Raw genomic sequence first — 115343 nt, 5'->3', positions numbered from 1 at the left:
TATGCGATGCGCTACATCAATGGCATTATCAGCAATTTGCTTTAACTGTTCAGAAGTTGGTGTGATATTCATTGCAGCATCCGTTAATAATAACTGCCTGTTATTTCCCGGTAAATCAACAAGCGCCACATGAGACAACACGGATTGACCGCGAAGATTATATTCTTTTTGAAGTACTTCTTTTAATAGCGTACGCGTTTGAACCATCCCCTTCATAAGCACTTGGGCATCTCCAGTTGCCGCCATTTCTACAGCACGTTTAACAGAATCTCCCTCTGTTTCACATTGCTCATACACCCATACATCATTTGAATCAATATTCTCTTCTGTATCAAATACGAAAAAAGATACAACATCTTTATATAATTGTTTCGCTTTTGTTATCACTTCTAATATCTCTGGCCTTGAACCACCAGGAATAGCTACCTTAATCATCTATATTCCTTCTTTCTGATTATAACCTAGTACTAAGACTAGATAATATTTTTGTTCGATAGTATTTTCTCACATTCGAAAATAGATGTAAAGGAAACATACAATGGTAGTTCTATGTAAAATACAACTTAATTTATTTTAATGTTCATGGATCTTCTTTTATAATGTTTAATTTACATAATAAAAAATATGAATGAAGACGATTATTTAAATATTTAACAAAAATTTATACACAAAATTTTCATATTTCTGACCTATTATTTTCACAATCTTGTGATTTTATTATATGTACTTTATGCTAATATTTATTTTAACTTGTGAAAATATGGAGGAAAGTTTGTGAAAAAGTATTTTAATAATGTGTTTTGGAGATGGCATTTCTATGCAGCGATTTTCATTACACCGCTACTCATTACATTAAGTATTTCAGGCATCATGTATTTATTCTATCCAGAAGTAGAAAACAAATTAAATCACGATCTGTTGTTTGAACAAACGAATAAACCAGAACAATCGCTTAATGATGGTATCAGTGACATACTAAGTAGTCATCCTGGGTATCATGTTATGAAGATTAGTTTCCTAAAAGGCGATTACAACACACGTGTATCCATAATGGGACCTGATGATGCTTCTAAAGTTGTCTATCTAGATCATCATAATCAAGTAAAAGGTGAAATAGAACCTTCTAAATTATTTTCAAATTTCTCACGTGAAATGCACTCAAATCTATTAACTGGTAATACCTTTATTAATTATTTAGTGGAGCTTGCGAGTTGCTGGGCAATATTCCTGATCATTACAGGATTGTTCATGACTTTCTTCCGTAAATATATTACAAACAGTGCTTCAAAAATCAAACGTAAAAATCAAGCGAAATTCCACGCAATGCTCGGTACAGTTTTAAGTATTCCGTTATTACTGATTGTGTTAACTGGATTACCCTGGTCAGGATTTATGGGTGCAAAAATTTATGACTTTGCAGTAAATCATTCACTTGTCGGTTACCCTGAATCCGTAAAGTCACCACCTGTATCTAATAACGAGATTGCATGGGCAACCCGTGGTGAACATACAAATTCAAAATCTCATGATGGCCACAGACTACCGATTACACGTATTAATATGATTGCGCAAGAGGAAGGATTTAAGAAGCCTTATAGTATCACTGTACCGATGGATGATAAGGGAACCTATGTATTATCTAAGGCTGCAGGAACAGGTGTGACTGGTCTAGATGCAAATCCACTAGAAGAACGCACTATTCATCTTGATCAATATTCTGGAATGAAACTTGCGATTTACGACTTTAATGACTATGGCATACTTGCGAAGTTTATAGCAGTCGGTATCCCACTTCATGAAGGGAATTTATTTGGGCTAGCTAATAAAGTAATCAACTTATTATTTATTGTTGGTTTACTCACATTAACTTTCTTTGGTATTAAGATTTATTTTATGCGCAAACAAAAAGGTAAACTATCAACACCGAAGGCACAGCCTTATATGAAATATACTTGGTTTTTCGCAATATTACTTATTCTAATGGGAATATTAATGCCTCTATTTGGCGTCTCACTCCTAATCATTACATTTATCGAACTCATTTTATTGATGCGCAAGAAGAAATATGCGATATAAAATAAAACTCATCAAGTAGCTGGATAATTCCAGCTACTTTTTTAATTTTCAAACAATTGTGATTGTGTGACATCATTTATTCATGTAAGATAAGTCATAATATATTGTACGGAGCTGATTGTATGGATCAAAACAGACATAAACTCGCATTAAAGGTTGCATTTCCACCTACTATCCCAATCTTAACTGGATTTACCTTTCTCGGAATGACTTTCGGTATATATATGCATTCTTTAGGACATCCAATATGGATGGCTGTTCTTATGAGTGCTTGTATTTTCGCTGGTTCTATGGAATTTGTAGCAGCAACGATGCTGATTGGTATCTTTAATCCGTTTAGTGCTTTTATACTTGCACTTATGATCAACGCACGACATCTATTTTACGGGATTGCAATGCTTGAACGATTTAAAGGTACCGGGAGAAAGAAATGGTATTTAATATTTGGTATGTGTGATGAAACATTCGTAATCAATCAAACAATATCCATTCCTAAAAATGCTGATAAAGGATTAGTTATGACGTATGTTACGTTATTCAATCATTTATACTGGGTAACTGGTTCCTTTCTAGGAAGTATTATTGGGGGCTTTATTACAGTTGATTTGGAAGGTTTAGAATTTGTAATGGCAGCACTCTTTTTAATTATTTTTCTTGAACAATGGTACAAAGGTGGAAGACGCTTTTCAACACTAGGCATAATCATTTCAATTGTCTGTCTATTAATATTTGGTACGTCTTACTTTGTACTACCTACAATGCTAATTATGCTAATCATTTTCATTGTCTTTAAACGTCCTTTGACGAGAGTTGGTGAGCGCATATGACAATAGCAGAACAGCTGATTATTATCTTTTCTGTTACAATCGCTACAATGTTAACCCGCTTCTTACCTTTCATCATATTTAAAGACGATAAACCATTACCTGAGCTTATTGAATATTTAGGTCGTGTATTACCTCCCGCTGTATTTGGATTACTTGTAGTATATGCATTAAAGGATATTAAATGGAGTTTACCTTCTGCCAATATTCCCGCAATACTTTCGATAACTTTGATTATCGTATTACATTCATGGAAACGTAATATGCTTTTATCTATCGCTGTAGGAACGTTATACTATATGTTACTTATTCGATTAATCTAAACAGAAAAAGCTACAATTCTTATCGAATTGTAGCTTTTTCTATATTATGATTAAGCATCTTGTTTGATGATTTCTTTAGTCATAGCATCGATTTCAAATTCTTTTGATTTTCCATCTTTAACTAGTTCTACGTCATATTTCACTACGCCGTCATCTTCATCTAAACTCCACTCTTTCACATCTCCGTTGTATTCTTTCTTAGCAACTTCAATGATATCTTCAACTGGTGTTACATCTTTATAATTGATTGTTGTTTCTTTGTCATTTTCTTTTTCTGATTCATTTTTAAGTACTTTGTTACTTACAGCATCAACTGTCACTTCATGAGATTCATTTTTATCTCTTAAATTAACATCATATGCCCATTTTTTCTCTTTATCATCATAGTCAAAAGAGATACTTTTAAGTTCACCTTTAACTTCTTTTTGTGCAGTTTCAATTGCCTGAGTCGCATTTATCTTCACTTCACTATAATCAACTGATTTATCATCTTTATTGCCACAAGCACCTAATAATAATGATGCACCTAGAACGAGTGCTGAAGATTGTTTTATATATTTATTCATCATATTCACATCCTTTTTGAGTTATTAAATTTATACCCAAAATTTGATATATACAAACAAATATTATCAATACGGATTACATTCACCATATATAGCGAACTAAAAACAAGAGTATTTTTTATAAAATTTTTATCAATTTTATCAAAGCAAATTGCAATGGTAATCTCCCATATAAAGCGCTCTTCGGTAGTCGTTTATCACCTAACGGAATTCCTTTTCTTGCCATATAAATATTCGCCGGAAATACCCCTAATAAAAATGTATTGATTAACTTCTTAGCACTTTCACTTGGTTTTTTGATAATCAAGTAAACGCCCATTATCATCTCAATTACCCCGGAAATATAGACAATTTCCTTTTTAAAGGGTATATAACCTGGAACAATCTTCGTAAAATTCGGCTCTCTTAGGAAATGAAGTACTCCTGCCGTAAAAAATCCTAATCCTAGTATCGTTTTCAGTAATAATTTTATTAATTTCATTTTATTGCTCCTCTATTGTTGTTAGTGCGTATTTCTCAATTACATCTTCCAAATGCGGATACACTTGCTTTAATTCATCTTTCGTAAATAATTCAAATCCCTCAAATGTAAATCCAGGTGATACCATACATCCAACGAAACTCCATTCATTGTCATCTTCGACACTTGAAGCGAAAATTGTATTCTTCGGTACTAAAAATTGTGGTACTTCTCCATTCATTACATCTAATCCTAACTTAACTGCTTCATACTTACCATCGGGATGAATCATATGAACGGTAAGAGAATCCCCTCCCTGGTAATACCATAATTCATCTGAATCTATCCGATGAAAATGTGAGATATTTCCTGTTTCTAAAAGAAAATAGATGCTTGTATATAGCACTCTACCATCACCATTTACTTCATTTGAACGATATGTTTCATAATAATAGCCACCTTCAGGATGTGGTTGCATACGTAATTTTTTAATCAATTGATCTTTATTCATATTCTTTCTCCATAATTTTATTAATTTTAAAACTACACCTTGGTGCTATTTTATCATTTAACCACTTTTCATATAGTAAATTCTGATAAGCTATATAAGCATTCTCTCCATAAATCTTATCTGGACCATATACATATAATGGTGGTAGAGCTGCTGGATTAGATAAATGCTTATGTTCGGAAATAATAGTAGCCAGAATGTCGATGTCTTTCTTAAATGTTTCTGAACGTTTACCCCCTCTTCGTGTATGTTCATCATCCATCACTTTTAGCATAGCAAAGCAATCTAAAATATATGGATGACCTTCATTATACACATGTTTAACAATGGGATGGTGTAAGTATCTAATGTTCCCATCAATAATATTTAATGCCGATAAACACACACGAATAATCTGATAAAGTTCTAACACTTGTTTAGACAATCTTCTATTATCTAAATAACGTGCAGATATTTCATGGTTCTCTCTAACTCTAAAAATTTGCATGGTGATTTTCTTCCTTCATAAATTGATATATGATATATAAATAGATAACATGACCTACCATCCAAACTAAAAACATCGGTAAAGAAGATGAATATTGTTGATATACTGCAATATTTATTAATAAAAAATACAGCAAAATAAAAACAAGTATAGTTATTAGTAGCGCTATTTTGAATAATGTTCCTTTTCGATATAATTGTTCTAGCGTACTGAAGAGGATGATGCTAACGATAAAGTGTGGTAATAACTCTTTCCATAAAACCATTTCTTTTTGATGTGTCAAAAAATCAATATTTAATAATAGTCGGACAGTGTTTGTACCAAAACAATAATCGCCTATTAACAACAATATATATAATGAAAGTCCGGATAACATTCCCAGTATAATTTTTCTAACCACGTGTCATCTTCTCCTCGATGCTTATTATTTAGTAAAAGAAGCAATCAACATCTTAAGTGATTGTCTCTTTCATTATTATATTGTATCAAAAGAATCTTCTCATAATTGTTTTTAATGGTGGCATCTTTTCAAATTTATTTTCTTCTAGAATTGATCGTAACTCAAATTTAGCATATCCTAACGCTTCATCCCATACAATTTGCCCAGGAAGTGGTGCCGCATTCGGGTCAACATAAGCATTGATAATCACTGGTTTATTCACTTCTTTTGCATGTCTGAAGGCACCCGCGAGCTCTTCTGGTTTCGTTACAGTAATACCCACACCACCACAACTTTCCGCAAATTTAGCAAAATCGATATCACCAAAATCAATGGCATACTCTAATTCACCCGCTGCTTGTTGTTCATATTTAATGAATGATAACTGTTTATTATTTAATACAACAATAATCATCGGTAAGTTATGGTATACAGCTGTAGCAAAGTCCTGCATTACCATTGCCATAGCTCCGTCACCTGTAATTGCAATTGCCTGACGATCTGGATACGCTATCTTACTTGCGATTGCTCCAGGTAAAGCACATCCCATCGTACCTAACCATGGTGAAGTTAAGAAGCGATGATTATGATCAAGTCTTAAATATCTTGTTCCCCATACGGTTGATGTTCCTACATCAATCGAGAATACTGCATCTTCATCAGCTATTTTATCGACTTCAGCCATAATACGCTCTGGACGTAAAGGAAAACTGTTATTTGTTCTATCTTCATCAAGCCATTGATTCCATTCCGCCATATTTTCTTTACATGCTTCTAAGAATGGTCTTTCTTTTATTGCTGGTAATTTTTCAATTAATAATTGCAATATCTCTTTTGAATCACCCACCAATGGTACTGTCACTTTATGGCGAGTGCCAATATTTTCCGGGTTATTATCAATCTGAATACATGGTACATCTTCATCCGGTAGATAATCTACATATGGAAAGTTTGTACCAATCATAATCAATAAGTCCGCTTCTTTAGTTGCTTCAAATGCAGGTTTCGTACCAATTTTCCCTAAGTTCCCTAACATATTTGGATGGGTATCAGGAATTAATCCTTTTGCAGGTAAAGTCACAATAGAAGGTAATTGTGCATGTTCAATAAACTGCACAAGTAATTCTTTAGCATGCTTCGTTCCTGTTCCGGCAAGCACTACTGGATGCTTACTTTGTTCAATCAGTTTTATTGCTTCTGAAATGTTTGCCTGATCAATCTCAGACGTTTGTACTGGCATTTTAATTGGTGCTTCTGCTGTATGATCTTCTATTTTTGTGCTTAATAGATTACCGGGAATCGAAAGCACTGCGACACCTTTTTTATCGTAAGCTGTTTGTATCGCTTCATTTACAACCTCAAATACATTTTCCGCCTGATCGAGTTGTTTATTATACACAGCAACATCAGCAAACATTGCTGTTAAATCTAACTCCTGGAAGTACTTTGTACCTAATAAATCTGTGTTAGCTTGACCAACGAGGACAAGCTGTGGAATATTATCCATCTTAGCGTCGTACATACCATTTAACAAATGAATTGCGCCAGGTCCACCAATTGCAACAGAGACTGCGATTTTACCAGTTAATTTCGTATAACTTGCTGCTGCAAGAGAAGCCACTTCTTCATGGCGTACATTATAAAATTTAATCTCATCTTCAGCGCCTTTTAATGCATCTATTACAGTATCTATCGTATCACCTGGAATACCATATACATGATCAATCTCCCAATGTTTAAGTGCTTTGACAAGTGCATGATTTGATTTTAATTTTGACAAGTCGTTCACATTCCTTTCTTCACTCATATTCATACATATTATTTGCATTACCCGTTGCGGACAATATTAATCAAAATATACATCTTATAGGTATACATTCCTATTTTCATTATGTGCAAATGACATATCATTTTTGTTAAGATATAAATATACGCATCATATAAAATGAGGAGGTAACACAATGAAAGTTTTAGTAGCCGGCGAAATACCAGAAAAGGGTCTAAAGTTCTTAAAAGAAAACTTCGATGATGTTGATGTATTCGAAGGAGATAAATTAATCGCTAAGGATGAATTAATCACACGTATTGCGGATAGAGATGCATTGATTAGTTTACTATCTACTAATGTAGATAAAGATGTCATTGATGTTGCACCAAATTTAAAGATCATCGCAAACTATGGCGCTGGATTTAACAATATTGATAGGGAATATGCACGCTCAAAAGACATCGATGTTACCAATACGCCGAAAGCTTCAACAAATGCAACAGCAGATTTGACATTTGCGATACTACTAGCTGCAGCAAGACGTGTTGTCGAAGGAGATAAAGTATGTCGTACGACCGGATTTAACGGTTGGGCACCATTATTTTTCCGTGGCCGTGAAGTTTCAGGTAAGACAATTGGTATTATCGGTTTAGGAGAAATCGGACAAGCTGTGGCACGCCGTGCAAAAGGATTCGATATGGATATTCTATATACAGGACCAAACCGTCATGAAGACCGCGAAAAAGATACTGGCGCAAAATATGTTTCACTTGAAGAATTGCTACAGCAATCGGACTTTATTACAATTAATTCTGCTTATAATCCATCAATGAAACATATGATAGATAAAGCACAAATCGAAATGATGAAATCAACTGCATATTTAATCAACGCATCACGTGGGCCTGTCGTTCATGAAGCAGCACTTGCTGATGCATTGGAAGCGAAAGTTATTGAAGGTGCCGCTTTAGATGTATTTGAATTCGAACCTGAAATCAATGAAAAGCTAAAAAAATTAGACAATGTAGTCATCACACCACATATCGGAAACGCAACATTTGAAGCGCGTGATATGATGGCCGATATCGTTACACAAAATGTATACAAGAAACTGAATAACGAACAACCAGATTATATCGTTAATTAATAAATAGAAAGCCAGATAAATAAGCATTTTAAAGTGAAATAAATTGAAAAGAGGAAATCAACTTCCGTTGACTTCCTCTTTTCTTTTTCTTAGGTAATACGCTATAATGTCGCCGATGTTGCAACTGTAGTGTTACCTGACTGCATATCCGTGTGAATCGCCATAACGATTGCAATAACGTGTGTTACATTTACACTTTCATCAAGAATATCAATCCCAAATGTATCTCTCCATTGAAAGAATTCTTTACTAATTTCAGCTACAATACGTCCAGAACCATCTTCAATCGTGTATTCATAATTCAAGAAGTTACCACGTACAATCCAGTCTTCTCCTTCAATAAGGTAAGTCGGTCTAAACGATAACATCTTCTTGCGAATCGTTAGTGTTTCATAACCATTCACTGATACATCCATCGTTGTAGAAAAAGCTGCTGCACGTTGTTTAATAAACGCTAACTCATTACCATATGTATCAAGAATTCTTAACTTTCTACGTGCTAATAAATCATGCTGACCTTTCGCCGTATAAACGACTTCATCCCGTTCATTCATAATCGAAAAATCTTGTGTCCACGAAAGTAAGTTTTTCTTTGCATAAAGTCTCATCTTCAACAGCTCCAATTCTAAATTATTTATTTATATTATAACCTTTTAATTATCTACGATAAAATTACACACAGTAAATTCTTTCCGGCACTTTAATATTTTTATATTCCATCATCTAATGCACCTCAAAATCAAATCTTTCGCGTTCTTTTTGTGCACTTTCATCATTACCAAACCACACTTGTTTCACGTAAAACTTTCCTTCCCAATCCTTATCAAACGAGACATTGACGTTGCCATAGCGATAACTTTTATTGCCTAAAGCTATCCCTTTTTGCTCAGGTTTACCCCATACTTTCATGAATGCTTTCATACTAATATTCTCATGCATTTCATAATAATAATTAATATCAGTAAATACATAATCCTGTTCATCCATCCCTTTTGCTCCTTTAAAGAACGGAGAGATGATTGTATTATTATATCGACTGCGATAATACAATGCAGTTACGTATTTTTCTCCCATATTGATCAATGCTTCTGTCGGTTCACCAAAGATTGCTTCAAATTCTTTTCTCGTAATACCGAATTTAGTATCTTTAAAGCCATAAGTTTTGCCTTTCATAGCTTTCATCACTTTCTTATCCAGTATATCCGGCAATTCAATTTCATATACATTATCAGGAATTTGAAGTTTGTAATTGGGTTCGATGGCTTTTATCTTCTCAGCTACAAATCTAAAAAGTGCATTTGGAATAATATCATAATCTGGGTGTTCTGCATTACCAATAAATGCTTTCATCGATGCAACATCCTTAAATTCTTGTAATTCTAAAATTCTGAAACCATGAAAGGCTGCTAAATAATAAGATTGATCTAGCCAATTGACAGCGATATCAAATAAAGATTCTCCCATGATATGTGCCTCAACTGTATCCATATGCGTAGCAATATTTGAAACTAAATAGGCTAATTCTGTGTCCGCTTCTTCTTCCATAAAATAACCCATCACTTCATTAGCATCACAATCTGCAACATATTGTCGTAAATCCTTGGGTAATTTATTAATTACTATATCAATAGATTTCATAATGAACACCTCTCGTTAAATTTATATAGCTTTTATTATAAAATAAAAATACAAATATTGTATATGTAGATGTATATAAGAACTTCTCATAAAAAATTGCCGAAGCAAATGATTACTTCGGCATTTTCTATTGCACCTGATACGCTACTTCTACCTGATCTTCAACAAACGAGTGTCGAATACTGTCTTCAAAAGGATTACTTACCGGATGACCTACATACATTTGAACTGTATCTTTACCTACTTTCATCGTATCTTTTTTCGGTTGCATGCCGTCATACGTCTTAATATTAACGTCACCCAGTACCAATCGATATTGATTTCCTTCTGGCACTGCAAATGCAAACCCGGAATATGTTGATTTATTTTTGTGATAAGATACTTGAATCACATAGAACTGTGTCTTCCATGCTTTATTTGGTGTGTAAATAGCAGAAACTACATCATCTGTCTTTATAATATTTTTCACCATTGCCTTCTGCGCATCTTCTGCCGAATCATATAACCCTTTCTCTACTGCAGTAATATGTTCTGTCTTCACTTCTTGTTTACCTTGTTCATCATGCGGCATCTTCAGCCAAACGATACCCATAAATAAAAGTATTGCTAACACAGATACCGGAAGTAACAACTTTTGTTCGTTACGCACACTTACACCTCACTCTACACTTTTATCTTATCTACATTGTATAATACATTAATATTTTTGTAAGCGTTATCAATTATAAATTATTTATTTTCTAAATTATCTATATGCTTAAGTTGTTTTTTAAGTTCTTCCATATTAATTGTTTCATCAATTGTCGTTTTTGAGTCTACCAAGTGTTTATCGTGCAGCGTTAATGTACGCGTCTTAATCATGTCACTGAAATATGCATCATGACTGACAAAGAGTACTGTTCCTTTATATTGTTTAAGCAGATTACCAATAATGTCCTGCATTTCAATATCGAAGTAATTTGTCGGTTCGTCGAGAATAAGTAGATGTGCTTTTGAGAAATAAAGTTTTACAAATGATAGCCTGCACTTCTCTCCCATAGACAAATTTTGAACAAGATCATCCATACGTGATGCATCAAATCTGAATGCTGCAAGTATTGTGCGTGCCTGAGTTACGTCAATATCAAGTATTGTTATTTCTTCCAGAACGGTATGACTTGGTATTAAATTCTCAAGTTTTTGAGAAAAATACCCTATTTCAAGTGTGGGTGGCATTCTTATCTCACCATGTTGTATCGGTATTTCTTCTATGATAAGTTTGAGTAACGTAGATTTTCCTGAGCCATTCTTACCTTTAATTTGAACAACTTCCCCGCGTTCTAATGAAAAAGTAACATGGTTAAATAATGGTTCATCAAATGCATGACTTACATCTATGCATTGCAATAAGTATTTATTATTGATTTCACTCGCTTCAATATCATATTCCGTACGCACTGCTTTTTCTACTTTACCTTCAAAGTTTGACATTTCATGATTCAATCTCGATTCTCGTGCCTTCATCCTTTTTGCCATTTTGGCAAGCTTTTTCTGCTCCCCGAAATCTCGTACACTCGCCTTATGATTCATTTCATGATGCCATTCACGCATCTCCTGAATCATTTGTTTCATCCGTTTCTTTTCTTTTTGTTCTTTTTCAACGAGTGCTGCATTCGTCTTCTCTTCTAGATCAATCTGTGATTTATATTGATCATATGTCATATGAAACTTCCTTAATCCATCACGTGTTAACTCCAATATATAATCTGCTGTTTGATTAATAAACGCTCTGTCATGACTGGCATATAGCATCGTGAAATCATTGTGCTGCATCCAATTAACAAGCCATTGTTTCGTTTCATCATCAATATGATTCGTCGGCTCATCGAAGATAAACTTTGTCTTACCCGATAGTATCAATCTAATTAAAGAAATCTTTGTTTGTTCTCCACCTGACAAAGTGATGACTTTTCTTTCAGCATCACGTTCAGATAAATTAAATTTATGAAGCATAGTAATAATTTCAGATTCAAATGTATAACCATCTTGTTCTAAGTAAGCGCTCATTGCATTCAAATTTGTTTCTAGTTTCAATTTCAAATGATATAGTTCTGGACGTTCCTGCATTATATACTCTAGTACTGTCAAATCTAAAACTTTAGAGTTTTTGAGCTGTTGCTCCAGCAGTCCGATTTCTTTATCTTGTGCAATCAATGTATTCAGTATTGTCGTCTTGCCGATGCCATTGTTTCCAAGCAAAGCAACATGCTTACCTACTTCTATTTCAAAGTGTAAATCTTTGAACAATAATTTTTCCCCTGCATAAATGTCTGTTTTATTTAATCTCATAAACTCACCCCATAAAAAAAGTATCCCACACAACGTTTGGGATACACAAAATAAGCCTATTTACGATAGGCATACAATAAGTAGACAGACTCATCCCGATAAATCAAACGTTGTGCAATTCAGTTTGCGCGTTTTCATTATCGAATGATCATCTCTAAATATTGATGCCTCCTTTTATATTTGTTTATATTTTATCAGTTCTATACACTTTATACAAAAGAAATCCAATTATACTTTCACTGTAAAAATACGGAAGATAAGTAATAGCATTACTCCATCCAGCAAATGTTGAGAATCAATTAAGATTATTTCTTAATTGATTTTATAGCTCCTTCTAACCGTTGTTTAACATCTTTATCAAGGGTTTCATTATTGATAGTTATCGGCTGCTTATGCTGAGTGATGATTGCTCCTTCAATACTGACAGTATTTAATTCAGCTCCTTCATCGATTACAACCGCTTGAACTTCTTCCCCATGTGTTGTGATATCGTTAAGTACAGTTAACGATTCAATTGCTCCACCCTCTTTAATAGATAAAGCGATTGCAGATAAAGTTTGAATTTCACCTTTTACTAATGATTCACCTGAACCTCCATATGTTTCAATAGATTTGTTAACTTTTATGCTTCCTACCGGCTTACTAAACTGCATACCGATTGAACCATCGCCATAAGTAGTAATTGCCTCAAATTCAGCATAATCGATTGTGCCGTCATACTGATTAAATCCTCTTGCTCCAGATCCATAAGTTTCAATAGGGTATTTAGCCACAAAATGCTTGACCTCCCCAAAGTTTACAAAACCTATACCAGATGTCCCATAAGAACGGATATAATCATTTACCACCCACTCATCAACAATTCCCCATACGTCTAATACCATATCATTTACACCATATGTTGTTACTGGCCCATCAGTAATGATTGATTTTGCATGTGCGCCTGATAAGATGAATATTCCAGCTGTAATTAAGGTAGGTTGTCCAAATGGAATCATCCCGTTTGAGTATATTGCATTTGTATGTAATTTATTTAGTTGTACCTGGCCGCCATTTTCATTGAACCCTGCAATAAACACCCCTGTCCCGATAACAGGTGCTAATGGATTACCTATAGAAACGTTTTCTATTGAAGCATTAATCAATGCTTCCTTATCAGAGTTATAGTTATAAACTGTTAATGCGCCTTGATAAACTGTAACACCATATTTTAAAGGCTTTTCTGTATATCGGCGTGTATCTGCAGAGACAATATTTAATCCATCAACTTTTAAATTTAATGATTTTTGAGGTGCACGTGTTAATATTTGAACCTGTCCTGTTACTGTTAACTTATTTAATTCAATAGTTCCTAAATCTTCCTCAAGAGAATTAATATAAATCGCTCTGTGATCTGGTGCTGTTTGAAGTGCAATATTACTAATTGTATTATTACCTTCCAAAGCTAATCCGTCAGCATTTTCAAATGATAACAAAACTGGTCGTTCTTCTGTTCCATTTAATGCAGTTCCTTTAGGTATTTGTAAACTTGATGGCACTACAATTGAATTTGTAATCTCTATTAATGATTCATTTTGTTTTAGTGCTTGTTGCAATTCATTTAAATTATTTACCTTTATTTTCATTATAAATTCCTCCATTTATATTTAAGGGTTGTATCTTTAAATTCCTTTATTTATTACTAATTAGTAAATTAATGATTGTTTATATTATATGAACCATGTATAATACTCTAAGTAAACGGACAAGTCTCCACTTACATTTGATTTTTTAAAAGAAAGGAATTTATATTTGAGACAGGATGCCAAAGATAATTACCACAAAATTAAACAGCACGCTCTATCCCTCTTTAATCAATATGGTGTTGAAAACGTTAGTATGCATCAGATTGCCAAAAGTTTAAATATAGGATCGGGTACGCTTTATCGTCATTTTAAAGACAAGGGTGTACTTTGTTTTGATTTATTAGAAGATGATTTTAATTCATTATTTGAACATTTTAATGATGTTCTCTCAACGGAAGATGATGATTACAACAAATTAGATGCTATGTTGCTCGCTATATTATTATTCAAACATAGAAATGAAGATTTACTGCTATGCATTGAACAGCACGAAATGAAATATCTCTTCAAAGAAACTCCTCATTACAAACAATTATTTACTGCTTTTGAAACAATCTTTAAGGATCAATTCAAAACAGACATGCTGCTTAACGCTTTAACAACACGTAGCTTTCAGCATCAAGTACATTATCGTGAGCTTTCTCTGGAAGATTTTAAACAACAATTACTCAAGTTATTTGCAACACAATTATAAAAAAATGAAAGGTTGAATTAATTGAACACATTAAAATATAAAACGATACGTGCCTGGGAAATTTTCTTATTATCAGTCATCACTGTATTTGGAATCGGCTCTCAATATTTCACAAATATTTCTTACAGTTTAAATCAAGGTTTAATACAATCGTCTTTTGATTTAGAATCAAAGTATTTAATCGTACCAGCAGTGCTCGCTAACTTTGCATTTGCCTTTGGTGTACCATTTGGACATCTTTTCACACATCGCTTGAGCTTTAAGAAAAACTATATATTATTTATAGCAATATTTTTAGTTGCTTCAATCCTTTGTGCATCTACAAATAATATTTACTTACTAACTATCGGTAAATGTATTCAAGGTTTAAGTACCGGTGTATTATTCTTTACGACATTACCACAAGCCTGGCATATCTTTCCTAAAAGATATAAGAATGTCTTCTTGTTCATGATCATTGTTGGGTTGTTCGGAGCAAATGCTTTAGGTGGCGTTTCAGGAAGTTTTTCTATTGAAACTGAAGAATGGCGATGGCTGTATTACGTAAATATTGCTTCTGCAATCATCTGTATTCTTATCGCTTTATTTGCATTAAAAGATGATCACCACGTAGAAACAAAGCCTTATCCGTATGATTTACCGGAAGTGATTGTACTTGCAATATTTGCTACTACTTTAGCTGCCACAAGTGCTATGTTACCTGTATTAGGTGCTAGTTCACCATGGTTTATCAGCTTTGCAGTCATTTCATTCATTTTACTTATCTTCTTTATTATTTTGAATATTAAAGCGGAACACCCTATTGTACATTTCCATACTTTATATGAAGCAAAGCCTATGGTCGGTGCTGTAATGGCAATTTCATCTCATTTAACACTTGTCATTGCACTCGCTGGTATAAATATTTTCTTACTTAGAATATTAAATATGCCACCACATGATGTGTTATATTTTTATTTATTCTTCTTATTTGGGGTAATTTTATCAGGTAGTATCAAAATGTTAACCTATAGCGCTCTAGGAGCAGGGGTTCTTGGAGTACTTGGTTCTATCGCTATGTTATATGTAAGTATTCACTGGAGAATCATCGGTATTGATGTTAGTAAAGACGCACTATATATTCATGCTTTCTTACTTGGCTTTGGTATATCAATCACTTTAGTAAGTGGTGCCATGGCAACATTACTTGATGGACCGTTAGAAAAAGCATCACATCGATCAAACACAATGCATACAATAAGAAATTATATGGGCGCAATACTCATTGCGTGTCTTGCATGGTTTATTAGCCGTGATCTACAGACCCATTTACCAAAGACTTTTAATTCTAAAGCTGAAGCAATGAAACTTATCCATGAAACATCATTAAACACTGTTCATCATGTCTTTAACATTATGATTGTCTTTAATATCATTATGCTCCTCGCTTCTATCGTTCAAATGTTTTTAGGTAAGGGACGCAGAATCGTTGCAAAAAAGAAAAAAGCCTAATATCTTATTATAAAAAAACTACCGATATAAAATGATTATCCAATCGTTTTGTATCGGTAGTTTTATTTATGAATACATATGGTCACGCCTCTTTATGCGCCACAACATAATGCACGTCACTATTATTTCTAATACTATAGTAATAATGAATAATTGGGATACATAAGGCACCTCTATACCCTGGACAAGAAATATATAGTCCCAGGCACTATGAAATAATATCGGGATATAAATATTTGATGTATATGCATAAACTGTACCTAAAAACATCCCCATTGCTACTGTAGATATTAATTGACTGCCTACTTCATCAATTGATAATCCTCCTAGTATGTTTAACAGATGAAGCGCCCCAAATAAAAAAGAGGATAGAAGAATGGCTTTAACCGGTTTAATGTAATGTAATAAGGCACCTAAAATAATATATCTGAACATCCCTTCTTCTGCTATTCCTATTAAAGCAGCGTCAATAAAAGGTATGATAGATGCAATTTGCCAGCTAAAGTAATGAAAAGCCGCAAGGATAGCAGCACTTACTATCGTTATTAAAGGTAATATACTAAAAATATAAGTATTTTTATTACGTCTTTCCAAGCTTAATAATGATTGAAAACGCACACTATAAATCACAACCATTACTGCAAGTAACGCCATAAATGGTAAGAATCTTCTACTAAAGTGAACTCCGTCATACGGCGTATTTAAAAAATTTTTACATACGAACAGTCCCAACCCCATAACAATCATATATGCAGCTAGAAAAATATAATGTTTTTTCATATATGTCTCCTTATTATATCTCTTTTAAATATGTGATCTTTCTCCAAAGCCATTCTAACGGTCCCATTTTAAAATATTTTAAGTAAATATTTGCACAAATAATTTGTATTACTGCAATGATTAAGACAACGATATATACATTACCAATCGATAACGTATTATACATTTTGAAAACATAAAACAGTAAAAATAGTATGACGTTTTGTGTTATATAAACTGTAAAACCTAATTTACCAACTGCCTGCATCGGATAAATAAACTTTAATGTTTGTTGTTTATTACATAGTAATGTCACAAATAGAAAGTAACTAATCGCTACAAGACTTCCACCAACGAATAGAGCTTGTGGTGCTAATGCTGAACCGATTACTTCAAAGGACTGCGTCTTGATATATATTCCTATGATAAAGCAACAAATTGCGGTTGCTATGACCCTTTTTGAATGCGAACGCATCTTAGCAAACCATTCATAACGATGTGCACTGATTCCGAATAGGATAAATGGTAATACTGTAAGAATCGCTGCTAAAAAATTACCTGGAGATAACAATGTGTTAACATTATTAAATTCTTCAAGGTTCCATTGAATAATCGAAAATATATTTCCACTCGATAATATATCATCTGTTGCTGGATTTCTATGAAAAGGAATGACTTTTTTAGCTATCTCATTGAAAGACGTGAAATACATTAATAGATTTAACATCCATAAACAAGTAGCAAAGATAAAAGCGCTACGTCTTTTAAACCATAGAAATGGAATAGCAATACATCCCATTACCGCATAAGTATGTAAAATATCACCATTATAGATTAAGTAGCCATGTAGCAGTCCAAAAACAAGCATTGCTAACATTCTTCTAAATAATATAACAGTTGAAGACATACCTCGACTTATTATGTTTGTATGCATAATCGATAAGCCCACACCAAATAAAAATGCGAATATAGGATAAAATGAATTTTGAATAAATAATAAATTCATTTTATATAAGAACTGACTACACGCGTCATGATAATATTCAAAAGGCGTATCAAATACCGTAAAATAATGCACACCTAAAGCATTCATAAAGAGTATCCCTATTAAACTTATGCCACGCATAACATCTAAACTTATAATTCTTTCTTTCATAAACTTACTCCTTAATCTGAAATCATAAATAGTATTGATTACGAATTATAACATGTAATATTGTTCCATACAAATTAAAATTTATATAATTATTCATATTTTGGAACAAAAAAATATCCCAAACGATGTTTGGGATATAGAAAATAAAATTATGATCAATACTTTTTATATGAGATTACAATTTAGCAGTTTGACGCATTTTATAAAGGACGAAACCTATTATAAAACCTAGCAATGCAGGCAATACCCACCCCATACCGATTTCAGAGAAAGGTAAGTAGCTTGAGCCAAAGTTAGCAATACTCTGACCAAAGTCTGATTTTGAAAGAAAAGCAGGACTCGCCTTGATTCCGTCAATCAATGCTGCAATCATTGTTACAAAAGTTGTCCATTGATAGACAATTTTTGAATCATTGAAATAACCACTGATTAAAGTTAATAGAATTAATGTAATCGCAAGTGGATATAAAAACATTAAGACAGGTATTGAATATTCAATAATTTTAGTTAAGCCAACATTAGCTAAAACAAACGAAACAATACTGACAACTGTAGCAAACATAATATAACTGCGTTTCGGAAATAGTTCTGTAAATGTTTCCGAGAAAGCTGTAATTAAGCCGATAGCTGTCTTTAAACATGCGACGATGATAATTAAAGAAAGAAGAATGATGCCATAATTACCCAGGTAATACTGTGCAATCTGAGCTAATGCAATCCCTCCATTTTCACTTACTTTAAACTGACCTAAACTCATTGTTCCAAGTAATGCGAGTAAAGTATAGATTATCCCCATCAGCAGAATACTGATGAAACCAGACTTGACTGTTTCTTTTGCAATATCAGATGGATTAGTGATGCCTAACTTCTTGATGGTCGTCACGATAATAATACCAAATGCAAGTGAAGCTAATGCATCTAATGTATTATATCCATCAATAAATCCTTTAAGTAAGGCGTCTTCTCTATACTCCGGCTGAACTGGAGCATCTATTCCACCCATAGGCTTTACAAAAGCAAGAGTAAACAATACTCCTAATAACAATAGAAATAGTGGATTTAAGAATTTACCGATATAATCTAATATTTTAGAAGGTTTACGTGAAAAGAACCATGCAATGATAAAGAATATCAAACTAAAGATGAATAAATAAAGACGAACATCTTCCTTTGCAATAAATGGTGTAAAAGCCACTTCAAATGGCACTGTTGCAAGTCGAGGTAAAGCAAATAATGGCCCGATTACTAAATAAAGCGCAATCGTAAATAGATACGCATAGGTTTTATTTACACGTGAAGCAATATCAAATAAACCATTCGTTTTTGAAACACCGATTGCAATAATTCCTAAGAAAGGTAAGCCAATCGCTGTAATTAAGAATCCAAGATTTGTTATAAAGACATTCGCTCCACTTGTCTGGCCAAAATGAATCGGAAAGATTAAGTTACCTGCTCCGAAAAATAGCCCGAAAAGCATAGATCCGATAAAGATATTTTCTTTAAATGATAATTTCGTTTTTATATTGATAGTGCCCCCTCCAAAGCATTGTAAATAAATTTTTATACTTTTTATATCATATTAAATAATATAATTTTTTTATTATAGCATTATCATACTGTGAAATGAATTGAATTTTTATATTTAAACAACACGAAGTTAAAACTTCGTGTTGTTAGTAAGTTCTATACGTGTGCTTTCCACTGACATGGACCGACTTGTATATCAGTAAATTCTGCAACAAATGATGATGCTTCAGGTGAACAAGCATAAATACCAAACTGAATTTCTCCTTGCCCCTCATTTAAATGACAAATTCTCATCTGTTTAAAATCTTTACCATCTTCTGAATACTCGATACAATAATCACTCTCGCGACGACTTAATCGATACCACATTGATTTTATAGTGCTATCAATATCAAATGATGCCCAGTCCGAATAACCGTTATTAGTAACAACACTACCTAATCGCTGAAATGTTTGATTCTCATATTCTATAGATGCTTTTAGCCAGTTGTCACTATCTAAATATATCACCACACCACATTGATCAAAACGACGTTTCGTATCAAAAGATGTTTTCACAGTAAATGAAAAGTAATTTTCTGTTGTCGTCATTTGTAGTACCGGTGCATTATCATTTTGAAATCCATAATACGTTCTTTGTCATAAATCTGTATTCGGTTCTGTCGTGATTAATATACGGTCATCTGTAATATCATAATTCTTCGGTTCTCTAGTCCATTGGAATGCTGTAATTGATGTCAACTTCTCATCTCCTCTATACATTACTTTATAATCGTTATTTGAAGTCCCTGGGTTACTAAAATTTTTTTAAATCAGCTCACAATCTGTTCTTTCACATAATCTCGATATAAAGCGTGTGTTGCAATTAACTCCTGATGTGTACCCGATCCTGTAATCATACCTTTTTCAACAAAATAAATATTATCTGCATCGACAATAGTAGATAAGCGGTGCGCAATAACGAGTGTAGTACGTCCTTCCATCAATTGATTTAATGCGCGCTGAACTTGTTCTTCTGATTGTGAATCGAGTGATGCTGTTGCTTCATCGAGCATTAAGATTTGTGGGTCACGCAAGAATGCACGTGCAATCGCAATTCTTTGCTTCTGTCCGCCAGATAATTTGACACCACGTTCACCAATTTCAGTATCTAATTGTTCCGGGAAATCTTTAACAAATGATGCTGCATACGCTAAAGATAATCCATTCCATAACGCATCATCAGATAACGTGCGATCCAAACCGTACTGTAAATTTTCTCGAATGGTACCTGCAAACACTGCACTATCTTGTGACACAAATCCTATTTGACTGCGCCATGAATGGAGTTGTACATCATTAATATTTGTGTTACCAATCTTAATCTCACCTTTACTCGGATTATAGAAACGTTCTAGTAATGAAAAGATAGTCGATTTCCCACCACCACTTGGTCCGACAAACGCTACGACGGTATTTTCTTTTGCCTCAAATGAAACATTATTAAGAATTGGACGATCTGCTTCATATTGAAATGAAACATTATTAAAGCTGATTGTTTCACCTGAAACATCCTTCACTATTCCTTTCTCAATCGCTTCTGAAGGCATATTCATTAATTGGACCACGCGTTCTGTAACCCCCATTGCTTTTTGTAATTGAGAGAAGAACGTCGCAAAACTGCCAACGGGCATCATTATATTAAATAAATAAAGCAAGAACGCTACAAACTGGCCACTTGTTAAACTACCATCTTGTACACGTACTGCACCGTATCCTAATACTACTACGAATAATCCAATCATTGCTGTCATCATAATCGGTTGTAAGACCGCTTCAATCTTCGCATCTTTAATCCCTAACTTAAATACGTTCATAATGAGATTTCTTCCAGATTGTTTCTCATATTCTTCACCATTGCTCGATTTAATTAAACGAATTTCTGATAATTTCTCGCTGGCATCCGCATTAAATGCAGCAGTCGCTGTTTGCAACTGGCGACCAATCTTAGACATCATACGCCCAATAGGTACCATGATAAACCCGATGACTGGTACTGCTAAGAACATTAAACCTGCCATCTTCCAGTCCATGATGAATAATATAATCATTGAGCCGACTAACTGAATACCTCCTGAAATAAAATTAGGGAAATGTGAAGTCATCAATTCTTTAATTACTGTTGTGTCATTTACTAATCTAGAACTCGTTTCGCCAGATTTATGATCATCATAGTACTTTACCGGTAATGTAAGTAAATGATCCCACAGTTTTTCTCTCAAGTTTTTTACTGTGTGCTCTCCACTGAAACGTAATAAATAACTTCCAAGTGCACCAAATGCAAGTTGAGCAACAAAGGCTAAAATCAAAGTAAAAAGTAATGACATATTCATCTGCGTTAATCTACTACCGTCAATCAAATCTTTTGTAAGTTGAGGTACGATCAGTGTTGCCCCACTTGTTAATAGTGTAAAAAACATACCTATCATAAATACTCTCTTTTTAGGATTCATCTTTGTTACAAATTTTACGAAGTCCTTTGTCTTAAATTTTTTAATTGAGGAGCTTTGTTTTTTATTTACTCTATCCATTTTGTCCACCTTATAATGTTTACAATGACATTCCGATTATATAATTAAAAAATTGCTTTATATACATTTTCAATATAGACAATATATGAACGACCTCTTACGTCGCAGTGCCTAATTCTCGTTTTAAATTATTTAATACATTATGCGTAAACTGATTACCATAGATTTCTACTTGACGATCAATGACAGAAGCTTTCATTTCATGTAAATCTGTCAGCTCGTTCGTTCCAGCAATACCGTAAAGACTTGATATAAATTCCAGCATATACGCAACAACTTCAGTATCTGTTGATTGCAATAAATAATTAATCGCTTCATCGATTAATTCATATGCTTCTTCTCCAGATAATTGTTTAATCATACTATAGAATTGTGCACCGACTTTATCTTCATCAAAATAACCATCTTCTTCTTTTATGAATACTCCATCCAACTGTTCTTGTAACATAATCAGACCTCCTCATAATATTTATATTCATTTAAGATATTTACTTAAGATTACTGTTTTGAATTGCCTCTATCAATCGATTATTTTCTGCTATTAATTCACTTGCTCTCTCTTCAGTCAAACCTTCAATCGTTGAGAAACATGTAAATAGGTGGTTTTCAACTTTCTTTTGTAACATACGCCCTTCTTCAGTTAACTGCACGATCAATTGGCGTTTATCTTTCTCAGGGCGTAATCTCATCACATACCCTTTATCTTCTAAACGTTTAAGCAGTGGCGTTAATGTATTGCTTGCAAGATCCAGCTCTTTTCCTAATTCATTTAAAGTTTGACTCGGTTTCTCCCATAAACTGACTAATGCTAAGTATTGTGTATAAGTCAGATTAAATGATTTTAATGACGATTTATAAAACTGATTAAACAATCTATTCACATTATAGTATGAAAAGCATAATTGTTTTGACAAATTATTTCCTTGCGTATTCATCTTTTCCTCCAATCGTTCACGATTTTTTATTTTAATAAGTATATCATTTGACTTCAAAGATTATAAAGTTTAATATTATATTTATCAATCGCGCACGATTAATAAATCGAAAAGGAGTCTTTAGAATGGATAAAGTATTATATGAAACAACAGTGATTAGTAAAGGTGGTCGTAACGGTAAGGTGTTTAGTGAAGATAACACTTTCTATTTAGACATCGAATCACCAAAAGAATTAGGCGGTAAAGGTACAACTGAATCAAATCCTGAACAATTATTTGCAGCAGGTTATGCAGCATGCTTTAACAGTGCTTTAACATTACTATTAAAAAAAGCCGGTCATACCGATATCGACCCTGAAGTAAGAGGTACTGCAAAGTTAATTTCAGATGAATCTGATGGTGGCTTTAAGTTAGCTGCTGCATTAGAAGTACGCATTGAAGGTTTAGATCAAGCGACTGCTGAATCATTCGTTGAAAAAGCACACAATTTCTGTCCTTACTCAAAAGCTTTAAAAGACAGCATTAATATTGAATTATCAGTAACTACTGACTAATAGATGAAAGACGCCTACAATTGAAGTGCACCCCTAAAGTTGAACCTTAAAATTCAACTTTAGGGGTGTTTATTTTGAATAAAAAGCATGATCTTGATTTTAAATTAAAACTAATCAAAGAATATAAAGAAGGAAATATGGGTTATGATTCATTAAGTAACAAATATGATATCGTTCCTTCACAACTAAAAACATGGACTTACCAATTTGATACCTTCGGTATTGACGGTCTTATATCCAGTATGACCAGAAAGAAATATTCAACAGATGAAAAATTAAGAATCATTCAGTATAGAATTACTAATCAACTTTCATATAAAGAAACTGCTAGAATCTTTGATATTACTAATCCTACTTTAATAGCTCAGTGGCAGATGAAATACAATCAATATGGTATCCTAGGTTTAGAATCAAAACCGAAGGGTCGTGCGTCTAAAACTATGAAAAATAAAAAGGTTGATAACACTAGTTTAAACGAAAGTGAACGACAAGAATTAATACGCTTACGTGAGGAAAACAGGAGATTAGAAATCGCAATTGCTCTCGAAAAAAAGTTACAATCCTTAGCTCGAAAAAATCAAACAAAGAAATAGTAGCTGCTATTATTGAGTTAAGGAATGAATCTAACTATAAGTTAAAAGAAATATTATCAGTAGCTATGATAGCGAAAAGTGTATACCATTATTGGAAATTACGACTTAGTGTCACTAAACATAAAGACAATTATTTAATTACTTTGATTAAAGAAATCATTAACAAACATAAAAATAGGATAGGTTATCGTACAGTAACCGACGAACTAAGAGAGTTAGGTTTTGTAGTTAACCATAAAAAAGTTCTTAGAATAATGAGAGAAAATAATTTACTTTGTACAAAGTTTAAGCATAGAAATAGAACATATAAGTCGTACAAAGGGAAAGTTGGCAAAACAGCTAAGAATAAATTGAATCGTAGATTCGTAACTAATCGCCCATATCAAAAATTACTTACTGATGTAACACAATTCAACATTAAAAATGGAACTAAGCTATATCTGTCAACAATTTTTGATGTATGTTCGAAAGAGATTATTTCTTATTCAATTAGTAAGCGTCCAACATTGGAATTCGTTATGGAATCATTGTTAAAAGCAATTAATGTAATTCCAGACCTTCCCTATAGAACTACAATCCATTCCGATCAAGGGTGGCAATATCAGCATAAATCTTGGGTACAAACTTTGAAAAAGAATAGAATTATTCAAAGCATGTCTAGAAAAGGTAATTGTCTTGATAATTCTCCGATGGAGAATTTCTTTGGTATTTTAAAACAAGAAATGTTTTATGGAGAAACATTTGATTCTTATGATGAACTAGAAGAGGAGATTATTGACTATATGGAGTATTATAATTTAGTCAGAAAGAAGAGAAAATTAAAAAGCAAGACTCCTGTAGAATACAGAAATCTTGCTTTAATGAAAGTAGCTTAATAAAAAGTTCAACTTTTTGGGTTCACTACAAATTTCGTAGGCGTCTTTTTTGTTACTTTACTAAATCTAAAAACGCTTCAGTTATCATCGTTTGACCCATTACAGGAAATACATTATCAATCGGAAATTGATGTAAATCTGATCTAGGCGCGCTCATCATATCTGTAATAAAGTATTGATTATATCCATACTAATATTCCTTTTTGTAAATCGATTAATACAAGTGCTGTTTTTTAAAGTCTATCATCTTTTTCATCCATTATTATTATTAGATTCGTATTTAAATTATTCCATTAATCTTTCAATAAATATGTAGTGAATTCTATCTGCAAATATTTTAGGTTGAACGTGTTTTTCAATACAATGGTGTTCAAATACGTCTTTCGAAAATGAATTTAGCATAATATCTGTATGGAAATCTGCATCTTTTACAATATTCAACGCTTCAACTAAATTTAATAAAGCAGCTTTAAGTTGCGGATAGAAATGTAAGTCCATCATAACTTTACGCTTACTGCCTTCAGTTTTCATTTCCTCTAACTTCTCTCGATTATCACTTATTAATGTAACAAATGAATGAAGGATTTCCTTCACCTTTTCAGAATCTGATAACTGCGTTTGTTGAATCTGTTTAATCTCTACAAACATCTCCTCTATCGCTTCATCCATTAAAGCTTGGCAAATCTCTGCTTTACTACTGAAATGGCGGTATAAAGTTCCCTGTCCAATACCACAATCCGTAGCAATTTGCTTCATCGCCACTTCACTGACGCTATTTGCATTAAATAAACGATTTGCTGTTTCTAGTATACGTTTTTTATTATGCATGGCATCACTTCGTTGCTTCATACGTCACCTCCAAAAATCATTTTATTGACAAATATTACTGATGTGATTATTATAAATGAGAATAGTGTCCGTTTACAAGTGAAAGGTTGACGACAATATTTATGCTCATTAATGGTATTATGATTCCAATTTCAGCTTACTTAACGTCTAAATATTCTACAAGACGATTATTCAATACAGCATTAATCTTATTTATAATTGGATCATGGCATTGACTTTACCGAATTCACGAACGAAATAGTAAATACAACAATAAAAACCATAATGAAAAGACATGCCGGCGGCATGTCTTTTCATATCTATATACAAATAAGTCATTAATTTTAATAAATTTATTAATTAATTGGAGAACCACCAGTTACACCATATATTTGTCCTGTAATAAAGCTTGCGTTATCACTAGCAAGTAATACATATACATCAGCAAGTTCTACAGGTTGACCAGCGCGCTGTAACGGCTCTTTCTTACCGAATTCAGGAATTTTCTCTTGAGGCTGTCCCCCACAAATTTGAAGCGGCGTCCAAACCGGACCAGGTGCTACACCATTGACACGAATACCTTTAGGTCCAAGTTGTGCTGCTAATGCTTTCGTTAATGAAATATTACAGCTTTTCGTCATTGCATAATCTAATAAATGCGGACTTGGTTTTACACCCTGAATAGAACTTGTCAAAATAATACTTGCACCAGATTCTAAATATTTCATTGCAGCTTGAATAGAGAAGACTCCAGAGAACACGTTCACTTCAAATGTATCACGTAATTGCTTTTCGTCTAAGTTTTCAATATCATATTCATATTGCTGTATACCAGCATTCAGTACTAATATATCTAAACCACCAAGTGCTTCGTGTGCTTTATCTACCATTTCTTTAGCAAATTGTTTATCACGAAGATCACCAGGAATTAACACACACTTCTGACCTGCTGCTTCAATAACTTGCTTTACCTCTTCAGCATCAGACTGTTCATCTGGATGATAGTTGATCGCAACATCTGCCCCTTCTTTCGCATAACTGATAGCAGCTGCACGACCAATACCAGAATCTCCACCTGTAACAAGCGCCTTCTTACCAACTAATTTCTCAGCACCTTTATAGCTCTCTTCACCACAATCAGGCACAGGTGTCATCTTACTTTGAATACCTGGATAATCCTGAGGTTGTTCTTCATATTTTTCGTTGAAATGCTTATTTAATGGATTGTTACTCATTTGTAATTCCTCCTAAGAAAATTTATATTGTATATATACCCCAAATTTTAAGTATTAAAAGTTGAACTGTACATATACATATCAAATTTTTATCGAGAAAGCGTTTCACGGGAACTATTCTGATTTTTTATCGTTATATACTTTTACAATTTCCATATTATACTTCGGAAATTTAAATTTCTCACCTTTAATTTCATTTAGTGATTCATCGTGTTTAATATAATATTTAAATGTTCCAAATTGATTTTGCATTCCGAATGTTTTACCAACAAATGATTTTGATACTTTATCTTGATAACTATCCTCAATACTTTCATTAAGAAATAATTCGTACTTACCATTCTTTTCAACTACAAAGATTGGAACAATATACGGTAAAGTTTCTGTCTTTTTATCTGAATATACATACTGTTCCGGATAAACAACAAGTGTAGGATAAACTTTCTGATTGCCTACTATAACAGGTTTCCCTTTTGCGATATCTACATTTTTATAATCCTTAATATTAATATAAAAATCTATTAACAAATCGTATGAATTAAATCGCTTTCCTTTCATATTCACTTCATTTGCTTCATAGCTATCTACGACCAACACCTGTGAAATACGATTCACTTTTGTTGCTTCATAATAAATAATAGAACCGACAATTATTATTACCATTCCGATTAAAGATAATATTTTTTGCTTATTGTTCATCCAATCACCTCTTTTATGTATTTTTACAATTTAATACATTATATTATTTTGCGATTTTATTGTCATTAATTAACACGCTGAATTCTAAAAATAATTCCACTTAATAAAATAAGCACTCTACAATGTGTAGAATGCTTGTTTCTTAACAATTAGATTATCGCTTCAACTTAAAAATCTCTGATAACGGATTATACTTTCCTGCTATCATATCGAGCAGGAGTTTGCTGCCAAATGATGAATAAACTGTTCCATTGCCACCATATCCATATAAGCCATATACTTCAGCATCATCTTCAATCTTTCCGATAAATGGCTTCCCATCCTTTGTTTCACCAAATCTTGCACCATAGGCATACTCTACTTGTACTTCAATGTCTGGATATAGTTTATTGAACGCTTTAATTAATCGTTTCCCTTGTTTTTGAATATGTCTTTCATTAGGTATCTTATCTGTCTTCTCATCCAATCCACCTATTAATACTCTATTTCCCGGGACATGTCTTATGTATAAATATGGTCTTGCAGATTCCCAAATCATCGCTTTATCTTTCCAGAATAGATTTTCATCAATCGATTGTGTGACAACCGCATAACTTGCTACAAATTCTTCACGATGAATATAACGTTTCGTTATTTTATTTTTCGCATAACCTGTTGTCATAATTAATTTATCTGCTGTAATGATTTTATCTTTTAACTGACAATGAATTTGTTCTCCATTCTTTTTATAGTTCACTAACTCAGTATTTTCAAGTACATCTAAATGGAAATTGTTATGCGCGTATTTTACGACTTCATTTACGAAGACATAGGGATTAATTTCAGCATCTTCATGTGTAATAAGTGCATTATATTTTTTGATGCCATATGTTTCTTCCAGTTGCCCTGGATCAACGTAATCTACAGGGAAATCAAAGTGTTTCAATGCTTCATATTCATCTTTTATTAATTTTTTATCACGCTTAGTAGAAGCGAGAAATAAGCTATCGCGTTTTATAAAATTCACACGTGAGTCTAGCAGTTTAGAAATCGTTTCAATATCTTCTAAACCTTCCTTACTTGCTTTATAAAAGTGGTACGCTTCAAGTGCGCCAAAGTCCTTCACACATTCATGAAGTAATTTATCACTCATATATTGCATTAACCCAGTATTTGCTGCACTACTTGCACTCCCTATTTCACCTTTATCAATAAGTAAGGTATTGTGCCCTGCCTCTGCTACTCTATATGCTGTTAAGGCACCGCTCATCCCACCACCAATCACTACTACATCATAATGCGATTCAGTTTCATCCAGATAGTTTTTCTTTACATATGTTTCAGGCCAATATAATTTTCCGTTATGCATAACAAACCTCCCGTTTTAAATTACTTATATTATTTTCATCATACCCATTTCACTTTAGTATAATCTAAAGATTTGACGTTATTTATGTGTTTATTTTCATTTAAAAATAAAAGAAATATTTTATTACAAAAAACTTGTGTTGCAATTTTACGTATACTATACTAGTAAAATGTATTTAATGATTTCAATCCATTAAATTACGATTAAACAACATTATTATTTTACTAATATAATTAAAAGGAGAAAATATAGATGTTTAAAGATTTTCACGCTTTGAAGAAACATCCCGTCTTATTGCTATCGCTTATCGTTATTTTATTCTTGCCGATTATCTATAGTGCTGTATTTATCTACTCTATGTGGGATCCGTACGGTCAGACTCAAGATCTTCCCATTGCTATCGTTAACAATGATGAAGGTGCAAAGATTCAAGGTAAGGAAGAGAATCTAGGAGAGCGAGTAATTGAAAAGCTTAAAGACAATAAAGATTTCAAGTGGGAATTTATTGATTCTGACAAAGCTAAAAATGGAATTGAAAAAGGAGATTACTTCGCTGTCATCGAATTCCCAAAAAACTTCTCAGATGCTGCTTCTACGATGCTTAATCCAAATCCGGAACATATGAAGATGCACGTCCGCACAAACCCGGGTTATAGTTATTCAGGACAAAGTATAGGTGATAAAAGTATTCAAGCCGTTAAAGATAATATTTCATTATCGTTACGCGAACTTTATCTAAAGAAAATATTTGGATCAATCAAAGATTTGCGCGGTCAATCAAAAGAACTTTATACAGGTTTAAAAAAGATGGAAAAAGCTGAACTTAATTTAGCAAATGGTTCTAATCGAATTGATAACGGCCTTGCTAAAACGCAGGCCGCAATGCCACCATTACAAAATGAAACATTTAATCAGTTGATCACAGGTTCTAACCAAATTACCGGCGGATTAAATGAACTCGCTAATAATACTAAGAAAATTACCGAAAATATTGATAAGTCATTAAAACAAACAGATAATCTATCATTTAATAAAGAAAATGCAGTAACAATTAGCGACCCAGTCACTACTGTAGAACATAATGTCACGAAAGTAGAAAACTACGGACAAAGTTTCGCCCCTTATGTATTAAGTCTAAGTCTATATGTCGGTGCTATAGCATTTGTTACGATCTATCCGGTAGATAAACGCGTAGGAGAATCAAAAAGTGCTGCGAACTGGTGGTTAAACAAACTCGGATTAATGCTAACACATGGTATATTACAGGGCTTATTCTTAGCACTATTTACGCAGTATGTGATAGATATTGAAATTGCAAATCGTGGTTACTTCACACTTACTTTAATTGTATGGTCAATTGCAGCGGTATTGATTGTATCATTTTTAGTAGCTGCTTTTGGCAATATCGGAAAGTTTCTGGCGATTATATTATTGATCTTACAGCTTGGTTCAAGTGAAGGTACGTTCCCGATACAGTTAACTAATAAATTCTTTCAGACATTACACACATACTCACCCATGACTTATGTCATTAAAGCGCTAAGAGAGTCAATATTCGACTTTGAAGGAAACATCCCAGTGAATACAGCAATCACAATTATCGCTATCCTTGGAATTGTTGCCGGTTGCTTGTTATACTTCGCTTACTTAGGCCGATTAAACCTTAAAAATATTCGCCTGAATACGAGAGATTTAGATTAATAAAGAAACAATGCCTCGGTTGCACACGCAATCGAGGCATTGTTTACTGTTCTTCTATACGTTTAATTTCTATATTTAATCCAAAATTGTCTTCTAATAGTTTGCGATAATTGTCTTTATTCACCGGAAATGTTGTTTTTTCTCCGTAATCTGTAATCGTCAGTTGACGATGGGTCATTGTTTTACGCCCGTCAGGATACGGCATTGTAATTAATAGCTGTTTGACAAAGATAGATTCTGGATTGTATTGATTAAATGCTATATTCTCTTTAAACTCCTGTAATTCCTGAGCATAAATGCTTGCTTCATATTTTGTTTTATATTCCCCGTCAACTAGCTTTTGTACGAATATCTGACCGTTTATCTGGATAGCCCGAAATGTTCCATTAACATCTGTAACAGTCTCAAAATTTTCTTTATTACAGATTGGAATAGCTTTCATCGGCAAATCTCCAAAGCCAACATCAGCGATATAACTTTTATTATCAATCTCTACGATAGTTGTCATATGAGAACCTTCCCGACTTCTCCCTTTCGGTGTAATAATTGTTGCCGATGTGTTAAAAGCAATAAATCCTTTTTTCAGCAAGTAATGCTTAAAGAATGTATTCATTTCATAACAATAACCACCACGGTGATTTGAGATGATTTTATCGTATAGCCCATCTAATGTTAAATTGACTTCTTCTTTATTTTGAACGCTAATATTCTCAAAGGGTATTTTAAGCATATATTGCGATATTAATTCATCCAGATACGCTACTGTTGTATTTTTATAATCATTCATTTCAATTTTTATATAGCGATCAATCATTTCTTCCTGTTCACTTGACATTAGTTCGTTATCCGTCGGCAATATGGCCATTTTAGCACCTCTTATCTAAGAATTTTTTTATTTGACAATAATTTGATATGAATATATTATAAATGAGAGTCGTGTCCGTTTCAAACTTTAAAGCTTTTCAATACATCTTTCTTGCTGGTATTATTCTTTTTGAAATGTGATAAGACTTATTAATATATTCGGAGGGAATTTTATGCAAAAATATATTATTAATGGTTACGTCGCAAAGGATATTATTAAAAGTAGTCTGCCTAAAGTTAAGAACGATGATCATATGGCCGAAGAATTCGATAAAGGATTTGGATTAAGTCGTGGTATGATGCAGATCGCTGGTTACTTTGAATTAATTGGCTCAATCTTTTTATTGTTATCCGTATTCAACAAGAAGTTTGCGCGCATCGGTGCGATCATGATAAACATTATAATGGGCGCTGCAATGTATCATCACTTGAAAGCCGGCCACGGCGTTAAATCACTTAAAGGTGCTGGTAAGTATTTCTTATTAAATTTAGTTACTTTATTCGATTCATATCGTAAATAAGACCCTTTATAATTACTGAGGTTTCTTATAAACTATTTCAGTTATATTATAACGGGATTAATCAATATCGTTGAACAAATGGTTTAAAAAAATATATCAAGCGTTATAACTTTCAATATAAATATGAATAATCTCTCACTAAGAAGGGTATTATAAAAATATCAAAGCTTATGGAGGGATTAAGTATGAGCAGTAGACAGTCTTATGATAAATTATTTGAATTAATTGAAAAGAACGATATTGCAATGTTAACAACAATCCACCAGGATAAATTAGTTTCTAGACCGATGAGTTATCAGGATGTAGATGATCAAGGTAACATTTGGTTCTTAACAACACTTACAGAAAAAACGGAAGAAATTAAAAAAGATAACCGTGTGAATTTAGCGTTTACGAAAAAAGGTTATGTTTCAATTGCAGGACACGCTGAAATTATCAATGATGATGCTAAGAAAAAAGAATACTGGAGTAAAGGAATCGAATTATTCTTAAGTACTTCATATGATGATCCTAACGTGGTACTTATCAAAGTTGTACCAGAATCAGCTGAATACTGGGCTACAAACGATAAAGTTAAAACAGTTGTAGAAGGTATTAAATCATTAGTATCTAAAGATAATGGTAGTGATACTACAATCAATGATACTGTCGAGTTATAAATTCCAAAAAAGTTGGGATACCATCATGCAAACGAATTCCAATTTATGAGCAATATAAAAAGCACTCTTGTTGAATTCATTTTAATATGAATTCAACAAGAGTGCTTTTTTATTTTGTCTCACTAAATGGGGTCAGTTCCAAAATACTAAAGCTGATCTTTTAATCATTACCGGTTCAGATGATTTAATGTGGAATTGTTCCGACATGGCAAAACTTATATCAATGGTTCTACTATTAACACTGGAGGTAGTGAAGAAGCAAATAAATCAGCGTATCAAGATAGTCAGAAATTGATGTTTAAAACACTTGAAGCTTGGCACAAGAAAAAATAACAGCCAGACGGCTGTTATTTTTCTATGTACGTACTCTTATTCAACCATAAATAATGTTTCAATTACTAAAGCACAGGCGCCTCTTGCAGCACCATCTTTATTATTTATAGTATCTATTTTTAATTGAGACATATTTAACATGATGCTCTTAGACATTACTTCTTCCATATTATTCTTAAAAAAATGATATGCATTTGAAACACCACCAGTTAATATTACACGTTCAGGATTTATTATATGAAATATATTAACAATAGCTTGTCCTATATAAAATCCAATTTGTTGAAGTATAGCGACAGCAGTTTCGTTGTCTTCCAATGCAAGTTTGTACACATCAAGGGCAGTATGTTCATTATTTATGATACCATGATTAATGCCCGAACTCTTTATTGCCTCTCCCGAGATCAATGATTCTAAACATCCTGAATTACCACATCGACACAACTGACCATGAGGTTCTAATATCATATGGCCAACTTCACCAGCGAACCCATTGATACCTTGTAATATCTTACCATCATGCATGATAGCTCCACCTACACCATGTCCTAAGTTAATGAGTACGATGTTTTTATCTTCCATTTTATTAAACCAAACTTCGTTTAATAACATACATCTCACATCATTATCTACTATCACTCCAACATCAAAGTGCTGCTCAAGAAATGACTTTATCGGAATATCTGTTAAATTTAAATTTGGTGCGTAAACGGCATTCCCTTTTGTTCTATCGACCACTCCATGCATTGCCACACCGATACCATACACCGTTTTTTCACTTTTTTGCATCAAATGTTTAGTAACATGTAACAACTTCTCTAAGAACTGGTCATTATTTTCTACTGTATATTTCACTTCATAATAATGAAGTACATCACCATTCATATTACTCAATATCCCTTTAATCGCTTTAAATGATACATCAATTCCAACAACATTATATCGTTCCCAATTGATACTCAATATTTTAGGTTTTCTTCCGCCTGATGAATCACCCAATTCATCCTCTTCATACACTAGACCTTCTTCTATTAAATTTTTAACAATCGTACTGACTGTCGGAGGTGTTAGTTTTGTTTGTTTAGCAATACTTGCCCGAGAATGATTATTTTTATTGCGTATACTATTTAATACGAGTATCCGATTTTTTTCTTTCATACTTTTAAATCCGGTTTTTTCCAATTCATTCCCTCCTTTTAATGGTATAACGAGACTTGCTATAAAATGGCTCATCTTTCTTTAATACAATATTACTCAATTGATTATTAATCGCATCCGGAATTTGCTGAAATTCTATTGCAACTGCACAATGTGGTTGATAATGAAAAGTTTCAGTTTGATAATCCAATCCATTTGCAGTGTAGATAATCACACAATCCCTATCTGTATCGGCTTCGATTGCTAGATTTTGTGACGGAACGCTTAACTCTAGTTTTTTCCCACCATCCAATAGAAAGGGATGGTCATAGCCACCTACTATTTTACTACCATTACCTTCACACATAAATCCTTTTGTTAAATCCTTCTTTTTATTAAAATTGAAATTTTCTTTTTTTAAGATATTGCCCGTTGGCAATCCATTGCTATCAATTTCACAATACTCTGAACCAGAAATTTTCAGTTCATGATTATAAATCTTCTGTTCAAAATTTTGATTTAAATTAAAATACACGTGATTTGTTGGATTAAATATCGTATCTTCTGATGACTTGGCAAAATATTCGATGGTCCAGGTATTGTTGATATCTACAGTATGGCGAATAGTTACATCAATATTACCCGGATAATAATCATCTTCTTCATGCAATGTCGCAGTGAAATTAAGTGCAACACTATTTTCATTATTTATAATGTCTGTTTTGTATATCATTTTATCCATCCCTTTTTCTCCTCCATGTAAATGGTGAGGTGGATTATTAATATCCAGATGATATTGTTTGTCGTTCAAATTAAATGTTCCATTCTTGATTCTTCCTGCAACTCGTCCTGTAGTGGCACCGGCATACGTTGCACTTTCTAAATAGCTCTGAATTGAATTAAAGGACAACACAATATTTGATTGAGGAGATAACTTCTGATAGATTTTATGAATTCGTGCTCCAAAATCGAGAAATTCGAACACGAGATCATTTGTCGTTATGATATATCGATGTACTTCTTTATCTTGGTAAGCATCAAAATATACTTTATTACAATTCATATGAATCCTCCTGCTATGCAAATAATATAAAAAATGATATACTTAATTAAATTAATTAACTAAGTTTTATACTTTAAATATACATGATTTTTAAATGTATTGAAAGGATGGATTTTATATGACTACATTAGAGAAACGCTTTGAAGACATTTTTCATCAACCTAGTGAAGCTACCTATTTTTCTCCAGGAAGAATTAATCTCATCGGAGAACACCTTGATTATAATGGCGGCTATGTGCTACCAGCTGCAATCTCACTTGGCACTTATGGATTAGTCCGTAAAAACAATACGGCAAACTTCAATCTATATTCTTTAAATTTTGAAAGCGAAGGTGTCTACACCTTTAATGATTCAACATTAGTCTATAACAAAAACAATGGATGGTCGAACTATGTAAAGGGCGTAATGCATATTATAAAAGAAGCTTATCATATTCCACTCTCACAAGGATTGGATATATTAGTTTCTGGTAATATCCCGAATGGAGCAGGTTTATCTTCATCGGCTTCACTGGAGCTTCTCATCGGAAAAATATTAAATGATTATTATAATCTAAATTTAAACATGCTGGATTTAATAAAAATTGGACAGCAAGTTGAGAATCAATTTATAGGTTTAAATAGCGGTATTATGGATCAATTTGCAATTGGTATGGGGAAATCAAATCACGCAATATTATTAAACACAGATGATTTAAAATATCATCATACCCCATTAGACTTAAAAAAATATCAACTTGTTATTATCAATAGTAATAAACGTAGAGAACTTTCAGATTCAAAATATAATGAACGTCGCAAAGAATGCGAAACTGCTCTAAAACAGCTACAGGAACATATCGATATCGAACAATTAACAGATTTGTCGCCAGAAACTTTCGATAAGATTGCACACCATATTACTGATACAACACTCTTACGACGTGCAAGACATGTTGTTTATGAAAATAGTCGTACAAAGTCAGCTTATGATGCGCTAATACACGACGATATTGAAACCTTCGGAAAGTTAATGAATGATTCTCATCTATCTTTAAGAGATGACTATGAGGTAACTGGTCAAGAGTTAGATACAATATACAATGAGGCTAATAAACTCCCATATGTAGGCGGGGTAAGAATGACTGGTGCTGGATTCGGAGGTTGTGCAATTGCTCTAGTAGATAAACAAGAAGTCGAAACATTTAAGTCTGTACTTGCCACACATTATAAAAATATCATCGGCTATGAGCCATCATTCTATCCTGTCGAGATTGGTGACGGCCCAAAACAATTAATAGGAGGAGAGTTGCAATGAGAATTTTAGTATTAGGTGGTGCTGGGTATATTGGTTCACATGCTGTACATCAATTAATCACGCAAGGATATGATGTGACAGTTGTCGATAATTTAGTGACCGGACATAAACAGGCAATTCATGCTCAAGCACATTTTTATGAGGGAGATATAAGAGATAAAGCATTTTTATCACACGTCTTCGAAAAGGAACACATTGATGCCGTTATGCATTTTGCAGCATTTTCACTTGTAGGTGAATCTGTAACAGACCCCATGAAATATTTTAATAACAATGTATATGGTGCGCAAACCTTATTAGAAACGATGAATCAATTTCAAGTAAACTATCTTATCTTTAGTTCAACTGCTGCTACTTATGGTGAACCTAAACGCATCCCTATCTCTGAAGACGATGATACTTTACCAACAAATCCATATGGTGAATCTAAGTTAATCATGGAAAAGATGATTCGCTGGAACGCAAATGCAACGGATTTAAAATATGTCGCATTAAGATATTTTAATGTTGCTGGTGCTCATAGAGAAGGTCTCATCGGAGAAGATCATTCACCTGAAACACATCTTATTCCAATTGTATTACAAACAGCTTTAGGACAACGTGATTACATCACTATTTTTGGTGATGATTATCCTACTAAAGATGGCACATGTATTAGAGATTATGTTCACGTTGAAGATTTAGTAGATGCTCATATTAAAGCACTCCAATATTTATTAGATGGTGGAGACAACGATGTATTTAATCTTGGCAGTAACAATGGATTTTCAGTTAATGAAATTATTGATACCGCAGAAAAAGTAACACAAAGATCGATTAAACGAGTTATAGGACCACGAAGAGAAGGAGATCCTAGTACATTGATTGCCGCTTCAGAGAAAGCAAAAGAAGTCTTAGGTTGGCTACCACAACGTACAAATATCGAAACTATCATACAAGATGCATGGAAATGGCATTCTAATAATCCGAAAGGATGGGAAGAATAATGTCACTTGAAATAAAGATTAATACTTTAATTCATGAAGTTATGACAAAGTTATCATTAAATGAAAGAGATTTTATTTACTATAAAAATAAAGTCTCATATCTATGTGGATTAGAACCCGCTGATAACAATACAACTGAGTTATCTAAAAGTATACCTGAACTATTGGATGATATTATTACTTTACTCGTTGCAGAACAAAAAATTGAAGATATTTTTGATTTTAAAGAAATATTATCTGCACAAATTATGGATACATTTATTCCTGTTCCTTCTGTCATCGAGACGCAATTCTATCAACAATATGACCGAAGTCCTATAGCCGCAACAGATTACTTCTTTAATTTAAGTACAGTCAGTAACTATATACAAAGTGAACGTATTAAAAATAATATTCACTATAAGACACCTACAGCATATGGTGACTTAGATATTACCATTAACTTATCAAAACCCGAAAAAGATCCAGAAGAAATCAAAAAGTTAAAAAAACTAGAGGCTGCACAACAATCAAAACATTACCCAAAATGTATGTTATGCGTTGAAAACGAAGGATATGCCGGACGTATCAACTATCCGGCAAGAAGTAATCATCGCATTGTTGAACTAAATCTTAATCAAGAACCATGGTATTTTCAATATTCACCGTACGCATATTATAACGAACATGCCATCATTTTAAATAAAGAACACTCGCCAATGATTATAAATAAGAACACTTTTATACGATTAATTGAATTTGTTGAACAATTCCCTCATTATTTTATAGGATCAAATGCCGATTTACCAATTGTTGGTGGATCCATGCTGACACATGACCATTATCAGGCAGGACGCTATAAATTTGCGATGGATGATGCACCATCTATTTATGACTTCCATCTACCACAATTTGCAAATGTATCATTTAATATTCTTAAATGGCCGCTATCTGTCATCAGATTAACGAGTAATAATAAAGAGGAAATCATTGCAGCTGCAACGCATATCCTTACACAGTGGCAACAGTATACAGATGAGAGTATTGGGCTGATTGCCGAAACTGATCAACCTCATAATACAATTACACCTATTGCCAGATTTAAGGATGGAAATTATGAACTCGATCTTGTATTAAGAAACAATCGTACAACAGAACAATATCCATTAGGTATCTTCCATCCACATCAGCAACATCACCATATTAAAAAAGAAAATATCGGGCTGATAGAAGTAATGGGTTTAGCAGTATTACCTGCACGTTTAAAACAAGATATTCAGGATATTAAAGCACACTTGAAGAACAATGCATTACCTTATAATCCTATTCATCAAGAGTGGGTATCAACTTTCGATATAAAAGATGAAGACATCAATCAATATGTTGACAGAGCATTAGGCCATAAATTTGCTGAGATACTTCAGGATGCAGGTGTCTTTAAACATTTAGATGAATTTAAAAGATTCCTGTTAAAACTTTAATACACAAAAAAGTGATGGCAAAGCCATCACTTTTTTTATGCTAAATTACTAATAAAGTTTGATAAAACAATCGGCTTGCCACCTCTTTTTCTAGAAGCTTCTGCAGCAAATGCCATCATGTGACTTTTCATCGATTTTTCAGCAGAGGACTTCGACTCTGTATTGGAATCAATTGTATGTAAAAAGTCACGAATAATGCCACTATCTCCTCCGCCATGTCCATATGCCTCGGGCAATAAAATAACTTCTTCCTGTTCATTCAAATACGTATAAGTACTTATTTTATTCTCATCCATATTACCTCTAATTTCACCTTTTGTACCCATAATTTGAACGATTCTAGTTTGTTCTCTCGTAAATCCACACATACTGAATGTCACAGTCGCTCCATTCTCACATTGCATATTAACGACTTGATGATCAACGACATTATTATCACTTTGGAAAACACATTTACCATAATCGGTAGTATTCAGCTTTTCAATTATCGCTTCATCAGTATCTACGTCAGTAAACTTTCTCGCCCAGCCACGCCCTTTTCCTAAATAATAATTCCCGGCATGGAATATACAGGTTTGTTCATATGGACAGCCTTCTAAACATCTTATTGGAGCACCTTCAGGTTTATAATTTTCATTAAAGTACATAAGATTACCGAAAGAAGAAATACGTTCTACTTCTGACTGCAGGATATAATTAATGATATCCATATCATGACAAGATTTAGCTAATATCATAGGACTGGAAGTTTTGTCATTATTCCAGTTTCCTCTCACAAAGCTATGTGACATATGCATAATTTCAACATTTTCATTCAGTTGAATCGAGATGATATCACCAATTTTATCCTGATCAATTAGTTGTTTAATATTTGTCCAGAAAGGGGTATATCTGAGTACATGACAAACTGACAAGACTTTATTGTTTTTTTTTGCTTGTTCTACCATTTCAAGGCATTCTGCAGCATTGGGACTCATCGGTTTTTCAAGCAGTACATGATAGCGTTGTAATGCTTGAATTACAGGCTGAAAATGTTCTTTATCTTGTGTACAAATGAGTGCGATATCTGCATCAACATTATCTAGCAGTAATGTCACCCAATTTTCATAGTGAAGCACATCTGGACATAGTACTTTAATTTTATCTGCTCTCAATTCATTCGGCTCTGCAACTGCAACAAGCTTTACTTTATGAGGATGCTTTAACAACTCTTTCGCATAAATATAACCTCTGTCACCCGCACCAATCAATATTGCCTTTAACATTAATTATCACCTATTTCTTAATATATGCTTCTTTATATTCTGTAGTTCCTACGAAGTGGATGATTCTATTTTTTAATTGAGGATTTGTAAGTCTAGCTGTCCCTCTTTGATAAAGTGGTAGAATTACAGCGTCTCTTAAGAAGAGATTTTCGGCTTTTTGCATCGTTGTCCACCTCACATCCGGTTGTGTAACTAAATCCGTTTTACTTTGCAAAATATATTCATCAAACTGTGGATTATTATAGCCTGTTTCTTTAGCAGTTGTATCCGAAACAAATAAATCTAGAAATGTCATCGGATCTGGATAATCTGGACCCCATCCGGTATATGCGATGTCGTATTCTCCTTTTTTAGTTAACGCTATTTTCTGCTTAGATGGCTGTTGTTTAATTTTAATTGTTACTCCTGGTAAATTCTTTTCAATTTGTTCTTTAAAATATTCTGCATCTGTTTTTGCATTTTCCTGATCATAAGTTAACAAAGTCAATTGAATATTATCAGTATTAAGCTCTTTCTTCGCTTTACTTAAAGATGATTGTGCTGCTTTTAAATTAAATGAATATGGTGCCTCTACTCCATCATTGAAATCTTTATTATTGCTATCCGTAAACACTTTATTCGGTGTAAGTTTATCAGCAGGAACAGAGCCATTATTTAATAAAGTTTTAACGTACTTCTCTTTATCCATAGCTTGGGACAATGCTATTCTTAAGTTTTGATTGCTTAGGTATCTATTTTTTAAATTAAACTGCATGTAGAATAATGCTGAGTCTAATCTTGTACTGAAAGCCTTATCTGTTTTATACTTATCAACTTTTTCTGAACTAATCGTTACTGCATCTAATTTATTTGTTTCAAATAAATTTAATGCTGTCTGTTCATCTTTAATGACTTTATAATTAATCTCTTTTAATTTAACTTTTTTGTGATCCCAATAATTTTTATTCTTAACTAATTTTAATTTGTTTTCAATTTTCCATTCTTTCAATATAAATGGTCCGCTAAATAATGCATTTTTTACTGTCGTTCCATATTTTTCACCCTGTTTTTCTACAAATCCTTTAGACACAGGTAGAAATGTTCCAAATGTCAATAATTCTTTAAAATAAGGTACTGCCTGTTCTAATTCTATTTTTAACGTATAATCGTCCACTGCTTGAATGCCCAAACTGTCCGGTTTCATCTTACCTTCATTTATCGCTTTTGCATTCTTCACATCGTACATAATATATGCATATTCTGAAGCTGTTTCAGGATTAACTACGCGTTGCCATGCATATACAAAGTCATTTGCTGTCACAGGTTTTCCATTACTCCATTTATTATTTTTTCTTAATTTAATTGTATAGACTTTACCATCTTTTGAAACTTTAGGATCTTCTAGTGCCATTGCAGGCTCTGCCTTTTCATTCTTGTTTAATCTATATAATCCTTCTTGTGTTGCATTCAATATTTCAAAAGCAAATGCGTCAACAGCAAGTCCTGAATCTAGCGTTGCCAAATCACTTCCTGATTGTAACCTTAAGGCATCACTATCCACCTCTTTTGAGTTACTACATCCCATCAATATCATACTAAGTAATAAAAAATATAATAACTTTTTCATATTGCACCTCTAAAGTTAGAATTTTCAGATAATTATTCGTTTAAAAATTGTAGGCTGGATAACCAACCTACATTAAAATTCATATCGTTTACCTGATTTTATCGTAGATATCACATCAAAATCATTATTTAAAATAGCAATGTCTGCATCTTTTCCAATCTTAATGGAACCTTTTTTGTCATCTACTTTCAAAGCGATTGCCTGATTCAAACTCGTTACTCGCCAAAGCGCTTCTAAATCCTTACCACTAAAGTGAATCAAATTTTTTAAACCTTGGTTCATTTTCAACACGCTACCAGCTAAAGATCCAGTATCGATTCTTGCAACACCGTCTTTTACAGTAACTTGCTGTCCACCTAAATCATAAACACCATCAGGCTTTCCTTTAGCTCTCATTGCATCTGTAATTAAATAAAATTTATCATTACCTTTTGCTGTTATCGCAAGCTTGGCACTTGATGGATGTGCATGTAATCCATCAACAATCATTTCTGTATGGATTTGTTCATTGGTTAACGCCATACCCACAACACCTGGTTCACGGTGCATAAACCCTGAGCTGCCATTATATAGATGTGTGATATGCTTTGCACCTATCTTTACTGCATGTTCTGCTTGTTCATATGTTGCTGCTGAATGACCGATTGAAAATATAATTTCAGGAAAGCTTTCTACCAGTGATTCTGCTCCTTCTTTTTCAGGTGCAAAGGTCACAATTTTTATAAGGTTATTTGCGTGCGTCTGAAATGTTTTAAGTTGCGAACTATCAGGTTTTTGAACATATTCTGGATTTTGTGCACCTATTTTTTCTTCAGAAATAAACGGTCCTTCTAAGTGTATACCTAAAATTTCTGCTCCTTCATAATCTTCTTCATAAACACGACTGATATTCGCGAGCGCTTGAATAATATTTTCATTTGACTGTGTCATCGTTGTAGGAAGGAACGACGTTGTTCCTTCACTAAGCAACGATTTCGATAAGTGCAATAATCCTTTATATGATGCATCCATCGCGTCTTCACCGTAACCACCATGAATATGGATATCAATAAATCCAGGTAATACAAATGCATTCATATAATCGTGCAATAATAGCTCACCAGTATAGTCTCCATGTTGAATGTCTTCAATTTTATCATTATTAATTACAACATATCCATTTATTATTCCGTCTTCAGTAAAGATATTTTTACTTCTAATGACATAACGCATGAAATCATCTCTTTCTTATTCATCTTCATCAAAAGAAGCAAGCATTTCATTTACATGAACGACATATTCTTTTGATTTATCGATAATATTTGCTTTTTCTCCTATCATTCTACCATTAATATAAGTAATCACCATAGGAAGACTCATTCCTGCGTATAATTCAATATCCTCACCTTGCATAATAAGTTTAGAGACTGCATTACAAGGTGTGCCACCTATAAGATCCGCAAAGACAACAACTGAATCTGCTTCTTTACGCGCTTCATTAAATTTACTGATAAATTCTTCTTCACCATCTTCTGGATTTAATGATACTGCATAAAGATAATCCTGAGGTCCGAGTATCATTTCAGTGCTTTCTTTTAATCCTTTTGAAAAACCACCATGACTTACTAAAATTAATTTTTCCATTCTGTTCACTTCCTTACATTTTACCTAATACACCTAAAGCTGATAATATAACTGAAACAATTAATACTATAAAGATAGCACGCGTTGAGTTCATATTTTTACGGCCTAATAACCAGTACACACCTAATACAATAAGTAATGGTACTAAACGTGGTAAGATCATATCAATATTATTTTGAACGTTGATTGTTAAATCACCTATTTTAGGAGCCCATACGAACTTCACTCTTACCATCGTTGCGACAAGTGCCCCTACCATAAATACTCCGAGCATCGTTGCTGCATTGGTTAATGCTTCTAATCTATGTTGCATTGTAGTTACTAATGAAATACCTTCTTTATATGCATATTCCAACTGTTTCCAACGGAAGACCATGATTAAAATTTGAGCAAATAGCCAAATGAATGCACCAATCGGATTTCCGTTTACTGCCATATTTGCTGCTAACGCCCCAAAGATTGTTGGAACTAAAGAACCGAAGATTGAGTCACCGACAGCAGCAAATGGTCCCATTAATCCAGTTTTTAAACCTGCAACTGATTCTTTAGATTGATACCCTTCTTTACTTTCAATAGCTAGATCGATACCAGTAATTGTTGTATTGAAGAAGTTACTCGTATTAAAGAACTGTGCATGTGTTTTCATCATTTCTTTCAATTCAGGTGTATCATCACCATACATCTTTCTTAGTTGAGGAAGAATTGTATAAAGATAACCTGAACCTTGCATTCTTTCATAGTTCCATCCTAATTGAAATGTTAATAACGAACGACGGTTAATTTGATTAAAGTCTTTTTTAGTTAATTCATAAGGTTTATGCACTACTGGCGTTACTTTTTCATTAGAGTTCGTCATCTTCAATCTCTCCTTCCTCAGTTACATTCGCAGAAGTTGTTGTTCCTGCAAGTTTCGGTTTAACTTCAATTGATTTTTTATATTCCATGATTGCAAATGCAAGACCTATTAATGCAATAGCAAGCATTGGTAAGTTTGTTGAGGCATTAACAAAGTTTTTGTCTAATCCGCTTACGGCACCACTAAGTCCACTAATACCATCAAAGATTGTTACAAAGATTGCTGCAAGCACAAATCCGATAATAAAATGTGGTAAGTGCTTTCTCACAGGTAAATAACGTAATAGGATCGCAAATCCGACTGCTGGTAATACAGCACCCGCCACTGTTAAACCATCTCCAAGCCATTTTAAATCTGTATTCAAATAATTAACAACAGCTTTTACTAGATTACCACCAAATGCAAGTGCTAAGAAAACAGGAATCATACGAGATAAAGACCAAGGTACCATACCAAGTAAGAAGTTACGTTCGATACCTTTATAATCCATTTGTTCAATTTTAGCATCTACTCGGTGTGCAAAGAACGTGTTGGCAAAACGTGCTAAAATATCTGTTTGAATCATTAAACTTGCTACTGGAACTGCTAATGTTGCAAGTGCTTGTTGGGGACTCATCCCTAATGCTGATGAGAAGGCTACTGCAAGAATTGTACCTGAGTTTGCATCGATACGGCTTGCTCCACCAAATGTTCCTACCCCTAAAATTGTAAGTTGCATACTACCACCAATAATTAAACCTGTCTTGATATCTCCCATAATTAATCCTGAAATTAATCCTGCAAAAACAGGTTGGCTTAATGATGAATAAATTTGTAACTCATCTAGAATTTGATAACCAGCATATAAAGATAGTAATGCTATTTGCCACCATAAAATCTCCATAATATTTCACCTCTGTTTATATTTACTTATTCCTTAATCAGTTTTTTAATAATGCCATAAAATCATTGACGCTATCATTAGGAACCATTTGATTCACTATTTTTACACCTTTTTCATTTAACTGTTTAAATACTTCAACATCTTCATCCGTAACGTTAATTGACTTTGTAATTGATTTCGTATCTGATGTTTGCGACATATTACCAACATTCAGTATGTCAATCGGTACACCATATTCAATCAATCTTAAGAAACGATCAGGTTTTTTAGCGATAATCATTAATCGTTGTGAATCGTATTTTCCAGCTAAAATATTATTTGCAGCTTTTTCTACAGGAAGTACTGATAATTTAATACCTGCAGGGGTTGCTAACTTTAAGCCGCTTTTATCGATATCACTTTGTGCCACTTCATCATCAATTACCATGAAACGTGTAATATTTAACTTAGTACTCCATAAGTTTGCTACTTGTCCATGTATAAGTCGTCCATCAATACGATTAGCAATAATTGTCATTTAAATCATTCCTTTTCTAATAATATATTTTTATGTGCTGTTCTTGTGTTTAATATTTCTGCATATTTTCCTTCTGTATCGAACACAACAATTTCATTTTTACCATGTTTTAATAACGACTTAGAAATATATAAAGATACAATCGGTCCTTTTTCCCAGTAACGTCCTAGATTAAAACCGTTGATAAATGCAATACCTTTTCCGAAATCACTCATATCCAGATACGTATCAGCAATTTCATCTAAATTAAATTCATAGCGATAAAATGCTGGTGTGTTATCAACAAAACCACGAGTATAGTCAATCTCTTGTATACGATCAAAATCAATCGCATATTGTTTCCAATGGTTGACAAAGTGTAAATCCATCATCAATCCCTGGCCTAAACCTTTATACTGTGTACTTGCAAATAATTTATAGCCATAATTGACACGGCCCATATTTTCTACTAATACATCAATTTGATTATGTTCCTCTAACGGTAACGTGAATTCTTCACCAATTTCTTGTTGATAAGCTGTATATTTCAGTTGATGATTTAAAAATAACTGGACCCTATCACGTGCATCAATTATTTTAAATTTCTCCTCATCTATCGAGCGTTTTACTTCTGTTCGATATAATACATATCCATATGGATGATCTAATGCTTCAAATGATTGTGGATATAAACTTTCAGTAATCGTTGAAATATCATCCAGTACATGATGCAGACTTACTTTATCCTTAAGTTGAATATCAGTAACTGCAATAGATGAATGTGTAATCGGTTCTTGTTGTTCTATAGTCGGCAAAGTTTCTTTCAGCATTTTCTGAAGTTCAAAATATTTTGCTGTAGGATTACCTGCTTCATCTAACGGCGCATCATAGTCATATGAAGTAATTTGAGGTAGATCTACCGTACCACGTGCTGAACAGCCATTAAAGAATCCGAAGTTTGTACCACCATGGAACATATATAAATTGACATGACCACGTTCAACCGCAATCTTAACTTGTTCAGCTAAGTCAGTTTTATCACGTTTAATAATTTCATCTCCCCAACGATTGAACCATCCATCCCAGAATTCCATGCATACAATCGGCCATTGTTTATTATGCTTTTTCATAAATGCTTCTAAATTATCAAAGTGCTGATCGGTTCTCGAACCGAAATTACCAGTAGGTAGTACACCTTCTTCAACTAAATGCCCAGCATCTAAACACTGCTCCCATGCCCCGTCCGAAGTAAATAAAGGTACGGTTACACCATTGGCAATCATCATATCTTTCAATGCTTTTAAATATTTTTTATCTTCATAAAAAGAACCATATTCATTTTCAATTTGAAACATAAGTATTGGTCCACCATTATCCACTTGTAATGGCGTTAAAATTTTAAATAAAGCCTTATAATAATTGTTCACTTTTTCCAGATAAACAGGATCTGAAGTACGTATTTTCATATTTTTATCTTTCAAAAGCCAGGCAGGCAATCCGCCAAATTCCCATTCTGCACAAATGAATGGAGAAGGGCGTACAATCACATATAGACCGATCGACTGCGCGAGTTCAATAAAATGTTTTAAATCTTTATTGCCCGAGAAATCAAATTGTCCTTCACTTAATTCATGCCAATTCCATGGGACATATGTTTCAACTGTATTAAAGCCAAGCGCCTTTAAATTATATAGTTTATGTTCCCAATCTTCTCTGACACTTCTAAAGTAATGAATTGCTCCTGACAATAGATGAAATGACTGCCCATCAAGCTTGAATGTTTCTTCAACTTTAAACCTACTCATGATTTCACATCCTTTTATACTAATGGTGTGGCATTTTTAAGATTAACTTCATTTAAATTATTTAAATTCTCTAATCCTTTGCTTAACAGCCAAGATTTTGCTGCATGTTGTCCTTCATTTAAAAATACCTCTGTACCAGCTTTCCATGTTGCTCTTCCACAAAGAATACCGTTAAATTTAGAACCACTTTCATTTGCAAAGATAAGCGTTTCATTGAATAACTCTGGTGAAACACCTCCACTTAAATACACAAATGGAAGATGTGTTGCGGCTGTTTGTTCCTTAAAGAATGCTGCTGCTTCTTCTTTTGTATAAACAAAATCATCACCATAACCTTCAACATAATTCATGTTTACAGGAACTTCTACTTTTAATACATCTACATTAAATCTGCTATCACTATATTTCTTCATTGCTTCAATCACTTTGCGTGGACGTACTTTCGCAAAATCTTTTCCTTTTTCATCGCCGATTTGATCATCATAGACTAAAATCTCAAGCAATAAAGGAACATTCTCTGCAACACACTCACTACCTACACGTTCAACAAATGCTTCCTTTACTTTATTGATATCATCTGATTCGTCTACATCTACGTATATCAATAATTTAATAGCGTCTGCGCCACGTTCAACAAGATTTTTTACTGAGCAATCCTGTACAAGTCTCGGAAATCTTCCTGGTCCAAGCTTTTCATAACCTGTTTGTTCGTAGGCCATGATTAGACCAGCCTGGCTTGATTTCTTACCTGCTGCTGTAAAGCCATATTCAGGATCAAGTAAGATTGCTGAACCATGCGGTGATAATGTTTCAGATACCAATTCTTTATAGATTGCTAAATTCTCATCTGTACCTTTTTCTCCTAATAATTTTCTTAATGCGCCACGTTGATCCACTGCAACTGCTGCAAAGATGCCTTTATCATCTAATAATTTACTTAAATCTTTTGTCATTATATTTTCTCCACCTTTATCTTATCTATTAATTCATTGATTTGAGATAAACTGATATAACCTGTCTGCTCATTCATTGCGTTGGAAATACCACATGCCATAGCAAATTTAATCATCATTTCGTCATCAAATAAATTTTCTATCCCATATGCTATACCTGCTACTGTACTATCTCCTGAACCTACAGGATTAACTATTTGCATATTAGGTATATGCGCGCGATATAAATGATTATTTCTTTTAATCAATGCACCGTTTCCACCGAGCGTTAAAAATACATCCTTGTTTTGAAATAAAGGATTATGCTTTAACACGTCAATTCTTTGTTCCAAATGTTCGCATGTAAAGCCAATTAACTCATCAAACTCTGTTTCATTAGGCTTTATACAGTGCACTTCATCGTATTGCAACAACCGTTGTAATTCTGATGCTCTCACATCAACAATATTGTAATTTGACTCAATGCTATTAAGAATTGTATGCGTATGCTCTAAAGGTGTAGCATCTTCTAGTATCGGAGTACTACCACTTATAACTTGTACATTGCAATGTTGCTTTTGTTTTAGTTTGTGTATATATTCTTTCTGGTAAACTTTTTTTATTAACGGTCCAGATTCTAAAATCTCTGTCTGATGTACACCATCATTTATCGCAATACAAATTCTTGATTCTCCGTCAGTTTCAATAAATTCATTAGATAATGTAATATCTTCTAATTTAGTTTTAATTGTCTTACCATTATTACCAGCGATATAACCCATAAGTAATACATTTTCTTTAAGCTGATTAAGTACTTTTGCAACGTTAATTCCTTTACCACCAGCATTTTTAATAACTGTATTCGGTCTATGCACTTGTCCTATATTTAAGTGGTTAATTTGATACGTAATGTCTATAGAACTATTAAATGAATGTACAAGAATCATTATTTACCTTGCTCATATGGATAAATTTCTACACCTTTAACCACTCTGTTAATAAAACCATCCGGTGAAGGATTATCTGGATTCAAACCATTTTTCACTGATGTATAAGTTGCAAATAGTTGACCGAAAGTTAAATAGATTAAAGCGCGTTCTATGCCTTTGAATTGACTGATTACTTGACCGATATCATTATGATTTTCATCTAATACCAATACTTCATAATTCTTTTCACTGTTACTCACTTCTTTTACTAAATCCACTTCGTATTGCTTAATATAAGGTTCATCATGAGCAAGCAGAATAAACAAAGAACCATCCTTTAATCCAGCTTTTGGACCATGTCTGAAACCTAGCGTCGTTTCACGCGCAATCTCAATTTTTCCTGCTGAAAGTTCATTTAATTTTAAACTTGTTTCTCTCGTGATTGCTCCATTTTCTTTACTACCAACATAAAATACCTTTTTAAATTCTTTTTCACTAACATGTTTTGCAAATGCTTCAATGTCAGCAAACTTCTCTTCTGCATTCGATGTAAAAGTAGATGAAACTTTACCGATAAAGAGTAGATACGCAGCAAGCAACATTGTTGAGAAACTAGAAGTCATTGCTAATGATTTATCATTCGTTTCTTCTGGAAGAATTACTTTAAATGCCTTCTCACCTGTATACTTCGCTAAATAACCATCCTTGTTATTCGTAATAAATACGTGATAAACATTGTCAGATAATTGATCAGCAAGCTCTACCGTACCTTTCGTTTCCGGACTATTACCAGAACGTGCAAATGAGACTACTATAATTGATTTATCAGGATTTAAATAATTCTCAGGATTGGTAACAAAATCAGTTGTTGCTACAGATTCAACTTCAAAATCATGAAATCTATCTGAAAGATACAACGTTCTCAATGTATCTCCTACATAAGCAGATGATCCTGCACCCGTAAATAAAATCTTAACCGCTTTACCCTGTGCTTTAATACCTTCAATGAAGTCATTAAAGCTATCCTTTTTCTCATCTACCAATTCGACTGTTTTTTGCCACATCAAAGGTTGTTGCTTAATTTCTTTGTACGTATGTGTGTCATGTAAATTCATTGCTTTCTCCTCCATAGGTAATAATGTTATAACCACTTGGTTTTAAAAATATAGAGCTTATAAGAGCTCTACAGTATATTTATACTCATCACCTACAACTAAACTACGTGTATATTCGACAATTTGTCCTTTTGAATATGCGTAACGCTGTATGTACATTGCTATATGCTTTGGTTTCTTATTGAGTAATTCCGCTTCTTCTTTCGTTAAAATTGTTGCTTCTAACGTTTCATGCGCATTATCAATTTGTATTTGATATTCGTTGGATAATGTTTTGTACAAAGATACCTTATTAAAATTAAACTTATCCAGATCTGGCGCTAAAGATTGTGGAATATAGCTATATTCAAGTACTAAAGGCTTATCATTTGCAAGCCTTAAACGTGTTAGTTTGAAGACATGAGCATTGAGCATTAACCCAGTTCTTTTATGAATATAGTCGTTTACCCTTTCTAACTGTATATCCAGCATTTTTGTAGAAGGCTTGTCGCCTTTTTTTATAATTTCGTCACTGAAACTATATAAATTGTTTAAAATTTGATTATATTGAGAGGGTAACACATAAGTACCAATACCTTGTTTACGTTGAATAATTCGTTCATCTTCAAGTAAATCAAGAGCTTGTCTAATTGTAATTCGACTCACATCATATAATTCACAAAGCTTTCTTTCTGATGGAAGTTTATCACCTACCTGTAATTCACCATTATCAATATTATTTCTTATTTTCTCTGCAATCTGTAAATATAATTGTACTTGTGACTTCATAGCAAACTCCCCTACTGGTTATAACCAATTAAATTATAATTCTATTTTTTTAATTTGTAAAGGTTTTCATGTTTTATTTTTAAATTTTAATTTTTTCTATATTTTTATACTATACATTAAACACTTTATATCACTAGTTATTATAGCAACGTTTTTTAAGAAAAAATATTTCGGAAAAAATATTTATAATAAACTTTAATAATAAAAAAAGAGCAACATTCATAATGTTCCTCTCAATGGTAAAATAAATCATTAGAAATTTTATTCAATTATTTTAATTCTTTTCTTTAGTATGGTTTCTTCACAATTCTCGTTTTACTAACAATCGTTTTGAAATCTTTAGAAGATTGATATTTCAAATAATTTTTCATACTATATTTTTTTCCGCCTTTAACTAGTGTTTTATAATCAATAAGTGATTGTGTACCACCTATAACAATTGTACTATCACTGACACCAATAATTGTTGCAAAGTTTCCTTTTGAAATCTTTGTGCTATAAAAACGCATATTCTTTGGTGCGCCTTCTATCTTTCCACTATTAAATACATCGAAATTTTTGCTGTAATGTTTAGAAATCCCAGTTGGACCATATGTAACGAATTTTCCTGTAACAACTTCTTTTCTTGTAAATGAATATGTCCCAATATCTTTTGTAAAATAAGCCAGTGCAATTTTTGATTTCTCATCAAGTTTCTTCGTTGTTGCAGCTTCTGCTTTTTCCAAACTCAATGGTGTACTTAATAATATTGCACCTGTTAAGGTAACTACTAAAGTTTTTTTCATTTTTTGATCCTCCAGTAAATTTATGTAATTTTCTTTTTCATTATATAAATTACAATCTTGCAAATCAATCTAATATTTTAAATATATTGTCATTCTAACAAGCAAACTTGCTCTATCTTATCTACCTTAATGTTAAGATGAAACTACAGTATCCTTTCAAGGAGGTTCATATGTTTAATCTTCGTTTTGACAATTCATATTTGAAACTATCTGCTGACCTTTATGAAATCAGTCAGCCTGACAAGCCTACTCAGCCTGAAGTCGTTATCTTTAATACAAAATTAGCTAAGCAACTTAATATAGATTTATCCCTTCAGGATCATCCTGAATATTTAACAGGAAAAGAGATACTTCCCGGAAGTATTCCTGCTGCACACGCATATGCTGGACATCAATTTGGTCATTTCACAATGCTTGGTGATGGGCGTGCACATGTGCTTGGTGAACATTTGACAGAAGACAATATGCGTTACGATATACAGCTAAAAGGTTCTGGTCGTACAATATTCTCTCGTTCAGGTGATGGGCGTGCTGCCATTGGTCCGATGCTTAGGGAATATATCATTAGCGAAGCGATGTATTATTTAAATATTCCTACTACAAGAAGTCTTGCAGTGTCACTTACCGGTGACAATGTTTACCGTGAAACATCTTTACCAGGTGCTGTACTTGTCCGTATTGCTCAAAGTAATTTACGGGTAGGGACATTCGAATATGCAGTTCGTACTGAAAATAAAGATAACATCAAACAATTAGCGGATTATGCGATAGCACGTCATTATCCCCAAATAAAGCAAGATTATAATCGATATCTTTCTTTACTTAATAAAGTGATTGAAAGACAAGCTTCTCTTATCGCGAAATGGCAATCAATCGGATTTATTCACGGTGTAATGAATACTGATAATATGACGATTAGCGGAGAAACAATCGATTACGGTCCTTGCGCATTTATGGATACATACCATCCATCGACTGTATTCAGTTCAATTGATCAATATGGCAGGTATGCTTACGATAATCAGCCGAGTATTGCACTATGGAACTTAACACGCTTTGCTGAAACGCTCATCCCATTAATCGATGATGATGAAGCATTAGCAATACAATATGCAGAAACTGCACTTGGTACGTTTCAGGATTTATATGTAACTCATTATATGAAATACTTCGGTAAAAAGATTGGGATTGAGAACATTCAACAACAAGACTTCCAGCTCGTGATTGATTTACTCGCATTATTTGAGAAATATGAACTCGACTTTACGAAGACTTTCAGAAGTTTAGCGACTAACACATTTAAAGAAGGATCATTCTTTAAACACGCCGATGTACAGGACTGGTATAAAGAATGGGAGAAGATCATCGAACAATATACAACAACCGATGTATTTAGTTTAATGCAATCCGTCAATCCTGCAGTAATTCCAAGAAATCACCTCGTAGAAGAAGCACTGAGTGATGCTACACTTGCTCAAGATTATACGAAGCTACACCAATTACTTGAAGCATCGAGTCAGCCCTTTGATGATGATCATAATGCACAATATTTAAATCCTGCGCCTCCAACTGACAGAGTTTATCAGACGTATTGTGGAACATAAAAAGCATAGTATAGTATAATATAACGATAATATATTATAAGGAGACTTTATATGAAGGTATTTGCTAAATTGAGCTTGGCTGGTTTAATTGTCGCTACATCATTCCCATTACATGAGACACATGCAGCTAACAATAAAAGTTGTACTATTCATGTCAGCAACAAGACAATATCTAAAATCAATGGTATCCCTATAGCGAATAAACAATACTATATGTCACGAAATTATAATCCAGGTGCCGATAAAACGATGATTAAATGGTACAATAGGATGAAAGCAGATGCTAGAAAACAAGGTATCAACCTTGAAATCGTAGGTCAAACCGGAGCGTACGGCTATAGATCGTATGCAACACAGCAATATCTTTACAATAGTTATATCGCATCTTACGGGCAAGCTTATGCGAATCGTATTTCAGCAAGACCTGGTACGAGTGAACATCAATTGGGGCTTGCCATGGACATTAAAGATGGCACAAATTACGGTACATTATCGACATCATTTGAGTATACCGCAGCGTCAAAATATCTTCAGAAAAATGCGCATAAATACGGTTTTATCATCCGATATCTAAAAGGTAAAGAACAAATCACAGGATTTATGTATGAACCTTGGCATATTAGATATGTAGGACGTACACATGCAGCGCGCATTAATTATAATCACGTAACATTAGAAGAGTATTTTGGTATTCAGGGAAAGAAACGTCTGTCTTCTGGAAAACATACAGTTCGTGGTGTCATTTGCAAGTACTAATGTTTTTCTTACTTAACTATATAACCTCCAGTCCTCTCAATAAAAAAGCGAAATACGACATTTAATCGTATTTCACTTTTTACATTAAATAACACATCAAATTTCATATAACCTGATGCTTAATCCAGCTGATCCAAAGGTATAACATTATCATAATCAATACCTTCTGCAATCCTTCTTTGATGTGAAATTGTATACATTTCTGATCTTAATTGAATAATCTCATCATCACCTAACGGAGCTAAATTAGAACCCGTTTGATATAAATCAAACACTTCTATATTTTCTTTATTGGCTTCTTTAAGTTGAATCGTTCCTATATCGACTAGTTGATAATTATTTGGTAATTCAGAGATAGGATGGGGTTGTTGATGAATCTCAGCTTGTAAAATAATCATTTCACCTTTTAACGTTGTTCTAAATCTAACAAATTTACCATCATTCGTTTTAAAGTAATGTAGATTGTAATACGTTTTCTCTTTAAACCTGGGCAGTATTGGCTGATTGAAGATAAATTTCTTCAAATCTTTATTGAATCCTTCAATCTTCATTATATGTCTGAATAAATTAAGCTTAACACCTACGTTATCTTCATCATGAATTGCATTGCTATATTGCGCAATTTTATATATTGAATCGGCTTTAGTCCACGGAAAATAAGGAAATGTCACTAATACTAAATCGATGGGATTAGACCCTTCGAAACGAATCGCCATACCTTTTAGTGGAACTAACTTTGTAATATGATTTTTATTTGTTAAAGCATCCGATAATCTAACATGCGCTTTTTGAAACTCACCTAAAAGCTTTAGTCCTTCAACATTCAGTTTAACTTCTCCAGAATAATTAAACCCTTTCGTATGCGCACGCTTACCACCTTTTGAAGTTTTCGCTAACCTTTCGATAGTCTTAATGATATAAAGTGCTTTATCTTTCATAAAATCCTCTCCTTTAGTTATTAATTACCCTAAACAAGAGATTGATGTAATATTTATTAATCTCATAATGTGAAAAAAATAAAAAATATTTATATTGGTTTAGAAAAGATATTTATCACTATTTTTCATTCGAATAACTCGTATTTTTTAAATGCTACCCTCAACATATCTCAATAAATGTTTACCTGTTAGTGAATTTTCTTCATAAATAATTTCTTTCGGCACGCCACTATAGAGTATTTTACCTCCGTCTAGTCCTGCACGTGGTCCAATGTCAATCATCCAATCTGCATAAGTCATCATTGTTAAATTGTGCTCTATTACAATCACCGTATTATTTTCATCAATTAAATAATCAAAGATGCTTTTTAAGTTATCAATATCCGCTTCATGTAAACCTGTTGTAGGTTCATCAAAGATAAATATCTTATCTTCCACACCCTCATTAATATATCGACTAAGTTTCACACGTTGACTTTCCCCACCTGACAGAGTATCTAATGACTGTCCTAAAGTCATATAGTCAAGTCCTGTACGCTTAACACTCTTCAACACTTGATTAACGCTTTCTATCGGAAAGAAATCGATTGCCTCTTCTACAGAAAGCTCTAGCATGTCTGCGATAGAATATCCTTTAACTTTTGCCTCAAGTACTTCTGGACGATAGCGTTTACCGTGACACACTTCACACTGTTGAACAAAGTCTGACATGAATGCAAGCTCTGTCTTTATAACACCTTTACCATTACAGTTTGGACATGCACCTTCTGAGTTATAACTGAACATTCCTTTTTTGAGTCCTGTCTCTTTGCCATAGTATGCTCTAATATCATCAAAGACATTCAGGTAGGTAAGTAAATTGGAGCGATTTGTCGCATGTACTGGTTTCTGATCGATATAAATGACATCTTCTCTTGCGCGAAGTCCTGTTTGTATTAACGTACTTTTACCTGAACCTGCAACACCTGTGACCGCAGTTAACACATGCTTAGGAATATTGACTGATACATCTTTCAAGTTGTTCTTCGTAATATGTCTTAATTCTATGATCTCGTTTGATACCCTTACCTTCTCTTTAAAGGTATGTGGTTGGGATAGCGCCTTACCTGTTGCACTATTAACTTTAAGCAATTCATTATATTTCCCTGTAAATATAATTTCTCCGCCATGCTTACCACTTCCTGGTCCGATATCAACGCAATAATCTGCAATCTTAATGACATCAGGGTCATGTTCAACAACAAGTACTGTATTGCCTTTGTCCCGTATTGAAAGCATGATTTGATTAATATTTTCAATATCTTCAGGATGTAGTCCGACACTTGGTTCATCAATGATATACACCAAATCTGTAAGCGGACTATTTAAATGACGAATCAACTTAATTCTTTGAGATTCTCCCCCTGATAAAGTAGTCGTTTCTCTGCTTAATGTTAAATAACCTAAACCAATACGGTGCAATGCTTCTAATTGTTTGACTAAAGGTTCAATAATATACTGTGCTTTTTCATCATCTATGTTATTCAAAAACTTAATCTCATCGTCTACAGTCAGGTCACAAAACTCAGTAATATTTAATCCATTTATTTTACAACTCAGTATTTTGTCATTCAGACGCTTACCATGGCAATCCGGACATATTTGTTCTGTCACAATACGGTTCACATCTTTAATAAATTTCTTCTTTTCATACGTATCGTTGATTAGAAATGATCTTCTGAATCGATAAATTAGACCTTCAAATTTAGCAGTCTTCGGCCAGTTTGATGGTGGATTTTTTAATTTGATCGGCTCCTGATAAAGAAACGTATCCATTTCTTCTTTAGAATAATCTTTCAATTTCTTATCGTTATCAAATAAACCAGAGTATAAATACCTTTTACCTCGCCATGAATCGGGAGAAAATGATGGAAAGTTGATAGCATCTTCATTTAGAGAACGATCGAAATGTAATAACTCATTTAAATCAATATCTTCTACATAACCTAACCCATCACATGTTTTGCACATACCGTTCGTATTATTAAAAGAAAAGTCCGTAGAATATCCTACAAACGGTTTCCCAATGCGTGACCATAACAACCTTACCCCAGAATATATATCTGAAATTGTACCTACAGTTGACCTTGAATTCCCACCAATTCTATCCTGCCCAATGACCATTGAGACTGGTAGATTTTCAATACGATCAACAAGTGGTTTATCATAATGATTGAGTTGATTCTGTATATAAGTACTATATGTTTCATTTAATAGACGTTCGCTCTCAGCAGCAATCGTGTTAAATACTAGAGACGACTTACCAGAACCCGAACGCCCAGTAAATACCGTCAGTTGATGTTTTGGAATCTCTAGCGTTATATCTTTTAGATTATTCTGCTTTGCCCCAATAATCTTTATTGGCTTCATCGAATCACTCCAATTTAATCTTTACACCATTATAACACGAATAGAACGTACGTTCCGTGCAGTATGCTTCAATGTATCGGTAGAGAGTGCAGTTAATTCATAGCAAAAAAAGACACGCCAAAATTGACATGTCTATCGCCTCTATCCACAATTATTATTTTACATGCAGAAAATCTTTCAAAATATATGATCTTAGCTTTGTTCTTTAAACTTCTTTAATCAAAGCAATTAAATAATCATCATGATTGTAGTATCTGTTTTATTGTTTATATTGAATTATTCATTGGTCGGATGATTTAATTCTGCAGGTGTAGGTTCTAAATAACTTTCAACGCTCATTTCTTCAACAACCCAAGAACCCCACATTTTTTTATAAGAAATGACAAGTCTATCACTGTAAATTTTCAAAATACTACCGTTTATTTTATGGGAACTTCTAGCTTTACCTATATATTTTTCGATTTCAGTTACTGAAACTCTTTTGTTAAAAGATAATAAAATATTTTCAATTTTTGCTTTTTTATAGTTATCAATCGTATGTTTCGATCCACTTTTTAACACGACGTTATATTTATTTGGGCCAGAAATTTCATTTTTATTATAAGCATATTCAACTTGAATAAAATCTTTATTTTCAAGAATCTTTCTTTGCTCTGGTCTACCTACTTTATTCTCGATATCTTGATATGTCGAATTGAAACCAATCTTTTTGCCATTTGAAGTCGTTAAAGTAAGTTTCCCAGCTTTCATCGCTTTCACTGTAGACTTACTTTTTAAATTAGGTAACTGTATAACATTTGCCTTTTCATTAGTAGATTTAGCCTTATTTGTATTGGCATGCGCAACCATTGATCCTGTACTCGTCACTACTAACGATGAAACAACTAAAGCGCTCAGTATTTTTTTCATGTCCGTACCATCCTTTTCCAACTTATTGAGATACCATCAAATTAATTATATGTTAATATTTTCTAAATTACAATGCACACATAAATAGTATTGCACATATTAAAAAGGATGTTTATTGGTTGCTCTTATATTGTTAAAAAAGATTCAATAAATTATATTAGATAGACAAGCTAATTTATTATAATATTTATTTATTAAATTTATAATGGCTCTATAAAACAAATGTGAGGTATTTATGGAATATCAAGATAGAAGTTATCTCAATTCTAACGATCGTCGTGTGAAAAAAACAAATAGGGCATTAAAGGCTAGTTTAGACGAATTACTTAAAACAAAAGACTTTCATAAAATAACGGTACAAAATATCATTGATCTAGCTGATATCACAAAATCTACTTTTTATCGTCACTATGCCGATAAATATGAGCTTGTTGAACACATTATAGAAAATGAACTTAAAAACTTTTATATCGAGGAAAACAGTATTAAACAAGCGCTAACAGAAAACACTTTGATTAATATTAAATCATTCATTCTACGTCTTAAGCCATATCGCTCAATTCAAAATAATAATTTTAGTGTCGATTCACTTATAAAATCTTGGTTAGCAAATTATTTTGAGACAATTTTAAGAAATAATGACTTCAATTCTATCTCAAATAAAAAGGTGAATGCCAGATTATTAGCTGCTTGTATTCTAGAATTAATAGAATTGTATCAAGAAGATATCTTTACTATTTCAACGCATAATATACAAGCCATATTAAGAGATTTAAATACTATTACATATCAACTTGGTCAAAGAGATATGTGACTATTTCTTTGATTCGTCCCTTTTGGTACGAATCAAATTTTCTGTCATACCTACTAACTTCTATTTCCACATATAATGAATCTATCAAATAACAAATAAAAGGTAGGTAATTAAAATGACAAAATATCCACAAATCAAAATTAATATGAACAATGAAACCATCTCTTATGAAGAAATTAATCGTTGGGCTGTAAAGAGAGCAGTACATGTGTTACAAGAAATTTCTGAATTAGGTGGCGAATTATACTTAAATGATACGCTATTAAACCCTCTTAAATTACATGAATTATCAAATGAAGAGTTACTAAATGCATGTGCTGAAACTAAAGTTAAGTTAGGCTTTGAAAAAATTCAATCTTTATATTCAGATTTATTAGCTCAAGGTGCACAAATGTTTAAAGATATTCAGCAAAATAAAAATTCTAATAATTTAAAAGAAACTCATGTTCAGGTTGAAGTTGATGGTGTTGATCCTTCAATGATCGCAAAAATGATTACAACAGATAGTCATGATGACTTAAATATTAACGTGGCATATGGTTTACACCCTGAGCACTTTATATTTAAATTACATGGTACTACACAAGAAGTAATGGAGAATATTGGAACTTATAAATTCCCATTACACTTCAAATTAGAACTTAAAGATCACAATGTTGAAGCCCCTGGAGAATTAAGAAGCGATGCGATAGCAACAACTTTAGCTAAAGTCTATTTAATTGATGATGGCTTTGATACTGGTGTTTATGCCATGCACCAATTCATCAAAAAAGATAATGGCATGATTGTTGATTTAGGTTTATACGTACCAGAGAATACGCCGGATGAATTCTTAATTGGGCATAGAGAGCATTTTGCAATTGAATTTGGTAACTTATTCAAAAATATTATAAATATGATGAATCTCCAAAAATAAAAATTATAAACTCCCATCCTAAGTATATTTAAACCTTAGAATGGGAGTTTATAAATATATCTTTTAATTATCTTTCATTCGCCATCATTTTTATAAATTTATCATTTATGATACGACTCAGCGTATCGGTTAAGAGTGCGGTATTTTATATATTTTGAGACTTTCTATTGTTTATATCAAAGATATGCATTACTTATACAATCTTTTTACTTTCATCAATACTTATAGCAAATAATTTATTCCCAATTACTTTACTATAATAATATCTAAACGGCATAGAACAATCTAACTTAACTATACCTTGTCCATTCACATTCATAACACCAAGTTACCTTCTTACAATCTTTCCTGATTTATTAAAAACATGTCCAAAAACATAAATGATAGTATCTTTTTCCGGATTAATATCAACAGCTTTATCTTTATTATTTTGAAAATAAATAATGGAAGAGGAATTAATAAACTTATAAGTAATGATATATATATTCTAATATTAGGCATCGACTTTCTAGAACTAACTACATAAATTTCATTATATTGGACTAAATCATGTGAAGTAACATGAGTTCCACCATCAGTGTCTAAATTATAACTACGATGTGCCCAAACTTTATATACTAATAAAGAACAATACCATTTTGATGATTGATTTTTAAGTGCGATAATAGAATAAGGTTCTAAGTTTTACATTTCAGCTTAAACTCTAGTTTAAATATAATCCTATCCATCAGCTCTTTTAATCTGTAATTGATTATAAGTTCTATAATCCGGCCTCTATTTATTAGGACTTAATTTAACTTTATCCCCCATAGCTTCGTCAATACAATTGTTATTAAATCTAACAATTGCTGCGTGACCGTGTTGAGTACTTGATGTCTTATTATCATAAGTAACTAAAATATCTCCTACTGTACCAAGTTTACTAGAACTAGTTACTCATTTATTAACTTAAGTAATCTTCGAGATAGATATTAATGTCACTTGAATCCAATAGTTTGATTCAAATTATTTACTTCATTTTCATGTTATAATAGATTTAATATTAATTAAGGATGTGGGACATTGAATACTTTAATAAATAATAATAGTACACGCTATCTCGAGGTTAATTGGTATATTAGTTAAAGTAAACAAATAATTCTCGATATAGTTGCCATGGAATAAAAAATACTGGAGGCTTCTTAAAGTGAATTATTTAGTAAATTATGCAGAAATATTGGTAGATACGGCTCTGGAAATAAAAGAAAATCAATTGTTATTTATTCGTGCAGATGTTGAATCAGCACCTTTAGTGAGATTGGTCGTGGAATTAGCATATAAACGTGGAGCAAAGAATGTTAAAGTAGCTTACAGTGATAGTGAAATCCAAAGATTAGACTATACTTATAAGGATTATCAGACATTTAAATCTATTCCTCAATACATTATTGATGAAAGAATGGAATATGCGAATTTAAGATCGGCACAATTAGTAATAGAATCTGAAAGCCCTGATATCTATAATGGTTTAGACTATAAAAAGATTACAACACATATGAGTTCCAACAAATCTGCTTTCAGTAAATACTTTAAAATGATAAGATCTGATGAATTAGTATGGACAGTAGCAGTATTTCCATCTAAAAAATGGGCTAAGTACGTTTTTCCTGATGATAATGATGAAGTAGCTTATGAAAAACTTATGCATGAGATAATTAATGCAGTAAGAGCGAACAATCTAGATTCTTCAGGAAACTGGAGAAAGCATATAGAACAATTGACAGCAAAAGCTTATTATTTAAACTCTAAGCAATTTAAAACTTTAAGATTCACTTCTGAAAATACTAATTTAGAAGTAGGACTAGTTAATAACCACATATGGAAAACTTCATTTAACAAAACTAATACTGGAGCATCCTTTATAACAAATATCCCTACTGAAGAGATATTTACTACACCAAATAAGTATGAAGTAAATGGAACTGTAATGACTACTAAGCCTATAAGCTATGGTGGTCAAGTTATAGAAGATATCGAATTAGTGTTTGAAAAAGGGGAAATAATTAGTTTTGATGCTAAAAAGGGAAGAGAATTACTGAAAGAATTTATTTTCAGTAACGAAAATGCTCAATATTTTGGTGAAATAGCATTAGTTTCTGAGGATACTCCTATTGCAAACTCAAATATTTTATTTTCTAATACTTTGCTAGATGAAAATGCATCTTGCCATTTTGCTTTAGGAAATGCATACCTTAACACCATTAAAAATGGATCTCATTTGACTGAAGATGAAAAAAATCAACAAGGTATTAATCACTCCATGGTTCATGAAGATTTTATGTTTGGCAGTAAAGACTTGAGTATAATAGGTATATCAAGAAATGGAGAAGAAGAAGAAGAAATAATGAGAGAAGGCATTTGGACATTTTAAAGAAACATAATTTTGAATAATGAATAACAAGACTCTAAATAACTGAAGTGCACCCCTAAAGTTGAAGCTAAAAATTCGACTTTAGAGGTGTTAATAATGTACCTGAATCTACAATTCAGTTATTAAAAGGCGCTATGACAAATGAATAATCTGGTAATACAAAGAACCTTTCATTCCATCTATTTTAAAAAATTTTTAAAGTAGTCAACTGGTACTTTTGTTGCATCTAATTTATATATTTTTCTGAGTAATTATATGCACTTAAAATATTTAATTCATATCTAACTAGGAAACAAATTGAACTCATTTTGAATTGCTCTTTCTAAGAGGAAAGCTTCCAAAGGACTATCACAACTTATTGCATATCTCCTACTGAAATCAAAGTCAAAATCATTATCTTTTAAAAATTTTCGCCCGGATATTTCAAAGTTTTTTCTCCCTATGTTTATATCGACATTTAAATCGATATCTATACTACCCATCTTACCTGTTTTAGTAACTCCTACTATAATTGGTCTTGATTCTTCTCTATTATTTTTGTAGCATTTTATATAAACTATATTTGCTAATTCTGACCATTCATTTGCAAGTCTATTTTTCCAACGGTTATAAGGAATTTCTGCTCCAACAATACTAAATTAAACTAGTTCTTTCTTATAAGTATTATTCAAATATTTTTTGATTTCTTCTATTTTAGTATCTCTTTTTATAAATTCAGAAACATATATATCCCAAGATTGATCCAAACCTTTCAAAGTATCACTCCTTACAAGATATTAATACGGAAGCTTTGTAATACTAACCTTTGTACCTTCAAATGAATGATTTTTCAATAGTGATTCAATTTTAGTTTTTTTATCAGCATTATCTCGATTTATGATTACTTCCTTAAGCATCTCTGATGTCATTTTACAAACAGCAAATGGTTTATCGTTCATTTGAGTTTCAGGATTTAAAGAACTATCACTATTTATATTTTGTATAATATATCGAATTTCTTCCTCTTGTCTTAAATATGGATTTTTAAAAAATAGAGAGAAGAAATATAATGCTTGTACTATACCTGAAATCACTTCCGACATGTCTGGTGAATCATACTTAATATTGTTATGTGCAACAATCCATGCTCTAGCTAATTCTTTAATATAATCGAGTTGTATTTGAAGATTATATTCTACTTTTAAAGGAAATACATAAGCATTTCCAATAGTATATTCATCAAGTGTCGATCGTCCTCTCGAATAATATTCACCAAGATTTCGCATTATTTCTGAGTTTTCAAAACCTAAGGCAAGTTCACCATAGTTTGACAATGCCTGTGAATAATTATTTTCACTAAAACTCCAAACGTAAGTATCATAAGGTAACTCAGTGTTTAACCTTTTCATCATGGAAACAACATCTTCCGGGGCATTCAAGTTTTTTAATTCACTTTCCATTAACTCATAAACATATTTCACTTCTTTGGTATCATTCATATAGTGTATAGATCCAATTAAGAATTGCTTAGATGCTATAATTTTTTCAAATGCTTCAACATTAGTATAATGGTATAAGTTTTTTACCACTTTTGGATCAGCATAAAATTGACGAGCAATTATTTCTGGTTGTACACTTCTATAAAATTTAGAATTTACATCATAACAGTCATTTAATAATTGTAAACCATCTGTATTCATAGATAGCACCATTTCTTTTGTATTTCTAGGTACACCTTTACTTTTTAACAGTTCATTTAATTTATCCATAAATTCTCACCCCACTATTAGAACTATTATGCCTATAAATTCATCGTATGATTCAAAAATAATTTATTATGACATTAATTACAAACCCTTTCTATTCTCTGCTGGCTCTTTGAACAATATGATGCACACCATTCTTTTCAAATACTTTATGTTGCTTCATTCCTATTTTTGTAGCTACCTTTTGAGAAGGTAGATTATCTATAGTTGAATATGAATATATTTGTTCAAATCCCAAAACATCAAAAGCATATTCCATACATGCTTTCGCTGCTTCTGAGGCATAACCTTTGTTACAGTATTCTTTGATAATATGAAATCCTATCTCGGGTAGAACCTCTCCATCAATATTTTGCATCGTTATACCACAGTCACCTAAAAAAGTCCCATCCTCCTTCAGAATAACCGCCCATAGACCACAATTATATATAGCATAATTTTCGATATTCCACTTAATCCATTCTTCAACCTCATGCTCATTAAACGGATGATCGTAAAATTGCATAGATATAGGATTAGAGAGGACTTTAGCTAGATTTGCTTTGTCATCTTCTCTTAACTCACGTAGGATTAAACGTTCCGTTTCTAAAATAACCAAATAAATCACACTCCCTAAAAAGTCTGTATTGTATTGCTAGTTTGCATCTCTATATTCTATTATCTTTTTTTGACTATTAAATTAGTTGCTAAATATTGTTTTACGAATTTACCTTATTCATTAGTTTATTATGTCATCAGTTTTAATAATAAAGTTATACATGTAATCATACTTTCAATGAAAAACTCCCTACTGACAGTTAAATAACTTAATTGAAAATAGGGAGTTTATTCTAAGTAATTATTTATTTCTATGTTTATGACTTAATATAATTTAATATCCCAATGCTCTCCATCCTCATTCAGCTCATAAAAAAATTCTGATAGCTCTGGATTGATAAATATTTCGTACATTTCCATAAAGTCATTACTTAATTTATAATGTTTTAATTCCTCCTTTTTTATCCAGAATACCTCTCCTTCTGATGACGATTGCAACTCACCTGTAAAGTCAGTTGTTTTATAGAGTAGAACGATATACCTCTCATCTGATTCAGTTATAAATTGTTTAATCCCACATAGTTTAGGATTTCGAACAGTTAATCCTGTTTCCTCCAGAACTTCACGAACGACCGAATCATGAAAGGATTCACCCACTTCAACATGCCCTCCAGGAAATGTTACACCTGGCCACGCTTTACCTTGTCGATCCTGAACTAATATATAATCATCAGATCGTTCTACCATACACATATTCGTAATAATTGTCATCTTTGCTCTACTCATCATATCTCCTCATCTCATTCATATTTAATTCGGTTATAGTATTTATTATAATAACCAAAAATAGGATCAGCAGTATCAACTATATACAACATAAATTTTCTATTTTTTTAAAAGTCATTTTTTATAATAAATATTAGCATATCTCTCAAGACTGCGGTATTTCCTAGGAAAAAACCTCATTACTTATGATAACTTTCACCGTATCGGTTAAGAGTGCGGTTTATTATAAATAAAGTCGATATCATCCTTTTGATATCGACTTTGCTTTTATATATTATACAACTGCTCAAGTTCGTTTTTTATCTTATTTCTAATTTCATCATGTTTATCAGCATTATAAGCCGTTTCTTCATTAGACCAATTTGATGCATCATATGCCCACACTGGCATATACTTAACAGACTCGTCTTCCCATTCATATCTTGGAAATAAATTTGCATGAAGAAAGTGATCTTTATTGCCTAATATTTCGTAATTCACTCTTGTAGGATTCAAAGCTTTCATCATAGCATCGCCAACTAAACTCATGTCTAATAAGTAATCTTGTCGTTCTTCTATAGTAAGATCATTTAATAATTTCACTTCTCGTTTCGGAAGTAATACACAATAACCCGGAAGAAACTGAACATCTCCAAAAACCACGTAGCTTCCTTTTCATTCTTTTATTACCATTGGATTCGTACCATTCTTTGCTGATAAGATTCTATTTTCTTTCCAGTGCATAACTTATCTCCTCTACTGTTTCATAAAATTTCTCCCAATACTACTAGGATTTGAGCACATATTTTAAAATCAAATAGGTATACAAATTCTATTAATTGTCTTTATACTTTTTCGGTGACCAAGTTTCATCTAAATGATTAGCATAAAATTTTAATGGCTTGTTAAAAAATTTAATTTTTTCGTCGTCACTAGTATCCACTAAGTTGTTTAATGTAATCTCTAATGCTTCCTTATAATTACCCACATTATAATATGCGATACTTAGAAATGTCTGTAGCGCCTTATTGGTCGGATAAAGTTTAACGCCTGTTTTAAGTACTTTAACTGCCTTTTCATATTCACCAATCAAACGATAAGAACTGCCAAGACCTAAATAACATCTTTCTAAATCGATTGTATTCAAACCTAATTCAATCGATTTTTCATAGTAGGGAATTGCATCTAATGTAAAACCTGCATTATCAAAAGAAACTCCTACGTGGTAATTGACATCAGGATTATTTTTATTAAGTTCTAATAACTCGAATAACATTGTTCTTGATTGTGTAATAAGTTTTTGATTGTCTTCAGCTCTTCCTTTTTCTCTAAGTACTATTGCTTCATTTAACTTTTCAAAATTCTCCATGTTATCTCCTCTTTTTATTAATATAAGTTAGAGAATTTTAAGCTATAATTTCGACACCATGAAATTGATAATCATATTATTCCTCCTTAAGCGAACTGATTTTCCGTATACATAGGTGGTAAACGACCTTTCTATCACTTAAACTGAAGTTCATTGCTACTTATCTTACAAATCCACCCTCACTATTTATAATTTGGCCGGTTATCCATGAACCTTTATCAGATAATAAGAACGTAATCAAATTAGCTGTATCTTGAGGGTCACTTAACCTTCCAAATGGAAAGCTAGTTTCAATCCATTCACTTAAGTCATAACCATCTAAATATCCGGTATTAGTTACACCTGGATTAATCGCATTCACAGTAATATTTTTATTCGCTAAATCATGTGCTAAAGATTTAACTATTTCTTTTAAAGCTCCTTTGGATAATGCATAGCTTATTTCATTGGGCATAGGACCTAGGGTTTGACCAGAAGTCATGAAAATAATTTTACCTCTATTTTTTTGATCGTGCTGTTTAACAAATAACTTGGACAGTAAGATACTAGATTTCGTATTAATTTGCCAATGCTTATCTAAATTCTCAGATGTAGTTTCTAATAAATAACCGTCATAACCTGAAAGGGCATGATTACAAATAATATAATCCATTGTCCCATTTTGTCGCATAAATAATTCAATTTCATCCACAAACGAATCATTTTCAAAATTGACATGAATATAATTGAATTTTGCTCCTTCAATAAGTTTTTGCTTAATCCCAGTACAAACGTTCTGAAAATCCTCTGAAGTTTCACTACTCTTAAAATATTGAATAAAAATTGATGCTCCTTGTTTCGCACACTCTAAAGCAACAGCATATCCAATACCACGTGTTGTACTTACACCTGTTATAAATATACTTTTATTCTTCAACGGTAACTGGTTCACGTTCATAGTGCTTCCTCCTTATAGATGTGATGATTTTTAGTTATAAATCCATAAGTCCCTTCCTTAATGCTGTAATTGATTCTGCTACTGCTCTTTTACTTATTTCTGAGTCAGGAACCATTGCTTCAAATTCATGATATCCACCAGGATATAAATGAAATTCAACTGGAATACCAGCTTCGGTTAATGCTTTTACATAGTTCATCGTCTCATCTCTAAACGGATCAAGTGAACTGACTGTCGTATACGTAGGTGGTAAATCACTAAAGTCTGTTTCACGCATTGGTGCAGCATACTTCGGTGTATCTCCTTCAACACCTTTAAGATACATAGACCATGCAAATTGGTTCAATTCCTTACTCCATACTCTCTTATCATTAAATTCATTACTTGAGTATGTTGTGCATCTATCATCAATCATTGGAAATAACGGCAACTGAAACCTAATTTTTGGCCCTTTACGATCTCTTGCTAGTAATGATAGTGCTGCTGTAAGACCACCGCCAGTACTTCCTCCGACTACTGCAAGTCTATCAACATCAATATTAAGTTGATTTTTATTTTCAACAATCCACTGAAGTGCAAGATAACAATCTTCAATAGCTGCAGGATATGGATTCTCTGGTGCTAATCGATAATCAACAGATACTACAACACAATTTATGTCTTTTACATAACGTGCACACTTAGCATCATTACCCTCTACCGAACCAAACATATAACCGCCACCATGAATGAATAACACGACCGGTAATGTATCAACCTGGTTCACAGGAGCATAGATTTTTAGTCTAACTTGTATATCCTCCTCATCATACTCAGCAAAGTATTCGTTCTGCGTAATCGCTTCATCAATATAAGGCTGAATTAACAGTTTATTAGCTGTTCGGATTGAGGGAAGCTTTTCTTCCGACAAATCCATGGGTGTCAGTTTCTTAAATGTTTCTAGTAATTCTTTATGTACTCTACTTTCCACTTACACGACCTCCACTTATGTAATTCACCATACTCAGTAATACTTTCTGATTTTCAGCAGGGATATCATATGTCATAATATCTTCCTCTGTATTGTTTAAAACGTTACCAGTTATATATTCACGATCCGCTTCCACCAAATCACTTAACGTCTCTTTTGTCGTTTCCATATGGAATTGTAATCCAATCACATTTTCATTATAGATAAAGGCTTGATTCTCACAATGCGTTGAACTGTATAGTCTCTTTGCTTTATCAGGTAATGTGAAGGTATCTCCATGCCAGTGCAATACATCTAACTGTTGTGGCAGGAATGAGTAATCATTAGTTTGTTTTTTAATAACACCAAATCCTACTTCTTTTCCTTTAGAGTTTGGATATACTTCTCCACCAAGAACTTCTGCGATTAACTGAGCACCGAGACATATTCCAAGTAAAGGCTTATTATTGTGTATCAAACCTTTAATTAATGTCTTCTCATGATTAAGCCACGGGATATCATCGTGTACACTCATCAGACCACCTAGCACAATAAGCAGGTCGATATCCTTTTCATAAGGTAAAATATGATTTTTTTTCATATAAATTAATAACTTTTGCATTCAATGCTTCGAGAATACCTGGATTCTCAAAAGGTACGTGTTGCAATATGTATATATTCATTCAATTGTTCCTCTCTATTTACAATTAGATTTTATAAATCCTCTTTATATTCGATATCATTATATGCATTTGTCCAGTGAAACGGTTGTAACTCTCTTAATGACTTATATTCTAAATTGCTACTATCATTAGTGACAGCCACCTTAACATTGTTACCCCAATAAAGTAATCTTTCTTGACATGTACCACATGGTGTTAACACTTTAAATTCACTATTCTCATCATCTCTTACTACACAGATACTATGTGTAATAATATCATCAAATTTATGAGCTTCTAAAATTGCACCTGTTTCAATACATAGTTCTGTTGAAGCATTGATAACCTCGGGAGCTACTGAAATATAAATTTCACCTTTCTTGGAATACATCGCTGCAGCTCCTCCCCATCCTTTAGGGAAACGTTTAACAATAAAAGATTTGGCTTCATCAAATAATTTTTGTTCGATACTCATTTTAATGCTCTCCTTTTCTTTGGATGCTGTTTGAACGATATGTTGCAAACCATTCTTATCAAATATTTTAAGTTTTTTCAATCCTATCTTTGCTGCTACTTTTTGAGAGGGCAAGTTATCAATCGTTGAATATGAATATATTTGTTCAAATCCTAAAACATCAAAAGCGTATTCCATACATGCTTTCGCCGCTTCAGTTGCATAACCTTTATTACAGTATTCTTTAATAATATGAAATCCAATCTCAGGCAGTACTTCTCCATCAATATTTTGCATCGTTATACCACAATCACCTAAAAAAGTCCCATCTTCTTTCAGAATAACCGCCCATAGACCGCAATTATAAGTAGCATAATTTTCGATATTCCACTTAATCCATCTTTCAACCTCATACTCATTAAACGGATGATCGTAAAATTGCATAGATTCAGAATCAGATAATACTTTAGTGAGACACTCCTTATCTTGAGGATACAACTTTCGTAATATCAATCGTTCGGTTTCTAATATTGTCATATAATTCTCTCTTTCTATTTAAGTTGAATATGGAGTACTCATAAAAATAAACTGTGAATGAAAATAATTGATTAATAATTTATACAGCAGGAATCCAGTAATTACTCCAAGTTTCTTTATAGAGATACTCTTGTCCTTGTTCTGCCGGAATAAACTGAATCAATAATCTTATAATCAAAAAATGTGCCGCTAATATAGTAACCGCATTCCTCAAATTTCCTTTTTCAACATTATGGATTCTGTCATGTTTTATTGCTTGATAATCTTCCCACCAACTTAAATTTCCGTATTTTTGACTAGCATTTAATTTTTCAAATGGTGTAACTCTGACATGGTTATAGTCGTATACATGAATACTTGTTGATACCGTTTCAACACCTTTAGTTGTTAGTTCTTTTAAAACACTTGCATAATCACTCATTTGATAATATTTCTTCTTTGAAGGTATCTTCATATTCCTTAGTAATTCTTTTAAGATAGAGTCAATCTCAGAACATGATAGCAGAATTATAGAAATAAACTCGTCCGAATAGCATAACTCATTGTCTTTAGTATGGGTAACATACTGATTGGTAGCTATTAGTTTGTTTTCAATAGATTTGTAATAAGTCCAATGCATCGAAAATTTATTCGTTTCCATTTCTCACCTCATTAAATTTATTTATTTCAAGCCCATTAAAATATGATTCACGATAATACTCTGCATTATGTATTAGATGTTACATTTGCTTTCTTATCATTCCCAATCTTTATCACATAATTCTTTAGCAATTTGTTCAGTCGTTAAGTTATGATTATTCAAAATTTCATTTACATTAAAATACTTAACACCCATCGATCCACCTTTAGATGTTTTCTTGTAGTCAGTCTCTATAAAGTCTTCAGTTAAGTAATAATAATGTGGTTCATCTAATAAATTAGTCCACTTTTCTTTTCCAAGCACCATTATTTTATTTTTAACTATTTCATACTCATCAGCCAATAACTCAGTACCTACAGGATAAACCGTCTTCAAGGATAATGATCCTTCCTTTATTTCCGTCACTATTACTTTATCTACTTTTCCAATAGCTTTTATTGCTTTGTCTTTATATAGCCCGATGTATTCTATCGGCTTGAAACTGTAACCTCTCTTTTCAGCAGGGTGAAAGTAAATATTATATTTAAGGTTATCACCAAATGAACTACCTGAAAGACACATTCTCATCCTTCCCTCAATATCATCTAATAAGTTTTCAGATTGAAGGTATTCAGAATATGCTTCAATTAAGTCTATCAATTCAAATTCTCTTGTTTCATCTATTACTTCATAAATCTTATCGATGATATCCTTAAATCTTAAATGGACATGTTTAATTTTATTCATTTTTTGTGCATCTAATGTGTTATTCTTGTGCTCGATAGCTTCATCTATCATCAGCTTATCTGACACACTAAGATTATATTTATCTAGAGTCAAAAAAATCATTAAATCTTCATTATCAAAATAATTTAAATGACCCTTTATCTGTTCATCTCTAAATATTGCACCGTTACCTTTAGTCTCTACAATTATTTTGTTAGAAGATTGGTGAATCATACCATCAGGAACACTATTATAACCACTTAACTTGATTTGATTTTTAAATAACGGAATCACAAAATTATTATCTTCCGGTATGCTCTCTCCTTGTATGTTCCATATAAAATTCATATATGCCCTTTCAGAAATCCTTCTGATATTACTTATAAAAAATATGAAGTTAGCTGTAATAACGTTCTCTTTGCTATGGTATTGTTGAAATATATAGTTACTCATGATAAATTTCCTCCCAAAAAGTATTTATTTTAATAATTTTTATCTATTAACATACCTTCTTCTGTATAAATACCTGAACTTTTAAACCCAAATGCATTTGCAAGACTAGCCATTAATGGATATAACGCATCATCAATGTCTTCAGTTATATACGCTGGCAAAGAGTTTATTATTGATCTTGGGAATGGTTTGACGGGATTTAGCTCAAAATCACCAATACTTCTTTTATTTTTTATATTTATTAATGTCACAAATATTTGAAATGGTTTTGAAACATCTAGGGCCTCAATAGTTTGAATATACTCAATAAGCTTATCAAAAAGTAATTTCTCAAATTTCTTCCAATCATAAATCCCACTTTCATTCGCAGACTGGGGTTTGTAGTTCATCATCCTTGATTCTACAACTTCTATACTTCCATTATGAAAAAGCTGAGTGTAACCATTTAACTTTTCTTCATATGAATGATATGCAGTCATCAAACCATCCATATTATAAGTATATTGTCCTTCCATGTCTGGTGGACTAAATAGTTTAATTTTTTTATTATTCGCTACGTCACGAATATTTACATAATTATTTCCTCTCATACTCAATTCAGGTATTATGTGAATAACCATGGCCGACTGTCCCTCTAAGTCACCTATGATTTCTCCACCTAATAACATGCTAATTCTTTCATTTTTAAAATCATTAATCTTGTTTTCAATATAAGATTTATTTTCAAATGCATTTTTCATGTCCTGATAAGACATTGGAATGGTTAGATTTCCATATCGGATGAATAGTTCATCTTTACTACCATTATTAATTGCATGAGGTTTATTGAGACTCATGGGTATATCAATTTTAATCACGTTTTTATCTTCAATAGTATCATGAGTACATTTAACACCATGTACTACCGGTTTAATTTTACTAGATAGTAACTGTCTAAAAGACTGTTCCCACATTTCAAATCCGTCTTTTGAAATTCCAACATCATTCAGTTTGTTTGGGTTATGATTCTCATCTTCACCAACACCTAATACTATTGTCCCACCTTCTGTATTGGCAAAAGAACTAATAATTTTCATCAATTTGGTTTTATGGTTGTCACTTAAATCTTGAAATTTGCCATTATTAAAACTGTATTCTTTGTATTCTAACTGCTGTCCTTCAGATAATTTATTATCCCATATTTCCTGTGCATTCATCTTTTTTCCCCTTTGCATTATCAATATATTGCTCTAAGTTTTTGTACCTTTAATCACCACCGTCTATACTTAGATGGATCATAGAAATCAACATCGTTTTCTTTCATTTCATTTAATAAATACTTTACTATTTGTTCATGGTTTCTATCACCTAATGATTTATCAACCTTATCAGCATCTTTCAACCAAGCTAGCGTCTCTTTATACCACATCATCTCTTCCATTGTTGCATTCTTTAACTTGTATTGCTTGATATATTCGGTTAATGCTTTTATTTCTTTGTGTAACTTGTACTCACTGATTAGTGATTTGATATTATTAAATTCAGCTTCCCTACTTTTTCTTAATTGTTCAGCTTCTTTACGTTTACGATCTTCCTCGTTCTGCTTTTCAATATATTCAATCTCTGCATCATGCAATAATTGAGGTAATTCAAAAATTCTCTCAAAAATCTTCTTAAGTAAGGTGTCATGGTCATCTGTACCAGGATACTCTCTATTTATTCCATAAACATTATTACTCCACGGATATACTCCAATGAGTTCCGCTTTGAAATAACCCGTATTGATATAATCATATCTAGAATATCGATCATCATCTCTTTTGACTCTTTTCGTCTTTTCTTTAAATTTTAATTTTATTTGGAACATATTCATTTTTTCGAACATTATATCGTTTTTCTTTACTTGTTTGTCTTTGCGATGTATTTGAAAATTTATGTATTTTTCATCAACACTAACCTTAAATTTTAAGCTCTCGACCGCTCTAAATAAAGTATCACAAAGTTTATAAAAATCAGATAATGCTTCTTTTGAAATATGGGAGGCATTCAAAACTTTCATTGATTCTGAACGGTAATAACTATGACCCCAAGGATTCATTTCCGCTTCCCTTTTTCTTCTTCTTTCAGATGTCAGGTAGTCTTTATGTTTAGTAATGATTTTATGATGACGCTTAACCTTGTCTGGTATTTTCAAGTCCATGTATACATTATAAATCTCTTCTATTTTATCATCATCAAAGTATGACCACTTATTTGTTATTTTAGTTTTTTCGCTAAGTTTCTCATCTATCTTAATTATATAATCTTCACCTTCTATAGGTGTAAGTGTACCAATAACACCTCTTCTGTAATCATATAAATACTTAGAATCAGGTAATGGAATATTATGTACCTCTATGACTTTCTTCAGATTAGTAAACTCGATATTATGTTCCTCAGCAAACGCAGTTCGTGATTTTGTCCATAGCTCCTTATAAATATCAAAACGATTCATCTCCATATTAGACACCCCTAACACATTGTATTATTACAATAAATGTAGCATGTGAATATATAAAAAGTCGAACTGCAACTAAATGCAGTTCGACTTGATAATTTTTGAAGGATTATATATCGTCAAAAAACATGTACTTCGGTTTCTTGATTGATATTATTAAAAGTTAATACATCAACTTTTTTAAAATCATCACTTAGGTAAGAAGTTTGTTTAATTAAGGGAATAATCGTTTTATATTCACATTCAATCATTTCAGCTAGCATATCATTATAAATATATTCCTCATATCTCAACGGTCCTGCTATATTCAGTACATGACGAGGAGGTTCTAATATTAAGTAGTAATCTTGCAAATATATAATCATTGATTGCACTAATATTGAACTTAGCTCTATTTGCGTTTCTTTTATTAAACCTAATATCGCATTATTCACTTTGTTAATTTCAGTTAATACTTTTTCTATAAAATCATTAATAGTTTCATGATTATAATTATCGAAATATTCGTTCATCCGTCTAATTAACTGGATTCTAGCTATAGGAATGGGAACATCCATTAATTGAATTTTTAATTTCTTGAATAGTGTTTCCCTCTCGCTCTTACTAGTTCTTTTCCTATGTGGAAGATTCGAATTAAAATCAATATTCTTCCTTATAAATTTACAAAACTCAGTAAAAAATATAAATCCATTGTCTTCTTGAATTTGTAGAACACTTTCAACTTTATCAACAATGTTTGGATACATCATTGCTTCTTCATAATAATAATTATATATATCATGTGATTCTTTATAGTTAATCGCGATTTTTTCGTTAATTATTCGCTTTTTATTAGAAGCAGTTATTATATTACTCTTTTTCAAAGCATTTATCTTGTATGTTAATTTTTTTTGATACTGGTTTAGTTCTTTGATTCTCTTATCAGAACTAATAGTATAACTTAAATCTGCTCTAGACAATTTTAAAGCCATTAATGATTTAAGTTGGTACTCATTCATTATAGGATCATTCCGAAACTTTTGTTCGCTATTATATAGTGCTCTTAACTTATTAAACAGATTCAAATTATTGATATGGGTATTAAATTTCTTAATGTTTGCTTCCCTTGTATGATCTACTAATTCTTCAATATCAACTTCTTCGAAAATATCGTATTTATCCATGAATTGTTTCCTACTAATCGTTCTCCACTGGTGCCTTAATCTGTTCAAGAACATAATAAGCTCAATCTCACTTAAAACTTTTTCAAAATCGCGCTCAAAGTAGTAATCAGCAAACTCCATATACATCTCTCCAAAATGATATTAATATGTACAAAAAATCCAGCTATTTTACTCCATAGAGTAGGTAAGCCTATTCTTGATAAATTAGTAATAGAGAAACACAACAACATGTGTTTTCTTAAGCTATTTATAATAGCTTATTACCATAGGTTAGACATGTCAAATGTTATTTGGAGGTGGAGCAATTGTCAATCGTGAGAAGTTTAGTGTTGACGTATCTTTACAAATTGATGAAGACAATATTAATTCATTGTCTGTTGTCTAAAACTTAACTGCTTTAGATGTTGTTGTATTACAACAACAAATGATTTTCCCATGAATTCTATTGGCGAAGTCATTAATCTAGTGCACTTTGACAACTAAATATATGAGGTTAAACATCGTTCAGATGTCTGGTGAAATCAGAATCTAAATTCAATGAATTAGTTCTTGAGGTCTGAACAGCAGAAAATATGCATACATCATGATTGATTATGTTACCAGCAACACGTTTATAATATCGAAATCAGTCAACTTTGCTTAGACGTAGTATCTCAACAACCTCAAGTTCAGATGAATAGACCTAATACAATACATTCGCGATTAAATGAGGTATTAAATTTTAGATTAGCCAAAAATTTAAACGCATCCAATGATTTAAATGTATAAATCAGGGCAATTTCAGGGTGTTACAGTTTCAATTGTTACTCAAAAAGTAGTAGCATTCAAACAATTTTCAGAAAAGGATGATTAAATTTGAGAAATTTTTTGTGGAAAAAAGATAAATTCAGCGTTGTAACGGGACTTAGTAAGGTTGAGTTCGATGAAAATACGGATATGGTTGAAATTAATTTTACTGCAAAAAGAGAAATGTCAGTAAAAGCTTACGATCTATTGAAAGACATGATTGATTATGTCGATAAATTACCTCGTGACACCTTTTTTTACGTAGATGATGTGCTATCTGCAACATGTATTGATGAGTATGCTGAGGCTTATGATGAGTATGTATCTGAGATACTAGATGCTTTTTATTTATATATGATGGCCTATTTAAATTGTGAGTTTGTTAGTAATCCAGGTGAATTAATTGAGGCGGATCTCTTATACAAATATTAATTTTCATTACAAAAAGGAGTATCTCTTATGATTCAAAATATTTTATTGGTACCTACTAGCATTCGGGATGATGATTTAAAAGGTCATCTCCCGGCATTATTAAAGGCGAATAAAGCATTTCAATTACTGTACGCATTAGAACAGTCGTTTTGTAGCGAAGTGTTATCAACACTTACTGAAAGATGTGTTTATATCGATTTCAAATGGATGATAGACCAGCATCATGAATATTACCAATTCTTAAACACATTACAAGTTCAAATTCCATCGTTAACACACTGCGATGACGTGTATTTAAAAATACAAATTTTGAAGTTGTTAGAAGAAGATGGTTTAGAGGTAACTACTGATTTACATTTATTAAAACAGTACAGTACTCAGCATCATCTTTATATGCAGCTTTATCAACTTATTAAGAAGCAAAAATTCTATAAGCAGTGGGTTATGAAGCTACAACCGTATAAGACTGAGGATTCAAAAAGACTTAGATTACACGGTACTTGGCGTTCAAGCACCTCTTATACAGGTAGAATCACAGCTTCCAAAGTAAACTTAACGGCATTACCTAATGCGATGAAGCCTTATATTGTACCTTCATCTCAAGAATCGACAATATGGTCAATCGACTTTGTTAACGCTGAATTAAGGTTTTTGGCGCTATATTCGGGTGATAAGCAACTGCAGAAGGATATCGCAGAAAAAGTGGATATCCACGAAAAAATAGGCAGCATTATTCATCAACAATTTAGTACCCATTCAGTGAAACCGCAGAGTGTTCGTAGTATTGCGAAAACGTTTATATTCGCTATGTTATATGGAGCCGGTAGTAAGACTTTAGGTAGCATTTTAAAAAGTGGTGGATATCCTATTGACAATAAAACAGTGAAAGTAGTTCAAAGTGCTATTTTTAGTTATTACGAATCACTTGAACAATACTTCAGACTAGTTGAAAATGACGTCTACATTAGAACTTTCTTTGGATACGTAAGTCCATTGGTAGCATTATCGAAAACTCAGAAGCGTAACTTCGCGTTACAATCTTCGATCGCAACTGCTATTAAATTACTTTCATTAATTGTCAGTGATTTAGGATTAGAGATCATTAACATAATACACGATGAAATATGGATCGAGGTATCTAATGAATTACAATCCGACTGGTTCTCTGACTTGGAACAGAAATTCAAAGATACCATCAACAAATTTCACCCTGATTTTTGTTGTGAATCATTCTTAAAAATAAAACAAATCGGAGGAAGTACAAATGACAAAATACAATAGAAATTTTATAAAGGATTTAGTTCCACACGGCACTGTAAGATTTAAGATTAACCAGGCTAGTTCAAGCTCACTGAATACTGTCAACGGTGTTTCAGAGATTATTATGTTAAATATCACGTTAACCAACATTCAAACTGGTGATCAAAAGGTGTTGACGTCGTATAAACTATTCGTCAGCGAAAAGCCCTTTTCTAATTTCGCACAGTTCTTAAATGAATATTTAGATAAAATTGACGACAACGGTTTTTCCTCTCCTACTCAATTGGTTGGTAAAACAGGTAAAGTCGAATACTTCAGAAACAAAAAAAGTTACGATGATTTGAGATCGTGGAATTTCGATATTCCATCACCAATTGCACAGCAACAATTGGCTCAACATATACAAAACAATACATTTAACCAATCGAATGGTTTTGATCGCACTGACATCAGTAGCAATTCAACTCCATTTCATAATGGTCTATATAATCATTTTGAATCACACGGAACATCAGTGAATACTGATGCTCCAGTGATTGAAAGTGCACATTTTAATTCTTTCAAGGAGGAACATCAGAATGATAACTACTAACAAAGTACAACAAACGTTGTCGAAAAAAGCTGTTAATAATACAAGTTTGATACAGGCAGTAAATGAAATGACAATACACTTAAATGCAGAATATATAGTGTGGAAGCTTGATCCAAGTAAACCATTTTACAAGTTCAGTATGCGTGACATTAAACAAAATGTTCGGGCTGTAGCTACTTTAACAAATGGTGAAAGACGTTGTCTTGGCAAAATTCTAGTTGAGATGGTGTCAACTATTCCAAATAACATCAAATCACTTGGACCAAACAGTGCCAATCATCAACAGTACGTTTTTGTTTAGTTCGAATTTGGAACAAGGTTCAACACTGCAATCATAACGCAGTGTTGGATTCTAATATTAATTAAAGGTGGAAGCAAAAAATGACAAATAATATAACGATTTATCCATATACTTGGACTGGAACTGGTTTATATAAAACCGTTAAAAAGAAAGATGATGAAGCCTTAGAGAAATTGTGTCCTAATATCATAATTAGCAAGCGATTTTTAGATCCCCTCAGTGGCGATGAATCATTAGAGATAACAAATGGAGAAGTGGTAGTTAAAGAACATGCCAGCATACTAAATGTAAAGAATATACAGAAGTTGGTTGAAAAAGGGTTTACTCTCAATCCTATGAAAACGTCTGAAATATCATATGCTTTGCAGTTGATGCGTGATACTTTGCCTAAAGTAATCGAATACCCTTCTGTAGGTTGTATTGTAACAAAGACCGGTGAACAATTTACACTTTTAGAAGAGACGTTTGCTGCTGATAATTTTCAGGGTTTAAGACCCATTACATCTTCAAAAATTAATATCAACGCTAAAGGAACATTAGATGAATGGATTAAAATGTTTCAAAATGAAGTACTCGGGACACCGCTCCTTGAACTCGCCACAGCAGTGGGTATAAGTGGCTTGATTAACTCTTACTTATTTAATAATGGTATAACACATATTAATTCATTATTCTTTCATTTTGTTGGAGACTCAAGCTCGGGAAAGACAACCAGCGCTATGTTGGCACTCTCTACGTCTGGAAGTCCTGAGAAAGGCAAAGATAGCTTACTAAAAAGTTGGTTAGCAACACAAAATGGAATAGTTCAATCCCTAACCGACAATTTCGGTGTTCCTTTTGCATTCGATGAACTTTCAATGTCTGATATTACTAAAATGACTTCTTTGATTTACTCTATTACTGAAGGTGTAGAAAAGTCGCGTTCGAATCAAGATGGTACCTTAAAATCCGTGAGAAGGTGGAACACAGTAATTATTTCTACAGGTGAGTTTTCTTTGCTTAACAATCCAAACACCGATAAAAATAACGGATTAAACGTTAGGGTTATTGAGCTTAATGGCACTTGGACAAAGAGTGCTGCAAATTCCGATGAGATTAAGAGAGTTGTAAAAAGTAATTACGGTCATATACTGGCTAACGTTGCTAATAAATTAATTAACAATGACATCGAAGTACTATCAGAGTCCTTTAATAGTCATAAAAACTGGTTCAAGGAAGCTCTGAAAGAAGATAAATCCAATACTGGTACTCGAATGTTAGATACTTATGCAGTCATCATGTTATCAGTCAAATTTTTAGAATCCATCCTACAAGAAGAAAATTTAGGGATGAAGCTTAAAACAGATGATATCAGACAAATATTAGTTGATTACCATTGGAACACAGTTACTAATCGTGCGATGCATGAAAAAGCGCTAGATGCCATCGTACAGTTTGTTGCTAAAAACCGTAGTAAGTTTTCTACAGGTAACAAATTAACAAGTTATACAGATAATTATGGATTGATTAATTTAGTATCATCTACCGTGGAAAATTCACAGCGCTATATTCAGATAGATATCTTAAAAGATTCTTTCGGGAGGCTAGTCCAAGAATATAATTTTCAAGATGTAAACGTGGTTATTAACGCATTAAGGGAAGAAGGATATTTAATTCAAAAAGAGAAAGACCGTTTAACCAATCGAACTAGAACTAGAGATAGTGAGGGTAATGTAAATATCCTCCCATTTTATAGCATCAAAATGGATTCATCATATGCCCAGTTACTTAGTTTAGAAGAAACAACTTATTCCAATGATCAAAACATAACCTCCCCTTCTTCAAAAAGCATGAAAGCTCCTCAAGAAAATGTACATAAAAGGCCTACTGAAACCTCAACACACAATAAAGCTAAAGAAACCATAGAAGGTTTTCTTGCAAAACAAGATGGTCACAATATATTCGAAGGTTTGTAAAGGAGAGGAAAAACAAGCATGGATGAACTGATTGAGTTACTCACGACACTTGTTCTCGAAGAACTGGAACGTGACTAAATACTTTAGCCTAACGAGAATTCGTTAGGCTTTATATTTCAATCATCTAAATCCATTTTAAGATTATATTATCACTTCGGAGGTGATTAAAATGAAAGTACTCGCATATACACGTGTCAGTACTAAAAAGCAGCAATCATTAGAAGCACAGAAGGATGCAATTATTCAATTGGCAGTACGTGAAGGTATATCTATAGATGATATAAACTTCTATTCGGAGACAGGTTCAGGTAGCAATGATAAGCGTAAGCAATATCAAGCAATGCTAGAACAACTACAGGATGATTCTGAAGTAACGACTCTACTGGTTTATCGACTAAACCGTATCGGAAGAAACTTAAAACATACGCTAGAATTCCTAGATATATGTCAAAACAAGCGTATTAAAGTCATAAGCGTTTCGGACGGTATCTTTGATTTGTCGAAAGCATTCGATCGGTTCAAGTTACAGGTTATCTCAGCACTTGCTGAAATGGAATTAGACAACATATCAACATTTGTGAAGAATGGCAATTTACAAAAAATCCGTGAAGGACAAATGATCAGTACAAATGCCCCCTTCGGCTATATTTACCAAGATGGCACATACATCATCCAGGAAGATGAAGCTAAGATAGTTAGATTCATTTACGACCGTTACATTCAAGGTAAAGGATACAAAGCGATCAGTAAAGAATTGCAACAAAGCGGTACCTTAGTACCAGAATATCAAGTACGTAATATATTACTTAACCCGTCCTACACAGGTGTGATGAAGACACCTTACGGAATTGAATTAAACGGGCTATACAGACCAATTATCAGCCAAACCACATTTAAAGAAGCGGCTAGCATAAGAAATCGTAAAAGAATAGCAACTCAGCAAACTAAAAGTCAGTTAAAAAAGTTCTTAAAGTGTCCATGCTGTGGAAGTACATTGACTACTCATCAGGTTAAACGAAATGATAAGACTCATTACTACTACGTATGCAGAAATCATAAGAAAACTTCAATGGATTATTGTCCATTCGTATCTATTAACGGTAGGGATATCGAGGATAATGTACTTCAAACCATTCAAAGTTTCCTAGTGGGTGAAAAAACTTATAAGCCCATTAAGCAGGCAATTGAGCGCATACGTAAAGACCAAATTAAAATGCAGTCAAATAGCGAAAAATTAAGAGCAAAACTTGTTGAGCAGTTGGCAGAAGGAAAAATCAGTGCAGATGAATTTGCTCAACAGGTTAATCATAAATCCGAAACAATTAAATCAATACCGAAGATTAATAGTTCCAAGTTAACGCATATTCTTAAAAATATTAGTAATCGGTTAACACTTGAAGAAATTAAGCCTTATTTAGATCACATTGCAATAAATGAATGCAAAGAATTAAAAGCTGTTTATTTAAAGAACTACCCCGTGAATTTAGTATCATTCACACAAAATCAATCACACTAATAATAATGGAGGATTATATTATGAATAAAAAAACAGCAATCTATGCAAGGGTATCAACAGCCCCTCAAGCTGAAGAAGGATTTAGTATTGATGGACAAATCGCATTATTAAAAAATATATGTGCTAATAAAAATTATGACGTTTATGATGTTTATGTTGATAGAGGTATAAGTGGGAAGAACATGAATCGCCCTGAACTCCTACGCATGAATGAAGATGCGAAAAATGGAATGTTTGATATTATAATAGTGTATAATTCGAGCCGCTTAGCGCGTAACACATCAGATTTATTAAGAATGGTTGATGAATACCAAAAGCATAACATTGAATACATTAGTCATAAAGAAAATTTTGATACTACAACTGCTGCCGGTAAGTTAATGCTACAAATAATGGCAAGTATGGCAGAATATGAACGTAACCAAATCGTAGAGAACGTAATCTTAGGCCAATCAAAGAGAGCAAGAAATGGTTATTATAATGGGAATAATCTGCTAGGCTATGACAAGATACCTAACGATAAGAAGCACTTATCAGTCAATGAATCAGAAGCTGAAATTGTTAGACGTATATTCAATGAATATGCCAATGGTAAAGGTTATCGTGCAATTGCGAATGGTCTGAACAAAGATGGCTTTAGAACAAAGAAAGGTAATCCGTTCGATATTGCCGGTGTGAAGTATATCTTGAATAATGTATTTTATATTGGGCAAATCAAGTTCCAACAGTACATCGGTTGGAATGAAAAAAGACGTAAAGGATATAACCCTAATCCTATTATCGCAGAAGGTAAGCACGAACCAATCATTGGAAAAGATCTGTGGGATAAAGTTCATCGCCGTATGTCTGAAATGAGCAAGAAGCCTCAAGTTCATGGCAAAGGGACAAATGTATTAACTGGCTTGATCCGATGCCCCGTCTGCGGCCATGCACATGCTGCAGCCAATACCGTCAACACGGTAAAGGGTGAGAAGAAAAAGATTCGTTATTACTCATGTAGTCAATTTAAAAATAAAGGTGCAGCTGTATGTTCAGCAAATTCGGTACGAGCTGACCTTATCGAACCTTATGTCATGAATAGAGTCATCGAAGTAATTAATAATGAAAAAATTTTAGAAAAAGTAGTTGAAAAAGCAAATGAACGAATTCAGGAACAACCCGTACAGATAGATCGTAACATTAACATCAAAAAAGCTGAACTGGTTGAATTACAAACAAAGCTAAATAACTTAACTGTAGCTTTAGCATCTTCGCCTGACTTAGCTCCCGTACTTAAAGACAGTATCAATGAATATCAAGATAACATCACCAAAATCGAAAACGAAATACTACTACTCACTGAAAAGCTTAAAAGTGAGCATATCCCCACTATATCAGTTGATGAAGTTAAGGCAGCACTGAAAGCTATTTTCAAAGACGTAGAACGTTTGGAAAAGCATCAACTTAAAGCTCTATATTTATCAGTTATTGAAGAAATTCACTTCCGTAAGCACAAAGAACCTGGAAAGAAATATGAATTCTTTATAACACTCAAGATCACACCAGAAGTATTAAAAGAAGTATTCAATGATAAACAACCAGAGGAAGCGCCACTCAGCGCTTCCTCTTTATTTTTGTCTAATAACATACTATATCTAGAGATATGATCTGTTCCCGTCATCCCGTTAATATTTTTATATACATTACTGATTACAGCAATATTGTAATACAATTAATTAATAATTCGTTTTATATCTGAAATACTACGGGAATACGGAAAAGTTTACTTACTCAATGATTTTGTAATGTAATACTCAGTCACCAAAGCATCCTTGCACTCCATAAGCTTTGGTAGTGCTTCATAGAAATCCTTAGACTCCTTAAGTGCCTTATAACACAGAAACATATTGATCTTAATTTGCTTTTCACTTAAAACATTAGAGTTGAAGATTTCTTCCATTAATGATTCTTGTTGCATTTCCACACTCTCCTCTTAATGTAATATGAATGAATACAATTCGATTATACAATTTCAATTTAACTCATAGTGTAAAATTTCTATTAATTATTTATTAAAATATTAAATGATGTATTTCCCGTAACCCCGTAAATATTTTTGAATATATTATTAATAGTCCCGATTTCATTATAAAAATTTAAATGATACTTAACTTTATACTCGAAAAAATACGGGAAAACGGGAACTGGATTATGTAGAAAAAATAGTAGGAAAAATGATACGCACTTGCGTATCACAACGTCCAACTATTAAAAAACCGTATCGTTTTTGAGACGATAAATTCAACTCTATATTCATCAAAATTATCCTCTTTTATTTATGTACTCCCCCACTTCATTCCAATATCACTTTACAGCAATCGTAATTAATTCTCTTTTGAATATATATTATATATCCGATGTACCATACACATCGAATATAGACAGGGAGGAATTATTCATGAGTTTATCAGAACAGCTATGTAAGTTTGTAGAAAGACGTTTTAAATATCTAAATGATATCTGGTACTTCGAACATGTAGAAACAACTTTAGGTGAAATATTTGATAGTAAGGATTTATCTGGAGATCTAAGTGCAGATAAGGAAGTTGATACCTTTACCTATTTTTCTATGACATTAGATGATGAACATGTTTATCCATTTATCGTACAGGATGACGATCAGATTATCGCAATGGGTTATGTCGAAGAAGAAGAAGTGAAATTAATCTATCTAACAGATGGTAAAAGTATTTTTATCGATGAGTTACATCTTCTCGATACTAACAAGGAGAGTGTTCAAAATGAAACAGTGGGTTAAGTTTGCACAAGTCACTATCGTTGTAATCAATGAAATTATCAGCAAGTTTGGAGATGGTCGCAATGAGTAAATACCAGACATATATAACACGTGGCATTGATGAAAACATACCTGATAATATTATCAATATCATTTGGTCACTAGTATTAAACAGAGAAAAAGAAGCCATACAACAAAACGAGGAACCAGATTATCTTAGTGTTTTCCATATCAGAAAAACCGATAAAGATAATATTATTTGCATCAAACATCTCCAGGAGCAACCACCCTACTCCAATACCTATAAATTCATATCAAATGAAGTTTTCACAAGACAAAAGGTCTACGTTATCAGAGAAGATACCGTAGACCTTAAATATTTTGTAATGTTACTACCGGATGAATACTAATCATAAAGGAGCTTAACTATGTTTACTAAAATAACAAATACACTTACAACGAATGCTGTATTCAGCGAAGATGGAAACCATAGATATCTACTCACAAAGTCCTGGGATACCAACCAGAAAACATGCACTATTGTCACTAAGTTCCCTGCAAATGAGGGAACCCTTTATCTGGATCTCACTACATTTCTAACGCTTAATCAGCTTTCAAAGCTTGGATACGGGACGATTCATATGGTCAATCTATACTCGAATATCAAATCTCCACATAACAAGAAACACTTAGAAGATGGTTTCAACCAACATACAGACATACACATCATGGATGCTGCAAAGGAATCAGATACAATCATTATCGCTTATGGCTCCTATGGTAAGAATCCTAAAGTAATCCCTCGTGCAGAAGAAGTGATGAAGATGTTGAAACCACATCAAAAGAAAATCAAACATCTTATCAACCCTACTAATTCAGAAGATATTCACCCACTTAATCCCATCGCAAGACATGAATGGGTTCTAAAATAATATATAAAGGAATGAAATATAATGACAAAAAAGAAAATTAATATTGTGTCTCTTCAAATGATAAAAGAAAAGGTAATGTGGTACTCCGAAAGAAAGATCAAATCACCAGAAGATGCTTATCATATTCTAAAGAAATTTGCTGGCGATTCAGATCGTGAACAGATGATAATGATTGCTCTCAATACTAAAAATGAGCCTACCCACATTCAAACCGTATCAATAGGCTCATTAAATGCATCTGTTGTACATCCCAGAGAAGTATTTAAAACAGCTATTCTAAGCAATTCGGCAAATATTATACTTGGACATAATCATCCTTCAGGTAATACAGAACCTAGCTATGAAGATATAAATATAACAAGACAACTTACACAAGCAGGTGATTTATTAGGTATTACTGTCCTGGATCATATTATTTTCACAGATAGTGAATTTATTTCACTTAAAGAAAGTGGACATATTTAAGACGGTTAGACATATATTGTCTATCCGTTTTATTTTTTTGCTTTATTATATACGAAATAGCATTAGATCAAGCAATTATCATCTGTAAAATATTTATATTTTTTATAAAGGTTTGACGTATCATGTCTATGTCATTTTCTATAATTAAACCATTGGATGGAGGGTGGTGATTAAGACGTTGAATCGAGCACAAAGACTGTTAATTCTATATAACCGATTGATAAAGAATAGATATATAAACAAAGAAGAAATAGCATATGAATTTGGTGTAAATCCTAGAACGGTACAAAGAGATATAGATGAAATCAGGACATATCTAAGTGACTCAAATGAACATTTATACAGGCAGGAAATCATCTATAACCATTCATTGAATGCATATAGTATTTCTAACCATCTATCTCACAGAGACAGTTATCCGTTACGAATGATTTTGACCCAACTATATTCCCTATCGCCAGTTATGCACGAAAAGATTTACGATACGCTTAAGACTATTATCACCGAAAATTATAACCACGATATGAATGAACTTGTACGTTTATTAAAACAATTTACAGTCATTGATTCAGAATCAGACTATAAAATCATTAGTCAAATTCAAAATGCTATATTACAGAAGAACACAATCAACATCGTAACTACCCAAGATGTTATAACAAACACTACACCTTTAGAAATTTATTATAAACACTCTGACTTTTTTCTAGTTTACATAAAGGAAAGAGAAGAAACATCTATTAGAATATCTAGCATACAATCTATTCAACTTGAAAAGAGACAGGATAAACATGAGGACAATATATCAACATTTGAAATAGCAAAAGAGGTTTGGCATACATTGAAAGATATTTATGAAGTTAGACTCATAGAGTCCATAACAGATGCGACGATTATTGTTTCATTCAATATGACTCGAAAAAATGTTTTCGAAGTACTTTTAGTTCACAGTCCATACATACGTTTGATTAACAGTCCCTACTCAAAAGATTTTTATGATTATCTTCTACGTCTTAATCAAGTCTACTTCACTCAACAAATAGATAAAGATGACTTGGAGTGATATTAATGAAAATAACTAATCAAAAAGATCTAGATAAGGCAAAAAAAGCAGCGATGCGTATTGTTAAACAGCGTGCTACAACTAGTGGTGCAATTGCTGCCGTTCCTGTTCCAGGAGTTGATGTAGCGGCTGACATCGGCTTAATAATGGAAGTTGTTGATAAGATTAATAAAAAATTTGGACTGTCCAATGATCAAATTGATGATTTAGATGCTGCGGAAAAACAAAAGATACTTGTAATCGTTACATCAGTTGGAAATCAGTTCATTGGAAAGAATCTTACAAAAGAATTAGTAATCAAAGTACTTAAAACGATGGGTTTCAAAAAACTTCGTGATAAGCAAATAGCTAAATTTGTGCCGGTTATCGGAGCTGTTGTTTCTGGTGGTATTAGTTACAGTGCTATGTATGCTTTAGGGAAAAGACATGTCGATGAATGCTATATGGTATGTCAGGAGATGATTGAATCTGAAAAAGCAGATACTTAATATCAAAAATATGTTCTTAAAGAAGAAAGAGTTTGGGTTATCATCTGATGTAGTTAATATCGACCGAAAGTTAAAACAGTCTACAGACAAAAAGTTAATTCAACTGTATAACAAATATTCTGGTTCAGAAAATCATTATACAAAGATGATTACAGTAAGACACCTTTTAGAAGAAAGAAACTATCGTTTAAATGAATACGACAATCAATGGATAAAGGAGGAATACGTAATGAAATTTACATTTTACGAATATATAAATGTCCATAACTTAGAACAAAATCTTAAAAAATTAGCATTAGAAAAAGACTATAAGTTAACAACTTATACAGAAAAACTTAATAGCGATGAAGTAATTAATACAGGTTCAAACTCAGCTAAACGTACTTTTATAAAAGTGTTTTTAGATGATGCAGAAATATCGAGTTTCTATCTCAAACATCGCAAACACAATTACGTTATTACAATAGGTCAATCGAAAGATAAAAAAATTAATGGTATTAATGTAACTTTTGATAACAAACCATTTAAACAATTAGGGAAGCTTGGAGTAGGTGGGTTAGCTTTAGCCACCTTCTCAACGGGTGGATTAGTGTTACCTTTAATAGGATTATCTGCCTCAACTGCAGCACTTATCTCTACAACTAAAAGAATGTTAACAATTAAAGGTCCATTAAAAAACGATATATCTGAAATTATTGATAAATGTGCTAAAAATCCTACTGATTTTAATGTTCAAAAGTAAGTCAAAAAAGTAAAGGAGATATTGTAATGAATAATAGATTTTCAAAACTAACTGAAGTTGTAGGTAACAATGGTAAAAAAGCTGCTACTGTTACCGGTAGAACTGCACTTAAAGCTACAAAATTTGCAGGTAATAAAGCTTTGTCGACTGCAAAAACAACTGGAAAATATGCAGGGATGACAGCAGTTGCATTAGTAGAAGCAATCTGGGAAACAACAGGTAGTAATGGTACTATGAGAACTTTAATGGAAGATCTTTCAGACAAAGAACTCATGGAATGGCATAAGCATAATGAAGAATCTGGTGATTATGATACGAATATCGGTACTGCTACTAAATCTCTATTAGAAAGTAGAGGATACAAATATGACTATAATAATAAGGTTTGGAATAAGTAGTAATAATATAAATATTATAAAAGTAAGATATATTCAGCAATTAAATTTAGATTACTCTTTATTGCAGAATGATTTTTTGTTACTAGCCATTTATTTATAAAAATCGCCTACTCATTTTGAGTAGGCGATTTCAATTTTTTTTGTAATAAATATCCTGAATAATTCATACTTTGACTTCAAACCGTCTGAAACTGCCTAACGGCAGTCTTCATTTACTTTTTCATTTTCACCTGTTAAGTGATGCAAAAAGAACCCCATTCTGATATGGTAAAGGTGTCGAAACCAACCAAAAGAAAGGAGTTCTTCTCATGACTAGCTTACACAAAAACCAGGTAAAATTCAATTCAAATTTGACTATTTCACATACAGGTGGGCGCTTATCGAGTGATTCGGGTTTGGTCTTAGTTAAAGAGGTGATGAATACCTTCGACTTTTCACACGTAGCTAAACAGTGGCTCCATATTAAAGACAAACGTGTTTACTTCACACATGATAACTTAGCGATATTAGAACAACTCATTATGCAGTTAATTGCTGGGTACTCGGCAGACTCATCAGCTAATCTATTAAGACAGGATCCAGTCTTTCAAGCTGTACTCGGTAAAAAAGAGTTGGCCTCACAATCGTCAATCTCTTTTACCTCACTTATCACAACCGCAGACGATTTACCTTAATTATCTATAGAAATGGGTAAGTAAATAGAACCACTTAATCAATCTAATCAACCACTTAGACAAAACTCGTGGTTTTTTCACTACATACATGGTTTACTTTGCATAGAAAAGGAGCAAGATGAATGAAAATCACTTTTAAAAGAGATCCATCGCTCAAGCAAGACGAAGTCGAAATCCGCGCTCAAGCAGATAGTTCTGAAATCCAATCTTTAATAAGAGAACTATCAAAACGAACCTCCAAAAAAGTAAAGGGGCGACATAATGATGAGGTTTTTCTTATAAGTCTCGTCGATATTTATAGTTTCAGGATTGAGGACAGAAGGCTGTATGCATATACAATCCATAAAAAGTATGTAATACAAGCGAAGTTATACGAGGTTGAGGCTTTATCAACACACAATTTTATTCAAATATCAAAATCTGAAATTATCAACATCGATTTTATTCACCATTTTGAGTTAGGTAAAAATGGCATCATCAAAATCATCTTTAGCAACAACGATTTTACTCATTCTTCTAGACGATACTTAAAACAGATTAAGGAGCAATTGAATTTATGAAAAGAGCATTGATGGGTATTTTAATTGGCTTATCTTCAGGACTTGTTATTTCAATTATATTTTCTTTAATATTTGCCGATGGCCAGTATCACCCTGTTTCACCCGAATCCACCTTTGGTCATTATTACTTCAGTCATTTTACCGAATTACAAACCGTCATGATTGCATCATTTGTATGGGCATGCATTGGAGTCACCTTTAGTTTAGGTACCTATATTTTCACTCATACAGACTTCACCATTGTAAAAACAACAGCCGTACACTTTTTAACTATGTTACTCATATTTTTCCCCCTTGCAGTCCTTGCGGGGTGGTTTCCGCTTAAACTCTCGGCTTTAATGATCTTCTTCGTTATTTTCATTGTTGTTTATATCATTATTTGGTCGATTATTAGAAGGCGAACGAAAAGAAATATAGCAGAGATTAATTATAAGCTAGGAGGAAAGTAAATGATCAACGAAGGGCGATATACTGCAGTACAACAGGATAATATCACAGTATTTTTGATTGGAATGCGTATCAACAAGTGGTACAAAATAAATAAATGGTTACCTGTGTTCTTAGCGATGCCGCCGATGATGAAAGAGTTGAGTCAAAACCCATCACTCGGTTGCCTGAATACAGAGATGTTCTTTCGTTCTAGAATGAATATACTCATTCAGTATTGGGATTCAGTAGAAAACCTTCAAGCATATTCAAAAATGCCAAAGCATTTAAAATCATGGAAAAAATTTTTAAAATTAGTTAAGGACAATGATGCTGTTGCCTTCTACCATGAGACATATAATGTGGAAAATGGACAGTCTGAAAATGTTTATATTAATATGCCAAACTTCGGTCTAGGGAAAGTATTTGGTGTCGAAGCCGTTAGTAAACACACACAATCTGCAAATAAACGTCTACAAGAAGCTAGGGAGAGAAAAAAATATGAATGAGAATGTATTTATAATTGGTGCAACAGGGACTATAGGTGGTGCTGTCGCAGAGTCGCTTAAACAGTCAAAGTATGAGCTTACAGCTTTAATCCACAATAATACAAATACTTTTCTGGAGAATAACGCGAACCTAGTCAAAGGTTCACTTACAAATTCCGCACTCTTAAAAGATTACCTACAAAATCACGACTACCTTTTTATTGCTGTTAATGCTGGCAATGATCATGAAGCAATTAAGCGCATTGAAGAAGAAGCCGTAATCGATGTACTTAAGATTGCCGAAGATGTTGGCATTAAAAAAGTAGTCTATATTTCTGGCATGTATGCTGAAGAGAGAGTTTCCAATCACCCTTCTGAAGGTGCGAAAGTTAATGTAGAAAAATACTTAAAAGAAAGTAACCTTCTATACACAATCTTTAAACCAGGTTTTATAGATGTCACACTTCAACAATTTGTCCAAGGTAAACAAATCATGTTACTCGGTAGTCAACCTCATCCCATGCACATTGTGAAACTTAGAGAAATGGCAAATGATATAGCTGATTCTTTTAGCATTCATGAGACTAACTATCAAACATATGTTGTAACAGGGAGAGAAAAACCGATACTTCTTAAAGATGCCTTAGAGCAATATGGGAAAAAGTTTGATCCAGAACTGCCTGTTAAAGTTATGCCACTTTGGTTTATGAAAATTTTAAATAAGACGTTTTTAAAAGGTAAATTAACTCGTGCCATAGATACGATGAGTTTAATGCAAAAATACGGTGAAGTTGGGAATTTAGAAAGTTATCATAAAATGTTCTCAACTAAGTAAATCATCGACCAAGAAAATTCTCATAAAAAAACAGGAAGGCAACCTCTGTTCAGGTTCTAGTGGTAGTTGGAATGGAGATTCAAGTAATCTCGGTTTCGATGTTCATTCTCCTTCTGCTTCAAGAACTGCTATTTTGAAATCTCCTGATGCAACATATTATGTAATGCCTGAGGAGTATGAACAAGCTAAAGTGTTACTTTATAATCTTTATGCCTTAGATGAAAATGGTAACGATGACTGTGAAAATGTAAATAGCAAATGCTATAATGATCAACATAAAAATGATACCTCTAATTCACCAGAGTGAGGTTCTAAAGAAGCAGCAGAACAAATGACTAAAGATGATGCTGAGTCAGTGTTTTGGGGAATAATGGATGGTCGCAATCTTAACCCTGAAATTGATCACATCGTAGAGAACGAAAGTAACTATGAGGTTTATTATTCTAAAAATGGTTCGGCTGATGTTAGTAATGTTATAGTTATTGAAAGATCAACAGGTAGAGTCCACGATGCTGACCTAGGTAACTAGAATTTTATATTAATAAATGAGAGAGAAATAAAATTATTTCTCTCTTTTTTGGTTCTATCTTTTACTTTTGTTTATAGTACTTTTTATGCAGGATTAATTTATGTTAATTAGATACTGCTTCCCATGAATTATAACTCAATAAGAACAATCATTTAACAGAACTAGACGGAATGAGTAATAAAGAGTTAAATGCACTACAACAACGTTTAGATGAACGTTATGAAAGACAATTGGGGGAATAATCAATGGCAGCTAAAATTATCAAGATATTATTATTGCAGTTTTTATGTGTATTCATCGTTTTACAAGTCGGTTTAGCTTTGGATGGTATTTCATACCTATCTATCCTATTCTGGTCGTTCTTGTTGTTTACAATCGTTTATGCAGGATTTCTTGCACCTAATCGGAATAAAGATATTAGGTAATAAAGTAAAAATCCTATTTTGTTCTGCCTATGTTAAAAAGGTTCTAAAGACATTTTGTATCAAACTTACAAAAAACACCTTTGCAAAAGGAATTTTTAAAGCAATTCTACTTGTAGGAGTGGTGGTTCTATAGGCATGAATTTTTCTTCTCTTAAGGCGATGGTTAAAAAATTAAAAAATGAACTAAGTAATTCTTAGGAAAAGGGGGAAGACATAATGTCTAGCCCCCTTATAATATTATTTTTTATTGTTTGTATTTTTAGCAATGGAAAATAATTAATTTAATAGTCGATTATTAAACTGTTCTTTAAATTCTTTTCTTTTTGTTGAATCATCAGAATAAAAGCATAGGCCCACTAATCTGACATCATTATTTTCAGCAAGCACTTCAATATCATCTCTTTCATTCAGTGATAACATAAATCGTTCTTTCCATTTATCGTTTAATAATAGATGTTGGCCTTTAGGCTCTACAAATACCTGATATGTGTATTCATTATCCTTCAAGTACAACAAGAAATCAGGCATAAAACCTCTGACACCATTAATTTCTCTAAACTTAATTTTACGTTCGTTACGTATTAAATAGACTTCTTCATATTTATTTTGTAAATCTTCCATCATATTATTGATTAAATCAATCAAATCACTCTCAAGACCATTTACAATAGCTTTATCATAAATATACCAATCATGTTGGTTCATATTTTTTGGTCGTTTCTGATTTTCTAAATCTGAAACATCTCTATTAACATTATTAACTTCAACAACGTAATCATCGATTAATTCTGACATCTTAATACCTTCAAAAATCGTTGTACCTTTAACTTTTAGATAATTATTTTTTATTTTCGTTTCTAGTTTACTTAAATAATTATTTAATATAGATAATTTTATTTTTGGTGTAATTTCATTAACATCCATACCTTGAGGTATAGTTACACTTATATCTATATCTCCTAGAAAACTTTTTGATTCAATAAATGTCTGCATACTCGTAATACTAGGTACATATTTTTTTAAATTAGAATATCTAAAGAATGGATTACTTCTTAAAGCTTTTTGTAGTATTGGTTTATTAAGCTTTAATCTTACTTCTTTACGATTTTCAGCTATAGCTTTAATACCTTGAGTTAAATTTGACTCACTTACTTTGAATAAATCCTGCTTATATTCCCTAGATGCATTATAGTTTTCCAAATTCTCATAGTCCTCAGCAGTCGTTGGTACTGTTTTATTAACATATATTTTGCCAAATTTAAAAAGATCAGTTTTTTTAAATTTATTTTTTACCTTACCTTCGTGTATCTCACTTATATCAGCATTTGTCTGAACTTTTGCTTCTGTTAAAGATTGGTGTAAATTTTTAATGTAAGAAGAATCATTTATTGTATGATAATGTAAAGTTTCAATTGCTTTTAAATCACTAAATTCTTCATCAAACCTTCGCTTATAAGATTTCTCTTCTTCATAAATAAATGGATAATATCTAGCTCCCCGACCAATGAGTTGTGCTTCTGCATTCGTCGCGTTCTTGTTGACCTTTTTCTTCTCATCAACTTTGACAATATCGAAAAGATTTAAGACATCCCAACCTTCATTAAGTTTGTACACTGCAAATATAGCTCTTATAGGGTTTTCAAGATCTTCTAGATTATTTAGTAATTTCGCATTTTTCTCTTTCTCTTTCTCATTATTAACATTTAATGTTGTTTGTTTATTAAAATCCCATTTCAAATCATCTAACACTTTTAATAAATTAATTTTTTTATAAAAACTGAACACTTTACTCCAAATACTATTTTGACCACTGTAAAATTTAAAACCATTATCAATAATTGTTTCTAATTGCTCATACGTTAACTGTTCTAAACGGTCAAGCATCAATTGATGAATTTCTTGTGAGCCTTTAATAGAAGTGGATTGAAACATGATAACTGGTTTAAGTTTTATATTTTTTTTATCAGCTATATACTTTTTATATTCACTCATTAATAAAGCATGTAGTATTTTATCTTCATTGTCCTCAGTCGCATACAAAAGCGTAACATTTTTTGAATACCCTTGTTGCATAAATTCCTTTAAATCATAACGATAAAGAATTCTATCTTTATATTTTTCAAAAATATCATCTTCTAACTGTACCGTAGCTGTAAATTCTAACAATTTATTCTTTTTGTTTTGCTTCATAAGCCTATCAACAGTTACTTCCCAGTTAGTTTCTTCAATTTGCTGAGTAGTTTTTTTGTCTTTTTTCTTTGTACTGACATTTAGATGATGGGCCTCATCAGCTAATAATACGATAGGGAACTGAGCTAAATCTTCATAGGTAATTTCGTTTTCTCTTGGGTAATTTAATTTATCATGCAATGCATTAATCGTTGTTAATTTAAGATAAATCGTATTTTCATCAGATAAGATGGGATAATTATCTACTACTTGAATATTTATCAGTTTTCCATCAATGACAATTCCTTCTGTGTTAAACAAATATTTACTAGATGACGTGTTTGTTAAATTATCATACGTTTTATTAACAATCGCAGTACTATTAACAAAAAACAAGAAATTTTGATAGCCTTTTTCTTTAAATAAATAAAGTATGGATGCAGCTAAAACTAGTGTTTTACCAGAACCAGTCGCCATATTAAACATCAATTTCTTGTTGTATAAATTACCTTTATCATTCTCCTCAAGAAACATTAACCTTTGCACAGCTTCTTCTTGATATGGTCTTAAACGATGGTTCAAATTATCAATAATATAGTTAGGGATATCTGGATATTGTTTAAACAATTGGTTTTCAATACGATCATGTAGCATTTCATTCATTTTTACTCACCCCCATAGAAACTATGGTTAAATTCTATTTCATTTTTTGTGAAATTATATGCTGAATCTTCAATATCAGCGTAATTAACATATAATTGATTACTATCTAATAATCTAATTAGCACTTCTATTTGTTCTTCAAGTTTTAATTCGTGAAATTCTTTTTTAGTGCTTATAAACTTATCAAAATCCACTTCATAATTAAGAACACCTTTACTTATTAAATCATCAATTTGTTGGTCAAGTTCTTCTTTAGTATCGCAACGTATAATATTTTCAATAATTTCTTGATTTTCTTTTGCTAATTCGGCATATATAAAAGACCCTCCGCCTTGCCATTTTACATCGTTTGAAATGCCATTATTTTTTTTATTGATTAAAGTATTTTGTAATCTATTTATTGTAATATTATTAATATAGTCCATTTGTTCAATCAATATGAATTTTCTATTTAATTTTAAAGCTACTGCACCAGTAGTTCCTGATCCTGCAAAGAAGTCTAACACTGTATCGTTTTCATTAGAAGTCATTTCTATAATTCTTCTAACTAGTTTCTCTGGTTTTTTCCCTTTTCTAAATACTACTCCACCTTCATTATGTAAATCGTTTGGTAAAACATCTGTCCATATATCTGTTGCCGGAGATCCAAATGTTTTTAAACCATCTATCTCAACGAGCCTGTCTTCTAAAAATAATATTGCACTACCATTTTTAATATAATAATCTTTATAATCTTCTCTTTCTATTTTAAAGTACTTTTGAGGATTATTTTTTGATAATTTTTTTATTTCTTTAGCTTTTTTGCTGATTTGATTATCATCTAATGAAACAAATTGAAAAACTTTAGAAACATTATTTAAGACAAATTCTTCTAATTGAATTTCATAATCATTACCTAGTTCTTTTTTTAGCTCTCTTTTAGGTATATTTTTATATTTAGCGAAGGCTTCCAATAATGTAATATACTTCCACTTAGAGTAATGTTCATCTCGATTTATTAAAAAATTATTATAACGTTTATCTCTTTCCTTAGTGGAATAAACTCTGTTTGGTTTCCACAATTCATTATTTCTACTATAAATTATTATGTACTCAGACACATTTACTAAACCTTTATTAATTACTTTAGCTCCTGAAGCACTAGATCTTTTTATAGTAACAATATTTTGAAGGTTATTTTTACCAAATATTTCATTACATAATAACATGAGTGGCGCTAGCTCGTGATGGTCAATGACTATACTTATACTTCCATCATCACTTAGTAAATCTTTAGCAACTTCTAGTCTATTTTTCATAAAAGTTAACCAAGTACTTTCATTGAATCTATCATTATATTTAAAACTGTCATTAGTAGTATTGTATGGTGGATCAATAAAAATACTTTTTATTTTTTTGTTAAAGCGCTTCTTTAAACTATGTAGAGCTATTAAATTATTACCTTTTAGTAATAAATTTTCTTTTTCTTCGATAGTATTAGTAAAATGTGAGTTTTCCCTGTTATATTTGGTAATATTTTGTAGAACTTTAGGAGAAAACAAAGTATCTATTTCATCTTTCGCAATAACTTGATTATAGAATTTTTCATTATTTTTTAAAACACTCTCTTCTTTTGTCATACCGCCTTCAAGTACACAATCTTTAAATGGAAAATCTAATATCACATCAGAATTATAATTTAAAAATTTGCCATTACTTGTTAAGCCAATTTTATTTGTATACTTAGTATAGCTATCTTGCCAGTAGCTTTTATAGCGTAACATTGAAATAAACGCTTCTTTGTCAAAAATCTTATAACCATCTACGTCTTGGACATAAGTTTTGGTGATGGTTATATTAGATAAAAGCTTTGAAAGCAAGTTGTTATCATTGTTTCTTAAATCTTCTATTATTATTTGTTTTGCTAATTTATTATTTATCCAGTACTTTTCAATTCCGTTTAGAACTTTACTGATTTCATCTAATATATTGGTACTCATAAAATCTCTCCATATATTGAATTTTCATATCAGTACCTATGATAATAAACTTTAGTAAAAAAATATATAGAGATTATCAATTTATTAAAGCTTTTGCAATGAAATTATAATAGGTTTGATAAATAACACATCACTTACAATAAGCTTCAAAAAAAAATAACGGCACTTCTCATAAACCTTATACGTTTTGATAAGTTCAAATTAACTCAATAAAGGAGCTGAAAAAAACCGCATCATTTGTGATAACTTTCAGTGTATCGGGAGAGAGTGCGGTTAATTCATAATAAACAAAAAGACATGCCGAAATGACATATCTTTCGCCTCTATTCTCAAATATTTATTTTATACTGTGAGTAAAAATAATTAGATACAAATTTATTGAGTCTATATTTAATACATGATAAAGTGTAGTTAATTATCACTACAAGGAGGCGTAAGAAATGTCAGCACCCCTTTCATTTAGATTAGATGATCAGATTAACGAAGCGCTGGAAGCATATGTCACAAAAAAAGGTATTTCTAAAGCGGAATTTATTCGCTCAGCAATTATGGAGAAACTTGAAGATGACTATGATATTATGATGGCTGATCGTAACTTTGAGTTATGGGAACAAGATGCAAAGAAAGTGAAAACTTTAGAAGAAATGTTGAAATTATATGGCTAAATATAAAGTTGTATTTGCTTCATCATTTGAAAAAGATTTTAAAAAATTAGATAAAGCCGTTCAAAAACAAATATTAAATTGGATACAAAAGCATTTAATGGATGTAGACTTTCCAACCTCACCTGGAAAATCTTTAAAAGGGGAACTAAGAAACTATGTCCGCTTTAGAGTTGGAGATTATCGCATTATTTCATATGTGGATAATGATGTCTTTGTTATCACTAATCTACATGTTGGGCATAGGAAAGATGTTTATAAATAAAATCGAACTATCCGTTTTTTTCGAATAGTTCAATTTATTTATCTATTCATCACTATATATTTTCTTTAATTCAACCTCTATCTGTTTTCTAATTTCATCATGTTTATCAGGATCATAAGCTGTTTCTTCGTTTGACCAATTAGAAGCATCATACGCCCACACTGGCATATACCTAACAGATTCATCTTCCCATTCATATCTTGGGAATAAATGTGCATGCAGAAAATGATCTTTGTTACCTAATATTTCATAATTAACTCTTGTCGGGTTAAGTGCTTTTATCATAGCATCACCAACTAAGCTCATGTCTAATAAGTAATCTTGTCGTTCATCTAAAGTAAGATCATTTAATAATCTTACCTCTCTTTTAGGAAGTAATACACAATATCCTGGAAGAAACTGAACATCTCCAAAAACTACGTAACTACCTTTTAATTCTTTTATTACCATCGGATTCGTACCATTCTTCGCTGATAGAATTCTATTTTCTTTCCAGTGCATAACATCTCTCCTCTACTGTTTTATAAAATTTCAACTGATAATTTCAATAATCTTATCCTCTTCAATAATTATACCTGATAACTTATTTCCTAAGCCCATTCTTGTATCAATGTTACAAGAATTACTTTGTTGATTGACTTTATCGCCGGCAAAACTGTATATTCTTCACCAATTATTTTATTACTAAATAAATTAATGTACTATAATCTATTAGATTATAACAGACTGAAGACAAACTCACAATTCTAAAAGTGAGTTTGTCTTTTTTCTTCGAAAAATATTGTTATTTTAAAGAAATTAGCAAAATATCCAGCTTAACCTGCTAGATAATTTGCTAATTTCTTTAAATTCATGCATGCGAAAATAAGCGTGGTCTCCATGGTGACTTTTTGAATTCCTTTGTACTTAGTCCATCGCAAACCATGCTGTTCTTTAGCATCAGCAAAACGTCTTTCTATTGTTTGACTACGCAATTTATATATAGCTTTTATAGTATCTATGAATCTCAAGTCATCAACAATATCAAGATATTGTTGCCATATATGTCTTGTAACGATTTTTTTCTGTTCTTTACTCTTAGTACATTTATTAAGTAAAGGACAATCCTTACATTTATTTGGATTAGAAATATACAAACGATAACCATCGCTGTCTGTTCTTTGATATTTCAACATTTGATTATTAGGGCAAATATAACAATCATAGTATTCGTCATATATAAATTCATTTTTATTCATTAAGTCCTTCGGACCCATGGGACGTTTATATGGCATAGCTGGTAGAATTTCTTTATCTAATAAATACTTAGCATTATGAGGTGTTTTATATCCAGAATCCACAGCAACATATCTCGGTAGTAGTTTTTTACTTTCAAGCCTGTCAATCATAGGTACTAACTGTGTACTATCATGAACATTACCAGGAGTTAAATGAAAATCAACGATATAACCATACTTATCGCAGCATGTATGCGCACTATAGGCAAATTGTTTTTCTCTTTCACTTTTAACATAGTAACCAGCATCGGGATCATTATTACTTATTTTTATTACTTTAAGATTCTCCTCCTTTCTTGAAGCTAGAGGCTTTTTTCCTTCAGATTCTCTAATAGAATTGATATCTTCAATAAGCTCTTGTTCATAATGTTTAGCAGTCTTCTGTATTTCTTGTTTAATAAATTTCTTCTTGTTGGCATTGGCCTTAATATGCGTTGAATCAATAAATAGTGAAGTATTATCTACGAAGTTATTATCTATAGCAATTTTGAGAATACGAGAAAAGATTTCTTCGAAAATCTGATTATCATAAAATCGTCTAGAATAGTTCTTACCGAAGGTAGAAAAATGAGGTACTTTATCGTTAACGCCTAAACCGAGATACCATTTGTACGCAAAATTAGTTTCAATCTCTTTAATTGTCTGGCGCATTGATTTGATACCAAAAAGGTGTTGTATTAATACAATTTTTATTAATACAACCGGATCAATACTTGGACGGCCATTATCTGTAGAATACTTTTCTTCTACTAAATCATATACAAAGGATAAATCGAATACTTTATCAACTTTTCTTAGAAGATGATTTTCTGGTACAAGGTCTTCTAATGAATACATTTCAAATTGACTGCGAATGATATTAATATCTTCAGACTTACTTCTCTTAATCAAGTAAAACACCACCGTTCAATGATATATCTATATTTTATCAAAAAAAGACTGTAAACTTCATCTCCGAAGGAGACTTTGTCTACAGTCTGCTATAATCTATTAGATTATAATAATAATCACTTCTCAAATTTCGAGAAGTGATTCTCTTCATTTATATTTTTATCTGTTCATCAATAATTGCATCATCAATAATTTCTATTGCGTTTGTATATTCAACTTTTTCTATTACACAACCTTTACCAATGATAATATTCTTTCCTCTCACTACATCGCATAACACATTTTCTAGACGAATTTCATCACCTTCTATTAAATCACAAGACAGCTTTCCACTATTATTTTCTGTAAACAATGATGCAAATAAACCTTTATTATCAGTTGTCTTTCCATCTAGTATAGTGATTTCTTTTCCACCGATTTCTTGTGCTGAACAATTATTCCCAAGCATAATATTAATTGTTTCGGCATTTATCAAACCATCACTTTCAATTTTTCCACTACATTCAAAATGATCAACTTCGATATCACCTTCAACTGTTAAATAACCAGATACTTTTAATCGTTCACCCGTAATATTTCCTTCAACAACTAACATACCAGATACATGGACGTCATTACCTTCTATACTACCCTCAACATTAGCCTTACCACTTGTTTTCATAGTATTAACCTTTAATGAACCTTCGATGCTAGTCATTCCTGATACTTTGAAATCTCTAACTGAAATATCACCCTCAGCATCCATTTTTCCACTTACTTTAATCAAGTCAGCTTTTATATCTCCAGTTACTGATCCCAAACCTGTAACTTTAATTTCACCATACTCTCCAGCAGTTATCGTTGTCATTGCATTAATATTTAGATTCGTTGTCATTATGATTACCTCTTTTCAATTTTTGTTTTACAGCTAATTGAATTTTTGTATCATCTAATTCATAAATAATCTTTGCATTTTCACTTATATTTACTATCTCTTTTGCGCAAACAAGGATGAACACTCCCATTGCTCGCACAAAATAATAATTTACATCTTTCACTTCACTGTGGTGATATGTTTGTGCACTTTCTAATACTTCTTCTTTGGAAAAATATCCTGAATTTAAGGTAAGTTCTATAAACATCAGTGTCATAACTTCATTATTCGAAACATTGTTACGTTTATTAAAGATTGATTCTGCAATTTCCCAATAAGGCTCTGCAAACAAAATACTACTATAGTCTTCTTGTTCAATTACTTCATAACCTTCTTCAAACATACTGTACAAATCATCTAAAGAATAATCATCTTTTAATGTTTTTATCATTTCTATACGCTCAATCATCTTATTCCTAGGAAAGAATGCTTCTTGACCTGTATAAGTAGATTTTCTAATAAACCAATCTTCAGGAATCAGCTTTTTTCGTTTCCAACGATACAACTGACCGTAGCTAATATCACATACTTGTAGCAACTCTTTTTTAGATATTAAATCCTCCATATCATCACCTCAAAAATAGTGTAACATAACATTGTTACGTTAGTAAAGTGATTAAAGTTTCAAAATTTATTTATTTACCCTCTTAATCGCTCACGACAAAATTAGATGAATAACCTATCCTTGAAAATTAAAAACCTCATAATCTTTTCGATTGTGAAAAGATTATGAGGTTTATTTAAATAACTATTATAGTAACTGAAATAGATATATACTAATAAGCACTAGAATACCAAATGCTGCTGTAAAACATGTCACGATTATTATTTTTTCCCTTTTAAATTTCTTCTCATCTCTTGGTGTATGTTGTATTACTTCACCGTTTTCCATATAGTCTAATATTTCTTTATATGTTTGAATATCATACTTCTTCTTCAATCGATCAATTTTATTTGCAAAATAAAATGAAATCATCCACAAAAGTAGCGGAACTAGAAAACCAAACCATCCGTCGCTAAACTTTAATGCTGCGCCAAAAGATACAGCGCTCAATAATGTAAAAAAGCATCATTAAATTTCCATACCTACCCATATTACTGTGATCCACTGCATTTCTCATCATCTTAACATCTCCTTTAACAAGTTGGTCTAAAGAAACGTTAAACAAAGAAGCAAGCTCAATCAAATTATGTAAATCCGGATAACTTCTTTCATTCTCCCAATTCGATATGGTCTGACTTGAAACAAATATCTTTTCTGCTAATTCTGCTTGAGATAAATCGTTCTCTTTTCTGTAATATCTAATTTGATTGCCTACATCCATGTTCAACAGCTCCTTCAAACTAACCGTAACTTGATTAAAGATTTTGTGCTATCTAATATCTTTATAATACAACAGAATAAGGGCTATAAAATGTTTTATAGTCGTTATTTCCTAGGAAATATAATGACTAACTAGCTATCTGTATAAAAATAATTCTTCTTTACTCTAACGTCACGTTATACCTTACGATTTAAGTAAGGAGGTGATGACATGGAATTCTATCAAATGCCGTTGTTTATTAAAATATTGGTGAGAGATATTGAAAAAGCTGAGAAGTGGTATCTTCACACTTTAGGATTTCAAAGTATATTCAAGTTTCGTAATGATAATAATGAAGTTATTATGAATCACTTGCGATTGGAAAAATATCAGGATATCATGCTGATTCAGTCTGATGACTTTAAAAGTGGTAATGGTTGTTTCATAAATATTCTTGTTGATGATATCGAAACAATAGCAAAGTCGATATCCGAGAAGTATGTGTTACAACCGTTAGAACAGATGCCGTGGAATGCGAAGGAAATGACTATCATTGATCCTGATGGTTATCAAGTAACATTAACGGAATCGAATATTAGTGATGAAGATTTTGAGAAATTAATGAATAGTGTTTCTAAAAACTTTTAGAATAAACAGTAGCGATTAGAATTTTAAATCGCTACTGTTCTATATATTACATATTAAACTTATATTCACCCATATTATAAAAATGTTCAGTCTGCCATTTCTGACTAACCATTGCAGTTTTATTCAAATCTTTGACCCATGGCGGATAGACTCTAAAAGCCATTTTGTCTTTTGAATTATCAGCTTTGACAATACCTTTTTCGATTAGAATCGAAACAGGGAAAACAAACTGACCTTCATTATAGTCATCAAGAATATTAATTACAAGGTAATCGCCAATATCATCTTCATTAAAAGGTATATTTTTATTAAGGGAATCTTTCTTCCATATAGCAACGAAATATCCAAGTTTCTTAGGAGTTTTCTTTGCTAATCTAATTTTGAAACTAAATACTTTACATGATAAATTTATACCTTCATATTCTTCATTCCAATCTTCTTGAAATAATAAATTAACTACGAAAGAAATTCCTCCAATCTTATAAGCCGTCGGAGAAATTATTAAATATATTAAATTCTATTTTATTAATCCCTTGTATAACCTTCTTTATCTTTGTTTAAAATCCAATTACCACCGTTCAGATAGCTCGCATAACTTAACCATGAAACATATGGGATCATCAATAATCCTGCTGTTTTTTCAAATTTGTAGAACTTATTAGCTGCAATATTACCTGCGGCTAGTAATACATAACTTTCAAGCAATGATATTTTTCTTAATTTAAAATTGAAATACAATAAAGACCATGCATAATTTAGGCCTAACTGAGTATAATGTACGCTTTTTAGTTCTTTTCTTTCTGCTTTATCTTCCGCTTTTTCATATGCTTTATCATATGCTATACCCATTGATGTATAAAGTATTGGCCATACAATAGGGAAAGCAATAGCTGGTGGTGAATATGGTGGTTTTTTATATTGTTTATAATCATCTTGGGCTTTAGCTGTCAGTCTTCCTATACTTAATCCCCCTGCAAGTGGTAATACTCTTCTCGTTATCTTTTTCAAATCAGTCATCATGTTTTCCCCCCTCATTTTTAATATATCGTTAGTCCATAAAATTCTTTTATCAATATTTATTTATAAATTTCCTGTTTTTTAAAATACTTAGTTTTGCTTTACATTAGTTTAATTCATACTTAACATTCTGAAAAAGTACTATATTTAAATTTCGTATTTGTTGTTATTGATGGTTATAATATCTAAAAATCATAAAACGCTTTACAGATTAAACAGTGGCAGTAACTCCACCATCAATCACAAATTCTGATCCTGTAGAGTATCTAGCTTCGTCAGATGCTAAGAAGATAATCATATGAGACACTTCTTTAGCTTCAGCAACACGGCGCATAGGAATAGTTTGTTTAAATTTCTCTACCGCTTCTTTTACACCAGGTTGCTCAAGCATCTGTGTATGAATTACACCTGGATGCACAGAATTTACTGTAATATTATAAGGTGAAAGTTCTCTTGCCGCTGCTTTTGTCATACCTCTGACTGCAAATTTAGTATCCGTATAACCTATTGCTCCGCCTACTAAGCCATTCATCGATGAAATATTAATGATTGTACCTGACTTTTGCGTTTTCATAATTTCTGAAACATATTTAATACCTAAAAAAACAGAGACTTGATTGATATTGATAATCTTCATATAATCTTCTAAAGTAATCTCATCAATCTTCATATTATATGTAATACCTGCATTGTTTACTAAAACATCAATGCGTCCCCACTTATCATATGTTTCCTTAATCACACGTTTCCAATCTTCTTCATCAGCAACATTATGCTTTATAAACAATGCTTTCTCACCTAATTGTTTAGCAACTTCATTTCCTTTTTCTTCATTAATATCTGTAATAACAACTTTAGCTCCTTCTGCAATCGCACATTCTGCATGAACTTTTCCCATACCTTGTGCAGCGCCTGTAATTATCATCACTTTATCTTTTATTCGTTCCATTATAACTCCTCCTTATATTTCATCTATTGAATCAACATGATTCAATAGTTTCTTTTGTATTTCTTTCATCAGTGTTAATTCTTCATCAGTTAGAACGCTATAAACTGCATTACGAACTTTTTCTCCTGTAATTTCCGCTTCTTTTAAAAGTGAAATTCCAGATGGTGTAATATTCAGCAATATAACACGACGATCAATTAGTTGAGGTACTCTATTGATATATTCCATTTTTACCAACTTATTAGTCATTGTTGTAATAGCACCATCTGTGAAGCCTAGTGCTTTAGCTATCGTTGATGGCTGAGATGCACCATTACATTTAATATATTCAAGTAAAATAATTTGAGAAATATTCACTTTATGGTTGAATTGCTTTAAGAATAGCGACATCATTTTGTAACTTAACTGATTTCCATCATGTACAAACTCAAAGAAATTGGATTGTTTCATATAGTCACCTCTATCTTTATTTTAACATTAAATATTTTAGCATTAAACTATTATGTTAAAATAAAATGCTAACTGATAAACAGTGAACATTTTAAATTTAAAGATATTGGGCAAGTTTTGTCGTCATGACTTCAAAATTCTCATAGAGTATAGCCATATAAACGCTCCTCTTCTCTTTAATAGAACCTTTCACCTTTCTTGGTATACATCGCTGCAGCACCTCCCCATCCTTTAGGGAAACGTTTAATAATAAAAGATTTAGCTTCATCAAATAATTTTTGTTCGATACTCATATTATGCTCTCCTATTCTTTGATAGCTATTTGAACAATATGTTGTAACCCGTTCTTTTCAAATACTTTATGTTTCTTCATCCCAATTTTTGATGCTACTTTTTGAGATGGCAAGTTATCTATAGTTGAATATGAATATATCTTTTCAAACCCCAAAACATTAAAAGCATATTCCATACATGCATTTGCCGCTTCTGAGGCATAACCTTTGTTACAGTATTCTTTGATAATATGAAATCCAATCTCAGGTAGTACCTCTCCATCAATATTTTGCATCGTTATACCACAGTCACCTAAAAAAGTTCCATCTTCTTTCAGAATAATCGCCCATAGACCACAATTATATGTAGCATAATTTTCGATATTCCACTTAATCCATTCTTCAACCTCATGCTCATTAAACGGATGACCATAGTGTTGCATAGACTCAGAATCAGATAATACTTTAGAAAGATTAAATTTATCTTCTTTTCGAAGTTCCCTTAAAATTAAACGGTCTGTTTCTAGTATCGTCATAAAAATCACACTCTCTATTTCAATAATTTATGTAAAGTGTACTCAAAAAACGTTATTGAAGATTGTTAAAAACCTCATCATTTATGATAACTTTCAGCGTATCGGTTAAGAGTGCGGTTTATTATAATTAAAGTCGATATCAAAATGATGATATCGACTATGATTTTATATTTTATACAACTGTTCAAGTTCGTTCTTTACCTTATTTCTAATTTCATCATGTTTATCAGGATCGTAAGCCGTTTCTTCATTCGACCAATTGGAAGCATCATACGCCCACACTGGCATATACTTCACCGACTCATCTTCCCACTCATATCTTGGAAACAAATGTGCATGAAGAAAATGATCTTTGTTACCTAATATTTCGTAATTCACTCTTGTCGGATTCAATGCTTTCATCATCGCATCGCCTACTAAGCTCATATCTAATAAATAATCTTGACGTTCTTCTATGGTAAGATCATTCAATAATCTTACCTCTCTTTTAGGAAGCAATACACAATAGCCTGGAAGAAATTGTACATCACCAAACACAACATAGCTTCCTTTCAGTTCTTTTATTACCATTGGATTCGTACCATTCTTAGCTGATAGAATTCTATTTTCTTTCCAGTTCATTTTCTTCCTCCTATGTATTAACAACTACGCTTAGAAAACTAAATATTCAGTTAATTATACCATAGCCTTAATATTAATTTATACCATCTATTTATTGTTGTTCAAGCGAATCCAACTAATATTATGATTATTTTATAATTCACTCTTTACTTTAACGTCACGTCATACCTTAGGATTAAAGTAAGGAGGTGATAACATGGAATTCTATCAAATGCCATTGTTTAATAAATTGTTGGTGAGAGATATTGAAAAAGCTGAGAAGTGGTATCTTCACACTTTAGGATTTAGAAGTGTTTTCAAGTTTCGTAATGAGAATAATGAAGTGATAATGAATCATTTAAGACTGAAAAAATATCAAGATATTATGTTGATTCAGTCTGAAGATTTTAAAAGCGGAAATGGTTGTTTCATTAATATTCTTGTTGATGATATCGAAACAATTGCAAATTCGATATCTAAGAAGTATATATTACAACCGTTAGAACAAATGCCATGGAATGCGATGGAATTGACAATTGTAGATCCCGATGGTTATCAAATAACATTAACGGAATCGAATATTAAAGATGAGGATTTTGAGAAATTAATGAATAGTGCTTCTAAAAACTTTTAAAATAAACAGTAGCGATTAGAATTTTAAATGGGCATGTAAAATAAACTGTGTAAGTAGAGTGCGTATGACTCTGCTTCGCAGTTTATTTTACATTCCCTTCTCACTTAGTTTGAGAAGTCAGCTTTAATAAAATACTGTAACCTTAATTATCAAGTTTTTCTAATAAAGTTTTTAACTTTTTTATTTCATCATCTGTCAGTTTTTCTTGTTTCGCAAAATTCATTACGAGATTAGTTAATGCACCATCATATAATTTATTTAAAAATGTATTAGTAGTATTTTTTTTATAAGAGCTTTCTTTAACTAAAGGTTTATAAACATACACTTTACTATTTTTTTCTTTTAATAAAAAGTTTTTATCTACTAATCTATTAATTAAAGTTCGTATTGTTTTAGGGCTCCATTGATTATCATTACTTAAGTAATCTATAATTTGATTAGCAGATAAACCTTCTTTATTGGCCCAAATTACTTGCATAACGGTCAATTCACTTGCTGGAATCTCGTGATTTTTATTCATATTTACATACATCCTTACTTATTTAATTTTCCCACTGTTTATTATATCTTCAGTTATTATTTTTGCAGTTTTGCCATTGGCATCGTTATTCTTTTTAACTAATGTTGCAAAAACATATTGTTGATTGTTTTTTTCAAAACCACCAACATACCATCCTTTAATTTCGTGGTTATTTATTATTGCAGTACCTGTTTTTCCCCAAGATTTATTATCGTTATTAGAAAGACTTTTTATAATATAGTTGGTATATTTTTTTGAAAAAATACCATGGTTTTGTTGTAGGTTTTTCATTATCATTGCTTGCTCAATAGGTGAAATTTTCAAACTGGATTCTAACCAATAAGGTCGGTTTTGGCCAGAAATATCTTGATTTCCATAATTAACTTCATTTAAATATGATAATAATTTCTTCTTAGAAATATTTTTATCTAGAGATTCAAAATACCAATTCACAGAATCTTGTAATGCTGTTTTTAATGAATGATCTTTATTCCATTCATTAATAGACGTATCAACACCATCCCATTTTTTTGTATTATTGGTCGTAGAAATGGTTTTATTATTTAGATGTATAATACTATCAATTATTTTATAAGTTGAATCTGGTGAAGTTCTTTCTAATGCTAACTCTTTATTATAAATATACATACTATCATTTTTTAAATTATACATTACAAAAGTACCATTAAAATCTTTAAAATGCACTTTTAAATCTACAGTATGATAATTCATTTCGTTAAGTTTTTTTTCCGGATAATAACTTATTGTATCATTGTATGCAAATAGAGACTTAATAGAAGTAATTAGGGAAATAATCACCAAAAGAAATAAAATTCTTATTTTAATAGGGATAGATTTAAATGTATCATTACTAATTAATTTTATTCTTTTTGTAAGTACTTTGGCAGGTTTACTGAATGTTAACAGAGCGTAATCATTCTTAGTTTTTGAACCAATTTTTAAAAGCGTTAATCCATATAATTTTCTTTCAGATTTAGTAGCATTATGAAGTACTTCTCTATCACAGGCAGTTTCTATATCATTAATAAAGTTTTTAGCAGAAAAATGTATAAAGGGGTTATACCAAAAAATAATTTTAAAAATATTGAAAAAATAGCATTTAAAAATATCATTTCTTTTTATATGTGTTATTTCATGCGTAATAATCATTTTAATTTCCTCATTTGTCATTTTAGTTAGCACATCATCTGGTATAACAATATAATGTTTACCTAACCAGATTGTAAATGGAACTGATATATGAGATGATATTAAAATTTCATAGGACATATTTTTAATAATTTGAGTTGACCTTTTACTGTATTTTATTGTGTTAATAAGCTTGTATACTATAAACAGATAATAACAAGTGAAAAGGAATATTCCCACAATCCAAATAGTATTCAAAATAACATCCCAATTATCGCTAGTCGATGATAATGAAATAGCAAGGTCTTTCGCATGATTATAAGATGTGTATAATTCATTTGATGCAACCGTATTCGAATTCGTTTTATCTATAGAATTATTATTGAAAAATGAAAAATTATAATTAATTAATGGAATAAACATACTTATTAATATAATTAACCAGGGAAATATACTAAAATCTATTATTTTTAATTGATTAAGAATGAACTTATATAGTTTTATCAAAAGAAAAGAAATTCCACTGAGAAGAATGCTAATTAAAATATAATTCATATTACACCTCCAATTCTATTATATCATGTATATATTTTTAAATTACATTTGTAATTTAATATAAATATTAAATTACAGTACTAAATGATTTAGTATATATTTGTCATGGTATTACATTTGTGATATATTACAAATGTAATATATCACAAATGTAATACTTGATGGAGGAAATTATGAAGAATATAAAAAGTAAAATAATAATAGTTTGTAGCCTATGTCTTATATCATTTTTCTTATATAATTTATTGAAAGAAAATGAAATTGATAAAATATTTTCTTCAATTGAAAATCGAAATGTAGATGAAATAAATGAGAATATTACTTTTTTATCAAGAAATACTTTTAGTAAAAAACAAAGATACGATAGAATGCATCATATTGATAATTCTCTAGGCATAAAAAAAGTAAAAATAACTGATATAAAGTTATTAGAAGAAATTGTAGACACTCGAAAATATAGTGCTAATATGCACTATGATTCTAAATTCGGTAAATTCACAAAAAAAGGTTATTTTGAGTTTGAAAAAAATGGTGAGAGTAAACGTTGGGAATTGAACTGGACACCAGAGGTTATAATTCCAGGACTTACAGCAACTAATGAAGTACGAGTAGAAGAATTGAAATCAAGTAGAGGTGAAATTGTAGATAGAAATGGAATTCCTTTAGCGATAGATGGTGAACATTATCAGGTAGGAATTGATCCTAAAAATTATAATAAGAAGGATAGTAAACAAATAGCTAAGTTATTAAATATAAATGAGAGTACTTTAAAGAACATATTAAAACAATCATGGGTTAAAGATGGAGTATTTGTTCCAATCAAATCATATGTAGAATTAAGTGATGAAATTAAAAATAAAATACCTGAATACGGATTATCTGTAAATAAAATAAAAGGTAGAACTTATCCATTAAAAGAAGCAAGTGCTCATTTGTTAGGTTATATTGGTGAAATAAATGCAGATGAGCTTAATGATCCAAAATTTAAAGGATATGATTCTCATTCAATTGTTGGTAAAACTGGTATTGAATATATGTACGATAAAGAATTACAAAACAGAGATGGTTTAATAGTATATATTACTGATGATGATGGTTTAACAGGTTCAAAAGAAATATTAGTTCATAAGAAACCTAAAAATGGAAAAAAGATAGTTTTATCGATAGATAGTAGAGTTCAAAATAGTATTTACAATCATTTAAAAGATGATAATGGATCTGGTACTGCTATGAATCCCAAAACAGGAGAATTATTAGCTTTAGTAAGCTATCCATCATTTAATCCTTATGATTTTATGTTTGGTATTTCAAATAAAAAATATCAGGCCTTATTAAATGATAAAAAGGCTCCGCTTTTAAATAAATTTCAAGAATTAACTTCTCCAGGTTCTACTCAAAAATTGCTAACTTCTATAATAGGTTTAAATAATGGGGTTATAAATGAAAGCAAAAGTTATGAAATAAATGGTAAAGGATGGAGAAAAGATGGGAGCTGGGGAGGATATAAAGTAACAAGATTTGAAGTTGTCAATGGAAGAATTGATTTAGAGAAAGCTATAGCACATTCAGACAATATCTTTTTTGCTAGAACAACCCTAGAAATGGGTGGGAAAAAATTTGTAAGGGGAATGAAGGATTTAGGTGTAGGAGAAGAAACGCCTTCGGATTACCCTGTTCAGACTGGCCAAATAGCGAATAAAATTAATCTAGAAAGAAATTTGAATAATGATATATTGTTAGCAGACTCAGGTTATGGACAAGGTGAAATATTGGTGAATCCAATTCATATTTTATCTATATATAGTTCATTAGTAAATGAAGGGAATATGATGGCACCTAAATTAAATATGGAACATAAAAGCAAAGTATGGAAAAAACATATTACATCACAAAAAAATATTGATATATTAACAAGTAGTATGAGAAAAGTTGTTACAGGCACTCATAAATTAGATACCGAAAGAAATTATGCTAACTTTGCTGGAAAAACTGGTACAGCAGAATTAAAAATGACTCAGAATGAAGGATTAGGTACACAAATTGGATGGTTTGTGGGTTATGATCAACAAAATCCAAATATGATGTTAGCTATAAATGTTAAAAATGTTGAAGACAAAGGTATGTCTAGCTATAATGCACAAAAATTTGCGCAAGTAATGGATGATTTATATGAACATGGAGCTAGGACTTATGAACCAGACTCAGAATAAAAATATACTCAATGTATTAGTATTTACATTGATGTCATTATTATTTACTAATTTATTAATAAATTATATAAGGTTGTTTGACGAATCTAAAAATGGCTCGATACTATCTTCACTAAACATGATTAATGAAATAATAATATTTATCCCTCTGATTCTAGGTGTAATTTTTATCTGCAATTCTAATAATGTAAAAGAGTTGAAGAAATATGTAATATATAACTTTTTTACTTTTGTAGCAAGTTTTATATTAAAAAATCTGATGTTATTGTGCAATGAGAATCTAAATATAATAGATGTACCAGATATATTCTACTATGTATTGGTTGTGTATAGTATTATTATATTGCCTGCATCATTTTTCTATTTTCTATGTGCTCTTATAAAATTTTTAATAATAATAATACAAAATAAATGAAAATTTAACTTTTTATCGAATATAAGTATATAGTCGTTTATAAGGAGTGTTTGATTTGATTGTAATAAAATTCTTCTTAGTTAGTGATAATATAGAATGATTTATAATTATAGCTTATTCAAAAACTCTATCCACATCTTTTGGATAGAGTTTTATTATTGCAAAATGGAATGTCAACAGTTTTTTAGACACTTTTCATGTGTAAATCTTTAAACGCCACTGGCGTTAAATACTGTAATGAAGAATGTGGTCTAAAATTGTTGTACCAATTTACATAATCAAATAATTGTGTTTCTAACTGTTCTAAGCTTTCAAATTTCATCTGTTTTACAAGTTCGGTTTTCAGTGCTTTCATCGTTGCTTCTGCAACTGCATTATCATAAGGACAACCTTTAGTACTTAATGAACGCTCGATTTCAAAAGTCTTTAATACTTCATCTATCAATTTGTTATCAAATTCTTTACCTCTATCTGTATGAAATAGTGTGATTTGTTTTAAGTTATGATTAATTTTACTAATTGCCTTCACCACTAAATTTGCATCCTTATTTTTACCTGCACTGTAACCAACAATTTCTCTATTGAAGAGATCAATAAATAAACATATGTAATGCCATGTATTTTCTACTCTTACATAAGTTAAATCACTTACCAATGCCTCCATGGGTTGTTCTCTATTAAAAGTACGATTTAAATGATTTTTAATTCGTTTTTCATTCGTTTCTTTTGGATGATGTTTATATTTAGCTTTCGTATAAACTGAAACTAGATTGTATTTTTTCATGATACGACCAATCTTTCTTCTGGATACAGTGAGACCTTTGTTATTTAAATTATTCTTAATTCGTCTTGTACCAAAGCTTTTTCTATTCGAATTAAACGTATCTATAATAATATTTTCTAATTCTAAATCATCATCTTTTTGGTTTGTAGT

At 31.9% G+C, this 115343-nt stretch carries 120 protein-coding genes and 4 pseudogenes (2 of these 124 cut by a window edge); 48 read left to right on the top strand and 76 right to left on the bottom strand.

All coding sequences use genetic code 11. The features are described from left to right. Positions 1–435: the 5' portion of a phosphate acyltransferase gene (locus HT586_RS00915; RefSeq protein ID WP_096077646.1), read on the bottom strand. It extends 399 nt beyond the left edge of the window; the window shows 435 of its 834 coding nt (coding positions 1–435); its start codon is at positions 433–435; the stop codon falls past the left edge of the window. A 339-nt stretch (positions 436–774) separates the two neighbouring features. Here HT586_RS00915 and HT586_RS00910 point away from each other — a divergent pair, with 339 nt between their 5' ends. From HT586_RS00910 to HT586_RS00900, 3 genes are all read left to right on the top strand, one after another. Beyond that, on the top strand, positions 775–2076 hold the full coding sequence (locus HT586_RS00910; protein ID WP_133353772.1) for a PepSY-associated TM helix domain-containing protein: 1302 nt from the start codon (positions 775–777) through the stop codon (positions 2074–2076). A gap of 122 nt (positions 2077–2198) precedes the next feature. Further along, positions 2199–2903: an AzlC family ABC transporter permease gene (locus HT586_RS00905; protein WP_188017818.1), complete on the top strand. Its 705-nt coding sequence runs from the start codon at positions 2199–2201 to the stop codon at positions 2901–2903. Then, positions 2900–3223, top strand: coding sequence for a branched-chain amino acid transporter permease (locus HT586_RS00900; RefSeq protein WP_096077649.1), 324 nt, complete (start codon positions 2900–2902; stop codon positions 3221–3223). Before HT586_RS00905 ends, HT586_RS00900 begins: the two co-directional genes overlap by 4 nt. A gap of 50 nt (positions 3224–3273) precedes the next feature. On the opposite strand, the gene HT586_RS00895 is transcribed toward HT586_RS00900, so the two are convergent. From HT586_RS00895 to HT586_RS00870, 6 genes are all read right to left on the bottom strand, one after another. After that, complete coding sequence (locus HT586_RS00895) at positions 3274–3789, bottom strand: PepSY domain-containing protein (RefSeq protein WP_188017817.1); 516 nt, start codon at positions 3787–3789, stop codon at positions 3274–3276. A gap of 118 nt (positions 3790–3907) precedes the next feature. After that, positions 3908–4270: a DoxX family protein gene (locus HT586_RS00890; protein ID WP_133353770.1), complete on the bottom strand. Its 363-nt coding sequence runs from the start codon at positions 4268–4270 to the stop codon at positions 3908–3910. A gap of 1 nt (position 4271) precedes the next feature. Further along, entirely contained in the window at positions 4272–4760 is a 489-nt protein-coding gene (locus HT586_RS00885; RefSeq protein WP_203546026.1) for a cupin domain-containing protein, read from the bottom strand. Next, positions 4753–5247, bottom strand: a complete 495-nt coding sequence (locus HT586_RS00880) for a pyrimidine dimer DNA glycosylase/endonuclease V (RefSeq protein ID WP_203546025.1) — start codon at positions 5245–5247, stop codon at positions 4753–4755. The genes HT586_RS00885 and HT586_RS00880 overlap by 8 nt, the downstream gene beginning before the upstream one ends. Further along, entirely contained in the window at positions 5234–5647 is a 414-nt protein-coding gene (locus HT586_RS00875; protein ID WP_203546024.1) for a hypothetical protein, read from the bottom strand. The genes HT586_RS00880 and HT586_RS00875 overlap by 14 nt, the downstream gene beginning before the upstream one ends. An 85-nt stretch (positions 5648–5732) precedes the next feature. After that, positions 5733–7466 carry a pyruvate oxidase gene (locus HT586_RS00870; protein WP_133353769.1) on the bottom strand — a complete coding sequence of 578 codons (1734 nt, stop codon included), beginning with the start codon at positions 7464–7466 and terminating at the stop codon, positions 5733–5735. Between the two features lie 181 nt (positions 7467–7647). On the opposite strand from HT586_RS00870, the gene HT586_RS00865 reads away from it, so the two are divergent. Then, positions 7648–8601, top strand: coding sequence for an NAD(P)-dependent oxidoreductase (locus HT586_RS00865; protein WP_203546023.1), 954 nt, complete (start codon positions 7648–7650; stop codon positions 8599–8601). 101 nt (positions 8602–8702) lie between these two features. Here HT586_RS00865 and HT586_RS00860 read toward each other — a convergent pair whose 3' ends face one another. From HT586_RS00860 to HT586_RS00840, 5 genes are all read right to left on the bottom strand, one after another. Beyond that, positions 8703–9209 (bottom strand): LURP-one-related/scramblase family protein, encoded by a 507-nt coding sequence (locus HT586_RS00860; RefSeq protein WP_133353767.1) that lies wholly within the window; start codon positions 9207–9209, stop codon positions 8703–8705. 115 nt (positions 9210–9324) lie between these two features. Then, positions 9325–10239, bottom strand: coding sequence for a hypothetical protein (locus tag HT586_RS00855; RefSeq protein WP_203546022.1), 915 nt, complete (start codon positions 10237–10239; stop codon positions 9325–9327). Between the two features lie 127 nt (positions 10240–10366). Next, positions 10367–10888: a hypothetical protein gene (locus HT586_RS00850; protein ID WP_133353765.1), complete on the bottom strand. Its 522-nt coding sequence runs from the start codon at positions 10886–10888 to the stop codon at positions 10367–10369. An 80-nt stretch (positions 10889–10968) separates the two neighbouring features. Continuing rightward, a complete protein-coding gene (gene abc-f / locus HT586_RS00845; RefSeq protein WP_203546021.1) occupies positions 10969–12567 on the bottom strand; it encodes a ribosomal protection-like ABC-F family protein in 1599 nt (532 codons plus the stop codon). 305 nt (positions 12568–12872) lie between these two features. Then, a complete protein-coding gene (locus HT586_RS00840; RefSeq protein WP_203546020.1) occupies positions 12873–14192 on the bottom strand; it encodes a hypothetical protein in 1320 nt (439 codons plus the stop codon). A 166-nt stretch (positions 14193–14358) separates the two neighbouring features. Between HT586_RS00840 and HT586_RS00835 the strand changes: the two genes are divergently transcribed. Together HT586_RS00835 and HT586_RS00830 are read left to right on the top strand one after the other, a co-directional pair. Then, a complete protein-coding gene (locus tag HT586_RS00835; RefSeq protein WP_203546019.1) occupies positions 14359–14886 on the top strand; it encodes a TetR/AcrR family transcriptional regulator in 528 nt (175 codons plus the stop codon). A gap of 21 nt (positions 14887–14907) precedes the next feature. Further along, positions 14908–16377, top strand: coding sequence for an MFS transporter (locus HT586_RS00830; RefSeq protein ID WP_203546018.1), 1470 nt, complete (start codon positions 14908–14910; stop codon positions 16375–16377). Positions 16378–16443: 66 nt separating this feature from the next. Here the strand turns inward: HT586_RS00830 and HT586_RS00825 are convergent, their stop codons facing one another. From HT586_RS00825 to HT586_RS00795, 7 genes and pseudogenes are all read right to left on the bottom strand, one after another. After that, entirely contained in the window at positions 16444–17157 is a 714-nt protein-coding gene (locus HT586_RS00825) for a CPBP family intramembrane glutamic endopeptidase (RefSeq protein ID WP_203546017.1), read from the bottom strand. Between the two features lie 13 nt (positions 17158–17170). Then, positions 17171–18292 (bottom strand): DUF418 domain-containing protein, encoded by a 1122-nt coding sequence (locus HT586_RS00820; RefSeq protein WP_203546016.1) that lies wholly within the window; start codon positions 18290–18292, stop codon positions 17171–17173. A gap of 175 nt (positions 18293–18467) precedes the next feature. After that, positions 18468–19814: a branched-chain amino acid transport system II carrier protein gene (gene brnQ, locus HT586_RS00815; RefSeq protein ID WP_203546516.1), complete on the bottom strand. Its 1347-nt coding sequence runs from the start codon at positions 19812–19814 to the stop codon at positions 18468–18470. Between the two features lie 161 nt (positions 19815–19975). Further along, a pseudogene (locus HT586_RS00810) lies at positions 19976–20446 on the bottom strand (DUF1349 domain-containing protein); the annotation flags it as partial. 185 nt (positions 20447–20631) lie between these two features. Then, a complete protein-coding gene (locus HT586_RS00805; RefSeq protein WP_203546015.1) occupies positions 20632–22389 on the bottom strand; it encodes an ABC transporter ATP-binding protein in 1758 nt (585 codons plus the stop codon). Positions 22390–22486: 97 nt separating this feature from the next. Beyond that, entirely contained in the window at positions 22487–22837 is a 351-nt protein-coding gene (locus tag HT586_RS00800; RefSeq protein WP_096077662.1) for a hypothetical protein, read from the bottom strand. Between the two features lie 40 nt (positions 22838–22877). Next, complete coding sequence (locus HT586_RS00795) at positions 22878–23324, bottom strand: MarR family winged helix-turn-helix transcriptional regulator (protein ID WP_096077663.1); 447 nt, start codon at positions 23322–23324, stop codon at positions 22878–22880. A 125-nt stretch (positions 23325–23449) separates the two neighbouring features. Here HT586_RS00795 and HT586_RS00790 point away from each other — a divergent pair, with 125 nt between their 5' ends. The 3 genes from HT586_RS00790 to HT586_RS00780 all read left to right on the top strand — a co-directional run bounded on the left by HT586_RS00790 (position 23450) and on the right by HT586_RS00780 (position 25346). Next, the gene (locus tag HT586_RS00790) at positions 23450–23878 is read left to right on the top strand and encodes an organic hydroperoxide resistance protein (protein ID WP_096077664.1); all 429 of its coding nucleotides are present in this window, start codon (positions 23450–23452) and stop codon (positions 23876–23878) included. A gap of 65 nt (positions 23879–23943) precedes the next feature. After that, the gene (locus tag HT586_RS00785; protein WP_203545555.1) at positions 23944–24471 is read left to right on the top strand and encodes a helix-turn-helix domain-containing protein; all 528 of its coding nucleotides are present in this window, start codon (positions 23944–23946) and stop codon (positions 24469–24471) included. Continuing rightward, on the top strand, positions 24402–25346 hold the full coding sequence (locus HT586_RS00780; protein ID WP_203546515.1) for an IS3 family transposase: 945 nt from the start codon (positions 24402–24404) through the stop codon (positions 25344–25346). The genes HT586_RS00785 and HT586_RS00780 overlap by 70 nt, the downstream gene beginning before the upstream one ends. A 52-nt stretch (positions 25347–25398) precedes the next feature. On the opposite strand, the pseudogene HT586_RS12565 reads toward HT586_RS00780, so the two are convergent. The 5 genes and pseudogenes from HT586_RS12565 to HT586_RS00760 all read right to left on the bottom strand — a co-directional run. Next, positions 25399–25530, bottom strand: a pseudogene (locus tag HT586_RS12565) (isochorismatase family protein); the annotation flags it as partial. Positions 25531–25631: 101 nt separating this feature from the next. Then, positions 25632–26195, bottom strand: a complete 564-nt coding sequence (locus tag HT586_RS00775) for a TetR/AcrR family transcriptional regulator (RefSeq protein WP_096077665.1) — start codon at positions 26193–26195, stop codon at positions 25632–25634. A 335-nt stretch (positions 26196–26530) separates the two neighbouring features. Continuing rightward, positions 26531–27409 carry an SDR family oxidoreductase gene (locus HT586_RS00770; protein WP_203546014.1) on the bottom strand — a complete coding sequence of 293 codons (879 nt, stop codon included), beginning with the start codon at positions 27407–27409 and terminating at the stop codon, positions 26531–26533. Positions 27410–27523: 114 nt separating this feature from the next. Next, positions 27524–28108, bottom strand: coding sequence for a hypothetical protein (locus HT586_RS00765; protein WP_203546013.1), 585 nt, complete (start codon positions 28106–28108; stop codon positions 27524–27526). A gap of 154 nt (positions 28109–28262) precedes the next feature. Beyond that, positions 28263–29456 (bottom strand): NAD(P)/FAD-dependent oxidoreductase, encoded by a 1194-nt coding sequence (locus tag HT586_RS00760; RefSeq protein ID WP_203546012.1) that lies wholly within the window; start codon positions 29454–29456, stop codon positions 28263–28265. Positions 29457–29708: 252 nt separating this feature from the next. Here HT586_RS00760 and HT586_RS00755 point away from each other — a divergent pair, with 252 nt between their 5' ends. Then, positions 29709–31157: a YhgE/Pip family protein gene (locus HT586_RS00755; protein WP_203546011.1), complete on the top strand. Its 1449-nt coding sequence runs from the start codon at positions 29709–29711 to the stop codon at positions 31155–31157. A gap of 43 nt (positions 31158–31200) precedes the next feature. On the opposite strand, the gene HT586_RS00750 is transcribed toward HT586_RS00755, so the two are convergent. Then, positions 31201–32022, bottom strand: coding sequence for an arylamine N-acetyltransferase family protein (locus HT586_RS00750; protein ID WP_203546010.1), 822 nt, complete (start codon positions 32020–32022; stop codon positions 31201–31203). 172 nt (positions 32023–32194) lie between these two features. On the opposite strand from HT586_RS00750, the gene HT586_RS00745 reads away from it, so the two are divergent. The 3 genes from HT586_RS00745 to HT586_RS00735 all read left to right on the top strand — a co-directional run bounded on the left by HT586_RS00745 (position 32195) and on the right by HT586_RS00735 (position 33534). Next, a complete protein-coding gene (locus HT586_RS00745; protein WP_203546009.1) occupies positions 32195–32542 on the top strand; it encodes a DoxX family protein in 348 nt (115 codons plus the stop codon). A gap of 185 nt (positions 32543–32727) precedes the next feature. Further along, positions 32728–33201, top strand: coding sequence for a pyridoxamine 5'-phosphate oxidase family protein (locus HT586_RS00740; protein WP_203546008.1), 474 nt, complete (start codon positions 32728–32730; stop codon positions 33199–33201). Positions 33202–33390: 189 nt separating this feature from the next. After that, on the top strand, positions 33391–33534 hold the full coding sequence (locus HT586_RS00735) for a hypothetical protein (protein WP_203546007.1): 144 nt from the start codon (positions 33391–33393) through the stop codon (positions 33532–33534). Positions 33535–33570: 36 nt separating this feature from the next. On the opposite strand, the gene HT586_RS00730 is transcribed toward HT586_RS00735, so the two are convergent. Beyond that, complete coding sequence (locus tag HT586_RS00730) at positions 33571–34716, bottom strand: ROK family transcriptional regulator (protein WP_203546006.1); 1146 nt, start codon at positions 34714–34716, stop codon at positions 33571–33573. 1 nt (position 34717) lies between these two features. Continuing rightward, a complete protein-coding gene (locus HT586_RS00725; RefSeq protein ID WP_203546005.1) occupies positions 34718–35734 on the bottom strand; it encodes an aldose epimerase family protein in 1017 nt (338 codons plus the stop codon). Between the two features lie 118 nt (positions 35735–35852). Here HT586_RS00725 and HT586_RS00720 point away from each other — a divergent pair, with 118 nt between their 5' ends. The 3 genes from HT586_RS00720 to HT586_RS00710 are packed head-to-tail and all read left to right on the top strand — an operon-like array spanning position 35853 to position 39477. Then, on the top strand, positions 35853–37031 hold the full coding sequence (locus HT586_RS00720; protein WP_203546004.1) for a galactokinase: 1179 nt from the start codon (positions 35853–35855) through the stop codon (positions 37029–37031). Next, positions 37028–38017 (top strand): UDP-glucose 4-epimerase GalE, encoded by a 990-nt coding sequence (galE, locus tag HT586_RS00715; protein WP_203546003.1) that lies wholly within the window; start codon positions 37028–37030, stop codon positions 38015–38017. Before HT586_RS00720 ends, galE begins: the two co-directional genes overlap by 4 nt. Next, positions 38017–39477 carry a UDP-glucose--hexose-1-phosphate uridylyltransferase gene (locus tag HT586_RS00710; protein ID WP_238999278.1) on the top strand — a complete coding sequence of 487 codons (1461 nt, stop codon included), beginning with the start codon at positions 38017–38019 and terminating at the stop codon, positions 39475–39477. Before galE ends, HT586_RS00710 begins: the two co-directional genes overlap by 1 nt. Before the next feature lie 35 nt (positions 39478–39512). Here the strand turns inward: HT586_RS00710 and HT586_RS00705 are convergent, their stop codons facing one another. The 13 genes from HT586_RS00705 to HT586_RS00645 all read right to left on the bottom strand — a co-directional run bounded on the left by HT586_RS00705 (position 39513) and on the right by HT586_RS00645 (position 52540). Continuing rightward, positions 39513–40742, bottom strand: a complete 1230-nt coding sequence (locus HT586_RS00705; RefSeq protein ID WP_203546001.1) for a Gfo/Idh/MocA family protein — start codon at positions 40740–40742, stop codon at positions 39513–39515. Positions 40743–40752: 10 nt separating this feature from the next. After that, positions 40753–42348 (bottom strand): peptide ABC transporter substrate-binding protein, encoded by a 1596-nt coding sequence (locus HT586_RS00700; RefSeq protein ID WP_203546000.1) that lies wholly within the window; start codon positions 42346–42348, stop codon positions 40753–40755. 72 nt (positions 42349–42420) lie between these two features. Then, positions 42421–43560 carry an N-acetylglucosamine-6-phosphate deacetylase gene (nagA, locus tag HT586_RS00695; protein WP_203545999.1) on the bottom strand — a complete coding sequence of 380 codons (1140 nt, stop codon included), beginning with the start codon at positions 43558–43560 and terminating at the stop codon, positions 42421–42423. Positions 43561–43575: 15 nt separating this feature from the next. After that, positions 43576–43971 carry a PTS sugar transporter subunit IIA gene (locus HT586_RS00690; RefSeq protein ID WP_203545998.1) on the bottom strand — a complete coding sequence of 132 codons (396 nt, stop codon included), beginning with the start codon at positions 43969–43971 and terminating at the stop codon, positions 43576–43578. Between the two features lie 13 nt (positions 43972–43984). Further along, a complete protein-coding gene (locus tag HT586_RS00685; RefSeq protein ID WP_203545997.1) occupies positions 43985–44827 on the bottom strand; it encodes a PTS system mannose/fructose/sorbose family transporter subunit IID in 843 nt (280 codons plus the stop codon). Then, positions 44814–45710, bottom strand: a complete 897-nt coding sequence (locus tag HT586_RS00680) for a PTS mannose/fructose/sorbose/N-acetylgalactosamine transporter subunit IIC (protein ID WP_203545996.1) — start codon at positions 45708–45710, stop codon at positions 44814–44816. The genes HT586_RS00685 and HT586_RS00680 overlap by 14 nt, the downstream gene beginning before the upstream one ends. Before the next feature lie 37 nt (positions 45711–45747). Next, positions 45748–46227 carry a PTS sugar transporter subunit IIB gene (locus HT586_RS00675; RefSeq protein ID WP_203545995.1) on the bottom strand — a complete coding sequence of 160 codons (480 nt, stop codon included), beginning with the start codon at positions 46225–46227 and terminating at the stop codon, positions 45748–45750. A 5-nt stretch (positions 46228–46232) separates the two neighbouring features. Then, positions 46233–48011, bottom strand: a complete 1779-nt coding sequence (locus HT586_RS00670; RefSeq protein WP_203545994.1) for a glycoside hydrolase family 35 protein — start codon at positions 48009–48011, stop codon at positions 46233–46235. Between the two features lie 14 nt (positions 48012–48025). Then, positions 48026–48964 carry a tagatose 1,6-diphosphate aldolase gene (locus tag HT586_RS00665; RefSeq protein WP_203545993.1) on the bottom strand — a complete coding sequence of 313 codons (939 nt, stop codon included), beginning with the start codon at positions 48962–48964 and terminating at the stop codon, positions 48026–48028. Then, entirely contained in the window at positions 48964–49890 is a 927-nt protein-coding gene (locus HT586_RS00660; RefSeq protein WP_203545992.1) for a 1-phosphofructokinase family hexose kinase, read from the bottom strand. Before HT586_RS00660 ends, HT586_RS00665 begins: the two co-directional genes overlap by 1 nt. Beyond that, entirely contained in the window at positions 49890–50987 is a 1098-nt protein-coding gene (locus HT586_RS00655) for an SIS domain-containing protein (protein ID WP_203545991.1), read from the bottom strand. Before HT586_RS00655 ends, HT586_RS00660 begins: the two co-directional genes overlap by 1 nt. A gap of 57 nt (positions 50988–51044) precedes the next feature. Then, entirely contained in the window at positions 51045–51755 is a 711-nt protein-coding gene (locus HT586_RS00650; RefSeq protein ID WP_203545990.1) for a GntR family transcriptional regulator, read from the bottom strand. A 287-nt stretch (positions 51756–52042) separates the two neighbouring features. After that, a complete protein-coding gene (locus HT586_RS00645; protein WP_203545989.1) occupies positions 52043–52540 on the bottom strand; it encodes a hypothetical protein in 498 nt (165 codons plus the stop codon). Between the two features lie 170 nt (positions 52541–52710). Between HT586_RS00645 and HT586_RS00640 the strand changes: the two genes are divergently transcribed. Continuing rightward, complete coding sequence (locus HT586_RS00640; protein WP_238999271.1) at positions 52711–54144, top strand: protein adenylyltransferase SelO; 1434 nt, start codon at positions 52711–52713, stop codon at positions 54142–54144. Between the two features lie 51 nt (positions 54145–54195). Further along, the gene (locus HT586_RS00635) at positions 54196–54900 is read left to right on the top strand and encodes a M15 family metallopeptidase (RefSeq protein ID WP_203545987.1); all 705 of its coding nucleotides are present in this window, start codon (positions 54196–54198) and stop codon (positions 54898–54900) included. A gap of 119 nt (positions 54901–55019) precedes the next feature. Here HT586_RS00635 and HT586_RS00630 read toward each other — a convergent pair whose 3' ends face one another. The 3 genes from HT586_RS00630 to HT586_RS00620 all read right to left on the bottom strand — a co-directional run bounded on the left by HT586_RS00630 (position 55020) and on the right by HT586_RS00620 (position 59156). After that, positions 55020–55838 (bottom strand): catalase family protein, encoded by an 819-nt coding sequence (locus tag HT586_RS00630; RefSeq protein WP_203545986.1) that lies wholly within the window; start codon positions 55836–55838, stop codon positions 55020–55022. 147 nt (positions 55839–55985) lie between these two features. After that, positions 55986–58247, bottom strand: a complete 2262-nt coding sequence (locus HT586_RS00625; RefSeq protein ID WP_203545985.1) for an ATP-binding cassette domain-containing protein — start codon at positions 58245–58247, stop codon at positions 55986–55988. Positions 58248–58523: 276 nt separating this feature from the next. Next, positions 58524–59156, bottom strand: coding sequence for a hypothetical protein (locus tag HT586_RS00620; protein WP_203545984.1), 633 nt, complete (start codon positions 59154–59156; stop codon positions 58524–58526). A gap of 235 nt (positions 59157–59391) precedes the next feature. Here HT586_RS00620 and HT586_RS00615 point away from each other — a divergent pair, with 235 nt between their 5' ends. The 3 genes from HT586_RS00615 (at position 59392) to HT586_RS00605 (ending at position 63296) form a co-directional block, all read left to right on the top strand. Continuing rightward, the gene (locus HT586_RS00615) at positions 59392–59970 is read left to right on the top strand and encodes a TetR/AcrR family transcriptional regulator (RefSeq protein WP_203545983.1); all 579 of its coding nucleotides are present in this window, start codon (positions 59392–59394) and stop codon (positions 59968–59970) included. 115 nt (positions 59971–60085) lie between these two features. Beyond that, a complete protein-coding gene (locus tag HT586_RS00610) occupies positions 60086–60886 on the top strand; it encodes a hypothetical protein (protein WP_203545982.1) in 801 nt (266 codons plus the stop codon). A gap of 1186 nt (positions 60887–62072) precedes the next feature. Beyond that, complete coding sequence (locus tag HT586_RS00605) at positions 62073–63296, top strand: aminopeptidase (protein ID WP_203545981.1); 1224 nt, start codon at positions 62073–62075, stop codon at positions 63294–63296. Positions 63297–64072: 776 nt separating this feature from the next. Here HT586_RS00605 and HT586_RS00600 read toward each other — a convergent pair. The 15 genes and pseudogenes from HT586_RS00600 to HT586_RS00530 form a co-directional block, all read right to left on the bottom strand. Beyond that, positions 64073–65044 carry a hypothetical protein gene (locus tag HT586_RS00600; RefSeq protein WP_203545980.1) on the bottom strand — a complete coding sequence of 324 codons (972 nt, stop codon included), beginning with the start codon at positions 65042–65044 and terminating at the stop codon, positions 64073–64075. A 91-nt stretch (positions 65045–65135) separates the two neighbouring features. Continuing rightward, complete coding sequence (locus tag HT586_RS00595; RefSeq protein WP_203545979.1) at positions 65136–65639, bottom strand: GNAT family N-acetyltransferase; 504 nt, start codon at positions 65637–65639, stop codon at positions 65136–65138. Positions 65640–65902: 263 nt separating this feature from the next. After that, positions 65903–66364: an 8-oxo-dGTP diphosphatase gene (locus HT586_RS00590; protein ID WP_203545978.1), complete on the bottom strand. Its 462-nt coding sequence runs from the start codon at positions 66362–66364 to the stop codon at positions 65903–65905. A 267-nt stretch (positions 66365–66631) separates the two neighbouring features. Beyond that, complete coding sequence (locus tag HT586_RS00585; RefSeq protein WP_238999269.1) at positions 66632–67006, bottom strand: HIT family protein; 375 nt, start codon at positions 67004–67006, stop codon at positions 66632–66634. A 172-nt stretch (positions 67007–67178) separates the two neighbouring features. Beyond that, entirely contained in the window at positions 67179–67712 is a 534-nt protein-coding gene (locus tag HT586_RS00580) for a tetratricopeptide repeat protein (RefSeq protein WP_203545977.1), read from the bottom strand. Between the two features lie 160 nt (positions 67713–67872). Beyond that, positions 67873–68649: an SDR family oxidoreductase gene (locus tag HT586_RS00575; RefSeq protein WP_203545976.1), complete on the bottom strand. Its 777-nt coding sequence runs from the start codon at positions 68647–68649 to the stop codon at positions 67873–67875. A 34-nt stretch (positions 68650–68683) separates the two neighbouring features. Continuing rightward, entirely contained in the window at positions 68684–69619 is a 936-nt protein-coding gene (locus tag HT586_RS00570; protein WP_203545975.1) for an alpha/beta hydrolase, read from the bottom strand. Next, a complete protein-coding gene (locus tag HT586_RS00565; protein WP_238999267.1) occupies positions 69609–70220 on the bottom strand; it encodes a type 1 glutamine amidotransferase in 612 nt (203 codons plus the stop codon). Before HT586_RS00565 ends, HT586_RS00570 begins: the two co-directional genes overlap by 11 nt. A 92-nt stretch (positions 70221–70312) precedes the next feature. Further along, on the bottom strand, positions 70313–70735 hold the full coding sequence (locus HT586_RS00560) for a cytidine deaminase (RefSeq protein WP_203546514.1): 423 nt from the start codon (positions 70733–70735) through the stop codon (positions 70313–70315). Positions 70736–70822: 87 nt separating this feature from the next. Beyond that, positions 70823–71251 (bottom strand): annotated as a pseudogene (locus tag HT586_RS00555) (GNAT family N-acetyltransferase); the annotation flags it as partial. A 79-nt stretch (positions 71252–71330) separates the two neighbouring features. After that, a complete protein-coding gene (locus HT586_RS00550; RefSeq protein ID WP_203545974.1) occupies positions 71331–71891 on the bottom strand; it encodes a hypothetical protein in 561 nt (186 codons plus the stop codon). A gap of 96 nt (positions 71892–71987) precedes the next feature. Continuing rightward, the gene (locus HT586_RS12375) at positions 71988–72944 is read right to left on the bottom strand and encodes a hypothetical protein (protein WP_238999265.1); all 957 of its coding nucleotides are present in this window, start codon (positions 72942–72944) and stop codon (positions 71988–71990) included. Positions 72945–73078: 134 nt separating this feature from the next. After that, positions 73079–74245 carry an AlbA family DNA-binding domain-containing protein gene (locus tag HT586_RS00540; RefSeq protein WP_203545973.1) on the bottom strand — a complete coding sequence of 389 codons (1167 nt, stop codon included), beginning with the start codon at positions 74243–74245 and terminating at the stop codon, positions 73079–73081. 53 nt (positions 74246–74298) lie between these two features. Beyond that, positions 74299–75528 (bottom strand): hypothetical protein, encoded by a 1230-nt coding sequence (locus HT586_RS00535; RefSeq protein WP_203545972.1) that lies wholly within the window; start codon positions 75526–75528, stop codon positions 74299–74301. Positions 75529–75644: 116 nt separating this feature from the next. Further along, entirely contained in the window at positions 75645–76808 is a 1164-nt protein-coding gene (locus HT586_RS00530; protein WP_203545971.1) for a hypothetical protein, read from the bottom strand. Between the two features lie 747 nt (positions 76809–77555). On the opposite strand from HT586_RS00530, the gene HT586_RS00525 reads away from it, so the two are divergent. The 7 genes from HT586_RS00525 to HT586_RS00495 all read left to right on the top strand — a co-directional run bounded on the left by HT586_RS00525 (position 77556) and on the right by HT586_RS00495 (position 85176). Further along, positions 77556–77906 (top strand): hypothetical protein, encoded by a 351-nt coding sequence (locus HT586_RS00525; protein ID WP_203545970.1) that lies wholly within the window; start codon positions 77556–77558, stop codon positions 77904–77906. Positions 77907–77933: 27 nt separating this feature from the next. Beyond that, positions 77934–79187, top strand: a complete 1254-nt coding sequence (locus HT586_RS00520) for a DNA polymerase (RefSeq protein ID WP_203545969.1) — start codon at positions 77934–77936, stop codon at positions 79185–79187. After that, positions 79171–79758 carry a hypothetical protein gene (locus HT586_RS00515; protein ID WP_203545968.1) on the top strand — a complete coding sequence of 196 codons (588 nt, stop codon included), beginning with the start codon at positions 79171–79173 and terminating at the stop codon, positions 79756–79758. Before HT586_RS00520 ends, HT586_RS00515 begins: the two co-directional genes overlap by 17 nt. Beyond that, positions 79745–80059 (top strand): hypothetical protein, encoded by a 315-nt coding sequence (locus HT586_RS00510; RefSeq protein WP_203545967.1) that lies wholly within the window; start codon positions 79745–79747, stop codon positions 80057–80059. The genes HT586_RS00515 and HT586_RS00510 overlap by 14 nt, the downstream gene beginning before the upstream one ends. An 80-nt stretch (positions 80060–80139) precedes the next feature. Further along, complete coding sequence (locus HT586_RS00505) at positions 80140–82014, top strand: DUF927 domain-containing protein (RefSeq protein ID WP_203545966.1); 1875 nt, start codon at positions 80140–80142, stop codon at positions 82012–82014. A gap of 169 nt (positions 82015–82183) precedes the next feature. Next, positions 82184–83530 carry a recombinase family protein gene (locus HT586_RS00500; protein ID WP_203545965.1) on the top strand — a complete coding sequence of 449 codons (1347 nt, stop codon included), beginning with the start codon at positions 82184–82186 and terminating at the stop codon, positions 83528–83530. A 5-nt stretch (positions 83531–83535) separates the two neighbouring features. Further along, the gene (locus tag HT586_RS00495) at positions 83536–85176 is read left to right on the top strand and encodes a recombinase family protein (protein WP_407943981.1); all 1641 of its coding nucleotides are present in this window, start codon (positions 83536–83538) and stop codon (positions 85174–85176) included. A 116-nt stretch (positions 85177–85292) separates the two neighbouring features. Here HT586_RS00495 and HT586_RS00490 read toward each other — a convergent pair whose 3' ends face one another. Beyond that, on the bottom strand, positions 85293–85487 hold the full coding sequence (locus tag HT586_RS00490) for a hypothetical protein (RefSeq protein WP_203545933.1): 195 nt from the start codon (positions 85485–85487) through the stop codon (positions 85293–85295). Between the two features lie 480 nt (positions 85488–85967). Here HT586_RS00490 and HT586_RS00485 point away from each other — a divergent pair, with 480 nt between their 5' ends. The 15 genes and pseudogenes from HT586_RS00485 (at position 85968) to HT586_RS00415 (ending at position 94331) form a co-directional block, all read left to right on the top strand. Beyond that, complete coding sequence (locus HT586_RS00485) at positions 85968–86327, top strand: SAUGI family uracil-DNA glycosylase inhibitor (protein ID WP_165958605.1); 360 nt, start codon at positions 85968–85970, stop codon at positions 86325–86327. A 62-nt stretch (positions 86328–86389) separates the two neighbouring features. Continuing rightward, the gene (locus HT586_RS00480; RefSeq protein ID WP_203545963.1) at positions 86390–86716 is read left to right on the top strand and encodes a DUF960 family protein; all 327 of its coding nucleotides are present in this window, start codon (positions 86390–86392) and stop codon (positions 86714–86716) included. Positions 86717–86734: 18 nt separating this feature from the next. Continuing rightward, entirely contained in the window at positions 86735–87238 is a 504-nt protein-coding gene (locus HT586_RS00475) for a DUF1643 domain-containing protein (RefSeq protein WP_133353684.1), read from the top strand. 21 nt (positions 87239–87259) lie between these two features. Next, on the top strand, positions 87260–87703 hold the full coding sequence (locus HT586_RS00470; RefSeq protein WP_133353683.1) for a JAB domain-containing protein: 444 nt from the start codon (positions 87260–87262) through the stop codon (positions 87701–87703). Positions 87704–87869: 166 nt separating this feature from the next. Continuing rightward, a complete protein-coding gene (locus HT586_RS00465; protein WP_203545962.1) occupies positions 87870–88766 on the top strand; it encodes an HTH domain-containing protein in 897 nt (298 codons plus the stop codon). A 5-nt stretch (positions 88767–88771) separates the two neighbouring features. Then, positions 88772–89254, top strand: coding sequence for a hypothetical protein (locus HT586_RS00460; protein ID WP_133353681.1), 483 nt, complete (start codon positions 88772–88774; stop codon positions 89252–89254). Further along, positions 89229–89996 (top strand): hypothetical protein, encoded by a 768-nt coding sequence (locus HT586_RS00455; RefSeq protein WP_203545961.1) that lies wholly within the window; start codon positions 89229–89231, stop codon positions 89994–89996. The genes HT586_RS00460 and HT586_RS00455 overlap by 26 nt, the downstream gene beginning before the upstream one ends. A 26-nt stretch (positions 89997–90022) precedes the next feature. Continuing rightward, positions 90023–90394 carry a hypothetical protein gene (locus HT586_RS00450; protein ID WP_203545960.1) on the top strand — a complete coding sequence of 124 codons (372 nt, stop codon included), beginning with the start codon at positions 90023–90025 and terminating at the stop codon, positions 90392–90394. A gap of 308 nt (positions 90395–90702) precedes the next feature. Beyond that, a pseudogene (locus tag HT586_RS00445) lies at positions 90703–91029 on the top strand (transposase); the annotation flags it as partial. Positions 91030–91190: 161 nt separating this feature from the next. Then, complete coding sequence (locus HT586_RS00440; protein ID WP_103346995.1) at positions 91191–91628, top strand: LytTR family DNA-binding domain-containing protein; 438 nt, start codon at positions 91191–91193, stop codon at positions 91626–91628. Continuing rightward, positions 91625–92077: a DUF3021 domain-containing protein gene (locus HT586_RS00435; protein WP_103346994.1), complete on the top strand. Its 453-nt coding sequence runs from the start codon at positions 91625–91627 to the stop codon at positions 92075–92077. The genes HT586_RS00440 and HT586_RS00435 overlap by 4 nt, the downstream gene beginning before the upstream one ends. Next, the gene (locus tag HT586_RS00430; protein ID WP_103346993.1) at positions 92078–92563 is read left to right on the top strand and encodes a DUF4188 domain-containing protein; all 486 of its coding nucleotides are present in this window, start codon (positions 92078–92080) and stop codon (positions 92561–92563) included. It abuts the gene before it with no gap. Then, positions 92556–93377, top strand: coding sequence for an NAD(P)H-binding protein (locus HT586_RS00425; RefSeq protein WP_203545959.1), 822 nt, complete (start codon positions 92556–92558; stop codon positions 93375–93377). Before HT586_RS00430 ends, HT586_RS00425 begins: the two co-directional genes overlap by 8 nt. A gap of 370 nt (positions 93378–93747) precedes the next feature. Beyond that, positions 93748–93906: a hypothetical protein gene (locus tag HT586_RS00420; RefSeq protein ID WP_203545958.1), complete on the top strand. Its 159-nt coding sequence runs from the start codon at positions 93748–93750 to the stop codon at positions 93904–93906. Positions 93907–94151: 245 nt separating this feature from the next. After that, the gene (locus HT586_RS00415) at positions 94152–94331 is read left to right on the top strand and encodes a hypothetical protein (protein WP_203545957.1); all 180 of its coding nucleotides are present in this window, start codon (positions 94152–94154) and stop codon (positions 94329–94331) included. A 276-nt stretch (positions 94332–94607) separates the two neighbouring features. On the opposite strand, the gene HT586_RS00410 is transcribed toward HT586_RS00415, so the two are convergent. Together HT586_RS00410 and HT586_RS00405 are read right to left on the bottom strand one after the other, a co-directional pair. Next, the gene (locus HT586_RS00410) at positions 94608–97163 is read right to left on the bottom strand and encodes a DEAD/DEAH box helicase family protein (protein ID WP_203545956.1); all 2556 of its coding nucleotides are present in this window, start codon (positions 97161–97163) and stop codon (positions 94608–94610) included. Positions 97164–97165: 2 nt separating this feature from the next. Next, positions 97166–99142 carry a site-specific DNA-methyltransferase gene (locus HT586_RS00405; protein ID WP_203545955.1) on the bottom strand — a complete coding sequence of 659 codons (1977 nt, stop codon included), beginning with the start codon at positions 99140–99142 and terminating at the stop codon, positions 97166–97168. Positions 99143–99582: 440 nt separating this feature from the next. On the opposite strand from HT586_RS00405, the gene relB reads away from it, so the two are divergent. Together relB and HT586_RS00395 are read left to right on the top strand one after the other, a co-directional pair. Beyond that, complete coding sequence (gene relB / locus HT586_RS00400; protein ID WP_099579456.1) at positions 99583–99807, top strand: type II toxin-antitoxin system RelB family antitoxin; 225 nt, start codon at positions 99583–99585, stop codon at positions 99805–99807. Next, positions 99800–100069, top strand: coding sequence for a type II toxin-antitoxin system RelE family toxin (locus tag HT586_RS00395; protein WP_099579458.1), 270 nt, complete (start codon positions 99800–99802; stop codon positions 100067–100069). Before relB ends, HT586_RS00395 begins: the two co-directional genes overlap by 8 nt. Before the next feature lie 42 nt (positions 100070–100111). Here HT586_RS00395 and HT586_RS00390 read toward each other — a convergent pair whose 3' ends face one another. From HT586_RS00390 to HT586_RS12365, 6 genes are all read right to left on the bottom strand, one after another. Beyond that, positions 100112–100570 (bottom strand): HIT family protein, encoded by a 459-nt coding sequence (locus tag HT586_RS00390; RefSeq protein ID WP_203545954.1) that lies wholly within the window; start codon positions 100568–100570, stop codon positions 100112–100114. Between the two features lie 314 nt (positions 100571–100884). Then, the gene (locus HT586_RS00385; protein WP_111744502.1) at positions 100885–102183 is read right to left on the bottom strand and encodes an IS1182 family transposase; all 1299 of its coding nucleotides are present in this window, start codon (positions 102181–102183) and stop codon (positions 100885–100887) included. A gap of 205 nt (positions 102184–102388) precedes the next feature. Beyond that, positions 102389–103111, bottom strand: coding sequence for a polymer-forming cytoskeletal protein (locus HT586_RS00380; RefSeq protein ID WP_203545953.1), 723 nt, complete (start codon positions 103109–103111; stop codon positions 102389–102391). Then, on the bottom strand, positions 103089–103715 hold the full coding sequence (locus HT586_RS00375; protein WP_203545952.1) for a DUF4004 family protein: 627 nt from the start codon (positions 103713–103715) through the stop codon (positions 103089–103091). Before HT586_RS00375 ends, HT586_RS00380 begins: the two co-directional genes overlap by 23 nt. A gap of 186 nt (positions 103716–103901) precedes the next feature. Beyond that, positions 103902–104126 carry a hypothetical protein gene (locus HT586_RS12370; protein ID WP_238999263.1) on the bottom strand — a complete coding sequence of 75 codons (225 nt, stop codon included), beginning with the start codon at positions 104124–104126 and terminating at the stop codon, positions 103902–103904. 40 nt (positions 104127–104166) lie between these two features. After that, the gene (locus tag HT586_RS12365) at positions 104167–104475 is read right to left on the bottom strand and encodes a helix-turn-helix transcriptional regulator (protein ID WP_238999336.1); all 309 of its coding nucleotides are present in this window, start codon (positions 104473–104475) and stop codon (positions 104167–104169) included. Positions 104476–104685: 210 nt separating this feature from the next. Between HT586_RS12365 and HT586_RS00365 the strand changes: the two genes are divergently transcribed. Next, positions 104686–105102 (top strand): glyoxalase superfamily protein, encoded by a 417-nt coding sequence (locus HT586_RS00365; protein ID WP_203545951.1) that lies wholly within the window; start codon positions 104686–104688, stop codon positions 105100–105102. 46 nt (positions 105103–105148) lie between these two features. Here HT586_RS00365 and HT586_RS00360 read toward each other — a convergent pair whose 3' ends face one another. The 6 genes from HT586_RS00360 to HT586_RS00335 all read right to left on the bottom strand — a co-directional run bounded on the left by HT586_RS00360 (position 105149) and on the right by HT586_RS00335 (position 108947). Then, positions 105149–105571, bottom strand: a complete 423-nt coding sequence (locus tag HT586_RS00360) for a MepB family protein (RefSeq protein WP_269152468.1) — start codon at positions 105569–105571, stop codon at positions 105149–105151. Positions 105572–105627: 56 nt separating this feature from the next. Further along, the gene (locus HT586_RS00355; protein WP_203546511.1) at positions 105628–106119 is read right to left on the bottom strand and encodes a TspO/MBR family protein; all 492 of its coding nucleotides are present in this window, start codon (positions 106117–106119) and stop codon (positions 105628–105630) included. Between the two features lie 211 nt (positions 106120–106330). Further along, on the bottom strand, positions 106331–107068 hold the full coding sequence (locus HT586_RS00350) for an SDR family NAD(P)-dependent oxidoreductase (RefSeq protein WP_203545950.1): 738 nt from the start codon (positions 107066–107068) through the stop codon (positions 106331–106333). 12 nt (positions 107069–107080) lie between these two features. Next, on the bottom strand, positions 107081–107518 hold the full coding sequence (locus HT586_RS00345; RefSeq protein WP_203545949.1) for a MarR family winged helix-turn-helix transcriptional regulator: 438 nt from the start codon (positions 107516–107518) through the stop codon (positions 107081–107083). 304 nt (positions 107519–107822) lie between these two features. Further along, the gene (locus HT586_RS00340; RefSeq protein WP_203545948.1) at positions 107823–108326 is read right to left on the bottom strand and encodes a GNAT family N-acetyltransferase; all 504 of its coding nucleotides are present in this window, start codon (positions 108324–108326) and stop codon (positions 107823–107825) included. 165 nt (positions 108327–108491) lie between these two features. Further along, positions 108492–108947 carry an HIT family protein gene (locus HT586_RS00335; protein WP_203545947.1) on the bottom strand — a complete coding sequence of 152 codons (456 nt, stop codon included), beginning with the start codon at positions 108945–108947 and terminating at the stop codon, positions 108492–108494. A gap of 196 nt (positions 108948–109143) precedes the next feature. Between HT586_RS00335 and HT586_RS00330 the strand changes: the two genes are divergently transcribed. Beyond that, entirely contained in the window at positions 109144–109560 is a 417-nt protein-coding gene (locus HT586_RS00330; protein ID WP_203545946.1) for a VOC family protein, read from the top strand. Between the two features lie 142 nt (positions 109561–109702). On the opposite strand, the gene HT586_RS00325 is transcribed toward HT586_RS00330, so the two are convergent. Next, positions 109703–110080, bottom strand: coding sequence for a BlaI/MecI/CopY family transcriptional regulator (locus tag HT586_RS00325; RefSeq protein WP_203545945.1), 378 nt, complete (start codon positions 110078–110080; stop codon positions 109703–109705). A gap of 18 nt (positions 110081–110098) precedes the next feature. Next, the gene (locus tag HT586_RS00320; protein ID WP_203545944.1) at positions 110099–111784 is read right to left on the bottom strand and encodes a M56 family metallopeptidase; all 1686 of its coding nucleotides are present in this window, start codon (positions 111782–111784) and stop codon (positions 110099–110101) included. Positions 111785–111966: 182 nt separating this feature from the next. On the opposite strand from HT586_RS00320, the gene mecD reads away from it, so the two are divergent. Further along, positions 111967–113994: a PBP2a family beta-lactam-resistant peptidoglycan transpeptidase MecD gene (gene mecD / locus HT586_RS00315; protein WP_407943980.1), complete on the top strand. Its 2028-nt coding sequence runs from the start codon at positions 111967–111969 to the stop codon at positions 113992–113994. A gap of 599 nt (positions 113995–114593) precedes the next feature. Here the strand turns inward: mecD and HT586_RS00310 are convergent. Beyond that, positions 114594–115343 (bottom strand): IS3 family transposase gene (locus HT586_RS00310; RefSeq protein ID WP_203545942.1); it runs 335 nt beyond the window's last position. Within the gene, positions 114594–115343 belong to an annotated coding region that runs on past the window's edge; the region does not span the whole gene.

This window comes from Macrococcoides bohemicum (genome assembly GCF_016865215.1).
Lineage (GTDB): Bacteria > Bacillota > Bacilli > Staphylococcales > Staphylococcaceae > Macrococcoides > Macrococcoides bohemicum.
This window is presented reverse-complemented; position numbering and strand designations above follow the sequence as displayed.

Excerpts from the sequence above, each read along its gene's own strand:
- HT586_RS00905 (WP_188017818.1), top strand. The coding sequence starts at position 2,199 with ATGGATCAAAACAGACATAAACTCGCATTAAAGGTTGCATTTCCACCT.
- HT586_RS00900 (WP_096077649.1), top strand. The coding sequence starts at position 2,900 with ATGACAATAGCAGAACAGCTGATTATTATCTTTTCTGTTACAATCGCT.
- HT586_RS00895 (WP_188017817.1), bottom strand. The coding sequence starts at position 3,789 with ATGAATAAATATATAAAACAATCTTCAGCACTCGTTCTAGGTGCATCA.
- HT586_RS00890 (WP_133353770.1), bottom strand. The coding sequence starts at position 4,270 with ATGAAATTAATAAAATTATTACTGAAAACGATACTAGGATTAGGATTT.
- HT586_RS00885 (WP_203546026.1), bottom strand. The coding sequence starts at position 4,760 with ATGAATAAAGATCAATTGATTAAAAAATTACGTATGCAACCACATCCT.
- HT586_RS00880 (WP_203546025.1), bottom strand. The coding sequence starts at position 5,247 with ATGCAAATTTTTAGAGTTAGAGAGAACCATGAAATATCTGCACGTTAT.
- HT586_RS00865 (WP_203546023.1), top strand. The coding sequence starts at position 7,648 with ATGAAAGTTTTAGTAGCCGGCGAAATACCAGAAAAGGGTCTAAAGTTC.
- HT586_RS00860 (WP_133353767.1), bottom strand. The coding sequence starts at position 9,209 with ATGAGACTTTATGCAAAGAAAAACTTACTTTCGTGGACACAAGATTTT.
- HT586_RS00855 (WP_203546022.1), bottom strand. The coding sequence starts at position 10,239 with ATGAAATCTATTGATATAGTAATTAATAAATTACCCAAGGATTTACGA.
- abc-f (WP_203546021.1), bottom strand. The coding sequence starts at position 12,567 with ATGAGATTAAATAAAACAGACATTTATGCAGGGGAAAAATTATTGTTC.
- HT586_RS00840 (WP_203546020.1), bottom strand. The coding sequence starts at position 14,192 with ATGAAAATAAAGGTAAATAATTTAAATGAATTGCAACAAGCACTAAAA.
- HT586_RS00825 (WP_203546017.1), bottom strand. The coding sequence starts at position 17,157 with ATGAAAAAACATTATATTTTTCTAGCTGCATATATGATTGTTATGGGG.
- HT586_RS00820 (WP_203546016.1), bottom strand. The coding sequence starts at position 18,292 with ATGAAAGAAAGAATTATAAGTTTAGATGTTATGCGTGGCATAAGTTTA.
- HT586_RS00805 (WP_203546015.1), bottom strand. The coding sequence starts at position 22,389 with ATGGATAGAGTAAATAAAAAACAAAGCTCCTCAATTAAAAAATTTAAG.
- HT586_RS00800 (WP_096077662.1), bottom strand. The coding sequence starts at position 22,837 with ATGTTACAAGAACAGTTGGATGGAGTATTCATAAAAGAAGAAGATGGT.
- HT586_RS00795 (WP_096077663.1), bottom strand. The coding sequence starts at position 23,324 with ATGAATACGCAAGGAAATAATTTGTCAAAACAATTATGCTTTTCATAC.
- HT586_RS00790 (WP_096077664.1), top strand. The coding sequence starts at position 23,450 with ATGGATAAAGTATTATATGAAACAACAGTGATTAGTAAAGGTGGTCGT.
- HT586_RS00775 (WP_096077665.1), bottom strand. The coding sequence starts at position 26,195 with ATGAAGCAACGAAGTGATGCCATGCATAATAAAAAACGTATACTAGAA.
- HT586_RS00770 (WP_203546014.1), bottom strand. The coding sequence starts at position 27,409 with ATGAGTAACAATCCATTAAATAAGCATTTCAACGAAAAATATGAAGAA.
- HT586_RS00765 (WP_203546013.1), bottom strand. The coding sequence starts at position 28,108 with ATGAACAATAAGCAAAAAATATTATCTTTAATCGGAATGGTAATAATA.
- HT586_RS00760 (WP_203546012.1), bottom strand. The coding sequence starts at position 29,456 with ATGCATAACGGAAAATTATATTGGCCTGAAACATATGTAAAGAAAAAC.
- HT586_RS00755 (WP_203546011.1), top strand. The coding sequence starts at position 29,709 with ATGTTTAAAGATTTTCACGCTTTGAAGAAACATCCCGTCTTATTGCTA.
- HT586_RS00750 (WP_203546010.1), bottom strand. The coding sequence starts at position 32,022 with ATGGCCATATTGCCGACGGATAACGAACTAATGTCAAGTGAACAGGAA.
- HT586_RS00745 (WP_203546009.1), top strand. The coding sequence starts at position 32,195 with ATGCAAAAATATATTATTAATGGTTACGTCGCAAAGGATATTATTAAA.
- HT586_RS00740 (WP_203546008.1), top strand. The coding sequence starts at position 32,728 with ATGAGCAGTAGACAGTCTTATGATAAATTATTTGAATTAATTGAAAAG.
- HT586_RS00725 (WP_203546005.1), bottom strand. The coding sequence starts at position 35,734 with ATGAATTGTAATAAAGTATATTTTGATGCTTACCAAGATAAAGAAGTA.
- HT586_RS00720 (WP_203546004.1), top strand. The coding sequence starts at position 35,853 with ATGACTACATTAGAGAAACGCTTTGAAGACATTTTTCATCAACCTAGT.
- galE (WP_203546003.1), top strand. The coding sequence starts at position 37,028 with ATGAGAATTTTAGTATTAGGTGGTGCTGGGTATATTGGTTCACATGCT.
- HT586_RS00710 (WP_238999278.1), top strand. The coding sequence starts at position 38,017 with ATGTCACTTGAAATAAAGATTAATACTTTAATTCATGAAGTTATGACA.
- HT586_RS00705 (WP_203546001.1), bottom strand. The coding sequence starts at position 40,742 with ATGTTAAAGGCAATATTGATTGGTGCGGGTGACAGAGGTTATATTTAT.
- HT586_RS00700 (WP_203546000.1), bottom strand. The coding sequence starts at position 42,348 with ATGAAAAAGTTATTATATTTTTTATTACTTAGTATGATATTGATGGGA.
- nagA (WP_203545999.1), bottom strand. The coding sequence starts at position 43,560 with ATGCGTTATGTCATTAGAAGTAAAAATATCTTTACTGAAGACGGAATA.
- HT586_RS00690 (WP_203545998.1), bottom strand. The coding sequence starts at position 43,971 with ATGGAAAAATTAATTTTAGTAAGTCATGGTGGTTTTTCAAAAGGATTA.
- HT586_RS00685 (WP_203545997.1), bottom strand. The coding sequence starts at position 44,827 with ATGACGAACTCTAATGAAAAAGTAACGCCAGTAGTGCATAAACCTTAT.
- HT586_RS00680 (WP_203545996.1), bottom strand. The coding sequence starts at position 45,710 with ATGGAGATTTTATGGTGGCAAATAGCATTACTATCTTTATATGCTGGT.
- HT586_RS00675 (WP_203545995.1), bottom strand. The coding sequence starts at position 46,227 with ATGACAATTATTGCTAATCGTATTGATGGACGACTTATACATGGACAA.
- HT586_RS00670 (WP_203545994.1), bottom strand. The coding sequence starts at position 48,011 with ATGAGTAGGTTTAAAGTTGAAGAAACATTCAAGCTTGATGGGCAGTCA.
- HT586_RS00665 (WP_203545993.1), bottom strand. The coding sequence starts at position 48,964 with ATGACAAAAGATTTAAGTAAATTATTAGATGATAAAGGCATCTTTGCA.
- HT586_RS00660 (WP_203545992.1), bottom strand. The coding sequence starts at position 49,890 with ATGATTCTTGTACATTCATTTAATAGTTCTATAGACATTACGTATCAA.
- HT586_RS00655 (WP_203545991.1), bottom strand. The coding sequence starts at position 50,987 with ATGAATTTACATGACACACATACGTACAAAGAAATTAAGCAACAACCT.
- HT586_RS00650 (WP_203545990.1), bottom strand. The coding sequence starts at position 51,755 with ATGAAGTCACAAGTACAATTATATTTACAGATTGCAGAGAAAATAAGA.
- HT586_RS00645 (WP_203545989.1), bottom strand. The coding sequence starts at position 52,540 with ATGAAAAAAACTTTAGTAGTTACCTTAACAGGTGCAATATTATTAAGT.
- HT586_RS00640 (WP_238999271.1), top strand. The coding sequence starts at position 52,711 with ATGTTTAATCTTCGTTTTGACAATTCATATTTGAAACTATCTGCTGAC.
- HT586_RS00635 (WP_203545987.1), top strand. The coding sequence starts at position 54,196 with ATGAAGGTATTTGCTAAATTGAGCTTGGCTGGTTTAATTGTCGCTACA.
- HT586_RS00630 (WP_203545986.1), bottom strand. The coding sequence starts at position 55,838 with ATGAAAGATAAAGCACTTTATATCATTAAGACTATCGAAAGGTTAGCG.
- HT586_RS00625 (WP_203545985.1), bottom strand. The coding sequence starts at position 58,247 with ATGAAGCCAATAAAGATTATTGGGGCAAAGCAGAATAATCTAAAAGAT.
- HT586_RS00620 (WP_203545984.1), bottom strand. The coding sequence starts at position 59,156 with ATGAAAAAAATACTGAGCGCTTTAGTTGTTTCATCGTTAGTAGTGACG.
- HT586_RS00615 (WP_203545983.1), top strand. The coding sequence starts at position 59,392 with ATGGAATATCAAGATAGAAGTTATCTCAATTCTAACGATCGTCGTGTG.
- HT586_RS00610 (WP_203545982.1), top strand. The coding sequence starts at position 60,086 with ATGACAAAATATCCACAAATCAAAATTAATATGAACAATGAAACCATC.
- HT586_RS00600 (WP_203545980.1), bottom strand. The coding sequence starts at position 65,044 with ATGGATAAATTAAATGAACTGTTAAAAAGTAAAGGTGTACCTAGAAAT.
- HT586_RS00590 (WP_203545978.1), bottom strand. The coding sequence starts at position 66,364 with ATGAGTAGAGCAAAGATGACAATTATTACGAATATGTGTATGGTAGAA.
- HT586_RS00580 (WP_203545977.1), bottom strand. The coding sequence starts at position 67,712 with ATGGAGAATTTTGAAAAGTTAAATGAAGCAATAGTACTTAGAGAAAAA.
- HT586_RS00575 (WP_203545976.1), bottom strand. The coding sequence starts at position 68,649 with ATGAACGTGAACCAGTTACCGTTGAAGAATAAAAGTATATTTATAACA.
- HT586_RS00565 (WP_238999267.1), bottom strand. The coding sequence starts at position 70,220 with ATGCAAAAGTTATTAATTTATATGAAAAAAAATCATATTTTACCTTAT.
- HT586_RS00560 (WP_203546514.1), bottom strand. The coding sequence starts at position 70,735 with ATGAGTATCGAACAAAAATTATTTGATGAAGCCAAATCTTTTATTGTT.
- HT586_RS00550 (WP_203545974.1), bottom strand. The coding sequence starts at position 71,891 with ATGGAAACGAATAAATTTTCGATGCATTGGACTTATTACAAATCTATT.
- HT586_RS12375 (WP_238999265.1), bottom strand. The coding sequence starts at position 72,944 with ATGAATTTTATATGGAACATACAAGGAGAGAGCATACCGGAAGATAAT.
- HT586_RS00540 (WP_203545973.1), bottom strand. The coding sequence starts at position 74,245 with ATGAATGCACAGGAAATATGGGATAATAAATTATCTGAAGGACAGCAG.
- HT586_RS00535 (WP_203545972.1), bottom strand. The coding sequence starts at position 75,528 with ATGGAGATGAATCGTTTTGATATTTATAAGGAGCTATGGACAAAATCA.
- HT586_RS00530 (WP_203545971.1), bottom strand. The coding sequence starts at position 76,808 with ATGGAGTTTGCTGATTACTACTTTGAGCGCGATTTTGAAAAAGTTTTA.
- HT586_RS00520 (WP_203545969.1), top strand. The coding sequence starts at position 77,934 with ATGATTCAAAATATTTTATTGGTACCTACTAGCATTCGGGATGATGAT.
- HT586_RS00515 (WP_203545968.1), top strand. The coding sequence starts at position 79,171 with ATGACAAAATACAATAGAAATTTTATAAAGGATTTAGTTCCACACGGC.
- HT586_RS00510 (WP_203545967.1), top strand. The coding sequence starts at position 79,745 with ATGATAACTACTAACAAAGTACAACAAACGTTGTCGAAAAAAGCTGTT.
- HT586_RS00505 (WP_203545966.1), top strand. The coding sequence starts at position 80,140 with ATGACAAATAATATAACGATTTATCCATATACTTGGACTGGAACTGGT.
- HT586_RS00500 (WP_203545965.1), top strand. The coding sequence starts at position 82,184 with ATGAAAGTACTCGCATATACACGTGTCAGTACTAAAAAGCAGCAATCA.
- HT586_RS00495 (WP_407943981.1), top strand. The coding sequence starts at position 83,536 with ATGGAGGATTATATTATGAATAAAAAAACAGCAATCTATGCAAGGGTA.
- HT586_RS00490 (WP_203545933.1), bottom strand. The coding sequence starts at position 85,487 with ATGCAACAAGAATCATTAATGGAAGAAATCTTCAACTCTAATGTTTTA.
- HT586_RS00485 (WP_165958605.1), top strand. The coding sequence starts at position 85,968 with ATGAGTTTATCAGAACAGCTATGTAAGTTTGTAGAAAGACGTTTTAAA.
- HT586_RS00480 (WP_203545963.1), top strand. The coding sequence starts at position 86,390 with ATGAGTAAATACCAGACATATATAACACGTGGCATTGATGAAAACATA.
- HT586_RS00475 (WP_133353684.1), top strand. The coding sequence starts at position 86,735 with ATGTTTACTAAAATAACAAATACACTTACAACGAATGCTGTATTCAGC.
- HT586_RS00470 (WP_133353683.1), top strand. The coding sequence starts at position 87,260 with ATGACAAAAAAGAAAATTAATATTGTGTCTCTTCAAATGATAAAAGAA.
- HT586_RS00460 (WP_133353681.1), top strand. The coding sequence starts at position 88,772 with ATGAAAATAACTAATCAAAAAGATCTAGATAAGGCAAAAAAAGCAGCG.
- HT586_RS00450 (WP_203545960.1), top strand. The coding sequence starts at position 90,023 with ATGAATAATAGATTTTCAAAACTAACTGAAGTTGTAGGTAACAATGGT.
- HT586_RS00440 (WP_103346995.1), top strand. The coding sequence starts at position 91,191 with ATGAAAATCACTTTTAAAAGAGATCCATCGCTCAAGCAAGACGAAGTC.
- HT586_RS00435 (WP_103346994.1), top strand. The coding sequence starts at position 91,625 with ATGAAAAGAGCATTGATGGGTATTTTAATTGGCTTATCTTCAGGACTT.
- HT586_RS00430 (WP_103346993.1), top strand. The coding sequence starts at position 92,078 with ATGATCAACGAAGGGCGATATACTGCAGTACAACAGGATAATATCACA.
- HT586_RS00425 (WP_203545959.1), top strand. The coding sequence starts at position 92,556 with ATGAATGAGAATGTATTTATAATTGGTGCAACAGGGACTATAGGTGGT.
- HT586_RS00420 (WP_203545958.1), top strand. The coding sequence starts at position 93,748 with ATGGATGGTCGCAATCTTAACCCTGAAATTGATCACATCGTAGAGAAC.
- HT586_RS00415 (WP_203545957.1), top strand. The coding sequence starts at position 94,152 with ATGGCAGCTAAAATTATCAAGATATTATTATTGCAGTTTTTATGTGTA.
- HT586_RS00410 (WP_203545956.1), bottom strand. The coding sequence starts at position 97,163 with ATGAATGAAATGCTACATGATCGTATTGAAAACCAATTGTTTAAACAA.
- HT586_RS00405 (WP_203545955.1), bottom strand. The coding sequence starts at position 99,142 with ATGAGTACCAATATATTAGATGAAATCAGTAAAGTTCTAAACGGAATT.
- relB (WP_099579456.1), top strand. The coding sequence starts at position 99,583 with ATGTCAGCACCCCTTTCATTTAGATTAGATGATCAGATTAACGAAGCG.
- HT586_RS00395 (WP_099579458.1), top strand. The coding sequence starts at position 99,800 with ATGGCTAAATATAAAGTTGTATTTGCTTCATCATTTGAAAAAGATTTT.
- HT586_RS00390 (WP_203545954.1), bottom strand. The coding sequence starts at position 100,570 with ATGCACTGGAAAGAAAATAGAATTCTATCAGCGAAGAATGGTACGAAT.
- HT586_RS00385 (WP_111744502.1), bottom strand. The coding sequence starts at position 102,183 with ATGTATTCATTAGAAGACCTTGTACCAGAAAATCATCTTCTAAGAAAA.
- HT586_RS00380 (WP_203545953.1), bottom strand. The coding sequence starts at position 103,111 with ATGACAACGAATCTAAATATTAATGCAATGACAACGATAACTGCTGGA.
- HT586_RS00375 (WP_203545952.1), bottom strand. The coding sequence starts at position 103,715 with ATGGAGGATTTAATATCTAAAAAAGAGTTGCTACAAGTATGTGATATT.
- HT586_RS12370 (WP_238999263.1), bottom strand. The coding sequence starts at position 104,126 with ATGATTTCATTTTATTTTGCAAATAAAATTGATCGATTGAAGAAGAAG.
- HT586_RS12365 (WP_238999336.1), bottom strand. The coding sequence starts at position 104,475 with ATGGATGTAGGCAATCAAATTAGATATTACAGAAAAGAGAACGATTTA.
- HT586_RS00365 (WP_203545951.1), top strand. The coding sequence starts at position 104,686 with ATGGAATTCTATCAAATGCCGTTGTTTATTAAAATATTGGTGAGAGAT.
- HT586_RS00355 (WP_203546511.1), bottom strand. The coding sequence starts at position 106,119 with ATGACTGATTTGAAAAAGATAACGAGAAGAGTATTACCACTTGCAGGG.
- HT586_RS00350 (WP_203545950.1), bottom strand. The coding sequence starts at position 107,068 with ATGGAACGAATAAAAGATAAAGTGATGATAATTACAGGCGCTGCACAA.
- HT586_RS00345 (WP_203545949.1), bottom strand. The coding sequence starts at position 107,518 with ATGAAACAATCCAATTTCTTTGAGTTTGTACATGATGGAAATCAGTTA.
- HT586_RS00340 (WP_203545948.1), bottom strand. The coding sequence starts at position 108,326 with ATGACGATACTAGAAACAGACCGTTTAATTTTAAGGGAACTTCGAAAA.
- HT586_RS00335 (WP_203545947.1), bottom strand. The coding sequence starts at position 108,947 with ATGAACTGGAAAGAAAATAGAATTCTATCAGCTAAGAATGGTACGAAT.
- HT586_RS00330 (WP_203545946.1), top strand. The coding sequence starts at position 109,144 with ATGGAATTCTATCAAATGCCATTGTTTAATAAATTGTTGGTGAGAGAT.
- HT586_RS00325 (WP_203545945.1), bottom strand. The coding sequence starts at position 110,080 with ATGAATAAAAATCACGAGATTCCAGCAAGTGAATTGACCGTTATGCAA.
- HT586_RS00320 (WP_203545944.1), bottom strand. The coding sequence starts at position 111,784 with ATGAATTATATTTTAATTAGCATTCTTCTCAGTGGAATTTCTTTTCTT.